75 protein-coding genes and 2 pseudogenes (1 of these 77 running past the window's edge) are annotated in these 85,374 nt (G+C 59.9%); 35 read left to right on the top strand and 42 right to left on the bottom strand.

Features of this window, described 5'->3' with window-relative positions:
- Both ACR0J4_RS14195 and ACR0J4_RS14200 read right to left on the bottom strand, forming a co-directional pair.
- Positions 1-438, bottom strand: the 5' portion of a protein-coding gene (locus ACR0J4_RS14195) for an aspartate/glutamate racemase family protein (protein WP_170643268.1). It extends 273 nt beyond the left edge of the window; 438 of the gene's 711 nt are visible here — the first part of the coding sequence; it begins with the start codon at positions 436-438; its stop codon lies off the left edge, out of view.
- A gap of 74 nt (positions 439-512) precedes the next feature.
- Positions 513-1,439 carry a LysR family transcriptional regulator gene (locus ACR0J4_RS14200; protein ID WP_170643267.1) on the bottom strand — a complete coding sequence of 309 codons (927 nt, stop codon included), beginning with the start codon at positions 1,437-1,439 and terminating at the stop codon, positions 513-515.
- A gap of 91 nt (positions 1,440-1,530) precedes the next feature.
- On the opposite strand from ACR0J4_RS14200, the gene ACR0J4_RS14205 reads away from it, so the two are divergent.
- The 14 genes from ACR0J4_RS14205 to ACR0J4_RS14270 all read left to right on the top strand — a co-directional run bounded on the left by ACR0J4_RS14205 (position 1,531) and on the right by ACR0J4_RS14270 (position 19,587).
- Entirely contained in the window at positions 1,531-2,664 is a 1,134-nt protein-coding gene (locus ACR0J4_RS14205; protein WP_170643266.1) for an enolase C-terminal domain-like protein, read from the top strand.
- On the top strand, positions 2,661-3,911 hold the full coding sequence (locus ACR0J4_RS14210; protein ID WP_170643265.1) for an NAD(P)/FAD-dependent oxidoreductase: 1,251 nt from the start codon (positions 2,661-2,663) through the stop codon (positions 3,909-3,911). The genes ACR0J4_RS14205 and ACR0J4_RS14210 overlap by 4 nt, the downstream gene beginning before the upstream one ends.
- 50 nt (positions 3,912-3,961) lie before the next feature.
- Positions 3,962-4,942 carry a TRAP transporter substrate-binding protein gene (locus tag ACR0J4_RS14215; RefSeq protein ID WP_170378565.1) on the top strand — a complete coding sequence of 327 codons (981 nt, stop codon included), beginning with the start codon at positions 3,962-3,964 and terminating at the stop codon, positions 4,940-4,942.
- A gap of 70 nt (positions 4,943-5,012) precedes the next feature.
- Positions 5,013-5,546, top strand: a complete 534-nt coding sequence (locus tag ACR0J4_RS14220; protein ID WP_170549262.1) for a TRAP transporter small permease — start codon at positions 5,013-5,015, stop codon at positions 5,544-5,546.
- A gap of 4 nt (positions 5,547-5,550) precedes the next feature.
- Positions 5,551-6,864, top strand: coding sequence for a TRAP transporter large permease (locus ACR0J4_RS14225; protein WP_170461618.1), 1,314 nt, complete (start codon positions 5,551-5,553; stop codon positions 6,862-6,864).
- A 6-nt stretch (positions 6,865-6,870) separates the two neighbouring features.
- Entirely contained in the window at positions 6,871-7,803 is a 933-nt protein-coding gene (locus tag ACR0J4_RS14230; RefSeq protein ID WP_170643264.1) for a hypothetical protein, read from the top strand.
- A gap of 148 nt (positions 7,804-7,951) precedes the next feature.
- A complete protein-coding gene (locus ACR0J4_RS14235; RefSeq protein ID WP_170643263.1) occupies positions 7,952-8,536 on the top strand; it encodes an ANTAR domain-containing protein in 585 nt (194 codons plus the stop codon).
- Entirely contained in the window at positions 8,533-9,702 is a 1,170-nt protein-coding gene (locus ACR0J4_RS14240; protein ID WP_170643262.1) for an ABC transporter substrate-binding protein, read from the top strand. Before ACR0J4_RS14235 ends, ACR0J4_RS14240 begins: the two co-directional genes overlap by 4 nt.
- Before the next feature lie 270 nt (positions 9,703-9,972).
- Positions 9,973-11,337: a CmpA/NrtA family ABC transporter substrate-binding protein gene (locus ACR0J4_RS14245; protein WP_170643261.1), complete on the top strand. Its 1,365-nt coding sequence runs from the start codon at positions 9,973-9,975 to the stop codon at positions 11,335-11,337.
- Between the two features lie 74 nt (positions 11,338-11,411).
- Positions 11,412-12,494 (top strand): ABC transporter permease, encoded by a 1,083-nt coding sequence (locus ACR0J4_RS14250; protein ID WP_170549248.1) that lies wholly within the window; start codon positions 11,412-11,414, stop codon positions 12,492-12,494.
- Positions 12,495-12,499: 5 nt separating this feature from the next.
- Positions 12,500-14,179, top strand: coding sequence for an ABC transporter ATP-binding protein (locus tag ACR0J4_RS14255; RefSeq protein WP_170643260.1), 1,680 nt, complete (start codon positions 12,500-12,502; stop codon positions 14,177-14,179).
- A gap of 4 nt (positions 14,180-14,183) precedes the next feature.
- Positions 14,184-16,619: a nitrite reductase large subunit NirB gene (nirB, locus tag ACR0J4_RS14260; protein WP_170643259.1), complete on the top strand. Its 2,436-nt coding sequence runs from the start codon at positions 14,184-14,186 to the stop codon at positions 16,617-16,619.
- Positions 16,616-16,948 (top strand): nitrite reductase small subunit NirD, encoded by a 333-nt coding sequence (nirD, locus tag ACR0J4_RS14265; protein ID WP_170643258.1) that lies wholly within the window; start codon positions 16,616-16,618, stop codon positions 16,946-16,948. Before nirB ends, nirD begins: the two co-directional genes overlap by 4 nt.
- The gene (locus ACR0J4_RS14270; RefSeq protein ID WP_170643257.1) at positions 16,948-19,587 is read left to right on the top strand and encodes a nitrate reductase; all 2,640 of its coding nucleotides are present in this window, start codon (positions 16,948-16,950) and stop codon (positions 19,585-19,587) included. The genes nirD and ACR0J4_RS14270 overlap by 1 nt, the downstream gene beginning before the upstream one ends.
- 138 nt (positions 19,588-19,725) lie before the next feature.
- On the opposite strand, the gene glnT is transcribed toward ACR0J4_RS14270, so the two are convergent.
- The 12 genes from glnT to ACR0J4_RS14330 all read right to left on the bottom strand — a co-directional run bounded on the left by glnT (position 19,726) and on the right by ACR0J4_RS14330 (position 32,376).
- Positions 19,726-21,054 carry a type III glutamate--ammonia ligase gene (gene glnT, locus ACR0J4_RS14275; RefSeq protein WP_170643256.1) on the bottom strand — a complete coding sequence of 443 codons (1,329 nt, stop codon included), beginning with the start codon at positions 21,052-21,054 and terminating at the stop codon, positions 19,726-19,728.
- A 66-nt stretch (positions 21,055-21,120) separates the two neighbouring features.
- Positions 21,121-22,449: an FMN-binding glutamate synthase family protein gene (locus ACR0J4_RS14280; RefSeq protein WP_170488465.1), complete on the bottom strand. Its 1,329-nt coding sequence runs from the start codon at positions 22,447-22,449 to the stop codon at positions 21,121-21,123.
- Between the two features lie 20 nt (positions 22,450-22,469).
- On the bottom strand, positions 22,470-23,153 hold the full coding sequence (locus tag ACR0J4_RS14285) for a GltB/FmdC/FwdC-like GXGXG domain-containing protein (RefSeq protein WP_170643255.1): 684 nt from the start codon (positions 23,151-23,153) through the stop codon (positions 22,470-22,472).
- Between the two features lies 1 nt (position 23,154).
- On the bottom strand, positions 23,155-24,078 hold the full coding sequence (locus ACR0J4_RS14290; protein ID WP_170643254.1) for a class II glutamine amidotransferase: 924 nt from the start codon (positions 24,076-24,078) through the stop codon (positions 23,155-23,157).
- 201 nt (positions 24,079-24,279) lie between these two features.
- Positions 24,280-24,906 carry a helix-turn-helix domain-containing protein gene (locus tag ACR0J4_RS14295; RefSeq protein WP_480668706.1) on the bottom strand — a complete coding sequence of 209 codons (627 nt, stop codon included), beginning with the start codon at positions 24,904-24,906 and terminating at the stop codon, positions 24,280-24,282.
- A gap of 257 nt (positions 24,907-25,163) precedes the next feature.
- Positions 25,164-26,168 (bottom strand): diphosphomevalonate decarboxylase, encoded by a 1,005-nt coding sequence (mvaD, locus tag ACR0J4_RS14300; protein ID WP_480668707.1) that lies wholly within the window; start codon positions 26,166-26,168, stop codon positions 25,164-25,166.
- Positions 26,161-27,063: a GHMP family kinase ATP-binding protein gene (locus tag ACR0J4_RS14305; protein WP_170643252.1), complete on the bottom strand. Its 903-nt coding sequence runs from the start codon at positions 27,061-27,063 to the stop codon at positions 26,161-26,163. Before ACR0J4_RS14305 ends, mvaD begins: the two co-directional genes overlap by 8 nt.
- Positions 27,060-28,190 carry a GHMP family kinase ATP-binding protein gene (locus ACR0J4_RS14310; RefSeq protein ID WP_170643251.1) on the bottom strand — a complete coding sequence of 377 codons (1,131 nt, stop codon included), beginning with the start codon at positions 28,188-28,190 and terminating at the stop codon, positions 27,060-27,062. Before ACR0J4_RS14310 ends, ACR0J4_RS14305 begins: the two co-directional genes overlap by 4 nt.
- Positions 28,174-29,340 carry a hydroxymethylglutaryl-CoA synthase gene (locus ACR0J4_RS14315; RefSeq protein ID WP_480668708.1) on the bottom strand — a complete coding sequence of 389 codons (1,167 nt, stop codon included), beginning with the start codon at positions 29,338-29,340 and terminating at the stop codon, positions 28,174-28,176. The genes ACR0J4_RS14310 and ACR0J4_RS14315 overlap by 17 nt, the downstream gene beginning before the upstream one ends.
- On the bottom strand, positions 29,334-30,404 hold the full coding sequence (gene fni / locus ACR0J4_RS14320; protein ID WP_170549217.1) for a type 2 isopentenyl-diphosphate Delta-isomerase: 1,071 nt from the start codon (positions 30,402-30,404) through the stop codon (positions 29,334-29,336). Before fni ends, ACR0J4_RS14315 begins: the two co-directional genes overlap by 7 nt.
- Positions 30,401-31,414, bottom strand: coding sequence for a hydroxymethylglutaryl-CoA reductase (locus ACR0J4_RS14325; RefSeq protein ID WP_480668709.1), 1,014 nt, complete (start codon positions 31,412-31,414; stop codon positions 30,401-30,403). Before ACR0J4_RS14325 ends, fni begins: the two co-directional genes overlap by 4 nt.
- 203 nt (positions 31,415-31,617) lie before the next feature.
- Positions 31,618-32,376, bottom strand: coding sequence for an NAD(P)-binding domain-containing protein (locus ACR0J4_RS14330; RefSeq protein ID WP_170549211.1), 759 nt, complete (start codon positions 32,374-32,376; stop codon positions 31,618-31,620).
- Between the two features lie 165 nt (positions 32,377-32,541).
- Between ACR0J4_RS14330 and ACR0J4_RS14335 the strand changes: the two genes are divergently transcribed.
- The 8 genes from ACR0J4_RS14335 (at position 32,542) to ACR0J4_RS14370 (ending at position 43,481) form a co-directional block, all read left to right on the top strand.
- Positions 32,542-33,444, top strand: coding sequence for a LysR family transcriptional regulator (locus tag ACR0J4_RS14335; RefSeq protein WP_170549207.1), 903 nt, complete (start codon positions 32,542-32,544; stop codon positions 33,442-33,444).
- A 99-nt stretch (positions 33,445-33,543) separates the two neighbouring features.
- Positions 33,544-35,628, top strand: a complete 2,085-nt coding sequence (locus ACR0J4_RS14340) for a hydantoinase/oxoprolinase family protein (RefSeq protein WP_170747385.1) — start codon at positions 33,544-33,546, stop codon at positions 35,626-35,628.
- Complete coding sequence (locus tag ACR0J4_RS14345) at positions 35,628-37,337, top strand: hydantoinase B/oxoprolinase family protein (protein WP_170643249.1); 1,710 nt, start codon at positions 35,628-35,630, stop codon at positions 37,335-37,337. The genes ACR0J4_RS14340 and ACR0J4_RS14345 overlap by 1 nt, the downstream gene beginning before the upstream one ends.
- Positions 37,334-38,545: an NAD(P)/FAD-dependent oxidoreductase gene (locus ACR0J4_RS14350; RefSeq protein WP_170643248.1), complete on the top strand. Its 1,212-nt coding sequence runs from the start codon at positions 37,334-37,336 to the stop codon at positions 38,543-38,545. Before ACR0J4_RS14345 ends, ACR0J4_RS14350 begins: the two co-directional genes overlap by 4 nt.
- Complete coding sequence (locus ACR0J4_RS14355) at positions 38,545-39,318, top strand: HpcH/HpaI aldolase family protein (protein WP_170549196.1); 774 nt, start codon at positions 38,545-38,547, stop codon at positions 39,316-39,318. The genes ACR0J4_RS14350 and ACR0J4_RS14355 overlap by 1 nt, the downstream gene beginning before the upstream one ends.
- On the top strand, positions 39,315-40,529 hold the full coding sequence (locus ACR0J4_RS14360; RefSeq protein ID WP_170643247.1) for a pyridoxal phosphate-dependent aminotransferase: 1,215 nt from the start codon (positions 39,315-39,317) through the stop codon (positions 40,527-40,529). The genes ACR0J4_RS14355 and ACR0J4_RS14360 overlap by 4 nt, the downstream gene beginning before the upstream one ends.
- Positions 40,526-41,365, top strand: coding sequence for an NAD-dependent epimerase/dehydratase family protein (locus ACR0J4_RS14365; RefSeq protein ID WP_170643246.1), 840 nt, complete (start codon positions 40,526-40,528; stop codon positions 41,363-41,365). The genes ACR0J4_RS14360 and ACR0J4_RS14365 overlap by 4 nt, the downstream gene beginning before the upstream one ends.
- Before the next feature lie 73 nt (positions 41,366-41,438).
- Positions 41,439-43,481, top strand: coding sequence for an NADH:flavin oxidoreductase (locus ACR0J4_RS14370; protein ID WP_170643245.1), 2,043 nt, complete (start codon positions 41,439-41,441; stop codon positions 43,479-43,481).
- 16 nt (positions 43,482-43,497) lie between these two features.
- On the opposite strand, the pseudogene ACR0J4_RS14375 reads toward ACR0J4_RS14370, so the two are convergent.
- From ACR0J4_RS14375 to ACR0J4_RS14400, 6 genes and pseudogenes are all read right to left on the bottom strand, one after another.
- Positions 43,498-43,692 (bottom strand): annotated as a pseudogene (locus ACR0J4_RS14375) (trimethylamine methyltransferase family protein); the annotation flags it as partial.
- Positions 43,693-43,781: 89 nt separating this feature from the next.
- Positions 43,782-44,024: a trimethylamine methyltransferase family protein gene (locus ACR0J4_RS14380; RefSeq protein WP_170643244.1), complete on the bottom strand. Its 243-nt coding sequence runs from the start codon at positions 44,022-44,024 to the stop codon at positions 43,782-43,784.
- Positions 44,012-44,815 carry a glucose 1-dehydrogenase gene (locus ACR0J4_RS14385; protein WP_170639793.1) on the bottom strand — a complete coding sequence of 268 codons (804 nt, stop codon included), beginning with the start codon at positions 44,813-44,815 and terminating at the stop codon, positions 44,012-44,014. Before ACR0J4_RS14385 ends, ACR0J4_RS14380 begins: the two co-directional genes overlap by 13 nt.
- 3 nt (positions 44,816-44,818) lie before the next feature.
- Positions 44,819-45,607, bottom strand: a complete 789-nt coding sequence (locus ACR0J4_RS14390; RefSeq protein WP_170643243.1) for an SDR family oxidoreductase — start codon at positions 45,605-45,607, stop codon at positions 44,819-44,821.
- On the bottom strand, positions 45,607-46,668 hold the full coding sequence (locus tag ACR0J4_RS14395; RefSeq protein ID WP_170643242.1) for an LLM class flavin-dependent oxidoreductase: 1,062 nt from the start codon (positions 46,666-46,668) through the stop codon (positions 45,607-45,609). Before ACR0J4_RS14395 ends, ACR0J4_RS14390 begins: the two co-directional genes overlap by 1 nt.
- Before the next feature lie 104 nt (positions 46,669-46,772).
- The gene (locus ACR0J4_RS14400; protein ID WP_170643241.1) at positions 46,773-47,723 is read right to left on the bottom strand and encodes a LysR substrate-binding domain-containing protein; all 951 of its coding nucleotides are present in this window, start codon (positions 47,721-47,723) and stop codon (positions 46,773-46,775) included.
- A 91-nt stretch (positions 47,724-47,814) separates the two neighbouring features.
- On the opposite strand from ACR0J4_RS14400, the gene ACR0J4_RS14405 reads away from it, so the two are divergent.
- Complete coding sequence (locus tag ACR0J4_RS14405) at positions 47,815-48,345, top strand: flavin reductase family protein (RefSeq protein ID WP_170643240.1); 531 nt, start codon at positions 47,815-47,817, stop codon at positions 48,343-48,345.
- Between the two features lie 78 nt (positions 48,346-48,423).
- Here the strand turns inward: ACR0J4_RS14405 and ACR0J4_RS14410 are convergent, their stop codons facing one another.
- From ACR0J4_RS14410 to ACR0J4_RS14435, 6 genes are all read right to left on the bottom strand, one after another.
- Positions 48,424-49,431 carry an Ldh family oxidoreductase gene (locus tag ACR0J4_RS14410; protein WP_170643239.1) on the bottom strand — a complete coding sequence of 336 codons (1,008 nt, stop codon included), beginning with the start codon at positions 49,429-49,431 and terminating at the stop codon, positions 48,424-48,426.
- Positions 49,432-49,481: 50 nt separating this feature from the next.
- The gene (locus tag ACR0J4_RS14415) at positions 49,482-50,132 is read right to left on the bottom strand and encodes a DUF3726 domain-containing protein (protein ID WP_170643238.1); all 651 of its coding nucleotides are present in this window, start codon (positions 50,130-50,132) and stop codon (positions 49,482-49,484) included.
- Complete coding sequence (locus ACR0J4_RS14420) at positions 50,129-51,820, bottom strand: hypothetical protein (protein WP_170643237.1); 1,692 nt, start codon at positions 51,818-51,820, stop codon at positions 50,129-50,131. Before ACR0J4_RS14420 ends, ACR0J4_RS14415 begins: the two co-directional genes overlap by 4 nt.
- Before the next feature lie 94 nt (positions 51,821-51,914).
- Positions 51,915-53,462 carry a BCCT family transporter gene (locus ACR0J4_RS14425; protein WP_170643236.1) on the bottom strand — a complete coding sequence of 516 codons (1,548 nt, stop codon included), beginning with the start codon at positions 53,460-53,462 and terminating at the stop codon, positions 51,915-51,917.
- A 75-nt stretch (positions 53,463-53,537) separates the two neighbouring features.
- Positions 53,538-54,512, bottom strand: a complete 975-nt coding sequence (locus tag ACR0J4_RS14430) for a membrane dipeptidase (RefSeq protein WP_170675926.1) — start codon at positions 54,510-54,512, stop codon at positions 53,538-53,540.
- Positions 54,512-55,960, bottom strand: coding sequence for an aldehyde dehydrogenase family protein (locus tag ACR0J4_RS14435; protein ID WP_170549152.1), 1,449 nt, complete (start codon positions 55,958-55,960; stop codon positions 54,512-54,514). Before ACR0J4_RS14435 ends, ACR0J4_RS14430 begins: the two co-directional genes overlap by 1 nt.
- 107 nt (positions 55,961-56,067) lie before the next feature.
- On the opposite strand from ACR0J4_RS14435, the gene ACR0J4_RS14440 reads away from it, so the two are divergent.
- Positions 56,068-56,964, top strand: coding sequence for a LysR substrate-binding domain-containing protein (locus ACR0J4_RS14440; protein ID WP_170643234.1), 897 nt, complete (start codon positions 56,068-56,070; stop codon positions 56,962-56,964).
- Positions 56,961-57,968, top strand: a complete 1,008-nt coding sequence (locus ACR0J4_RS14445; protein ID WP_170549147.1) for a helix-turn-helix domain-containing protein — start codon at positions 56,961-56,963, stop codon at positions 57,966-57,968. Before ACR0J4_RS14440 ends, ACR0J4_RS14445 begins: the two co-directional genes overlap by 4 nt.
- A gap of 3 nt (positions 57,969-57,971) precedes the next feature.
- Here the strand turns inward: ACR0J4_RS14445 and ACR0J4_RS14450 are convergent, their stop codons facing one another.
- From ACR0J4_RS14450 to ACR0J4_RS14465, 4 genes are read right to left on the bottom strand one after another with little or no spacing between them, the layout of a single operon-like run.
- Positions 57,972-58,535 (bottom strand): aminomethyltransferase family protein, encoded by a 564-nt coding sequence (locus ACR0J4_RS14450; protein ID WP_170643233.1) that lies wholly within the window; start codon positions 58,533-58,535, stop codon positions 57,972-57,974.
- The gene (locus tag ACR0J4_RS14455) at positions 58,528-61,482 is read right to left on the bottom strand and encodes a sarcosine oxidase subunit alpha family protein (RefSeq protein ID WP_170643232.1); all 2,955 of its coding nucleotides are present in this window, start codon (positions 61,480-61,482) and stop codon (positions 58,528-58,530) included. The genes ACR0J4_RS14450 and ACR0J4_RS14455 overlap by 8 nt, the downstream gene beginning before the upstream one ends.
- Complete coding sequence (locus ACR0J4_RS14460; protein WP_170643231.1) at positions 61,479-61,769, bottom strand: sarcosine oxidase subunit delta; 291 nt, start codon at positions 61,767-61,769, stop codon at positions 61,479-61,481. Before ACR0J4_RS14460 ends, ACR0J4_RS14455 begins: the two co-directional genes overlap by 4 nt.
- A 13-nt stretch (positions 61,770-61,782) precedes the next feature.
- Entirely contained in the window at positions 61,783-63,033 is a 1,251-nt protein-coding gene (locus ACR0J4_RS14465) for a sarcosine oxidase subunit beta family protein (RefSeq protein WP_170467244.1), read from the bottom strand.
- A 256-nt stretch (positions 63,034-63,289) separates the two neighbouring features.
- On the opposite strand from ACR0J4_RS14465, the gene glmS reads away from it, so the two are divergent.
- The 5 genes from glmS to ACR0J4_RS14490 are packed head-to-tail and all read left to right on the top strand — an operon-like array spanning position 63,290 to position 68,530.
- Complete coding sequence (gene glmS, locus ACR0J4_RS14470) at positions 63,290-63,781, top strand: methylaspartate mutase subunit S (RefSeq protein WP_170643230.1); 492 nt, start codon at positions 63,290-63,292, stop codon at positions 63,779-63,781.
- A gap of 17 nt (positions 63,782-63,798) precedes the next feature.
- Positions 63,799-65,265, top strand: coding sequence for a methylaspartate mutase subunit E (locus ACR0J4_RS14475; protein WP_170643229.1), 1,467 nt, complete (start codon positions 63,799-63,801; stop codon positions 65,263-65,265).
- 15 nt (positions 65,266-65,280) lie between these two features.
- The gene (locus tag ACR0J4_RS14480) at positions 65,281-66,528 is read left to right on the top strand and encodes a methylaspartate ammonia-lyase (RefSeq protein WP_170643228.1); all 1,248 of its coding nucleotides are present in this window, start codon (positions 65,281-65,283) and stop codon (positions 66,526-66,528) included.
- Positions 66,525-67,682 carry a CaiB/BaiF CoA transferase family protein gene (locus ACR0J4_RS14485; RefSeq protein WP_170643227.1) on the top strand — a complete coding sequence of 386 codons (1,158 nt, stop codon included), beginning with the start codon at positions 66,525-66,527 and terminating at the stop codon, positions 67,680-67,682. The genes ACR0J4_RS14480 and ACR0J4_RS14485 overlap by 4 nt, the downstream gene beginning before the upstream one ends.
- A complete protein-coding gene (locus ACR0J4_RS14490; protein WP_170643226.1) occupies positions 67,679-68,530 on the top strand; it encodes an HpcH/HpaI aldolase/citrate lyase family protein in 852 nt (283 codons plus the stop codon). The genes ACR0J4_RS14485 and ACR0J4_RS14490 overlap by 4 nt, the downstream gene beginning before the upstream one ends.
- Here ACR0J4_RS14490 and ACR0J4_RS14495 read toward each other — a convergent pair.
- The 6 genes from ACR0J4_RS14495 to ACR0J4_RS14520 all read right to left on the bottom strand — a co-directional run bounded on the left by ACR0J4_RS14495 (position 68,505) and on the right by ACR0J4_RS14520 (position 77,346).
- The gene (locus tag ACR0J4_RS14495) at positions 68,505-69,449 is read right to left on the bottom strand and encodes a LysR family transcriptional regulator (protein ID WP_170643225.1); all 945 of its coding nucleotides are present in this window, start codon (positions 69,447-69,449) and stop codon (positions 68,505-68,507) included. The two genes, ACR0J4_RS14490 and ACR0J4_RS14495, sit on opposite strands and share 26 nt — an antisense overlap.
- Before the next feature lie 15 nt (positions 69,450-69,464).
- Positions 69,465-71,060, bottom strand: a complete 1,596-nt coding sequence (locus ACR0J4_RS14500; protein WP_170643224.1) for a FumA C-terminus/TtdB family hydratase beta subunit — start codon at positions 71,058-71,060, stop codon at positions 69,465-69,467.
- A 268-nt stretch (positions 71,061-71,328) separates the two neighbouring features.
- Entirely contained in the window at positions 71,329-73,536 is a 2,208-nt protein-coding gene (locus ACR0J4_RS14505) for a hybrid sensor histidine kinase/response regulator (RefSeq protein ID WP_170549111.1), read from the bottom strand.
- 3 nt (positions 73,537-73,539) lie between these two features.
- Positions 73,540-74,709 carry an FIST N-terminal domain-containing protein gene (locus ACR0J4_RS14510; protein ID WP_170643223.1) on the bottom strand — a complete coding sequence of 390 codons (1,170 nt, stop codon included), beginning with the start codon at positions 74,707-74,709 and terminating at the stop codon, positions 73,540-73,542.
- A 52-nt stretch (positions 74,710-74,761) separates the two neighbouring features.
- A complete protein-coding gene (locus ACR0J4_RS14515; RefSeq protein ID WP_170378656.1) occupies positions 74,762-75,439 on the bottom strand; it encodes a response regulator in 678 nt (225 codons plus the stop codon).
- Positions 75,440-75,579: 140 nt separating this feature from the next.
- Positions 75,580-77,346: a PQQ-dependent methanol/ethanol family dehydrogenase gene (locus ACR0J4_RS14520; RefSeq protein WP_170643222.1), complete on the bottom strand. Its 1,767-nt coding sequence runs from the start codon at positions 77,344-77,346 to the stop codon at positions 75,580-75,582.
- 176 nt (positions 77,347-77,522) lie between these two features.
- Between ACR0J4_RS14520 and ACR0J4_RS14525 the strand changes: the two genes are divergently transcribed.
- The gene (locus ACR0J4_RS14525; protein ID WP_170643221.1) at positions 77,523-78,077 is read left to right on the top strand and encodes a hypothetical protein; all 555 of its coding nucleotides are present in this window, start codon (positions 77,523-77,525) and stop codon (positions 78,075-78,077) included.
- 85 nt (positions 78,078-78,162) lie between these two features.
- On the opposite strand, the gene ACR0J4_RS14530 is transcribed toward ACR0J4_RS14525, so the two are convergent.
- The 6 genes from ACR0J4_RS14530 to ACR0J4_RS14555 form a co-directional block, all read right to left on the bottom strand.
- Positions 78,163-78,702, bottom strand: a complete 540-nt coding sequence (locus ACR0J4_RS14530; RefSeq protein WP_170643220.1) for an SEL1-like repeat protein — start codon at positions 78,700-78,702, stop codon at positions 78,163-78,165.
- A gap of 75 nt (positions 78,703-78,777) precedes the next feature.
- Entirely contained in the window at positions 78,778-79,569 is a 792-nt protein-coding gene (locus ACR0J4_RS14535; protein WP_170549096.1) for an ABC transporter permease, read from the bottom strand.
- The gene (locus ACR0J4_RS14540) at positions 79,566-80,285 is read right to left on the bottom strand and encodes an ABC transporter ATP-binding protein (RefSeq protein ID WP_170643219.1); all 720 of its coding nucleotides are present in this window, start codon (positions 80,283-80,285) and stop codon (positions 79,566-79,568) included. The genes ACR0J4_RS14535 and ACR0J4_RS14540 overlap by 4 nt, the downstream gene beginning before the upstream one ends.
- Positions 80,282-80,731 (bottom strand): cupredoxin domain-containing protein, encoded by a 450-nt coding sequence (locus ACR0J4_RS14545; RefSeq protein ID WP_170643218.1) that lies wholly within the window; start codon positions 80,729-80,731, stop codon positions 80,282-80,284. The genes ACR0J4_RS14540 and ACR0J4_RS14545 overlap by 4 nt, the downstream gene beginning before the upstream one ends.
- Positions 80,732-80,753: 22 nt before the next feature.
- Positions 80,754-81,716: a YVTN family beta-propeller repeat protein gene (locus tag ACR0J4_RS14550; protein ID WP_170747387.1), complete on the bottom strand. Its 963-nt coding sequence runs from the start codon at positions 81,714-81,716 to the stop codon at positions 80,754-80,756.
- A 5-nt stretch (positions 81,717-81,721) separates the two neighbouring features.
- Positions 81,722-82,888 carry an ABC transporter substrate-binding protein gene (locus tag ACR0J4_RS14555; RefSeq protein ID WP_170643216.1) on the bottom strand — a complete coding sequence of 389 codons (1,167 nt, stop codon included), beginning with the start codon at positions 82,886-82,888 and terminating at the stop codon, positions 81,722-81,724.
- Positions 82,889-83,045: 157 nt separating this feature from the next.
- Here ACR0J4_RS14555 and pedF point away from each other — a divergent pair, with 157 nt between their 5' ends.
- The 4 genes and pseudogenes from pedF to ACR0J4_RS14575 form a co-directional block, all read left to right on the top strand.
- On the top strand, positions 83,046-83,726 hold the full coding sequence (gene pedF, locus ACR0J4_RS14560) for a cytochrome c-550 PedF (RefSeq protein WP_170549083.1): 681 nt from the start codon (positions 83,046-83,048) through the stop codon (positions 83,724-83,726).
- Between the two features lie 18 nt (positions 83,727-83,744).
- Positions 83,745-84,641, top strand: a complete 897-nt coding sequence (locus ACR0J4_RS14565) for a transporter substrate-binding domain-containing protein (RefSeq protein ID WP_170643215.1) — start codon at positions 83,745-83,747, stop codon at positions 84,639-84,641.
- 69 nt (positions 84,642-84,710) lie between these two features.
- Entirely contained in the window at positions 84,711-85,250 is a 540-nt protein-coding gene (locus ACR0J4_RS14570; RefSeq protein WP_170643214.1) for an SRPBCC family protein, read from the top strand.
- Positions 85,251-85,277: 27 nt separating this feature from the next.
- A pseudogene (locus ACR0J4_RS14575) lies at positions 85,278-85,374 on the top strand ((2Fe-2S)-binding protein); the annotation flags it as partial.

Consider the following 85,374-nt stretch of genomic DNA (forward strand, 5'->3'; position numbering starts at 1 on the left):
TCCTTCGGGCACCAGTGCTTTCCGCAAATGGTCTTCGGTCAGCGTCGAGGCCGAGATGGTCAGGACCCCAGCACGCTTTCCAGCTGGCAAAATGCGATTGACCATCGCCACCTGCATCAACGACGAGGTCACGACCGGAACCGGAACGGCCTCGGACAATTCTTGCTGGAACAGGGACAGAAAACCACAATTCGTGGTAATGCCGTCCGCGCCATCGCGAACAAGGTCACGAGCCGCATCGACAAACGCGCTCAACATACCCTCGGCCCCACGCCGCACAACAAGGTCAGGCGAGGCATCGCGCACGATCCGATACAGCACCGGAAACGGCCAGGTCGTCGCGTTACCCATGTCGCCCGGAATGCGCGGAAACCGCGCATCGAGCATCAAGATACCCACCGACGCCCCGTAGATGGATTTCCCCCCCTGTGCGATCATCTGCCCCTCCTCCTGCGTTCTGAGCGTCGAGTCCGCCCGACAGTTTCACATCATTGTGCGACTTGCCAACAGCGTTATCCGCTCGTCTGCCGTTCGTCTTGTACAGCGCCCTCGGCAAAGGTCTCAATCGAGGTCATCAACTGCGCCAGAAACGCCTGCCCGATGGCGGAGAGCGGGCGGCCTTTGGCGGTGATGACCGCAAGATCCAGCATCACAGGCGGCTGAAACTGCCGGGTTTGATAGCCGTCCTCGCCATCGAACGACACGGTAAACGGGTCGATTAGGGCTACACCCATGCCCTCCTTGACGAAGCTGAGCAGGTTTTCCGACAAATGCGTGTGGATCTTGGTTCGCCAGTCGCACCCGGCCTTCTGGAATACCTCGCGCGTCCGGCGGTGGGTTTGATGCTCCGGCCCCATTACGATGAACGGCTCTTGTTCAAGCAGTTCAGGGGTCAAGACCTCATGCGCGGCCAGAGGGCTGTTTTCGGGAAATGTCGCCAGCGTTTCAAACCGGAAAACCTTGGCGTTCAGGGTGTCGTGCAGAATGGGCATCTCGACAATGCCGATCTCGAACAGGCCCGACGTCACCCATTCCTGAATTTTCGACGAATATTGCGATTGAAAGCTGACCGACAGATTGGGACGGGATTGCGAGAATCGCGCAATCTCGCGGGGCATGAAGCCGAAGGACAGCATGTGTGGGGCGGCGACCTGCAATTGGCCGGGGTGTTTGTTCTGCAAATCCGTAACCGCCTGCGCCACGTGATCGAGCCCGCGCACCACGGTATCGACCTCACGATAGAGAAGCTCGGCCTCGGGCGTGGGCAGCAAGCGCCCTTTGGTGCGTTCGAACAAAGGCAAGCGCGCCTCGCGCTCGAGCTGAGACAGAAGGTTGCTGATGCCCGGCTGCGAAATGCCAAGTACCGAGGCGGCGCCGGTGACCGTCCCTGTCTCCATGATCGCGTGAAAAGCCTGTAACTGACGAAATCTGAGGGACATTAGATCATCATTTTTTCTGATGGTATAAGCAAGATATAGTATTTGAAATGATATTCCGGTCAAGGCAGGCTGCGTCCTGACCGGAGGTGGGATGTCTGATCTACAACAGAAAATTACGGGCTATGATCTATGGCATCTTGCGCTGCCGGTGACATCGCGTCGGGATCACGGCATCGGCTCGGTCGAGGGCGCGTGCGAGGTCGTCATCCTCAGATTGACCACTGAGGACGGCACGCAAGGGTTTGGTGAGGCCTCACCCTGGTCGGTTTTTACCGGCACGCCCGAGGCCACGTTTGCCGCGCTGGACCGCTATCTGCGCCCGCTGGTTTTAGGCGCGCGCCTGTCCGACCGGGCCGCGATCATGGCCCAGGCCGCCCACGCCGTCGCCCATTGCACCGAAGCCAAGGCCGCGCTGGAGGCCGCGCTGCTGGACCTGACTGGCCGCATCTCCTCACTTCCGGTTTGGGCCTTGCTTGGCGGCAAGTGCCGTGATGCGATCCCGCTGAGCTGCTCAATCGCAAACCCTGACTTCGCGCAGGATATCGACCTGTTGGCGCGATTGCGCGATGACGGCGTTCGGATCGTGAAACTCAAGACAGGGTTCAAGGATCATGCGTTCGACATCATGCGACTTGAATATCTGGCCCAGAACCACCCCGAAATGGCCGTCCGCGTCGACTATAATCAGGGGCTGAGCGTCGCGGACGCCCCGGCGCAGGTGCGCGATGTGGCCCAGTTTCAACCCGACTTCATCGAACAGCCCGTTCGGGCGCATCACTTTGGCATGATGGCCCAACTGAAGCAGATGATCGACGTCCCTCTGCTGGCCGATGAAAGTGTCTTTGGCCCCGAAGACATGGAGCGCGCCGCGCGCGAGGGGATTTGCGATGGTGTTTCGGTCAAGATCATGAAATCCGGTGGTCTGACGCGGGGCCAGACGGTCGCCCGCATCGCCGCCACCCATGGGCTGAGCGCCTATGGCGGCGACATGTTTGAAGCAGGCTTGGCCCATCTCGCCGGAACCCACATGATCGCGGCAACGCCCGAGATCACGCTAGGCTGCGAATTCTATCAGGCCAGCTATTTTCTGACGCAAGATATCCTGGAATCCCCTTTCGAGGTGCGGGACGGTCAAGTCATCGTGCCAGACGCCCCCGGACTGGGCGGGAGGCCGGATCTGGCAAAGCTCAACCACTATGCGGTTGCGAAATCGGGGGCAGCATGAGCGACAAGAAAACCATTGCCATCATAGGCGCCGGGATTGTCGGCGTCTCGGCCGCTGTCTGGCTGCAGCGGGATGGGCATGATGTAATCCTGATTGATAAAGCAGGACCTGCCGAGGGGACGTCTCATGGCAATGGTGGGGTTCTAGCGTCCTGCTCGATCGTGCCTGTGACGGTGCCGGGCCTGCTACGCAAAGCCCCCCGCATGCTGTTCAGCCCATCCGAGCCGCTGTTCATGAAATGGGGTTACTTCCCCAAGCTTGTGCCTTGGCTGACCCGCTACCTGAGCCACGCAAAAGCCGACGAGGTAGACCGGATCGCCGCCGCCCTGACCCCGATCATTGGCGACAGTTTGAACGACCACAAGGCCTTGGCTGAAGGGACCGGGGCGGAGAAATGGCTGGTCCCGTCGGACTATCTGTTCCTCTATCGCGACCGGGCTCATTTCGAAGGGGACGCCTTTGGGTGGGGCATCCGGCGCAAGCATGGGTTTCACTGGGATGAGCTCGAAGGGCAGGCCTTGCATGACTATGACCCAGTCTTCAGTCGCGACATCTCATTTGCGACACGGCTGGCGGATCACGGCCACATCACTGATCCGGGCCGCTATGTGAAAGACCTTGCAGCCCATGTCGAGGCCAATGGCGGGCGCATTCTGCGCACCGAGGTCGAGGATGTCACCCGAGATGCGGGCAAGGTAACCGGCGTGCGCGCGGGGGGCGAGACCATCGCCTGCGACACGGCCATCGTCAGCGCGGGCGTCTGGTCCGGGCCTTTGGCCAAACGGCTGGGCATCTCGGTCCCGCTCGAAAGCGAGCGCGGCTACCATCTGGAACTGGTCGAACCATCGGCCATGCCCCGCAGCCCGGTCATGGTGGCCTCCGGTAAATTTGTTGCAACACCGATGGATGGGCGAATACGGTTGGCGGGTATTGTCGAATTTGGCGGGCTAGATGCTCCGCCCTCACGTGCGCCGTTTGAATTGCTGCGCAAGAACGCCCGCGCAGCCTTGCCCGGCGTGACATGGAAGGAGGAAATAGAATGGATGGGGCACCGACCGGCCCCGGCGGACTCGATCCCGATCATCGGTGAGGTTCCCGGTATTTCCGGAGCCTATATGGGCTTTGGCCACCACCATATCGGCCTGACCGGCGGCCCAAAAACCGGCCGTTTGCTGGCTCAGATGATTGCAGGACGCACGCCAAACACAGATACCAGCGTTTACGCGCCAGCACGGTTCGCAACATGAATAATTCGGCTCAAGAAGCCAGTCCAACGCATAACAATAGGGAGACTATCATGAAGAAACTCACCAGCCTTCTCGCGGCAACCGCATTGACCGCCGCTGCGGCCGCCCCCGCCATGGCCGAGAAATGGGACATGCCGATGGCCTATTCGGCCTCGAATTTCCATTCGGCCACGGGTGCTGAATTCGCCAAATGTGTAACCACCGGAACCGGCGGCGAGATCGAGATCGTGACCCACCCCTCGGGCTCTCTGTTCAAAGGCGCCGATATCAAACGCGCGATCCAGACCGGGCAGGCCCCGATTGGCGAGCGCCTGTTGTCCGGACACCAGAACGAAAACGCACTGTTCGGCTTCGACTCGATCCCCTTCCTTGCCACGTCCTTCGATGACAGCGCCAAGCTGTGGGAAGCGGCCAAGCCTTCGATCGAGAGCCTGCTGGCCGAGCAAAACCTGACGCTGCTTTACGCCGTGCCTTGGCCGCCGCAGGGGCTGTACTTCAAGAATGAGGTGAACTCGGTCGCCGATATGAAGGGCATCAAGTTCCGCTCGTACAACAACGCCACCTCACGTCTGGCTGAACTGACGGGCATGCTGCCGGTGACGATTGAAGCCGCAGAGATCAGCCAGGCCTTTGCAACGGGTGTGGCGGACTCGATGGTGTCCTCCGGGTCGACTGGCTATGACCGCAAGGTCTGGGAAAGCCTGAACTACTTCTACGAAGTCGACGCCTGGCTGCCGCGCAACTACGTGATGGTCAACTCGGACGTCTGGTCGGGTGTGTCTGACGCCAACAAGAACGTCATCAAAGCCTGTGCGGAACTGGCCGAATATGCCGGCAACTGGCGTGCCAAGGAATATACCGGCTTCACACTGCAGGGTCTGCGCGATGGTGGCATGACCGTTGGTCCGGCCTCTGACCAGATGGTGGGTGAGCTGAAAGAAATCGGCGTCACCATGACCAACGAATGGCTTGAGGCCGCAGGCGACGAGGGCAAAGCCATCGTCGATGCGTTCAACGCCGCGCAACAATAACGCCAAAACGGGCGGCAGGTCCTTCTGCCGCTCGCACCATCTCAAAAAAGACAAACCAAGCGGGGACAGTATGGCGGTTATGCGTGGGCTTCGGTCCGTTCTGGATTTCATTTATCAGGCCGCAGGCGTTCTGGCCGCGCTTAGCCTGATCGCCATTTTGCTGCTGATCGTAGTGCAGATGCTGGCACGCTGGACCGGAGAGGTCTTTCCCGGCGCGCCCGACTATGCCGGATACGCCATGGCTGCCGCGTCCTTTCTGGCCTTTGCCAATGCGCTGAACCGAGGCAGTCATATCCGTGTGTCCATTCTGTTGAATGCTGTGCCGGACGGGTTCAGGCGTGTTCTCGAAATCTGGTGTTTCGCAATCGGTACAGCGGTGATGTGGTATTTCTGCTGGTACGCCTACCGCTTTGTCTATTGGAGCTGGAAGTTCAGCGATGTCAGTCAGGGGCAGGACAGAACCGCCCTGTGGATTCCTCAATCCGCCATGCTGATCGGTGCCGTGATCCTCGCTATCGCGCTGACCGACCATCTGCTCCACGTGCTGTTCAAGGGGGATCACCGCATCACCCCCGATCTGGCCGACCAAAGCCAGGGGGAATGAGCGTATGGAAAACCTTTCGATCATCATCCTGTTCATCTTCGTCCTCTTCACCCTGTTGGGCACCGGCGTTTGGGTCGGCCTTGCCCTAATGGGCGTCGCCTGGGTCGGGATGGAGCTGTTCACGACTCGTCCCGTCGGCGACGTCATGATCACCACGATCTGGTCCGCGTCCTCTTCCTGGACCCTGACCGCGCTGCCCATGTTCATCTGGATGGGGGAAATCCTTTATCGAACGCGACTATCCGAGGATATGTTCAAAGGGCTATCGCCATGGATGGCCCCTCTGCCCGGCGGGTTGGTGCATACCAATATCGTCGGCTGCACGGTCTTCGCTGCAGTGTCCGGCTCATCCGCTGCCACACTGACCACCGTGGGCAAGATGTCGATCCCGGAACTGCGCAAGCGCAATTACCCAGAGCGAATGATCATCGGGACCCTGACCGGCGCGGCGACACTGGGCCTGATGATCCCACCCTCGCTTACGCTGATCGTCTATGGCGTCACCATCAATGAATCGATCACCAAGCTTTTCTTTGCCGGCATCCTGCCCGGCCTCGTTCTGGCCGCGATGTTCATGGGCTATGTCGCGATCTATTCGAAACTAGGTAAGGACTGGCAGCCCAACGTCGAAGCCAAGCTGAGCTTCCGCGAAAAAATCCACAACTCTCGCTTCCTGCTACCGGTGATCCTGCTGATCACGGTGGTGATCGGCTCGATGTATCTGGGCTATGCCACTGCAACCGAAGCCGCCGCCTTTGGCGTGATTGGAGGGCTATTGCTGGCCGCCGGTCAAGGCTCGCTCAACTGGAAGACCTTCACCGAAAGCTTGATGGGCGCAACGCGCACCAGCGCGATGATTGCCCTGATCCTTGCAGGCGCGGCCTTCCTATCGCTGTCGATGGGCTTCACCGGCCTGCCTCGCGGCCTCGCCGACCTGATCGCCGGGTGGGAGCTAACGCGGTTCGAGCTGCTCATGGTACTGCTGGTCTTCTACATCATTCTGGGGTGTTTTCTGGATGGCATCTCCTCAGTCGTGCTGACCATGGCCGTGGTCGAGCCGATGATCCGCGATGCAGGGATTGACCTGATCTGGTTCGGTATCTTTATCGTCGTTGTCGTCGAGATGGCCCAGATCACGCCGCCCATCGGCTTCAACCTGTTTGTGATGCAGGGCATGACCAACCACGAGATGAGCTATATCGCCCGCGCCGCCATTCCGATGTTCCTCATCATGGTGCTGATGGTATTTGTTCTGATCTGGTTCCCTGAGCTGGCCACTTGGCTGCCCGAGAACCTGCGCCAGAGCCCCGGCGGGTAGCGCCACTTGAACCCGCTACATTTGGCGGCCCGCAATGGCCCCATTGTACTGGTCGCGGGGCTGGTTGCCGGTCTGCTCTTGCCCAGCCTCGCCGAACCGATGCGCCCGCTGTTGCCACCGCTCGTCATGGTGCTTCTGTTCGTGACCGTCCTGAGGATGGAGCCAAAAACACTCATTGGCTCGCTGTCAGACCTGCGCAGCGTGATCCGCACGATTGCAGCACTGCAACTTGCGGTGCCGCTGACGCTTCTGGCCATTGGATACACGGCTGGCTGGATGAGTTCGCCGATCTTCCTGTCACTGCTCATCGTCGCCGCAGCGCCCTCGATTTCCGGCAGCCCGAACATGTGCCTGATGATGGGTCACCCGGCGGAACACGCAGTGCGGCTGGTGGTGGTGGGAACCGCGCTTTTGCCCCTGACGGCGCTGCCCGTCTTCTGGCTCATGCCAGAGCTAGAGGATATTCGCGCCGTCACCGGTGCCTCGGCCCGCTTGTTCCTGACCATCGCCGTTGCGGCCTCCGCCGCGATCGTCTTGCGCCTGACTGTCCTCAGAAACCCGTCCGCGTCCACGCTCAGCAATCTTGAAGGTCTGGGCGCGATCACATTGGCTGTCTTTGTCATTGGCCTGATGCCATCGCTCAGCGCGACGGCACTGGAGGCGCCCGGCATCGCGCTGTTCTGGGTCGCTTTTGCCTGCGTGATCAACTTTGGCGCTCAGGCCGTGATGTTCAGCCTGTTGCGCAGGCGCGGCCCACCAGCACAAGCGACGGCTATTTCTTTGATCGCAGGCAATCGCAATATTGCCCTGTTCTTTGTCGCTTTGCCGCCTGAGGTCATCGCCCCGATTATGGTCTTTATCGGAGCCTACCAGATTCCGATGTACCTGACCCCGACCCTGATGCGGCGACTGTATCGAACGAACGCGACTGACCCCTAGGCAATCCCAATAGCTGCGCCCTGTGATTGCCTGAAGAATACGCACTCCGACGTTGTTCGCCCAAAAATTGATCTACACTTGTGGTCCCTTTGCAAGCGCAGCAATCGATCTGTTGCTAACCCCATGCAGCGCGCCCAACTGACTCCGTATGAGCCAGAACCTGACAGTCGTTGTCGTAGAACAGAACCAAGACCGGGCCTTTGCCATCGTGGATGCGCTGAAGGAGTCCGGCGATGTCGATGTGTTCGTGATCGGAAACGCCTCGGGATTGGCGCGCAAGATTGCCACCCACAGCCCCGATATCGTCCTGATTGATATCGACAACCCGTCGCGCGACATGCTCGAGGAATTGACGGTCGCGTCCGGCCCACTGGAGCGTCCCGTCGCCATGTTTGTGTCTGGAGCAGCCGGTGGGTTGGCAAAAGCTGCGGTTGAGGCAGGTGTCTCAGCCTATGTGGTCGATGGCCTGCAGGCCGAGCGTATCAAGCCGGTGATCGACACGGCCATCGCCCGGTTTCAGGTGCTGCGCCAGATGCGGACGGAACTGGCTGAAACCCGCCGCGCATTGGAAGAACGCAAGGTGATCGACCGCGCCAAGGGATTGTTGATGAAAGCCAAAGGCGTGCCCGAGGATGAGGCCTATGCCCTGTTGCGCAAAACCGCGATGAACCAGAACCGCAGGGTGGCCGAGGTCGCCGAGGCTTTGGTTACGGCCTCAGAGTTGTTGTCATGAGGACCGTCACCCTTCCCGTAGCCTACATGCCGCTGGTCGATGCCGCCCCATTAATCGTCGCGCGCGAAATGGGGTTCGACCATGCCGAGGGCATTTCGCTGGATCTGCGCCCTGCCCCATCCTGGTCGTCCCTGCGCGACATGCTGGCCTTTGGACATGTCGATGCGGCGCATCTGCTGTCTCCGGTGCCGGTTGCCATGGCCTTGGGTCTGGGCGGCATCGCGACGCCGCTATCGGCCGTGTCGGTGCTGTCGATGAATGGCACCGTGATTGGTGTTGGAACACAATTGGCCGGACGGTTGGCACATCAGGGATATGGTTTTGATTTCGCCGATGCCGCCAAAGCCGGCGGAGCATTGGCAAAAGCCGCCGGAGACGTTCTGGTCTTTGGCGTCCCCTTCCCTTTCTCGATGCATGTCGAACTGTTGCGCTACTGGGTGGCGGGAACCCCGCTGGCATCGAAAAAGGTGGAAATCCGCACTGTACCACCGCCATTGATGGCGCAGGCCCTCGCCGGTGGAGAGATCGACGCCTTTTGCGTGGGTGAGCCCTGGGGATCATTCGCGGTCGACGACAATGTCGGCACTCTGCTTCTGCCGGGTCAGGCGATCTGGACGTGTGCACCGGAAAAGGTTCTCGCCGTGCGCAACGACTGGGCTGAGACCGAGCCGCATCTGCTCGGCAGCCTGATGCGGGCCGTGTGGCGCGCCGGGCGTTGGCTATCAAGTGAAGACAGCCGCACAACCGCGTCCGAGATGCTGTCCCGCAAATCCTATCTCAACGTCTCGCCCGAACTGATCGACCGCGCCCTGATGGGAGAGTTCACGATCTCTGCCCGCGGCGAACAGCGCCATGTTGACGGGTTCGTCGAGTTCTTTGACGGGGCCGCCACCTTCCCTTGGCGCAGTCAGGCGAAATGGATGGCGCACCAATTGGCGTTGCGAAATGGGTTGGATGTCACAACTGCCGAGCGTAAGGCCGCCAAGGTCTTTCGTAGCGATCTTTATCGTCGTGAACTGCAGGGTCTGGGCGTGGAATCACCGGGCGCCTCGGAAAAGCTGGAGGGCGCACTACCCGCCTCGACCGCTGTGGCCTCAACCCATGGCAGCCTGATTCTGCCCCCTAATGTCTTTTTCGACCGGCGCATTTTCGAGCCGACCGGTTAAGATTGCCTATTTTTTTTGCAGCGCAGCATTCGACAGTGCTGCATTGCAGAAAAAGTACCTCTGAAATGCCAAAAAGGGATGACGACCCAAACCCGACAAGGCTTAATCGGGTCAACGGCAGGCAACGACGCCCACCGTAAGAATTCGCCCGCCGAAATGGGCATCCACTAAGAGCAGAGCCGCTCGACCACCCGCCAATCCTCCCGGCGGTGTGTGTCGGCGGCTTTTTTGTTTGCCCAAAGCGATTGGGCTGAACCGAAAGGGAACGAGATGAAAAAGCTACTTCTGGGCCTTGTTGCGTCTACTGCGCTTGTCTCTCCGGCATTGGCCGAGCTGGAACTGGAAAAAGACGAGCTGACCTTTGGCTTTATCAAGCTGACCGACATGGCCCCGTTAGCCGTCGCCTACGAACAGGGCTATTTCCTGGAAGAAGGCCTGTTCGTGACGTTAGAAGCGCAAGCCAACTGGAAAGTACTGCTGGACGGCGTGATCGGCGGGCAGCTGGACGGCGCGCATATGCTGGCAGGCCAGCCTTTGGCGGCGACCATCGGATACGGGACCGAAGCCCATATCATCACGCCCTTCTCAATGGATCTGAACGGCAACGGCATCACCGTCTCAAACGAGATTTGGGAAGAAATGAAGCCCAATATCCCAAAGATGGATGACGGCCGCCCGCAGCACCCGATCAGCGCCGAGGCATTGGCTCCGGTCGTTGAGAAGTACAAATCCGAAGGCAAGCCGTTCAACATGGGCATGGTTTTCCCGGTTTCGACCCATAACTACGAGCTGCGCTACTGGCTGGCCGCTGGCGGTCTGCATCCGGGGTATTACAGCCCCGAAAACGTGACAGGTCAAATCGGTGCGGATGTCTTCCTGTCCGTGACCCCTCCGCCGCAGATGCCCGCCACGTTGGAGGCCGGTACGATCTATGGCTATTGCGTGGGCGAGCCTTGGAACCAGCAGGCCGTGTTCAAAGGCATCGGCGTTCCGGTCATCACCGACTATGAGCTTTGGAAGAACAACCCTGAAAAGGTCTTCGGCATCACAGCCGAGTTCGCGGAAGAGTACCCAAACACCACTCTGGCCGTGACCAAAGCGCTGATCCGTGCGGCGCAGTGGCTGGATGAGAACGACAACGCCAACCGCCCCGAGGCGGTCGAGATCCTAAGCCGTCCGGAATATGTTGGCGCGGACTATGACGTCATTGCCAACTCGATGACCGGCACGTTCGAATATGAAAAAGGCGACAAACGCGAGGTTCCCGATTTCAACGTGTTCTTCCGCTACAATGCGACCTACCCGTTCTACTCGGACGCCGTCTGGTACCTGACTCAAATGCGCCGCTGGGGTCAGATCGCCGAGGCCAAGCCCGACAGCTGGTATGACGAAGTCGCCAAGTCGGTCTACAAGCCCGAGATCTACCTTGAGGCCGCGCGCTTGCTGGTCGACGAAGGGCTGGCGAACGAGGCTGATTTCCCGTGGGACAGCGACGGCTACAAAGCACCGACTCCGGCCGAAGATATCATCGACGGTATCGCCTATGACGGCCGCACCCCCAACGCCTATCTCGAAAGCCTCTCCATCGGTCTGAAGGGCGAGCAGAAGATCGTCGGTTCCGACGTACAAGGCTAATTCCCCAAAACGCCGCGCCCGGCCCTCGTCGGGCGCGGACCCCAAAGTGCCCCGCCATCGCAAGGACACATCAGATGACAACGGTCGATCCCGAATTCAACGCAGACGCCGCCCGCGAGGAACGTCGCGCCCGCCTTTTCACCCGCATCAACGCAGCCGACAAATGGTTTCAGGTGTTGGGCCTCAGCTGGGCTACGCCCGTCCTGAAGGCCGCTGCCGGAGACAACCCACGCGCCCAGATGACCGAGATTTGGCGGTTGCTGATCGTTCCTCTTTTGTCGATCTGTGCCTTTCTGCTGCTCTGGGCCACGCTGGCCCCCAAGGTGCAAACCTCGCTTGGTGCGGTCCCCGGACCTGCGCAGGTTTGGAGCGAGATGGTCAGCCTGAACGAAGACGCAAAGGCCAAGGCCGCCAAGCGCGCGAAATTCGAAGCGATGGTCGAAAAGCGCAATCAGAAATTCATTGATGCCGGTCAGCCCGAGAAAGTGAAAGAAGTCGCCTTTACCGGGGCGCCTTCGTATTACCAGCAAATCTGGACGTCGATCAAAACGGTATTTTTCGGCTTTCTGATCGCCACAGTGGTCGCCGTGCCGCTTGGCATTGCCGCTGGTCTTTCTCCGACCGCCAATGCCGCGCTGAACCCGCTGATCCAGATCTTTAAACCGGTGTCGCCACTGGCCTGGTTGCCGATCGTCACAATGATCGTCTCGGCCGTCTACGTCACCAATGACGGCTGGTTCGCGAAGTCGTTCCTGATCTCGGCCATCACCGTGACACTCTGTTCGCTGTGGCCCACATTGATCAATACGTCGCTGGGTGTAGCCTCGATCGACAAGGACCTGGTGAATGTCTCCAAGGTGTTGAAAATGAACACCTATACCAAGATCACCAAACTGGTGCTGCCCTCTGCCCTGCCCCTGATCTTCACAGGCCTGCGCCTGTCGTTGGGCGTCGGCTGGATGGTCCTGATCGCGGCGGAAATGCTGGCGCAGAACCCCGGTCTGGGCAAGTTCGTCTGGGATGAGTTCCAGAACGGCTCGTCCAGCTCGCTCGCCAAGATCATGGTTGCGGTCTTCACCATCGGCATCATCGGCTTCCTGCTGGACCGGGTGATGTACGCGCTGCAATCCCTGTTTACCTTCACGAATAACCGGTGATCGAGATGAGCATTCTGAGCTTCAAGAACGCCTCGAAATCCTTCGGTGAAGGCACCGCACGCACCGATGTGCTGAAAGGTATCGACCTTGACGTGCAAGAGGGTGAGTTTCTGGTGATCCTCGGCTTCTCGGGCACTGGCAAGACGACCCTGATCAACCTGATGGCCGGTCTGGATACGCCAACCAAGGGCGAGGTCGCGTTCAAAGGTACTCCGATCAAGGGGCCGGGCCCTGAGCGTGGCGTGATCTTCCAGAACTACTCTCTGATGCCATGGCTGACGGTCAGCGGCAATGTGGGGCTGGCGGTGGATACTGTCTTTCCCGGCCTCAGCAAGGCCGAGAAAGCCGAGAAAGTCGCGCATTATGTGAAGATGGTTGGACTCAGCCATGCCGCATCGCGCCGCCCAGCGGAGTTGTCCGGCGGGATGCGCCAGCGGGTCAACGTGGCGCGCGCTTTGTCGATGGACCCAGAGGTTCTGCTGCTGGATGAGCCTTTGTCCGCTTTGGATGCGCTGACCCGCGCCAATCTGGCGGATGAGATCGAACACATCTGGGAGGCCGACAAAAAGACCTGCGTGCTGATCACCAACGATGTCGACGAGGCTATCATTCTGGCCGACCGGATTATCGCTCTGAACCCCGATGGGACTTTGGGGCAGGAGTTCCGCGTGTCGATTCCCCGCCCACGTGATCGGGGTGCGATGAACAACGATGAGACCTTCAAACGCCTCCGGGCCGACGTCACCAAGTACCTGATGGATGTGGGGATCGAGGCCAAGGTCGAAGGCTCTCGTATCCTGCCGGATGTTACACCGATCCACGGGGTTCCAACGGCGGTGGCCGAGGCGCAGAAGGGGATGATCGAGAACCGCTTCCTCGACTTCTCGCAGCTGCACAAAGTGTATCCGACGCCAAAAGGCCCCCTGACCGTGGTCGAAGATTTCGACCTGAAGATTGACAAGGGTGAGTTTATCTCGCTGATCGGCCATTCCGGCTGCGGCAAGTCCACGGTTCTGACCATGGCGGCAGGTCTGAACGACATCTCGAAAGGCGCGATCAAACTGGATGGCCGTCACGTCGAAGGGGCCGACCCGGAACGTGCGGTGGTGTTCCAATCGCCAAACTTGTTCCCCTGGCTGTCTGCCAAGGAGAACGTCGCGATTGGCGTCGACAAGGTCTATCCCAAGGCCAGCATGGCCGAGCGTCAGGATGTGGTCGAATACTATCTGGAACGCGTCGGGCTGGCCGATGCGATGGACAAATCTGCCTCGGATCTCTCGAACGGGATGAAACAGCGCGTCGGCATCGCCCGCGCCTTCGCCCTGTCCCCCAAGCTGCTACTGCTGGACGAACCCTTCGGGATGCTCGACAGCCTCACACGCTGGGAATTGCAGGAAGTCCTGATGGAGGTCTGGTCTCGCACCAAGGTCACCGCAATCTGTGTGACTCATGACGTGGATGAGGCGATCCTACTGGCCGATCGCGTGGTGATGATGACCAACGGCCCGCAAGCGACCATCGGCAAGATCACCAAGGTCGACCTGCCGCGTCCGCGCACACGCAAGGCACTGTTGGAGCACCCGGACTACTACGCCTACCGGCAAGAGGTCCTCGATTTCCTCGAAGAATATGAACACGGCGCCAAGCCAAAAACACCCGCCCCCAAGGCGATTGCAGCGGAGTGAAATCATGAAGCAAAGACTTGTTGTCATTGGCGCAGGGATGGCCTCGGGCCGGGTGCTGGAACATCTTACCGACGCCGCGCCGGATGCGTTCGACATCACCCTGTTCAATGCCGAACCGCGCGGGAACTACAACCGCATCATGCTCAGCCCGGTCCTGTCGGGCGAGAAAACCTATGAAGAGATCGTCACCCATGACGACACCTGGTATGCGGAGCGCGGCATCTCCTGCCGCTTTGGCGAGCAGGTTGCCAAGATCGACCGTGAGATGAAGGTGGTCGAGGGGGTCAACGGACATGTGCCCTACGACAAGCTGGTGATCGCGACAGGATCGAACCCGTTCATCATCCCTCTGCCCGGCCATGATCTGGACGGTGTGATCGCCTATCGCGATCTGGAAGACACCCAGCGGATGATGGGCATGGGTTCGGGCAACAAGGTTGTCGTGATCGGCGGCGGCCTGCTGGGGCTTGAGGCCGCCGCGGGTATGGCCGCGCATGGGGTCGACGTGACCGTGGTTCACATCATGGGCCATCTGATGGAGCGTCAGCTGGACGAAGCCGCAGGCTATCTGCTGAAGAAGTCGCTGGAAGACAAAGGCATCAAGATTTGCCTGCAGGCGAACTCGAAAGAAATCCTCGGGCAAGATGGCAAAGTCCGCGCGCTGCTTCTGGACGACGGGACCGAATTACCATGTGACCTGCTGGTCATGGCCGTGGGGATCCGCCCCAACACGGCTCTGGCGCAAGAAGCCGGTCTGGCCACCGGGCGCGGTATCCATGTGGACGACCAGATGTTGACCTCGGACCAGGATGTTTACGCCGTGGGCGAATGCGTCGAACATGACGGGGCGGTCTTTGGCCTCGTCGCGCCGCTCTACGATCAGGCGAAAGTGGCCGCGCAGGCGCTATTGGGCGACGAGGCTGCGTTTGTTCAGAAAACCCTCTCGACCAAGTTGAAGGTCACCGGCTGCGATTTGTTCAGCGCGGGCGACTTCGCAGACGCGCCAGGGCGTGAGGATATTGTGTTCCGCGACCCCTCGCGCGGGGTCTACAAGCGGCTGGTCATCGAAGAGGACCGCCTGGTTGGCGCGGTTATGTATGGCGACACTGCCGATGGCAGCTGGTTCTTCGGGCTGATCAAGGACGGCACCAGTATCGAAGACATGCGTGAGACGCTGATCTTTGGGCCCGCCTATCAGGGGGGCGATACCGCGGACCCTCTTTCAGCCGTTGCAGCATTGCCGCCTGAGGCGGAAATTTGCGGCTGCAACGGCGTATGCAAAGGTGACATTGTCGAGGCGATCAACGCAGGTGCCAGCGATCTGGGGGCCGTGCGTGCAAGCACCAAGGCCAGCGCCTCCTGCGGGACATGCACGGGGCTGGTCGAACAGGTGTTGCAAGTCACTCTGGGTGATAAGTTCCAAATGCCAACGGCGCAACCGATCTGCGGCTGCACCGACCTGACCCACGAGGACGTGCGCCGACTGATCAAAGGGCAAGAGCTGAAAAGCCAAGCCGCAGTTTGGCAGGAGCTAGGCTGGACAACACCCAATGGCTGCCATGTCTGCCGTCCGGCCATCAATTATTACCTGCTGGCCGACTGGCCTCTGGAATATCAGGACGACCCGCAAAGCCGCTTCGTTAACGAACGCAAGCACGCCAACATCCAAAAGGACGGCACTTTCAGCGTTGTCCCGCGCATGTGGGGAGGCATCACCACCCCCGAAGAATTGCGTGCCATCGCGGATGCGGCGGACAAATACGACGTGCCCACGGTGAAAGTCACCGGCGGTCAGCGCATCGACTTGTTGGGCGTGAAAGGTGAAGATTTACCCGCCATCTGGTCTGATCTGAACCAGGCCGGTCTGGTCTCTGGCCACGCCTATTCCAAGGGCCTGCGCACGGTCAAAACCTGTGTCGGCACTGATCATTGCCGGTTCGGTACGCAAGACAGCACGGGTCTCGGCATCAAGCTTGAGAAAATCCTGTGGGGGTCGTGGACCCCGCACAAGTTGAAATTGGCGGTTTCGGGGTGCCCGCGCAACTGTGCCGAGGCGACCTGCAAGGATATCGGTGTGGTCTGCGTGGACTCAGGTTACCAGATCAGCATAGGCGGGGCCGCCGGTATGGACGTCAAAGAGACTGAGTTACTCTGTCAGGCCCCAACCGAAGACGAAGCGATCGAGGTCGTGATGGCCGTCACGCAGGTCTATCGCGAAGGCGGCAAGTATCTGGACCGCTTGTATAAATGGCTGGGCAAGGTGGGCATGGACTGGGTCAAGGCTCAGGTCGTGGAGGACCGCGAAAACCGTGCCGCTCTGGTCGAACGGTTCGAACTGTCCCAAAGCATCTACCGCAAGGACCCCTGGGCGGAACACGTCAAAGAAAAAGCGCAAACCTACGCGCCGATTGCAGATTTCACACTGGAGGCCGCGGAATGAGCTGGATCGACATCGGACATATCGAAGACATCCCACTGCGCGGCGCGCGTTTGGTGAAAACGCATATCGGCTGTATCGCGGTCTTCCGCACCGCCGAGGCCGAGGTCTTCGCCGCCACCAACACCTGCCCCCACAAAGGCGGGCCGCTGTCCGAGGGGATCGTGCATGGGCAATCGGTTACCTGCCCTCTGCACAACTGGGTCTTCGACCTGAACACGGGCCAGGCGCAGGGCGCTGACGAGGGGCAGATCGCCACCTATCCGGTGCGTCTCGAAGGCGGGCGTGTCTTGTTGGATGCCAGCACAGTCTCTCATCGGAGCGCCGCCTGATGGACGGCACCGGCCTGCCCGAGGTCCGCTCGACCTGCGCTTATTGCGGGGTTGGCTGTGGCGTCCTGCTACGCCCCGACGGGGCCGGAGGGCTGGCCGTACGCGGCGACCCGGACCACCCGGCAAACCATGGCCGGCTCTGTTCCAAGGGCTTGGCTTTGGGTGAGACCGTCGGCTTGGATCACCGCCTGCGAAACCCGCGCGTGTTTGGTGAGGATGTCAGCTGGGATGACGCCCTTGAACTGGTTGCGGATCGGTTCTCATCGGCGATCAAGGCGCACGGGCCGGACAGTGTTGCCTTCTACGTCTCGGGGCAATTGCTGACCGAGGACTACTATGTCGCCAACAAGCTGATGAAGGGGTTCATCGGGTCGGCGAATATCGACACCAATTCGCGGCTCTGCATGGCATCCACCGTGGCCGGGCACAAACGCGCTTTTGGCACAGATACCGTGCCCGGAACCTATGAGGATCTGGATCAGGCCGATCTGGTTGTTCTGGTCGGGTCAAACCTCGCGTGGTGTCACCCAGTTCTTTATCAGCGGCTCATGGCGGCACGTCAGGCACGGGGGACTCGGATCGTTGTGATCGACCCGCGCAAAACGGCGAGTTGCGATCAGGCGGATCTGCACCTGCCTCTGGCACCGGGCAGCGATGTGGCCCTATTCAACCATCTAGTTGGTAGAATTTATGAAACCGGACAGGTTGACGCGGGTTTTCTGAGCCACACGACAGGGTTCACGGACACACTGGCCACCGCGCAAAATGACAACCCGGCGGCGACTGGTTTGGACCGGAAAGACCTCGACACCTTCTGTGACATGTGGATCGGGACGGAACGCGTAGTTACGGTCTTCAGCCAGGGTGTTAATCAATCCTCCAGCGGGACGGACAAGGTCAACGCGATCCTGAATTGCCATCTGGCCGCGGGCCGGATCGGTCGACCCGGCATGGGGCCGTTTTCTGTCACCGGGCAGCCGAACGCCATGGGCGGGAGAGAAGTCGGTGGGCTAGCCAACATGCTCGCCTGTCATCTGGACATCGAAAACACAAGCCACCGCGCGGCGGTTCAGAAGTTCTGGGCTGCTCCAAACATGCCCAAGAAACCGGGGCTGAAAGCCGTCGACCTGTTTCGAGAGATCGAGAAGGGGCAGATCAAGGCCCTCTGGGTGATCCATACCAACCCCGCCGTCACCATGCCCGAGGCCGACCGGGTGCAGGCCGCCATCAAAGCCTGTCCCTTCACTGTTGTCAGCGACCTGACCGAACATACAGACACCGCCCGCGTCGCAGATGTGGTGTTGCCAGCAGCAGGATGGGCCGAGAAAAGCGGCACCGTCACCAATTCGGACCGCACGATCAGCCGCCAGCGCGCCGTACTGACCCCTCCGGGCCATGCTCGGGCCGATTGGGATATCCTCGCCGAAGTGGGCCGCCGTATGGGGTGGCAAGAGGCATTCGACTATACCTCGCCAGCGCAGATTTTCCGCGAATACGCTGCCCTGTCATTGGTGGCCAAACCCTTTGGGCGCGATTTCGACATCTCTGGATATGCGGACCTGTCGGACGACGACTATGCCGAGCTGCAACCAACCCGCTGGCCGGTGACGCCTGACGGCACTGGAGGGAGGTTCTTTGGCGACGGGCGGTTCTTCCACCCTGACGGCAATGCCCGCCTGATCCCGGTCAGCCACAGACCGCCCGAGGCGAAGGCCTCGGACCGCTACCCGTTCCTTCTGAACACCGGGCGTACACGGGACCAATGGCACACCATGACCCGCACTGGCCTGTCACCGCGCCTGTCGTCGCACCTAGCTGAACCTTTTATTGAGGTTCACCCCGAAGATGTGGCTCGTCTCGGGCTAGACCCCGAAAGCTTGGTAGAGGTTAAAAGCGCGGTGGGGGCATGTATCTTCCGACTAAAGACATCCGATGCCGTCGCGCCCGGACAGGTCTTCGCGCCGATCCACTGGACAGGCGAAACAGCCCCCTCGGCCCGTGTCGATGCATTGATACCCGGCGTTACTGACCCGGTATCAGGCCAACCGGAAAGCAAAGCCGCCGCAGTGTCATTGCACCCCATGAAGGCCGGTTGGTATGGTTTTGCAATCTCCGCGACACCTCCATCACCAGCGGCAGAGTATCGGGCAACGGCAAAAACCGAAAACGGCTACAGAACAGAGCTGGCGGGATATGAGATGCCTTCGGACTGGGAGAAAACGGCCCGAGACTGGTTCCAACTACCTGACGCCCTGTCCACATCGGTCGAAGACCCCAAGCGAGGGTCTTTCAGGATCGCCCTGTCAGACGGTCCACACGTCCTTGCTGTTCTCTTCGTCTCTCGGGAACCTGTGACCTTGATGAGGGAGTATCTTGCAACCCTGCCTGATGCCGAGCCTCATCAGCTCCTGTCCGGACGATCCGCAAACGGCGTCGAGGATGGCGGGCCGATCGTCTGCTCCTGTTTCGGGGTCGGACTCAATACGATCGTCCGGGCCATAGGCACCCAGAACATCGGTGATGTCGATGAAATCGGCAGGCTCTTGCAGGCGGGTACTAACTGTGGATCATGCCGCCCGGAACTGTCAGGATTGCTTGCCAAGCATTCGGTTCCGGTTTTGCAGGACGTCGAACCTTAGGCGCAGGACCTATTCTGGGTCCTGCAAGGCCGCCATTTTCTCCACACCGATAAGCATATCTTGCACGTGGTGCTGCGCGCTAAAGGCGTGGCCAAAAAGACCGAGGCCGCTGCTTTTGCTGCGGCCTCTTTTTTGCTCTCAGATATCCAGCGTATGTTGTTTTTCCCAATTCGAGAAGTGTGACACAAACGAGTTCCACTCCTGATGCTTCATCTTCAGGAAAGCGCTGGAGAACTCCTGCCCCATCATCTCTTTCAGTTCAGCATCCTTGTCGAATTCGCGCAAGCCATCGAGCATGTTCAGCGGCAGTTTGGGCGCGTCGGTGACCGTGTGGCCTTCGGCATACATGTCGATGTCATAGCGCGGTCCCGGATCAGCCTTTTTTCGGATGCCCGACAGACCGGCGGCGATGATCACAGCCTGCAGCAGATACGGGTTCGCCGCCCCATCGGGCAGGCGCAGTTCGAATCGGCCCGGGCCGGGGACGCGCACCATATGAGTGCGGTTGTTGCCTGTCCAAGTCACGGTGTTGGGCGCCCATGTTGCCCCCGACATGGTGCGCGGCGCGTTGATACGCTTGTAGCTGTTCACCGTCGGGTTGGTGATCGCCGCCAGCGCGCTGGCATGTTTCATGATGCCGCCGAGGAAGTACTTGCCCTGCTCGCCCAGACCAACCTCTCCGGTCGGGCCGTCGCCTTCGCCCGCAAACACGTTGGTCTTCGCATCCGCGCCCGGCGCGTCCCAGACCGAGATATGGGCGTGGCAGCCATTGCCCGTCAGCCCTTCGACCGGCTTGGGCATGAAGGTGGCGCGCAGCCCGTGCTTTTCGGCGACGGATTTGGTCATGAACTTGAAGAAGGAATGCTTGTCGGCGGTTTTCAGAACGTCATCGAATTCCCAGTTCATCTCGAACTGGCCGTTGGCGTCCTCGTGGTCGTTCTGGTACGGGCCCCAGCCCATTTCCAGCATGTAGTCGCAGATCTCGCGCACCACATCATAGCGGCGCATCACGGCCTGCTGATCGTAACAAGGCTTTTCGGCGGTATCGAACGGGTCGCTGATCTGTTCGCCATCGGGGGTCAGCAGGAAGAACTCGGCCTCGATCCCGGTTTTGACATGCAGGCCCATCTCGGCGGCTTCGTCGATCAGGCGGCGCAACACGTTACGGGGCGCTTGGGCCACATCCTGCCCCTCCATCACGCAATTGCCTGCAACCCAGGCCACCTCGGGCTTCCAGGGCAGCTGGATCACCGAGGACGGGTCCGGCACGGCCAGCATGTCGGGATGCGCGGGGGTCATGTCCAGATAGGTGGCAAACCCGGCGAAACCCGCGCCGTCTTCCTGCATCTCTGCAATGGCTTGTGCGGGCACTAGCTTGGCCCGCTGTCCACCGAACAGGTCAGTGAACGAGATCATGAAGTATTTGACGCCTTTTTCCTTGGCGAAAGCTGCCAGATCTATCGTCATGGTCGGCTTTCCTTTCCCTGTTGTTTTCAGAAAACGCGGCCCCGTTTGGGACCGCGTGTTTTATGTTCAGAACCCGGCCTTGCCCGGATACCAGTCGGTCCCCGCCAGAGGCACCCGCGCCATCGCGGCGGCCTCCATCGTCAGGGCGCACAGATCCTCGGGTTCGAGGTTGTGCAAGTGATTGTGACCGCAGGCCCGCGCGATGGTCTGCGCCTCAAGCGTCATGACCTTCAGGTAGTTGCGCAGCCGTCGCCCGGCATCGACCGGATCAAGACGCGCGGCAAGCTCGGGGTCTTGGGTCGTGATACCTGCGGGGTCTTTGCCTTCGTGCCAGTCGTCATAGGCCCCGGTTGTGGTGCCCAGCTTCTGATACTCGGCTTCCCATTTCGGGTCGTTGTCACCCAGGGCAACCAGGGCCGCCGTGCCAATCGCCACCGCATCCGCACCAAGCGCCATCGCCTTGGCCACATCCGCCCCGGTGCGGATACCGCCCGAGATCACAAGCTGCACCTCGCGATGCACCCCCAGATCCTGCAGCGCCTGCACGGCAGGTCGGATACAGGCCAGCGTCGGCAGGCCCACATGTTCGATGAACACATCCTGCGTGGCCGCCGTGCCACCCTGCATCCCGTCCATCACCACCACATCGGCCCCAGCCTTCACCGCCAGCGCAGTGTCATAATAAGGCCGCGTCGCGCCGACCTTGACGTAGATCGGTACTTGCCAGTTGGTGATCTCCCGCAGTTCGAGGATCTTGATCTCAAGATCATCCGGTCCGGTCCAGTCCGGGTGACGGCAGGCAGACCGCTGGTCGATCCCCTTGGGCAAGGTCCGCATCTCGGCCACGCGGTCGCTGATCTTCTGGCCCAGCAGCATACCGCCGCCTCCGGGTTTGGCCCCCTGCCCCACCACGATCTCGATCGCGTCGGCCTTGCGCAGATCGTTGGGGTTCATGCCATAACGCGAGGGCAGATACTGATAGACCAGCTTGCTCGAGTGCCCGCGTTCCTCGGGCGTCATACCGCCATCGCCAGTCGTGGTCGAAGTGCCTGCCGCCGAAGCGCCGCGGCCAAGGGCCTCTTTCGCCGGTCCCGACAGCGCGCCAAAGCTCATGCCAGCGATGGTGATCGGGATATCCAACTGGATCGGGTTCTTGGCAAAGCGCGTGCCCAACGTTACCGAGGTGTCGCAACGCTCGCGATAGCCCTCCAGCGGATAGCGCGAAACGGAGGCCCCCAGAAACAGCAGGTCATCGAAATGCGGCACCTTGCGTTTGGCGCCTCCACCCCGGATATCATAGATACCGGTGGCCGCCGCGCGGCGGATCTCAGCGTTGATCGGGTTAGAAAAGGTCGCTGACTGGATCGGCACGGTGCGCGGGGTCTGATCGTCCATATCTTTCATACCCTTCATCCTTAGTAAGCGGCCGAGTTGTCGACGTCGAAGTTATACAGCTGACGGGCCGAGCCATAGCGTTTGAACTCTTCCGGCCTGGCATCGCTGCCTGCGCGGTCCAGCAGGTCCTTCAGGATATCAAGATGTTCGGGGCGCATCTCTTTCTCGACACAGTCCGCGCCAAGGCTCTTGACTGAGCCCCGCACAAAAAGCCGCGCCTCGTAGAGGGAATCCCCCAGCGCGTCGCCAGCATCACCGCAAACCACCAGATTGCCCGCCTGCGCCATGAAGGCCGACATATGGCCGATATTGCCATGCACCACGATGTCGATCCCCTTCATCGAGATCCCGCAGCGCGAGCTGGCATTGCCCTTGATCACCAGCAATCCACCGTGGCCCGTGGCCCCAGCGTATTGGCTGGCATCGCCATCGACAATGACCTGACCCGACATCATATTCTCGGCCACGCCCGGCCCAACCGAGCCTTCGACCCGCACAGTGGCCTGCTGGTTCATGCCCGCGCAGTAGTACCCGGTTGAGCCCTTCACCGTCACCTCGATCGGTGCGTCCAACCCGACCGCGATGGCGTGGCTGCCCTTGGGATTCACCACCTCCCAGCTGGTCTGGTTGGTCTCTTTGCTTTGCTCCTGCAAGGACGCGTTCAGCCCGCGCAGGCCGTCGGCCTCAAGATCGTAGGTCTGCATTTTACGCGGCCTTTTTGTTGGGAAAGTCTGTGTGGGACCAGAAGTAGACCGTCGCCGGCTCCGGCTCCCACACGCGGGCATCTTCAATGCCGGGCAGGTTCACCAAGGCTCGGTATTCACTGCCGAAGGCCACATATTGATCGGTTTCCGCCATGACCGCCGGTTTGCAGGCAATCGGGTCACGGACCACGCCGAACCCGTCCTTGGTGCCAACGACAAATGTGAAGAACCCATCCAGATCCTCAAGGCTGCTTTCCAGCGCCTCGCCGAGAGACGCGCCGTTCATCATTTTCCACGTCAGGTAAGCGGCGCCGACCTCGGTGTCATTCTCGGTCTGGATATGCACGCCTTCTCGGCGCAGCTTGCGCCGCAGCGAGTTGTGGTTGGACAGCGATCCGTTATGCACCAGACACTGGTCATCCCCGGTGTTGAACGGGTGCGCACCCATCGTGGTCACCGCCGATTCCGTGGCCATACGCGTGTGGCCGATGCCATGCGTGCCGGTCATGCCGTTGAGGTTGAAGCGCGCGGCAACATCTTTGGGCAGTCCGACCTCTTTGTAGATCTCAAGGCTCTCCCCTCGGCTCATGATCCGGACCGAGGGGCGGATCTCGGCCAGCGCGGCGCGTGCAACCTCGAATTGATCGCCGGGGATATCCAACACCGCATGGGTATCGTTGATCGTCTGGGTCACGGAGGTATTCAGGCTCTGGCCCAGCTCATCCGCCAGTCCGGCAAAGTCCTGTTCGGGGTTTGCAGACTGAACGGTAACCTTCGTGATGCCCTGAGATGGATCGCCATAGATCGCGATACCGGCGCTGTCGGGGCCACGGTCGGTCATGGTGATCAGCATATCCGTCAACATCTCACCCAGCTTGGGCGACAGTGACTGGTCTTTAAGGAATAGTCCGACAATTCCGCACATGGCAGACAGCTCTCCTTGCGTGTTTCGTTACGCATGTACGCTAGCAACAAAACATCGGATCCTCAATAACTAGGGGAAATGTTTTTTCCTAACAGGCAAATTTTGCCTAATCTCTGAGCGCGCAGTAATACGCCGTCCCCTGAAGGTCCGGATAACGCGCCATTCGGCTAGCTGATCATCAACATTTTTTTAAAAGGCGGATCAGCTTGTCTGAGGGTAACTGATCACCGACAGGTACCGCGCTGGCAGGCTGACCAATCTTTCAGGTCCATGTGGCGCATCCGCGTCGAAGAACAGAGTATCACCGGGTTTCAACGGAAAAACCCGATCACCATGGCGATAATCCACCTCACCCTCCAGCATATAGATCGTTTCAATCCCGCCATGCTGGAAGGTTGGGAAAACATCCGATTCCGCTGTCAGGGTGATCAGATAAGGCTCGACAATCACGCCCGAACCATTGGCGCCTAAATGGCCGAGAAGGTTGTATTGGTGATGGGCCCGCGTGCCTTCGCGCTCTAGCTCGACGCCTTCACCAGCCTTGGTGTGGACAGCGTCGCGACGCTCTTCAAAACGGCGAAAAAAGCTGGTCAGCGGAACCGACAACGCATCGGCCAGCAGTTGCAGCGTGGTCAGCGAAGGCGACGTGTTGCCGTTTTCGATCTTGGACAGCATCCCGATCGACAGGCCGGTAACCTGCGCCAGCTCGGCGACCGTTGTGTTCTGTTGCTTGCGAAAGGCCCGAACCTCGCGACCGATAGCCACTTCCAGAACCTTTTCCCGGTCACCAGACCGGATCGAATGAGGATCCTGCGTGAGTTTCGTCATTGAGGCTCTGTCGTTTGGGTTGGCCGTCATATCCACTGCCCTTGCTACAAGTGTTTGAGCCTGTTCGGCAAGGCGCTGAGCCTGCAAGTTGGATAGCGAAGCCTTTGGCGAAAGTCTATTGCCCGCCAAAGGGCAGGAAGACTTGAGGGCATTGCCAACCTCCAACGCCTGGTGAGCGTGCATTGGATCGCGCGCGGTCACCTTCCAAAGCGTGACACGTTCGGCAGCGGCGACCACTCAATCTTGTGTCGTGGCTTCTATGCGTTTGACCATTCGAACGGAGATATCACGCGGGCGTCAGGAAACGCTTGCAGGACATCTGCCTCGGCTTCTTTCAGGAAAACCAGCTTGATATTCGCCCCCGCATCCATCGTGGCATAGGTTGCAAGACCATCTTTGCGGGCCTGCCACAAACGATGCAGGATCACCCAGCTTTGATCTGAAAGGTAGGTCAGCGAAGGGCGCGCAGCTTGCATGGTCGCGTGCATGGCCAACGCATTTGCCTCGGTCGTTTGGCCTAGGGTTTCAAAGTCTCTCTCATTGATCGCTTGCTCGATGGTCTTGCAGTCCCGATCGGCCATCTCGGGCCAGCTGGAAAACAGAGGGCTTGTATCGACTGTGTGGTTCATTCCATCGCGGGACGAGTGCAGTTTCGGGCCTGTGTCCACCTCGACAATGGCAATGCGGAACTCCGGCCATACCGGCTCAAGCGGCACGCCGTGGCTGTCACCGCCGTCAGCGCGCATGCCCTTGTCCCAACGCACAAAGCCGTGCCAGAGCGAACGGGTTGCGCTGCCGCTGCCCAATCGGGCGATCAGGCTCATGTCCTGTGCTTGCAGGTCCAACCCGAAACTGCCACATAGCGCGCGGGTCAACGCAGCAAAGCCCGAGGCGGAGGATGCCAAACCGGCCGCCGTCGGAATTGTGTTTCTGGTCGAAATCATCAGTGGCACATCGCGGCCACCGCGAAACAAATCCGCAAACGCAAGCGCCTTGCGCGCGAACTCTGAGGTCGGCGGCAAAGGCTGACCGTCCAGCAAGACCTGATCCGACCCGCTCTGGGATGGCTCGACTGTTGTATGAGACCCCCATTCCTCCAACGAGATCGACAAGGAACTGTTGAGCGGCAGGTTTAACGCTCTGTCCCGTTTGCCCCAATATTTCGACAACGCGATATTGCTTGGGGCATAGGCGCTGAAGCTTTGAATCTCGTCCGCGTCTCGCATCGCTTGGTCAATGAGGGTCTGAACGGCGTCAGTCATGTATGATCAGTCCTTCGCTGGCCAGTGTCACAGGAGTGAACACGTCAGGCGGCGTTCCCAGGGCCAGAACGCAATCGCCCAAGCCAGAGCCCGATATCTTGGCCGCCATGACACCTTCGACCTGTCGGGCCGATGTGATGATCCGGTTCAAGGTTTCGTCGCTCACGCCCAAATCCTCCATCCGGGTTTGATAGTTTGTCAGGGCGTCCGCGAAGGCCACCCAATCGCGGTCCTTTGCTGCATTGATGGCATGATCGGCCAAGTCACCCATATCGGCATAAAGCGTTTTGAACTCGGCCTCTCTTCCGATCATCCGTTCCGCAACCTTTTGCAACACAACCGAGGTGGGGGTCTTGTAGCCGCAGTATCGCAGGCTGATCGTTGGAGGGTGAGGCAGTGCCACCATCTCTGGATTTGGCGGAGCGCGGTAAGCCAGCATACCGCCCTGCAAGCTGGCGGCCAAATCGGCGCCACTGCCACGACCCTGAATATCCTGAATGATCTGATAGGCCTTGGCGTGAATACCGTTCAGCGGCTGACCCGTCGCAGTCAGAACGGCCCCCAGAGCGGCAATGGTCACGGCCGCAGATGACCCCAGCCCAAGCGTCGGGTCAATCTCCGACGAGATGGAGATATCCATCCCGACGTCTATCGCATCCCTGTGCATGGCGATTGCGGCAAGGACAAACTTGTACGGCCCCACTGCCTGTAGCCGATCCAAGTCTACAGTTTGCGTTTCGGCAATCTCGGAGGAAAGACACACCAATTGATCGGTGCGTGGTCGCAGCGTTACCATCAGTCTTTGTTCAATGGCGGCCACGATGGCTCTAGAGCCATAAACGACTGCATGTTCTCCGGTAATCATGACCGATCCCGGTGCGCTGGCCCATATCATGAATTGGCCCTGTCTGAGTTGTTTTCGGGTGCTTTTCCCATTGCTGCACCTGTCGAGGCCAGACACAACGCAGACCATTGCATCTGAGGATAACCTGACATGAAATCGGCCATTTTGTCGTGGTCCTCCAAATGTACCAGAACCACCCCGCCAAAATCACCGCGCACAGACCCCGCGCCGCAGATTTTGGCCGCGCCGCCAATGACTTCGATCAGTCTGATAAAAGTTTGGCACAGGTCCGGCACGACACCGATAGTCTCCAGCAATCGCTGGTTTTCGGAAATCGCATCGTCCGGGTCATGCCCCGAGGCGATCGCAGTCAAAAACGCGGTCGTACAGTCGCCGAAACGTTGCCAAAGGGCGTCGTTCCGCGCGTGTTCGGCCTTGACCGCACTGACGCATTCGCCTGTGGTGCTTTCGGGCCGGCCGTGCAGGACCCAATACCAACCGTTCCCCGTCAACAAGCCATGATCCGGCGATAATTCCGGAGCTGAGATACCCGTTTCGCCTGCACGCACAAGGCCGCCTCGGACAACTGCGGCGGCATCAATAGGCCCCGCGCGCCCATGTTTGAGACGCTCGCAAAACCGGACCCGTTCATATCTTTCTTCAAGCGTTTTGGGCCGCTCCAACAGGTTTTCAAACAACACCGTTGTTGCCGCAACGATGGCGGCAGAGGATCCCATACCCGCGCCAATCGGGAGCTCTGACCGACTGGCCAGCTGTCCCGGGGCCAGTTTGCTGTTCATCGCACCAATGCCGGGAATCGCAGATCCGGGCGTCGCGAGTTTGTCATGCAACAGTGAGGCAAGCGTATAGACCGCCAGATCATCGGGACGCGTGAGGATCTTGTGGACATCCAACTCGCCGCGCGTGAATTGATCAAAGCGCTGATCCAGTGACGATTTGAACTGAGACAACAATTTCAGAGGGTAGTATTCGCCCGAAGACAGGTTCTCGAACGCGGTCTTCAGGCCTTCGCCCAAGCCCAGCGGCTGAAAAGACACTTCGGTATAGCGGGCCACGGACATTGCCAGCGCGGGCATTTCGTACAGAACCGAATGCTCTCCGGACAGGATCAATTTGCCGGGCGCGTGGGCCCAGACTTTATCATGCGGTCCGGTCAACGTAGATGCGCTTGTTGTCGTCAATGCTCGCCAATCTGTAGCGCCCTTTTGCCTCATCGGGCATGGGGGTGTCCGTCCCGTCCTCGCCATTCCTCGCGTGCCAGAGGGCAACATATTCATCATACGAGACGGCGGTCCGGTCCTCCAGAATTTTCCGGTGGCAGGGGGCAAACAGATGGTCGCGGTAGCCTTCGACCACCTTGGCGTCAAAAAACTCGCCCGTTGCGCCGGACCCATAGGAAAACAGCCCTAGGGATTTGCCCGCCAGATCGCTATCGCTGTTCTCCAACGTGGACAGGATCGCGAGGTACATCGATGCGGTATAGCTGTTCCCGACCTGACGATTGTAGATCATCCCCGGCAAAGCGGCCTGCATATCGGCCTCGGCTTTTGCCTCTTTCGCCAGACGCAGATGCGCCTTCTCGCCCATACGCGAGAATGGCAGGTGATAGCAGAACTGCGTAAACCCATCGTAGGGCAAGCCGCCATTTGCCTGATAATCGCGCCAGGACTCCACCAGCGCCCCGAGATAGCGCAACGCCGAGTATTTACCGTCAACCAAGGGTGTGCGCCGGTGGTTGGGGCGCCAGAAATCCATGATGTCTTCGGTAAACAGGCCCGAGACAGTGCCGATCTCCAACAGTGTCGGTTCAGCCGCGACCAGCATCGCAACGGCCGAGGCCCCTTGCGTCGCCTCGCCCGAGCTGTCCAGATCATAGCGCGCGATATCCGAGGCGATCACAAGCACTTTACGATCCGGCTTACGTGCCACATGGGCGCAGGCCATTTGCAATGCAGCGGTGGCAGAATAACAGGCTTGCTTCAGCTCAACATTGCGCAGGTTCGAAGGCAGCCCGAGAAGCCGCTGCACATAGATGCCTGCAGATTTGGATTGGTCGATCCCTGTTTCCGTCGCAAACAAGATGGTGTCGATCCCGTCTGCTCCGTGTTGATCAATGATCGGCTTCGCGGCTTCGGCGGCCAAGGTCACAACGTCTTCGTCATGCCCGGGCATGGCAATCTTTTCCTGCCCGATCCCACGTGAGAACTTGGCCGGGTCGATGCCGTGGTGCTGGGCCAGAGTGTCCAGCGAAATATAGCGATGAGGCGTAAAAAAGCTCATCGCGCTGATACCAGTAGAGATTACCAAAACTTTGACCTTGATCGGATCAGTGAGACATTTGCCTTCAGCTGAGATACATCCGCGCAGCCCAAAAGAAACATCGCCGTCTGAAATTCGCGACGTAACTTTTCAATTTGGCGGATGACCTGCGCGCTCGATTCCTGCGCTGCGGCCAAAAACGGCGCGGCCATTCCGCACAGATCTGCGCCCAGAATGATAGATTTGGCCATGTCCACACCGTCTCTTAAACCGCCGCTGGCGATGAGTGTTGTTGGATCGGTCTTTTTGACCAAGACGTCCCGGGTTTCAAGCAGACTTTCGACCGTCGTCAGGCCCCAATCCTGAAAAACCAGACCCAGATCGTCCTGTTCGTCCGCGCGGCGATGATATTCGATCCGGCTCCAGGACGTGCCGCCGCGACCGGCCACATCGAAATGGCGAATACCGGCGGCATAGGCCAGCTCGACATCGGGGCCGGACAGCCCGGCACCGACCTCTTTGATCAGCACGGGCACCGGCATGTTCGAAACGAGATCAGAGATCTTGCCAGACAGGTTGGAAAAGTCGCGGTCCCCTTCGACCTGCACGGCCTCTTGCAGCGGGTTGAGGTGCAGGTATAGCCCGTCTGCCTCAAGCGCCTGAACGGCCTGCAAGCAGTGGTCTGCATCTAGCCCCGCGTTCAGCTGCACTGCGCCGATATTGCCGATCAACGGTATGCTCGGCGCGGCATCGCGCAGCTGAAAACTGCCCCTTGAGGCAGGATCGGCGAACAATACACGTTGCGAGCCCACGGACATCGCCACCCCGGTCGCCTCGGCCGCCTCAGCAAGGTTGCGATTGATCATGGCGATCTCGTCCCCGGTTCCGCCCGTCATCGACGAAATCAGCAGCGGAAAGCTGAGCGGCTTGCCTAGAAACCGGGTGCTGGTGTCGACCGCATCCAGATCCAGCTCAGGCAGGGCGCGATGCGTCAGAGAAATCGCGTCAAACCCGCTGCGCCGACGTTCGACATCGGGGTCCTCCAGAACGGCGCGCAGATGATCCAGCTTGCGCCCGGCCACGCTGCGGTCGGCAGGTTTGGGCTTGTTCATCGTTCCAGTTCCATATGGGTGCGCACCAACTCTCCGGGATTGGTTTGTGCAGCCATCAAGGACAGCTCACCGCACAACACCGCCCCGGCACAGATGCCAGCCAGGCGACGGGCGTTTTCACCCGCCTCGCGTTCCTCTTTGCAGCCCATCAGGCGCAGGTTTTCTTCGACTTGTTCATTGCCTTTGCCTGCCCCGACCGAACCGACGATCAGGTTCGGCAAGGTGCATGAGAAATACAGATCTTCGCCGCGCGCCTCGCAATGAACGATACCTTGGCTGCCCTCGATGATATTCGCGGCGTCCTGACCGGTGGCCAGATAGAAGGCCAACAGAATGTTTGCGAAATGGGCATTGGCGCTGCGCAGAGACCCCGCGAGATTTCCGCCAATCAGGTTCTTTTCGAGATTGAGCGCAACCATCTGCTCGGGCGTAGTACGCAGCATGCGCCGCAGCAGTCGACCCGGAATTTCCACTTCAGCAATGACGTATTTGCCCCGCCCCAAAAGCCCGTTCACAGCGGATGCCTTCTTGTCGGTACACAGGTTGCCCGAGATCGACGCGTAGGCCAATTGCGGCTGGTCATCCAAGACCCAGTTCAACACCGCCTCAGCCGCCTTGGTCACCATATTGTGACCCGAGGCATCCCCGGTGGAACACTCGATCCGAATAAACAGCAGGTTCCCGGCGATCTGGCGATTCAGCTTGATCAGGCGGGCAAAGCGGCTGGTCGAGGAGATGATCTCAGCCACCTTGTCCGTCTGCGCCTCGATCCGTTGCCAGGCTTGATGCGCCGAGGCCGCATCCTGCGCCCGCACAGCGATGGAGCGAGTCATCCGCTCATCAACCAGGGTGACCTGAATGCCGCCTGCATGCCGCGAAACACCCGCACCGCGCGCGGTGGAGGGCCATAAGGGCGTCTCGAACGTTGCCAGAGGGACGCTGACCTCACCGGACACCAGATCCCCCCTGAACAGAATCGGCCCAACCCATTGGGTTGGAAGCGGGGTCACGAACGTAGATTTGGCGCGCACCTGATTACCCTTTTCAGCTTCGGTCGACAAAAGCGTCTGATCCGATGAGGGGTATCACCAGACCAAAGGGCCAATGTCAAACCGCGAAAGTTTAACATAGCGGTCGTCGCGGCGATCCCAACGGATAAACGCATCCCGCATCAGCGACATGATGTCGTCGCGCGCGCGTACAGTACGGGTAATCAGCCCTCGGATAGGCGGGCCGACAAGACCTCGATCCCTTGGACCAGATCGTCATAGGTGTTGCGATCGGCCATGTACTCTCGCAATTGCTGGTTCAGCCCGCCCGGCGTGTTTAGGGATTCGACAAGATCGGCCATCGCGTTCTCGGTCTCCATCGGCGCGGCCATGATCGACCCTCCGATCAACAGACGCAGGAATTTCTCGGCCTCATGGGCGCTACCAGTCTTATGGCCCAGCCAGTCAATCCCAACGGCCAGCGATTTCGCTACAACCGAAAGCAGGGCTTGAGCGGCCAGAAACTCGTTGAAATCACTCTCCGACTTCATGGTGATAACGGTGTTCGAACCACCATAGAGCGCCTCAATCGTTGGCGACGCGGGAAATACCAGAACCGGAGACCCGCCCGAGGCAATAGACGGGAACGGGATCATCAACGTCTCGAACGTGGCCGGTGCAACGAGGGCCTGAACCTGTTCCGGCGAGATGCCAACCATGAACGAGATCACTCGTTGGCCTTCGCGAAACTGCAGCGCGGATAGCATAGCCTCGGCCTGTTCGGCGGTCGATCCGACAAAGACCACGTCACTGGCATCCAATACACCCTGATTGTTAGCCACGGTCACAGTGTCGAAGCGAGCCGACAGCTCGGATGAGTTGGCCCGGCTTCTTTCGCTGACAACAATGTCATGCCCATCGCTGACCAAACCTTCGGCGCAGGCCCGCGCAATGGTTCCAAACCCAAGATAGCCAAGCCTCATGTTTGCCTCCTGTTTTCCGGCAAGTGGTCGAGTCGCCCCGTTGATCGCTCTATTCGCCACCGCACGCAAACCAATTCTCCACCGACCAGACATCATACGGACGGAACGGACGGGCTCTTGCCCTGAACGATTGACGATCAGTTTCTCTGATGCTCAAAAGTTGGAATGATAAAGAACCAAGTCACGCTCAAACAGCTCGAAGCCTTTACCTTCGTGGTCGACATGGGAACCTTCCGCGCCGCGGCAAACGCGCTTGCGACGACGCAGCCCAATATCTCGTCACGCATCGCCATGCTGGAAGAGGCGTTGGGCACAAAGCTGCTGTATCGCGATGCAGGCTCTGTGCGTCTGACAGCGAAAGGAGAGGCGCTATTGGAGAAAACCAGAACGGTTCTCCGCGCGACCGAAGCCCTGTTGGAGGAAGCCGACCGACAGGATCTGATTCAGGAGCGGTTGCGTCTTGGCGTCACCGAACTGGTCGCCTGCACATGGCTGCAGGACTTTCTGCGGAGCCTCAAGCAACACTATCCCAATCTGAGCGTTGAGCTTGTGGTAGACCTGTCCAGAACGATTGATGAAAAGCTGCTGGAGGGGCAGCTAGATCTTGCGGTGCAGAACGGGCCATTCAAAACGGAACTGGACGGGACAAGGGAACTGACCGGTGAAGACTATGTGTGGGTGGCCAACACGACACTCGCCTCAGGCTTACCCGACGGGCGCAGCGTCGACCGGTTTTTCGCATTCTCCGTTCTGACCCATGCTCGCCACACAATTGCAGGGCACAGCCTGCACGCCATGGCGCAGGAACGCGGGCTAGACGCGCAGAAAATCGTGCATTCGAACGCTTTGTCAGCCTGCGTTCCGATGGTCTCAGAGGGTCTCGGGATCGCGTTGCTGCCGCGCCCTCTGGTCCAACGTGAAATCGACTCGGGTGCCCTATTGGAACTTCAATCCGACTGGACGGCTGAGCCACTGCGGTTTTTCGCCCGCTACGATCCAACGCGGGCCGCACGTTTCGTGGAACACGCGGCGGAAATCGCCGCGCAACTCAGGCCGCAAGCAGGATAAAGAAAACTGATCAGGAGTAGAAATTTAAGCAATTTGATTTTTCGTCCCGAGCTGGGTTTTAGTCGCGTTTGACAGGTACTCTTTCAAGCGGGCACGGGCATGACCTCACACTCTATCCGACTGGGCGTTGATATCGGCGGCACCTTTACCGATGTGGTTTTGGAAAAGGGTGGACAGACGTTTTCAACCAAAGTGCTGACAACCTATGCCGCGCCGGAAGACGCGATCATCGACGGGATGCAGCAGGTCTGTGCCAAGGCCGGGATCACTCCGGGCCAGATTGACCAGATCATCCACGGCACCACGCTGGCGACAAACGCGCTGATCGAACGCCGGGGGGCGAAGACAGCACTGATCACAACGGAAGGGTTCCGCGATGTGATCGAAATGCGGACCGAAAGCCGGTTCGAGCAATATGACCTGAACCTCAAACTGCCTGACCCGCTGCTTCCGCGACACATGCGCTTTACCGTTCCCGGCCGCGTCGATGCCCGCGGCGAAGTTCTGGTTGATCTGACCCGCGCCGATGTCGAAGCCGTGGTGGACAAGATTGCACAAGCCGGGTTTGAGTCGGTGGCGGTGGGTCTGATCCATTCCTACCTCAACCCATCACATGAGAATCTGGTACGCGAAGTTCTGGCCGAGAAACTGCCGGACGTTTCAGTCTCGATCTCGTCCGAAGTTTCGCCTCAGATGCGCGAGTATGAGCGGTTCAACACGGTAGTCGCCAACGCCTATATCAAGCCGCTGATGGCCTCATACCTGGGTCGGCTTGAGGATCAGTTGCGCGCTCAAGGCGTGAAATGCCGGATCTTCCTGATGCATTCGGGTGGCGGCATCATCTCAATCCAGAATGCGGCGGAGTTCCCGGTGCGGCTGGTCGAAAGCGGCCCCGCTGGAGGTGCGGTTTTTGCGGCGCATATCGCGGCGCGCTACGGTTTGGACAAAGTGCTGAGCTTTGACATGGGCGGCACCACGGCCAAGATCTGCCTGATCAAGAACCAGACGCCCAAAACCAGCCGCGTGTTTGAGGTCGCGCGGACCTATCGGTTCAAGAAGGGCTCGGGCATGCCGATTTCGATCCCGGTGATCGACATGGTAGAGATCGGCGCGGGCGGCGGCAGCCTGGCTCATGTGGACGGGATGCGCCAGATCCGCGTGGGCCCGGAAAGCGCCGGGTCGGAGCCTGGCCCTGCCTGCTACGGACGCGGCGGCACGCGCCCCGGTGTGACAGACGCTGATCTGGTTCTAGGCAAGTTGGACCCGAACAATTTCGCCGGTGGCTCGATCGTTTTGCACCCGGACAACTCCAAATCTGCGCTGACCGACCACGTTGGCAACATGCTAGACATGGACCCGGTCGAGGCCGCCTTTGGCGTGGCCGAGGTGGTGGACGAAAACATGGCCAACGCAGCACGCGTTCACGCCGTTGAGAATGGTGAAGACCTGAGCGAATACACCATGATCGCCTTTGGGGGCGCGGCCCCTCTGCACGCCGGGCGTCTGTGTGAAAAGCTCGGAGTCGAACGCCTGCTGGTTCCGCCGGGGGCCGGGGTCGGCTCGGCCATCGGGTTCCTGCGCGCGCCTTTCAGTTTTGAGGCCAACCGCTCGGTCTATATGATACTCAGCGATTTCGACGCGGGACGGATCAGGCAGCTTTTGTCCGATCTGAAGGACGAAACAACGGGCTTTGTTCGAACCTGCGATGCGACCAGCCCGATCCGGACCGATTTCAAAGCCTATATGCGCTATTCCGGTCAGGGTTGGGAAATCCCGATCGAACTGACCGAAGAACAGGCGATGAACCCCGACGCCGCCACATATCAGGCCCGGTTCGAGGAAGGCTATACCAAGCTTTTTGGCCGCCCGGTCGCGGGCATGGATATCGAGATCACAGTCTGGTCCGTCAACGCAAGCACCCCGCCCGAAGAGGTCACGCCGATTGCCGTCACAGACGCAACAGGCTCGACTATGTCCGAAGGAACGCGACAGGTCTTTGATGCGGCATCCGGCCGTTACCTGGACTCAGATACCGTCGACCGGGCGGGTATGCAGACCGGGCAGCGCGCGCAGGGACCTGCAATCGTGACCGAAGATGAAACAACCATCGTTGTCCCAGCCAGCCGGGACGCCATCCGCCAGCCCGATGGCTGCATCGAAGTTGTGACCAAAGGAGCCGCGTGATGAGCAACGAGCATTCCAAAGTCACCTATCAGGTCATGTGGAACCGTCTTATCTCGGTTGTTGAGGAACAGGCGCAGGCGTTGGTTCGAACGGCATTCTCGACCTCGGTCCGTGAGGCCGGGGACCTGTCGGCGGGGGTCTACGACACGCACGGGAACATGCTGGCGCAGGCCGTGACCGGTACGCCAGGTCACGTGAACGCGATGGCCGATGCGGTCGCACATTTCATTCGCCGAATTGGCCGGCAGAACATGCATGAAAGCGACGTCTACATCACCAATGACCCGTGGGAGGGCACAGGCCACCTACATGACATCACTATGGTCACCCCATCCTTTCGCAAGGGCGCATTGGTCGGGTTCTTTGCCTGTACCGCGCATATCGTGGATATCGGCGGGCGCGGCTTCGGGGCGGATGCTCAAAGCGTCTATGAGGAAGGGCTGTACATCCCGATCATGAAGTTTGCCGACCGTGGCGATGTGGATGAAACGCTGGTGCGTCTCATTCGCGGCAATGTGCGCGAGCCGGATCAGCTTATCGGAGACATCTACGCTTTGACCACCTGTAACGAAATCGGCCACCGCCGTCTGATCGACATGATGGAGGAGTTCGACCTCGAAACCCTCGATGGGATTGCCGCGTTCATCCTCGACAACTCCCGCCGAGCGACGCTGGAGCGTATCGCCGCCCTGCCTCAGAAAACCGCTGAGGGTGAAATGACGATGGACGGTTTTGATACTCCGATCACGTTAAAGGTCAGGATTAGCGTCGAAGGCGACAGGATCGTGACCGCTTTCACCGGAACCTCGGGGGTGGACAAGAAAGGGATCAATTGCCCGCTGGTCTATACCAAAGCCTATGCCTGCTACGCGCTCAAGGTCGCGATTGCGCCCGAGATCCCCAATAACGCAGCATCATTGGCCCCGTTTGAGGTCACCGCACCTGAGAACACCATCGTGAATGCGCTGCACCCGGCTCCGGTCGCACTGCGCCATATCGTGGGCCATTTCGTGCCCGATGCGGTCTATGACGCGTTCGACAAGATCGTTCCCGGCCTTGTCCCTGCCGAAGGCGCGGGATGTTTGTGCAACTTTCAGGTTAGCCTGCGCCCCCGCACCGATGCTCCGGCCCCTAAAGGCGCCCGCCGGTCCGAGGTGCTGACCTTCAACTCGGGCGGGTCCGGCGCGCGGCCGGAACATGATGGGATGAACGCCACCGCCTTCCCCTCGGGCGTCATGACCATGCCGATCGAAGCCACTGAACACGCGGGCCCCGTCATCATCTGGCGCAAGGAACTCCGCCCCGACAGCGGTGGTGCTGGGAAAACGCGCGGTGGGCTGGGCCAGTATATGGAGGTCGGCGCGCAAGAGGGGTACGAGTTCGACATTCAGGCCATGTTCGACCGCAGCCAACACCCCGCGCGCGGTCGTCGTGGCGGGAGAAATGGGGCACCAACGACCATTGCCCGAGACGACGGATCTGACATGCGTGTCAAAGGTAAACAGTTTGTACCACACGGGCGCAAAGTCGTGATGGCGTTCCCCGGCGGTGCTGGCTACGGTGACCCGTCGGAACGGTCAAAACAGATGGTGAAGCGTGATCTGGCGCTCGGCTATATTTCAGACGAAACAGCATCACGCGACTATGGCTTGACGGCATCCGAGATCTCCGAGATCCACCGTGCCGTTGCAAAAGGAGAATACGAATGAGCAACCAAAGCCCGGCCCGGCAAAGTTATGACGTGGTGATCATAGGCGGCGCGATCATGGGCGCCTCGACCGCTTGGTTCCTGTCGGACAATGCCGATTTCAATGGCTCGGTTCTGGTGATCGAACGCGACATGACCTTCGCCTCATGTTCAACTGGGCATACGAACTCCTGTATCCGGCAGCAATTCTCGGCCGAGCTGAACGTGCGGATCAGTCAATTTGCCGCCGATTTCGTCAAGAACCTGCGCGGCTATATGGGTGGAGACGACCGGGTGCCCGAGCTTTCGATCCATTCCTTTGGCTACATGTATCTGGCGGACAACGAAGGCTTTGCCAACGTGCTGCGCGAGAACCAGAAGGTGCAGTTGGCGGCAGGTGCGGCAACGCAGCTGATGAACGCTGATGAGATCAAGGCCGCCTACCCGTTCTACAATGTTGATGACATCGTCGTGGGCTCGATCAATCTGGTTGACGAAGGCTATTTCGACGGCGCAGCCCTCGATCACTGGTGGCGGCGACAAAGCCGCGAGCGTGGCGTCGAATGGGTCCAGAACGAAGTCGTCGAGATCACCCGAAACGCCGCAGGCACCAAGGTCGAAAGCGTCATGCTCGCCTCGGGCGAAGTCATTGCGTGCGGACAGGTGGTCAATGCGTCCGGCCCTCGGGCCGCCAGAACCGCGCAAATGGCGGGGATTGACGTGCCGGTCGAACCCCGCAAACGCTATTCCTGGATTTTCAAGGCCGAACAGCCACTAGACCGCGACCTGCCGTTGACCATTGACCCTTCGGGCGTTCATGTGCGCGAAGTCGGAGGCGGCACGTATCAATGCGGCGGACATTCCGACATCGACCCGGCGGTGGATTTCGATGATTTCAACATGGATCACGCCTTCTGGGAAAACCACGTCTGGCCCGTCCTCGCCACGCGTATCCCGCAATTCGAAGCGATCAAGCTGCAAAGCGAATGGGCCGGGCACTATGCGATGAACACCTTCGATCACAACGCAATCATGGGTCCGCATACCGAGCTGTCGAACTTCATCTTCCTGAACGGGTTCTCGGGCCACGGGCTGCAGCAATCTCCTGCGATGGGGCGTGGCACGGCCGAGTGGCTGACCTATGGAGAATACCGCGCGCTTGATCTGACGCCCTTCAACTACGAACGTATCCCGGCAGGACAACCAATCATCGAAAAGGCAGTGATCTGATGAAGCTAACACCCAACCGTTTCACCCATGCGATCGCAAATGGCGACAAACAAGTTGGTGTGTGGGTCAGCCTGTGCAGTAACAATGCAGCCGAAGTCATAGCCACCTCAGGTTATGACTGGGCGCTGATCGACATGGAGCATAGCGCGAACGACTATCACAGCGTGTTGTCTCAGCTGCAAGCCTTCGAGGCGTATCAGACCACAGCACTTGTCCGCGTCGAATGGAATGATGCGGTTGTGGTCAAACGTCTGCTTGACCTCGGCGCACCTGGGCTTCTGTTTCCGATGATCCAATCGGTGGAAGAAGCCGAACGCGCGGTCGCGGCCACGCGCTACCCCCCGCGCGGGGTTCGTGGGATGGCAGGCGCAAGCCGCGCAACGGGTTTTGGGCGGATCAAGGACTATGTGACGCGCTGCGAAGACGAGCTGACAGTTCTGCTACAAGTGGAATCCCGCGCCGCCTTGGATCAAGCCGAGGCCATCGGCACTGTCGATGGTGTCAGCGGCATCTTCTTCGGCCCGGCGGATATTGCCGCCGATCTGGGTCATGTTGGCAATACTATGCATCCCGAGGTCTGGTCTGAGATCAGAAAAGCCGCGCAGAAACTGATCGCGCGCGGGGTGCCCGTCGGCACCCTTGTCACAGACCCGGCCTTTGCCGCCGAACTGTTGAACGAAGGGTTCACCTTCGTTGCGAACGCCATTGATACGGGCCTTCTGGCGCGCGCAGCTGATACGGCTCTGGCTCAAACGAAAGATCACCTGAAATGAGTTTTGCTGCCTCGCGCCTTGCATCCGTGAAACCCTCGGCCTCGGCTTGGGTCAGCCAGGCCGCGAAAGAGGCTCGCGCGCGGGGTGAGGATGTCATTGATCTGGGCCTCGGAGAGCCCGACTTCGACACACCCGACCACATCAAGGAAGCCGCACATCAGGCGGCTCTGGCGGGTGAGACGAAGTACCCGCCCACCAACGGCACCCTGACCATGCGGAAGGCCGTTGCCGACAAGCTGCAGCGTGAAAACGATCTGACCTACGCACCCGATGAAGTCATCGTGTCGAACGGGGCCAAGCAAGTGCTGTTCAACGCTTTCATGGCCACGCTCGAGCCGGGCGACGAAGTTCTGCTCTGCGCGCCCTATTTTGGGCAGTACAAGGACATCGTGCTCATCCTTGGCGGTACGCCAATCGCCATCGAATGCCCCGCTGAGGACGGATTTCGCCTGACCCCTGACAGGCTGGCCGCCGCGATCACACCCAAGGCACGCTGGCTGTTGCTGAACCAACCGTCGAACCCCTCGGGCGCGGTCTATTCGGACGCTGAGATTGCGGCCCTCGGCGCGGTTCTGGAACAACAGGACCGCATCCTGATCCTGTCTGATGAGATCTACGAACACATCCTGTTCGACAATCGCGTCTTCCGGTCTTTCGCAGCCCTGTGCCCGACGCTGAAAGATCGGACGCTGACGGTGAACGGGGTCTCCAAGGCCTATGCGATGACCGGGTGGCGCATCGGCTATGGCGCAGGCCCGAAAGAGCTGATCGCAGCAATGACCAAGGTACAAAGCCAGATTTCTTCGGGCGCTTGTTCGATCGCGCAGGCCGCAGCGGCGGCTGCTTTAAACGGTCCGCAGGATGAAGTGCGCCGTTTCTGTGCCGCGTTCGAGGCTCGTCGCGACCTTGTGGTCGAACGCATCCGCGACATTCCCGGCCTGACACTCGACCCGCCAGGCGGAGCGTTCTACGGTCTGATCGGCTGTGAGGGGCTGATCAGGGCTATGACTCCCGACGGCGCAACTCTGACCTCGGACGCAGATGTAACCGCCTATCTTCTCAGCGCGGCCGGTGTGGCAGCTGTTCCCGGCAGCGCCTATGAACTGTCGCCCTTCTTCCGCATTTCGACCGCCGCGTCCGAAAACGTTCTGAACACGGCCCTGAACCGCATCTCTGATGCAGTCGCCAATCTGAAAGGAGTTCGCCCATGAAGAAACTAGTCCTCACCGGCGCGGCGGGGCGGCTTGGATCATACTTGCGCGGGCCGCTGTCGAAACTGTGCGACGAGCTGGTCTCCTCGGACATCGCCGACAGCGTGCCCAACCTCGCGCCGAACGAAAGCTATGTGAAGGCCGATCTTGCCGATCTTGAAGCTATGACAGAGCTTCTGGAAGGCGCGGATATGGTGGTTCATTTCGGCGCCATCGCGGATGAGGCCCCGATGGATGTACTTTGGGGCCCGAACTTCTACGGCGCATATACCGTGTGGGAGGCCGCCCATCGCAATAATCTGAGGCGCGTAGTCTACGCCTCGTCAATCCATGCGGTCGGCATGCACAAAAAGACCGATTTCATCGGAATCGACGCGCCACACAGACCAGACACGTTCTATGGGCTTGCCAAGTGCTTCGCCGAAGACCTCGCCTCGCTTTACTGGGACAAGCGCGGGCTCGAGGCCGTCTGCCTGCGCATCCTGTCCTGCGCGCAGGTCACGAACAGTCGCGCGGTGGGAACGTGGCTCAGCTATGATGATCTGGTGCATATGGTCGAACAGGCGATCAAAACCCCGGTCACCGGATTCAGCATCGTCTATGGCGTGTCAGACAATGACCGCGCGCCCGTTGACAACTCCAAGGCGCGGCATCTGGGTTTCCGGCCCAAGGACAATGCCGAGCAATTCGCCGATGAGATCTTTGCCAAGGACGGCCCGCTTGACCCCTTTGATCCCGCGAACATCCATCACGGCGGCCCTTTTGCAGCCGTTGACCTGGGCAGCAGCGGTATGGCGGCTCTGAACCTGAATGCAGACGATACGGCGAAGGAGTAGCCCTCAGCCCCGTCTTCGCAGCCACGCGGGCCTTTATCTCTTCATTCGTCAGCTTTTCCGTGAGAGCATCGCAATGAGCAACGATCCACTTCTGCAGCCATACCAGTTAAAGCACCTCACCCTGCGCAACCGGATTATGACCACAAGTCATGAACCCGCCTATCCCGAAGACGGTATGCCTAAGGATCGCTACCGCGCCTATCATGCGGAACGCGCCAAGGCAGGTGTTGCGCTGGCGATGACGGCTGGGTCGGCCTGTGTGTCCAAAGACAGCCCTCCGGCGTTCAATAACGTTTTGGCTTATCGTGACGAGGTGGTGCCTTGGATCAAAAACCTCACGGATGAGCTGCATGATCACGGCTGCGCGGTGATGATCCAGCTGACCCATCTGGGCCGCCGCACCGGGTGGAGCAAAGGGGATTGGCTGCCCTCGGTCGCGCCGACGCATCATCACGAAACCGCGCATCGCTACAATCCCAAACTCATGGAGGATTGGGACATAGCGCGGGTCATTCAGGACTATGCCGATGCGGCCGAACGCATGAAGGCAGGCGGCATGGACGGGCTGGAAATCGAGTGCTACGGCCACCTGCCCGACCAGTTCTGGTCCCCGCTGACGAACGAACTTGAGGGGCCGTATGGCCCACAAACGCTGGAAAGCCGCACCCGTTTCGCACGTGAGGTTCTGGCCCGCATGCGCGACAAGGTTGGTGAAGACTTCCTTCTGGGTGTCCGGTTCTCGATGGATGAAACCAAACCAGGCGGCGTAAGCGAGGAAGAGGGGTTCCGCATCGCGCGTCTTCTCAGGGATGAGGGGCTGGTCGATTTCCTCAACGTGACGCGCGGGCGGATCGATAGCGATGCCGCGCTGTCAAAAGTGATCCCGCTGCAGGGGTCGCCCTCGGCGCCGCATCTGGATTTCGCGGGACGGATGCGAGCCGAGATCGGCCTGCCTACGTTCCACGCCGCCCGCATTCCGGATGTCGCCACCGCCCGCCACGCCGTGGCCGAAGGACGTCTGGACATGGTGGGCATGACTCGCGCCCATATGGCCGACCCGCATTTGGTGCAGAAGATCATCGAGGGGCGTGAGGATGATATCCGGCCCTGCGTCGGTGCCACCTACTGCCTTGATCGTATTTACGAAGGTGGCGAGGCACTGTGCATCCACAACGCCGCAACCGGGCGCGAGCTGACGATGCCGCATCTGATCCCCGTGGCCGAGACCCCGCGCAAGGTTGTGGTCATCGGCACCGGCCCCGGCGGGCTGGAGGCCGCGCGGGTTGCTTCCGCCCGCGGTCATGACGTGACGGTGCTCGAGGCTGCCCCGGACCCCGGCGGGCAGATACGCCTGACCGCGCAATCCCAAAGGCGGCGCGAGATGATCGGGATCATCGACTGGCGCATGGCCCAATGTGCCGCACGGGATGTGAGTTTTCATTTCAACACTTGGGTCGAGGCTGAAGACGTCACCGCACTGAACCCGGATCTGGTCATCGTGGCCACCGGCGGGCTGCCTCAGATGCGGCTCTATGAGCAGATGGAGGATCTGCCCCATGTCATCACCTCATGGGACATCCTGTCGGGTGACGTGAAAGCCTCTGGCTATGTGTTGATCTTTGACGAGGCCGGCGATCACGCCGGGCTTCAGGCCGCCGAGATTGCTGCTGACACTGCGAAGGTCGAAATCATGACCCCCGACCGTAGCTTTGCCCCCGATGTGATGGGGCTGAACCTCACGCCGTATCTGACCAACCTGCAAGACAAGGACGTGACCGTAACCGTAGCGCGCCGCCTCAAGGGCGTGCGGCGGGACGGAAACCGCCTGATCGCCGAGATCGGATCAGACTACAGCGCGAAATTGCAGGACCGGCCCTATGATCAGATCATTCTGAACTATGGCACATTGCCGAATGCCAACCTGTATTTCGACCTCAAGCCCCTGTCGTCAAATCTGGGACAGGTCGATCATGACGCGTTGATCAACGGTCTAACGCAAAACCTTGTTGCGAACCCCGAGGGCCGTTTCCAGCTGTTCCGTATCGGAGACGCCGTCGCCGCGCGCAACACGCATGCGGCGATCTACGATGCCCTGCGCTTGTTGAAAGACCTCTAACGCAGGGCATCATTGTCAGATGGCGGTGCGGAACGGGGATATCCATTGGCTCGCAGGTGTCCCCGCCTGACATGTGAGGGCTTGGGCAGGCCTGATTCAGGCGCGCAAAATTGATCACATCCGCCTCGGTGGTTAACGGGCGGAGGCCCTCCAGATCACGGGTGAACGGAGCGCCCTTCATGGTGCAGAACACGCTGGAGTCGCCGCCCATCGTGAACCCGGTCTATAGCCCGCGCCCTTGAACCACGAAACGTGCAGGTGCTTTGGCGACAAGCTCCATCACCAGGACGCGGTCGATCCTCATCCGGTCGCCACCAACCTTTGTACTGGTCTTGCCCAATCGCTCAGCGCTTTGGCATCGCGGAAATCGATGCCGACCTCTTCCAGGATCGCCGTTGAGGCATCGTGGATGCGCTCCAATGCTGCCTCGTTTAGAACCTCAAGCGGCTGCAGCTTGCGCATCACCGGTGCCAGGCAGGTCTGAACCGATTTCTGAGCCTGTAGACGGGCAGCACGCCCGGCGCGGCTTTTTACACGCGACATGACACACCACCATCCACAGTGATTTCGGTACCGGTGATGTATGACGCCTCATCGCTGGCCAGGAACACAGCCGCATTGGCCACATCCCAGGGCGTGCCCACACGGCCCAGCGGAATCCGCGCCGCTCGCTGACGATCTAGCGCGTCCCAGTCAATGGCGTCTGGGTCGTCCGAGTTCTGAACGGTGATATCCCGCGCCATGGGCGTGTCTATGAACCCCGGCAGGATCGCGTTGGCGCGAATGCCATGCGGGGCCATCTCGGCCGCAAGGTTGCGCGTATAGGAAATGATCGAGCCCTTGGTGGCGTTATAGCCGATATAGGGCGTGCCCAGATAGCGCAGCCCTGCAATCGAAGAGATATTGGTCACCACCCCGGCCCCGCGATCCACGAAGTGCGGCAGAACATGTTTGGTCGGCAGGAAAACAGCCTTCATGTTCACATGAACCAGCGCATCCCAATCCTCGACCATGCTGTCCATGGCCCCGCCGGTCTTCAGGATGCCGACGTTGTTTTGCAGAATGTCGATCTGCCCCAACGCGCTCAGGCAGTCGGTGACGGCCTGCTTGACCTGATCCTCTTGCGTGACATCCGCAGACAGGGCGATGGCTTTACCGCCGTCGGCGCGGATGATCTCGCAGGTGTCCTCGGCGGCGGGCAGATGAAGGTCCAAAGCGCAGATCGTAGCCCCTTCCTGCGCCAGCCGAATGGCCGTGGCCTTGCCATTGCCCATACCCCCATTCATCGCGCCCGCACCGGTGACCAGCGCGACCTTTCCAGACAGACGTGCCATGGGTTATTCCTCGTTCGATTGTAAAAATGCGTTCATGCCGCCATCAACCGCCAGAAGCTGACCATTGATGTAAGAGGCGCCCTCGGACATCAGAAAGGCCACTGGCGCTGCGATTTCCGCAGGGTCCGCCCAACGCGCGGCCGGGGTGCGGTTTTCGATGCGGCGGACAAAGCCCGTGTCACTGAGGATTTTCTTGTTCATCTCGGTCAGCACATAGCCCGGCGCAATGGCATTGGCGCAGATCCCATCGGCACCGAAATCCGCGGCCAGAGACCGCGTCAGCCCCGCGATGGCCGCCTTGGAGGACGCATAGTTCCCAACCCCCGGCCTCGGGTGGGTCGCGGCGATTGACGAAACCGACACGATCCGCCCCCGGTGCGGGCCGGGATTGGCCAGCATCGCCTTGCCCGCTGCCTGAGACAGCACAAATGGGGCCATAACGTGCAGCTCATAGATGCTGCGATAATCCTCGACTGTCTGGTCAAGGACAAGCCCGTGATTGGTGATCCCCGCATTGTTGATAAGCCCCCAGATGCTGCCGGCTTGGGTTGCAACCTCTTGCACCCATTGCCGACAGGCGTCGAAATCCGTCAGGTCGAAGGCGGTGGCCTGCGCATCGGCGCCCTGCCCTCTGAGCGCTTCCGCCGTGCCCTCAACGGCCTCGGCGTTCAGATCCTGCAGCCAGACCTGCGCACCCTGATCCGCACAGGCCTTGGCCATAGCCGCCCCCAACCCGCGCGCCGCACCAGTGATCAGGATCGGCTTTCCGGCCAGCGAGAACAGCCCCGCCATCAGGAGGCAAGCGCTTTCTTGTCTTCCTCATGCGCCGCTTTTACTGCGGGCATTACCTGATCGCAAAACTGCTCGAGCGAGCGCAATGTGTTGGCAAACGGGATTGAGGCGATCTGCATGAAGACGCTCAGATGTGTGATCCCAAACTCGCGCGTCTCGGCGACGATCCGGCGGGTGACCTCTTCGACGTCACCGATGATGGCCCGCTGCATCACCTCGTCGAGGGTGGGTTCGTTGTCGAAAGGCACGATGTTCAGATCCGCGCCCTGCATCAACGGCTCGGGGCGGCGCATGTTGTTCGCCATGCGGGCATGGATCAGAGCCTGCTCGGCCGCGGCGCGGGCGTCGTCTTTGTCCTCGGCGACGTAGACATAGCGCTGCACGGCAAAGGGGAAGTCGTTGCCGCTCAGCCCGTTTTCCGTGCGGGTTTCGGTGTAAAGCCGCCGCGCCGTCGACACGATCGAGTTCGGCCCGATGGCCGGAGTGGTCAGCGGCTCGGCCCCATAGTCGATCATCTTCTGACGCATTTCGGGCGCGTTGCCCACCGCCAAGGTGCGGATGCGATTCTGTACCGGTGCGATCGACAGCGCGGCATCGTTGATCTGGATATGTTCACCCTGATAGTCGATCACGCCGGTATAAACGCCCTGTTCGATACAATCCCAAATCTCAAGGCCGCGCATCAGGCGGTCATTGATCTCGAACCCGAATTTCTTGAACTCGCGCGGCTGATAGCCGGTGCCCAGACCCAGCACGAGGCGACCCTCGGTCAGCTGGTCGGTCAGGCAGATATCTTCGACCAGACGCAGAGGTTCATAGAAGGGCATCACAACAACGGCGGGGCCCACGTTGATGCGTTTGGTTTGGGCGGCCATATTCGCAGCCGTCATCAGCGGAGACGGTGAGATGCAGTAGTTCGACAGGTGATGCTCGGCAAACCAGGCCACATCGAACCCCGCCTCGTCGACCATCTGCGTCATGTTGCGCATCTGGTTGAACACGTCGGCATGGGTGGACCCGTCAACGGGTTTTGTCATCAGGTTGAAAAGCGAAAATTCCATGGCCGCAGGCTCCGAGTCTATTCGGGTGAATGTGTTTCCCCCAGATTTCCTCAATCCTGCCAAACTTCCAAATGGCGATTCCTAGGCCATTGCCAAAGAAATTCTTATGCAACTGACGCCTCCTGTCGCAACCAGTGTAGAAACGCCTGAACGCGAGGCTGGTTCAAGCGGCTGTGGGGGCAAAGAAAATGATAAGCAAACGGGCCTTCCACCGCCTCGAACGGCAACGCGATCAGAGTGCCGTTGTCCAGAAAATGCTGCGCGATGACATCCCGGGCGACCCCGATCCCGCCGCCAAAAGCGATGGCGTTGAGCGTGGCGCTGGCATCGCCGAAATAGGCACCATTTTCGAACAAATCCGGGTTGCCGCCATTGCGCTCAATCACCGCACGCCATTCACTGTGGTTGGTGTCTTTGAAAAACGGGAGCCCGGCCAGGTCATCCACCCGTTTCACATCGACCAGCTGATCCTGTAGCGCGGCTGAGGCCACAAGGATATGGCGTTCACCGAACAGGCGCTCCTCATAGACATTCGGCGTGCCGCCCGGCCCCCAGCGAATGGCGGCATCTGCATCCTCCTGCCCAAAGCCGGTACAGGCCACGGTGGACAGGGTGATCAGGTCGATCTGCGGATGCGCCTCAAGAAATCGGGTCGCACGGGTCGCGAACCAGGTCGAGCCGAAGGAAGGCAACAGGCTGACCGTCAGCATGGTGCGACCCGCATCTGGCGCGAGATCCTGAACGCTTTCGCTCAGGCTGTCCAACATTGACCCGACGGCCTCGGCAAACTGCTCCCCCTGCTCGGTCAGACTGATCTGGTTGTTTGACCTGCGAAACAATCGGATGCCAAGGCGATCCTCCAGCAGTTTTACCTGCTGGCTGACGGCGGGTTGCGTCAGGTTCAATTCCGACGCCGCCAGGGTGAAACTTTGCAACCGCGCGGCAGCCTCGAACGCGATCAGCGTCTGCAGGGGCGGCAATCCCCGCCGCATCCGGTTGCTGTCAAAACCGACGGGTTCCATTCGGGACAAGGCACCCGGACCCAGTTGGTTCAATCGTGTTCTCAAAGCGTGTCGCATGGTGATCCTGCATAAGGAAGGCTTGGCCTGACGGCAAGAAATTCATTCTTGTGATAAAACCTGCCTAATGCAAGCTCTGAGCACCCCAATCCCGGAGCGTAAGATGCTGACCTCGACTGAATTCATCTCGGCCATGCGCAAAGCCCCGACGCCGGTGTCGATTGTCACCACGTCGGGCGAGCATGGACCTCATGGCGCGACCGTCAGCGCAGTCTGCTCGCTGACGGCGACTCCGCCTGCTGTGTTGATCTGTCTGAACAAAAACAGCCGTATTCTGGGCATGATCGAAGAGCATGGCGTCTATTGCGTCAACTTCGCCGCACAAAACCACATCGACATGGCGCTGGCTTTTGCTGATGACCCCGCGCATTCGGAGCTTCGGGAATTTTCCGAAGATGTCTGGGACATGGATGAACACACCCACCTGCCTGTCCTGAAGGACGCCTCGGCCATTTTCACCTGCCTGCACATCCAGACGGTTCCGTTCGGCTCTCACCGCATTCTCATCGGCAAGGTCGAGCGTGTGGAGGCCAGCGACAACCACCCTCTGGCCTATTGGGATGGCGGGTTTCAGTGGCTGCAAGAGCCGCGGTCCTGAGGTTTCCAACACGCATGCAAAAAGGGCGCATGCCCAGATCAGACCATGCGCCCCTTCAATCTTGTGATGCCGTGCGCGTCAGAGAAGCGCGCGCACTTTTTCCAGCAGTGCGGCGTTTACGGCAACGCCTTCGGTTGCCGCCCGCTCGCGGCAGGTGCGGCGGCCATCGCCCGGCAGGCGTGCGCCATCCTGATCACGGAACGAGGCAATCAGCTCACCCAGCTTCTCTTGGAACGCTCCGTCCGAGGTCGCCTGCGGGTCAATTGCGATGAAGAACTGCCCAGTTTTCGGCGGACCACCCGCCGTGCCCGAGAACGGGCTGGCGACCGAACCCAGCGTTGCGCCGGTCATCGCAGCGGCCATCAACTCGACCGTCAGGGCGATACCAACGCCCTTGTAGCCGCCCGATGGGACCATGGAGCCCTTGAGGCCAGCCTCGGGGTTCGTGGTGGGCTGGCCGTCCGCGTCCAAAACCCAGCCTTCGGGCACGGGCTTACCTTCTCGGGCATGTTTCATGACTTCGCTTTTAGCGATGGTGCTGGCGGACTGGTCGATCAGAAGAGCCGCGTTTCCATCTGCGTCCGGAGCCGCGATCGAGAAAGGGTTGGTGCCGACAACCGGCTTTGCCCCACCCGACGGCGCGATCGAGGCCGGAGCATTGGTGAACCCGATCCCCATCAGGCCTGCCTGCGCCAAACGCTGGGTATGCACACCCAGAACGCCGCAGTTATACGAGTTGTTGATGGCCAGAACCGCGACACCCTGCTCGCGCGCCAGCGGGATCAGCTTTTCGAACCCCAGATCAATCGCGCTGTGAGCAAACCCTGTGGCCGCATCTACGGTAACAACCGCCGGGCGCGGCTGAGCAACCACGGGTTTGGAAACCCCATCAACCTTGCCGCATTCCACATGCTGCGCATAGATCGGGATATAGGCCAGCCCGTGCGATGCGACGCCATCCGCTTCGGTCATTGCGGTCGCAACGGCCAGAGGGCGGGCGTTTTCCTCGGATGTTCCGGCTTTGACAAGGGCGCGGAAGGCCAGATCTTCGATCTCGGCCAGTGTCAGGGTTTCGGTGGCGGTCATTCTTCTTTTCCGTTCGTAAGTATGTGCCCCTTGTCGCAAGGGGCGAAGTTTCAGTCGTTGTCGCTGAGGCCCGCGCCAGCACCGCGCAGGCGGCTTTCTTCGGTCGCGGGTGCGAATGTGCGGTGGGCAAAAGCGCTGAGCCTGTTCCAGTCTGCGTCGGACACCTCGGCGCGCAGGACCGGCTCGCGGCGGCCTGTCATCTCGGCCGGCGCGCTGAAGACCATCTTGTCTGCATGACAGGCCTCAAGCGCCTCGGGCGTGGCCTGCACACAGATCTGCCGCCCATCCGTTGCCAGACGCGCACCCTGCCATTCGGCCGCAACCGGTACACCCAACCGCAGCGCAGCCCCGCCCATGAAGGGCACGGCCAGCAAGGGCAGGCTGACATTCTCCATAATAATCGAGCCGCGATCCATCAGACGAACAGCACAATCGCTGAGTGAGGCGCCGGCGATCAGCGGGCTCATCCGGCGCGTGGGCGCATGCCAGATCTCGGCGCTCAGAGAGACGGGAGAGACGTCGATCGACGGGATACGATCGTTCATCTCCAACAGATCGGCCAGCAATTCGGCGCCCGAAAACCCGAAGGCCGATAACCAGCGCGTTCCCTTGGCGGCCTCTTCGGCCAGACCCCAAGACAGGCCCGCGCCGCGTGCGGCGCGTTTGCTCATAGCCTCGATTTCGTTCAGAGAGTGGCTCATGCAGCGGCCCCTTCAAGTTCCGGGAAGACCCAAAAATCGGCGTTCTCAGATGTCAGTTCATGCGGCAGGGGCGCGTTGCCATACATGCAGATCCGCACCCAACGGTCCGAGCGGGGATCGAACTTGGTCGCCCCAAAGAAGGACAGCTTGCAGCGCAGCATGTCGATAGGCAGCACCCGGTCCGAGATCGTGTTGTCGCGGATCTCGGCATAAGGCGCGCGCCCTACAATCTGAACACGGCGCAGCACGTGGCGGTGTTCGGGGTGGCGCAACAGGAAATCGGCGACCTGAGCATCGTCCGACCAATGGGCCAGCGCGTGAAACAGCTGCGCTGCATCCCGACCAGGGGCCAAGGGTTGCTCGTATTCCTCAATCGGTTCCTCAAAACGTTCGCCCAGACGCGGTTCCAACTTTTCTTCCGAGACATACCAGGCGCGCGCCTTGCTGGCGGGGGTGGCCCAATCGGTCTCAATGGCCCAGCCGTAAATATCCTTGAGAAGCGCCCGCAGATCACCGATCTTCATTGCCCCGGCGATGCGGAACGTAGCGGTGTTGTCAGCTGCCATACCTTCGGCAAAGGCGTCGACCAGTTCCCCATAGGGCTCCAGCATCAGCGAGGCGATCCATTCCTGACCTTCAAGGGTCAGTGACTGCTCGGCCCAGGAATAAAGCGCATCCCAGGGGTGATCCGCGCCAAGATCCGCGTCCGACAGATACGCCTGAACCTTGGCGATATCGGCCCGCAGGGCGGCGAGTTTCTCGATCTGGATCGGGTGTTCAGACTGCCAGGTCTCGACGATCTGCATATTTCGCAGCAGCACATCACGGAACACCGTAATTTCCGCATCGCCGGCCTTCTCTACCCCACGCACGACCTGAATTGCGCCTTCGCGCGCTGCCATCCAATTGTTGAACAGCACTGGATGGTTCAGCAAAAACGGCGCCATCCCCAGACCGGTCGAGTTTCCAATCCCCATCGAGCGGGCAATCCCAGCATCCAGCTTCTCGGCCTGCGCTCCGTTGGCCGCGGCGCGGGTATCAGCCATGTATTGCACAAGATCAGTCACGAACCAGCGGGTAAGGTAGACCGACAGCATCTCAACCTGGAACGGAGCACGGAATTCCGGACGGTCGGCAATCATTTCGCGATCCGCAGCGCCCAACTTGCCGGACCCGTAAACCGCAGTGGTCCGCATCAGGTAGCCCACCGCGTCAATCTTCTCGGTCGAGGGCTGACGGCCTTCGGCCAGTTCGCTCACAACATGTTCCCACAAACGCACCGAGCGGTTGGCGCGGGACACTGACAGTTCCGACCCGGTCACACGCCCGGCTTCCTGAACGGGGATATTGTGCGAAAGACGCTCGATATCGACGTCGGTGGGCACGCCGTCAAACAGGGTGAACGTGGCATCCCAGGCCTCGGCGATCACCCGATCCGAACGTTTCTCAGGCGGCAGATCATGGGCATAGGCGATCAGGGAATAGGACCGCTCGGGCCCATGCGCGGTATAGACGGCATGGCCAACGCCGGAGCTGTCAATCTCGAACGCAGTTTTTTCAAACCGCCAGTTTTCCCGAGCCAGTCGTCGCGTCAGGATACGCATGAACGAAAGGCGCGACTGATGCATGGAGCCAAGACGGGCAAGGCGCATCACCATGTTCGGATCACGACGGGAAACGTCTGTCATTCGGTTGTGCCTCCTCAAGTGCTAATATCTGGTCTTCTCCTGAAATCTTCAGGCATTTTGGCGGGCCGGATCGTCCGGCCCAGCCATGGATCGCTTAGCTCTCTTTGCCCTTCGCCAGCGTAATGCGCAGTGCATCCCACAGAGACGGTAGCAAGATCAGAGACACCGGAACAGCGGTCACCACGATAAAGCTCTGCAGTTTGGACACACCGCCCGATCCAACCGAGATCAGGATGATGGCCATAAGGCCCATCGCGATGCCCCAGAACACGCGCAGTGCTGCGGGTGGGTTGTTTTCGTTGCTCATAGTCGCAGAGACGACATAGCTCATCGAGTCGCCGGTGGTAGCAACAAAGATGGTCGTCAGGATCAGGAACAGGATCGAGATCACGAAGCCCATCGGCAGGTTGTTGGTGATCGCCAGCAGGGCGGCGGGCAAGTTGAAGCCTTCGAACGCGGTGGCAATGGTGCCAGGGTTCTCAAGCTCCATGGCGATGCCGGTGCCACCGATGATGGTGAACCAGAAGTTGGTCACGATCGGCGCGATGATCGACAGCATGATGATGATTGAGCGGATCGAACGACCGCGCGACACTCGCGCAATGAACATTGCCATCAGCGGGCCGTAACCCATGAACCAGCCCCAGAAGAACACGGTCCACCAGCCCAGCCAGCCGGGTTCGCCGAACAGACCGGCCTCACCCCGATAGAGCGCCATCTGGAAGAAGTTGCCCACGTAAGTGCCAAAGCCCGAGAAGAACGAGCCAAAGATGAACCCGGTCGGCCCTGCGATCAGAACGAACAGCAGCAGGAAAGCCGCTAGGATCACGTTCACCTTGGACATAACCTGAATACCACGCGACAGACCCGTCATGGCCGAGATCGTGTAGATCGCAGCAAGCCCGGCAATAACGGTCGCCTGCAGGGCAAACGTATCCGAAAAGCCGAACAGATCGGCCAGACCATAGCTCACCTGCAGACCCAGGAAGCCAATGGGGCCAACCGTGCCCGCAACCACAGCGATGATCGAGGACGCATCCGCAATGAGGCCAATCGGCCCGTTGATCGCCTTGTCGCCGAACACCGGGTACAGCAGCGTGCGCGGCGCCAGCGGCATGCCCTTTTCATAGTGGTAATGCATGAGCATGACCGTGGTCAGCGACCCCAAAATGGCCCATGCGAGGAACCCCCAATGCATGAAGCTCTGGGCGATGGCCGGGTTCACGGCCTCGGCCGTTGCCCCTTCGCCACCGTAAAGCGGCGCGGGGTACAGAAAATGGGCAATCGGCTCACCTGCCGCCCAGAACACGCCGCCACCGGCCAGCAGTGTACACATGACCATCGAGCCCCACTGGAAGGTGGTGAACTCGGGCGCGGCCAGGCCGCCCATGATGGCACGCCCGCCGGGCAGTATGCACAGCAGCAGGCCGATCAGGAAGGTGGCCAGCAGCAGCACCTGCCAGTAGAGGCCAAAATAAGTGGCCGCGACATTGAAACCCCAATCCACAGCGCCAGAAAGCGCGTCCAGATCGACCAGAGCCGCGATGCAGAACAGCGCGATAAAACCGCCAGAGATCAGGAACAGCGGTTTGTTCAGCCGGCTTTCCTGTACTGGGGCAGTGTTCAAAGATGCCTCAGACATCTCTCCTCCGTTAATAGTAGTCAGGCCGTTCCTATCTTGAATGCGGCCATAGCTTCGTCGTTTAGCTGACCTGTATCAGGCGAGCGGTTTGAAGTTCTCGTCAAAGAAACGGTACCAGTTGCGACCCATGATCCCGGCCACTTCGTCTTCGTTCATGCCGGTGGCGCGTAGGCCTGCCCGGATGTTGCCGAAGTCACGGTTGTCGTTGAACCAGCCCGGCATGGGCGGGAAACCGGGGGCCGAGGCTGAGCCTTCGCCATAGTCGATTTCCTTCGTCCAACGACCCACGCGCATCCATTCCACGATATTGTCGGGCTGGTCCTGACACAGGTCGGTGCCGATCCCCAGATGCTGCGCACCGTATTTCTCCGCCGTGCGCGCGATCATCTCGCAGAAGCTTTCCAACGTGCAGTCGGATTTGTCCTTAAGATGGTGCGGGTACACCGAGAAACCCAGCATGCCGCCGTTTTCCGTCACCGCCCGGATCACCGCGTCACGCTTGTTGCGCAGGGCGGGCGACCAGTCATAGGGGTTCGCATGGGTGATGGCGATGGGACGTTCCGAGATTTCAGCCGCTTCGATGGTCGAGCGATCGGCCGAGTGGCTCATGTCGATCACAAGGCCCACGCGGTTCATCTCTTTGATGACCTGCTTGCCCATGCGGGTGATGCCGGAATCCTCGGCCTCATAGCAGCCGGTCGCCAGCAGCGACTGGTTGTTATAGGTCAGCTGCATGAACCGCGCACCCAGCGTGTGCAGGATCTCGATCAGGCCGATATCATCTTCCATCGGGCTTGGGTTCTGGAACCCGAAGAACACCGCTGTCCGGCCGGTTTCCCGCGCCGTGTCGATGTCGCTGGCCCACTGCCCTTTCATGATCAGGTCCGGGTATTGCTCGAACCAGCGATTCCACTGTTCGAAATTCAACACCGTTTCACGAAAGTTCTCATGATAGGCGATGGTGACGTGGATCGCATCCACGCCTCCCTCCCGCAACTGGCGGAAGACCTTCTCCGACCAGTTCACATATTGTAGGCAGTCGATCAGCATCAGACGGGGCCTGCGCTGATATAGGCAGTTTTGACCGTGGTGTAGAACTCGGCCGCCGCCTTGCCCTGCTCACGCGGACCGTAAGAGCTGTCGCCACGACCACCGAAGGGCACGTGATAGTCGGTGCCTGCGGTGGGCAGGTTCACGGTGACAACACCGGTGCGCGCATTGCGGCGGAAATGCGTGGCGCGGGCCAGCGACTTGGTGACGATGCCCGAGGTCAGGCCAAAGTTGGTGTCGTTCACGACGCTCAGCGCTTCGTCATAGCTGCCAACCTTGATGACGCTGGTGAGCGGTGCAAACATTTCCTCGCGGTTTATCGCCATGTCGTTGGTGGTGTTCAGGAACACGCCGGGCGACATGTAGTACCCGTCATGCGGCATCTCGAGACGCGCACCGCCACAGGCCAGTTCCGCGCCCTCGGACTTGCCCAGATCGACATAGGCCAGGTTTTCGCTCAACTGCTGCTGGCTGACGACGGGGCCCATCTGAACGCCATTTTCCAGCGCGTGGCCCACTTTCATCGCCTGCGCACCCGCAATGAGCTTTTCGACAAAGACGTCATGAATGGCAGAGTGGACCACGAGCCGCGATGACGCCGTGCATTTCTGACCGGTGCCACCGAACGCACCGCCGAGAGCCAGCGTCACCGCCAGATCCAGATCGGCATCGTCCATAACGGCCAGAGCGTTCTTTGATCCCATTTCCATCTGGACTTTGGTCAGGTTCTGGATGGCGGCAGCGGCGATACCCTTACCCACCGGAACCGAGCCGGTGAAGGAAATCGCGTTGACCTTGGGGCTTTCCACCAGTCGTTGACCGATGGACCGGCCTGAACCCATGACCAGGCTGAACAGACCCTTGGGGATGTCCTGACGGTTGATGATCTCGGTCAGCGCAACTGCCGAGGCCGGGGTGATGTTGGCAGGCTTCCAGACAACCGCGTTTCCATAGCACAGCGCCGGAGCGATCTTCCACGACGCGGTCGCAGTGGGGAAGTTCCAAGGGCTGATGATGGCAACAACGCCAACGGCCTCACGGCGAACATCGACCTCGATATCGGGGCGCACGGAATCCGCGTTCTCACCGATCTGACGCAGGCATTCGGCGGCGTAGTAGGTGAAGAACTGACCGGCGCGGAACACTTCGCCTTTGCCTTCGGCCAGCGGCTTACCTTCTTCGCGGCTCAACAGCGTGCCCAGTTCCTCGGCGCGGGCCATCAGCTCATTGCCGATCGCGTTCAGAACAGCCTGCTTGCGCTCCAGCCCATAGGCGGCCCACTCACGCTGAGCGGCACGCGCCTGATCCAATGTTGCCTCAAGCTGATCCGCGCTGGCCTGTGCAAACATGCCAACCAGATCGCTCAGGTCCGATGGGTTGCGGTTTTCGATCTCACCTTCACCGGTGACCCACTCACCAGCGATCAGGTTCTTTTGAATGTCAGCCATAGCCGTTTGCCCCATAGAGAATTTGCTGAGCGGGTATGGACTCTTTTGCGACAATCAATCAAACTAAAATTATTGAAGTTTACTTCAGCAAGATTGAAGCTTCCAACATGACACTCAAGATCGAAATGCTTCGCGGCTTTGTCGCGGTAGCCCGCACCGGCAACCTGACGGACGCGGCCGTTGTCCTGAAACGCACCCCTTCGGCGGTGTCGATGATGCTCAAGCAGTTTGAGACGCATCTGGGCGAACCGCTGTTTGAGACGGACCGCAAGAACAAGCTGACCGCATTGGGTGAGTTCGTGTTCGAGCAATCGCAACTGGAATTACAGCATTTCGACAATACGGTTCGGGCCATCGAAAACTTTGCCGATGCCAGTTTGGGACATGTCAGAATTGCGACGGTTCCATCGGTGGCAGGCACGATCATACCACGCGTTTTTTCCAGAAATACCAAGGCTTACGAGAAAGTGAGGGTGGAACTGCGCGACATGGATTCCAAGTCCGTCCTGCACGAGCTGTCGCGGGGGCGCATTGATATCGGCATCGCGACACTGCGCGGGAACGGGTCGGGCCTGCACAGTCAGCTTTTGCTGACCGACTGGTTCGGCGTGCTGCTGACACCGGACCACCCGCTGGCCAGTGACACTGGCGCAATCGAATGGGACGCGCTTGAGAATGAGCAGTTGATCGCCAACAGCCTGTCCGAAAGCATCCCCGGGCCCGAGGCGGAAAAACTGCACGCAGGCTCTCGGTTTTCGGCACATAACATCACCTCTATTCTGGGCATGGTGCGGGCTGGAATCGGAGTCACGCTATTGCCCGAGATGGCGGCAATTTCGGCCGGGCAATCCGATCTGGTCTTTCGCCCTCTGGCGGATAAGACCGCCAAGCGGCAAATTCACCTCATACGCAAGGCTGATTCTGCGCTGTCGCCCGCTGCCCGGAGACTGGAAAATGACATCCTCGAAACTGTCGAGGACCTAGTGAAAGAGCAACGCTCATGAAAGATCAGGTCGAGAAAATTTCGCTGGGCATCCTGATCTTTCCAGGGTTCCCGATGGCATGCCTGACATCCTGTATCGAACCGCTGCGCGCGGCGAATGAGATCTCGGGGCAGGAGGCGTTCAGCTGGCATGTCATTGCTGAGCAAGACCAACCGATCCAATCCTCGGCCGGGGTCACCTTTTTCCCCGACAGCACGTTGGCAAACGCCCAATCCCTGACGCATCTGCTGTTCGCCTCAAGCCCGAACAGCGTTTTCGACAACCCCTCCAAGGCGAATGCAGCGCTTCAGCGTCTGATGCGGAACAAGACCCGTATCGGCGCAATCAGCGGCGGCGTCTTCCCTCTAGCCCGGACCCGGCTGACCCGCGACAACCCTTTGTCGGTGCATTGGTGCTACGAGGCCGCTTTTCAGGCTGAGTTTCCCGAAATCCCGATCCATGGGACAGTGATCTGCGAAGAAGGGGCCTTTAGCACAATCTCGGGCGCCTCTGCCGTGTTCGATCACATGCTGACCCTAATCGAAAAACGGCTTGGCGGTGATGTCATGGCCGAGGTCGCCTGTTGGTTCCAGCACCCGTTCATTCGCAGCGGGACCGTTACGCAAAAGGTGCCCGCAATCTCAACCGCGCAAAGTCAGGATCTTTTGCCCAAGCAAGTCGCAAAGGCTATTCAGCACTTTGCCGAACATATCGAAAACCCCATCCAGATCAGCGAAGTCGCCGATGCCGTGGGCCTTTCGGCGCGGTCACTGGAGCGGAGCTTCAAAAAGGCGACCGGGCACAGCCCTTTGACCTATTATCGGCGGATGCGGATGAACCAGGCGCGGCAATTGGTGCTGTACACAAACGACCCGATTGCCGAGGTCGCCTATATGGTCGGCTACGCCACGCCCAGCGCATTCATGCGTCACTATCGTGAGACGTTTGGGGTCACGCCGATCAGCGACCGGCGTGCCAAGAACTCGATGCGGGTGGGCAGCGACGATGTGCTGCCCTCGGGCTAAGGTTTAGGCGATGGATTTCGCTGCGGCCCACAGGCCGTGATGCAGCGACGCCGCCGAAGAGCGTGGGCCAAGAACGGCCATATGATCCTCCGCCAGACGCCAAAGGAAGACGCCCAGGTGCTCCGCCGTGGTTCGGATCGCCGCGCCCGACCCCATCGTGCGGACCGGCGCGTTGCTGAGCCGTTCGAACAAATCGCACAGGGCCGCGCCCTGAACGTCGAACCGGCACCAGCCATCCGTTTGCTCAGAAACCGATGCGGTGTCTCCGACGATTTGCTTCAACTCAGCGGCCAGCAACTCGTGACTGTCATGCGAGGCCATGACCATCCATTGCTCGGGCCCCATCCAAAGCGCGGCATAGGGCGTAGCCTGGGCGGACTGACCAACCTCGGGCAAGCTCAGGCCAATCTTGTCGGCCAGCACTTTTTGCACGGCACCAGCCTGATCGTTGCGGGCCGCGACAGACGCCAGCGCCTGATCCACGACCTCTGTGATCGTGATCGAACCGACCGTATCGACACGCGGCGTGTCGCCGCCCAGCGGGGTGATGGGTTTCAGTTTATGCACGAAGCTTCTCCCCTTCCGGGTCCACGAAATGAGCGCTGACGATTTCTACCAGGACCTCTTGGCCTTCCAGCGGGTTCACCAGACGCAGTTTTTCACCCATCCGGTCAGAGCCACCTTTGACAAAAGCCAACCCGATCGAACTTTGCAGTATCGGCGAATAGGCGGCGGAGGTGACGTAGCCCTGATCATGGGCCGCATCGACCGGGCCTGTGGCATTCATCAGATGGCCGCCCGCCGTAACGGTCTCATTCGCGTCCACTGGTTTCAGCCCCACCAGAGCCAACGCGTCCGGGGTGTTCAGCCCCTCCCGACGGCTTAGAACATTGCCGATGCAGTCCTTTTTAGCGCTGACCATGCGCGCCATGCCAAGGTTCAGTGCTGTGGTCGTGCCGTTCAGCTCGTTGCCGGTTGAATGACCCTTTTCGATCCGCATGACGCCCAAAGCCTCAGTGCCGTAGGGCACCACGTCGAACTCTTCGCCCGCCTCCATCAGCGCGCGCATCAGCCCGTCGCCATAGCGTGTGGGCACCGCGATTTCATAGGCCAGCTCGCCCGAGAACGAGATCCGGAACAGTCGCGCGCACAGCCCACCGCAGACGGTAATCTCGCCACAACCCATGAAGGGGAACGCCTCATTCGAGATGTCAAACTCGGGGTCCACGATCTTTTGCAGCAGTTTACGGCTGTTGGGACCGGCTACTGCATATTGCGCCCAGGCCTCGGTGGTCGAGATCAGCTGCACGTCCATATCCGGGCACAGGCATTGGCGCACGAACTCCATATTGCGATAGACCAGAACAGCGTTGGCGGTGGTGGTGGTCACGACGAAATGGTCCTCAGCAAACCGCGCGGCGGTACCGTCGTCATAGGCAATGCCATCCTCGCGCAGCATCAGGCCATAGCGGACCTTGCCCACGGGCAGTTTGGCAAAGGCGTTCGAATAAACCATGTTCAGGAAAGCCGCAGCATCCGCGCCCTGCACGTCGATCTTGCCCAGCGTCGTCACATCGCACACACCGACCGAGTTTCTTGTCTGCAGTACCTCGCGATCCACCGATTGCCGCCAATGGGTTTCGCCCTTGCGCGGGAACCATTGGGCCCGCAGCCAGTTGCCGACCTCGACAAACACGGCGCCCTGCTCCTCGGCCCATTTGTGGCTGGGCGTCAGGCGGGTCGGGTGGAAATCCTTACCCACAGCACGGCCACCGAATGCACCCATCGCCACCGGAGTATAAGGCGGGCGGAAGATGGTTGTGCCAGTGTCCTGAATGGACTTGCCGGTCAGCTCGGCCATCACCGCCAAGGCACCCACGTTCGAGGTCTTGCCCTGATCGGTCGCCATGCCCAACGTGGTATAGCGCTTAAGATGCTCAACCGAGGTGAAGTTCTCTTGGTGTGCCAGCTTGACGTCTTTGACGGTCACATCGTTCTGGTAGTCCAGCCATGCGCGTTTTGCGCCTTTGACGTGCCAGAACGGGCTGATCGAGACCGGCGCATCGGCTGCAGCGGGCAGATCGGCAGCGGAAGCCGTGATTCCCAGATCAGCCAAAGCGGCCACAGCCGCAGCCGTACCGCCCTGCAGCGCCGCGTCGGTGGTCATCTCACCCTTGGCCGCGCCAGCCACGATCTGACCAACGGGTAGGCCGTCGCCCGGAACAAAGGCGTGGATATCCGCGTTCCAGACCGGACGACCGCGCTGATGGCAGGTCAGGCCCAGGTTGGGGTTCCAGCCGCCGGACATCGCCAGCGCCTCACAATAGAGATCCGTCGTGTGGCCCTTCGCGGTCCGCACTTGCACCGAGGTCAGACCCAAACGGCCCGAGGTGTTGATGATCTCGGCCCCTTTCAGAACCTCGGTGCCCTCGACATCCGCAGCATCCGGGCGCTTGTCCACAATGGCCGGGACCTTAATACCCTGCGCCATCAGATCGCGTGCTGTCTGGTGCGCGTCGTCATTGTTGGCAAAAACCACAACCGATTGCGCCGGCGTTGCGGCCCAGCGGTTGGCGTAGGACCGAACCGCTCCGGCCAGCAGGATACCAGGCCGGTCGTTGTTTTCGAACGCGATGGGGCGTTCGATGGCCCCGGTCGCGATCAGCGCGCGCTTGGAGTAGATGCGCCACAGGGTCTGGCGGGGTTTGTCCGCCTCGGGCGCGATGAGGTGATCCGCGTTGCGTTCGACCGCACCATAGATTCCATGGTCATAGGCCCCGAACACGGTTGTACGTGGCATGACCCGCACATTGTTCATCGACGCCAGCTCGGCCAGAGCCTGTGCGACCCAGTCCGCGCCGGAGATATCGGCCAAAGCGCCGGTCTCGGCAATCAGACGCCCGCCCATGCGGAAATCTTCATCCGCCAAAATGACCTGAGCGCCCGCACGTCCTGCGGTCAGCGCCGCCGCCAGACCGGTCGGACCCGCGCCGATGACTAGCAGATCGCAATGCAAGAAGCCCTTGTCATAGAGATCGGGATCATCCTCACCCGTCAGGCTACCCAGACCGGCGGCCTTGCGGATGATCGGCTCATACAGCTTTTCCCAGAACGCCTTCGGCCACATGAAGGTCTTGTAATAAAACCCCGCCGTAAGGAAGTTCGAGAACCGGTCATTGATCGCCATGAAATCGCGTTCCAGCGACGGCCAGCGGTTCTGGGAATTGGCGTTCAGGCCCTCATACAGCTCGGCCACCGTGGCGCGGGTGTTCGGCTCCTGCCGCCCACCCGAGCGTAGCTCGACCAAGGCGTTCGGCTCTTCGCTGCCTGCAGTCAGCGGGCCGCGCGGGCGGTGGTATTTGAACGACCGGCCCATCAGGCGCACGCCATTGGCCAGCAGGGCCGAAGCCAGCGTGTCGCCCTCATAGCCCCGATAGGACTTGCCATCAAAGGTGAAGCTGAGGCTGGCGTCGCGGTTGATCAGCCCGCCATTCAGTCGATTGCTCTGAGTCATTGTGAAGCCTTCCCTGCCGCTTTGGCCACGTCACGGGCCAGTTCGACCTTCAGGATTTCGTGGGTCAGCGTGTTGCGTGTGACCACCAGCCACGACCGGTCGCCTTGTTCGTGATACCAAAGCTCACGATGCTCGCCCGCCGGGTTGTCACGCAGGTAGAGGTAATCGTGAAACACCTGCACCGCGTCCTCGGCCTGCCAGTCAGGACGATTGATCAGCGAAGCATCGCCCAGATAGGTGAACTCCTGCGCGTCGCGCGGGCCAAGCAAGGGGTGATTGATAATCATCTGATACGCCCTCTCAGTGCAGGTTTGGTTGGGCGCCCTGCCCTTTTTCGTCGATCATGTGACCGGTCATGAACCGGTCCAGCCGGTAGGCTGTGGCGGTTTCATGCGGACGGTCGGTTTTCAGAAGATGCGCAAAGCAATAGCCAGAGGCCGGCGTTGCCTTGAACCCGCCGTAACACCATCCGCCATTGAAATAGAGCCCGTCGATATGCGTCTTGTCGATAAACGGAGAGCCATCCATCGACATATCCATGATCCCGCCCCAACTGCGTAGGAGACGCGCACGCCCAAGTGCCGGGATCAGCGCCATGCCGCTTTCGATAACATCCTCGACCACGGGCAGGTTTCCGCGTTGGGCGTAGGTGTTGTACATGTCGATGTCGCCACCGAAGACCAGACCACCTTTGTCGGACTGGCTGCAATAGAAGTGCCCCGCCCCATAGGTGATAACGCCGTCGATGAAAGGCTTCAGACCCTCGGAGACGAAAGCCTGCAACACGTGACTCTCGATCGGCAGGCGCATCCCTGCCTTCTCCATCACGCGGCTGGAACTGCCCGCGACAGAGACGCCAACCTTTTTGGCCCCAATAAAGCCGCGGGTGGTATCGACCCCCAGAACCTTGCCATTTTCAATGCGGAAACCCGTCACCTCGCAGTTCTGAATGATATCCACGCCGCGCATGTCCGCACCGCGCGCATATCCCCACGCCACTGCGTCGTGGCGCACCGTGCCGCCGCGACGGTGTAGCAGGCCACCTTTGATCGGGAACCGGGCGTCATCGAAATTCAGGAACGGATACATGGCGCGTACGCCTGCGGTATCCAGCAGCTCGGCGTCGGATCCGTTCAGGATCATCGCATTGCCCCGCCGCCGCGCCGCATCCCGTTGTGCATCTGTGTGGACCAGGTTCAAAATACCGCGCTGGCTGACCATGGCGTTATAGTTGAAGTCCTGTTCGAGGTTTTCCCAAAGCTTCAGCGAGAACTCGTAGAACGGCTCATTCCCGTCCAGCAGATAGTTCGAGCGGATGATCGTCGTGTTCCGCCCCACATTGCCGCCGCCGATCCAGCCTTTTTCCAGTACCGCGATACGCGCGGCACCGAATTCCTTGGCCAGATAGTAGGCCGTGGCCAGTCCGTGGCCGCCGCCGCCCACGATCACATAGTCATAAGCATCCGCAGGCTCTGGGTCGCGCCATTGCGGGCCCCAGCCCTTGTGGCCGGTCAGGGCCTCTTTGAAAAGTCGCAGCGCCGAGAATCGCATGTAGGCTCCTATTCGTTGCAGCTTACTTTATGCACCCGGGTTGCCCCCGTTTTCAGTGTCGATTTCGGACAGAAGCTATCTCAGATGCGACAGATGCCATCAGAGAGCTGCCGTTTTGGCGTTTCAAGCTATAGCAGCAGCCTGATGCGCATTAGGTAACTTTTCCTTATCTTTTTTTATCTGTTCATCATTAAACTTTACCGTTTTGAGAATCACGGCTACGACACCCCAAAGCGCGACACAGGAGGAGCGAGACATGTTCGACGCCAGCACCACGCATAAAGTCGTTTTGGGAGTGATCGGTGCAGATTGCCATGCCGTAGGCAACAAGATCCTCGACAGCCTGCTGACCCGGGCCGGGATCGAGGTCGTGAACGTTGGGGTCATGGTCAGCCAAGCTGAATTCGTCGCCGCAGCCGTTGCTCAAAAAGCTGATGCGATCCTTGTCTCATCCATCTACGGGCACGGTGAGATCGATTGCCAGGGCCTGCGCGACCGGTGCGAGGCTGCAGGGATCGGGAACATCTTGCTCTATGTCGGCGGGAACCTCGTGATTGGCAAACAGGATTTCGCGACCGTCGTCACCCGCTTCAAAGACATGGGCTATGACCGCGTCTTCCCAGCCTCAGCTAACATCGACGAGGTCTTGGCGTTGTTGAAAGATGACATCGACATGAACCGCCTTCCGAACATCGGCCACAACTCGGGCGCTTTCGCATCTGGGTTCGCCGATTGGGCCGCAATTTAGCAAAGGCAGATGGTGACATGACCGGCGCGCCAGAAATAACGAATTCCAAGCTGCCCAATTCCGTTTTCAACGCCGAGCGTGAGGGCGTTTTGCAATCTTGGCACACCGGTGCCGACGTGGATTTTGAGGCAGGCCTTGCCCGTCAACATGCGCTGCCTTCGGAGAAGCGTTTCTCGGCGGCCTTGGCGGATGCGGATGAAACCGGCAAGACACTGTTGCAACCCCGTGCGGGCGTTGCGCTGTTGCGCGAACACACCGCGCTGATGGAGGGGCTGGCCCCCTATTGCGATGTGCTGCCCACCACCATCGACGCCTATACCCGTCACAACCGATATGACGAGGCGCAGGATGGCATCGACCGCTCCCGCGCGGCGGGCACCTCGCTGCTGAACGGGTTCCCGGCGGTCAACCATGGTGTTGAAGGCTGCACGCGGTTGGTCGAGGCCGTCTCAAAACCCATTCAGGTCCGGCACGGCACACCGGATGCACGCCTGCTGGCTGAAGTGACACTCAGTTCAGGTTTTTCGTCCTACGAGGGCGGCGGGATTTCCTATAACATCCCATACGCAAAGAACATTCCGCTGGAACAGTCGATCCGCCATTGGCAATATTGCGACCGTCTGGTGGGCCGGTTCGAAGAACATGGCATCCGTATAAACCGAGAACCCTTCGGCCCCTTGACCGGGACACTGGTGCCGCCATTCGTGTCGCATGTGGTTGCGATCATCGAAGGCCTTCTGGCACTAGAACAAGGCGTGCGCTGTATCACGCTGGGCTACGGTCAGGCGGGCAATCTGGTGCAGGACGTCGCCGCGCTGCGCTCGCTTCGGCGGCTGGGGCATCACTATTTCCAGAACGCGGGCTATGACGATTACCAACTGACCACTGTGTTCCATCAGTGGATGGGCGGCTTCCCCGAGGATGAGGCCAAGGCAACGGCCGTGATCTGTCTGGGTGCGCTGGCCGCGAAACAGGCGCGGGCCACCAAGATCATCGTGAAGACCCCGCATGAGGCCAGCGGCATCCCCTCGCTTGAGGCGAACCAGGCCGGGCTCAAGGCGACCCGTCAGATGGTCAACATGATCGCGGATCAGAACCGCAATGACGGCAACGAAATCCTGACCGAGGTCGAGGTGATCGAAGCCGAAGTTCACGCCGTCATGCGCGCCGTTCTGAAACTGGGCAAAGGCGACATCGCGCGCGGAGCCGTTCTGGCCTTTGAGAGCGGCGTCATGGATATCCCCTTCGCCCCCGCCATCGGGAACGCGGGCAAGCTGACACCGGTACGCGACAACCACGGCGCGCTGCGGATCTTTGAGACCGGAAATGTGCCGCTGCCCAAGGATGTCATGGCCTTTCACCGGGACCGCATCGCGGAACGCGCCCGGTCCGAGGGGCGCGAGGTGTCCTTTGACATGGTGGTCGACGACGTCCGCGCCATCTCGGCCAGCAAACTCATTGGGCGGCCTTCGGTTGCCGCCTAACACACAGAGAGTGTCATGAAGATCAAGAACGTTGTTTTCGCGCCGGGGCTGGCCTCGTACTATTTCGACGATCAGGCAGCGATCAAACAGGGGGCCAAACAGGACGGGTTCGTCTATTGCGGGCGGGCCCAGACCGACGGCTTCGCCCGCGTCCGGCAATACGGTGAGAGTGTCTCGATCCTGCTGGAGCTGGAAAACGGCCTGATTGCCGAGGGCGATTGTGCGGCCGTTCAATATTCTGGAGCCGCCGGGCGCGATCCGTTGTTTCTGGCCTCCTCCGTCATTCCGTTCCTGCAGGAACATCTGACGCCGCAGTTGATCGGGCATGATGTGCGAAACTTCCGTGAAAGCGCGGAATTCTTCGACAATCTTGTCGTTGACGGCCAGCCTCTGCAAACCGCCGTGCGCTATGGCCTGTCGCAGGCGCTGTTGTCGGCGGCCTCGATTGCCAAAGGCAAAATGAAATTCGAGGTCATCTGCGACGAATGGGGGCTTGAGGCCATCGCGGCCCCTCTGCGCCTGTTCGGGCAGAGCGGCGACAACCGCTATGAAGCCGTGGACAAGATGGTGCTGAAACAGGTCGACGCCCTGCCCCACGGCCTGATCAACAACATCCCCCAGAAATTGGGCCAGACGGGCGGGAAACTAGCCGAATACGTCACATGGCTGTCGCGTCGCATTCAAGCTCTGCGCACGGATGAGAGCTATCATCCGGTACTGCATATCGACGTCTACGGTACGGTGGGCATGATCTTTGACAATGACGCGGTGAAGATCGCCAACTATCTGGCAACGCTGGAACAACGCGCCGCCCCGTTTGATCTGTATATCGAAGGGCCTGCGGACGCCGGGTCAAAAGACGGGCAGATCACCTTGCTACGCGACATCCGGGCCTCGCTTCGGGCGCTTGGCAGCAACGTGAAAATCGTGGCCGACGAATGGTGCAACACCTATCAGGACGTGGTCGATTTCGTCGATGCCGATTGCTGTGACATGGTCCAGATCAAGACCCCCGATCTGGGATCGTTGCACAATACGGTCGACGCGGTGCTCTACTGCAAAGCCAATGGTGTCGCGGCGTATCAGGGCGGCACCTGTAACGAGACCGATATCTCGGCCCGCGCCTGTCTGCACGCCGCCATGGCCACAAGACCCGACCGCGTGCTGGTCAAGCCCGGGATGGGCTTTGATGAAGGCATGACTATCGTCGCCAACGAAATGCACCGCACCCTTGCGCTTTTGAACACACGAGCTGCAGCATGAGCGATACCCAACTCAAACCCTACGAAGGCCTGCTGGTCGTATCCCTGGAACAGGCCGTCGCTGCCCCCCTCGCGTCGTGCCACTTTGCCCAGGGTGGCGCGCGCGTCATCAAGATCGAGCGCGATACTGGCGATTTCGCCCGCAAATACGATGGCGCGGTGAAAGGCTCGGCGTCCTATTTCGTCTGGGCCAATCACGGCAAGGAAAGCCTGTGTCTGGACATCAAGAACCCCGAGGATGCCGCCCTGCTGCACCGTATTCTGGACGAGGCTGATGTGTTCATCCAGAATCTCGCCCCCGGCGCCATCGCCCGCGCCGGGTTTGGCGAGGATGTCTTGCGTAAACGCAACCCGCGCCTGATCACCTGCGATATCAACGGATATGGCGAGGATGGACGGTACAGCGACATGAAGGCCTATGACTTTCTGGTGCAATGCGAAAGCGGGCTGGTCTCGGTCAACGGAGCGCCCGGACATCCCGGCCGCATAGGCGTTTCGATCTGCGATATTGGCGCCAGCATGAACGCGATCATCGGTATCCAAAAGGCTCTGATCGCGCGCAGCATCAGCGGCAAAGGCAGCGCGGTGAAGCTGTCCCTGTTCGACACGGCCGCCGATTGGATGACCGTGCCTTTGATGCATACGGTTTATGCGGGCAAAGCGCCTCAACCGGTTGGCCTGCATCACCCCTCCATCGCGCCCTATGGCGGGTTTACCACCAAGGATGATGAGGTTCTGGCGATCTCGATCCAGAACGAACGCGAGTGGAAACGCCTCTGCGCCGATGTCATCGGACAGCCCGCTCTGGCGACCGATCCCCGGTTCTGCGACGCCGCCCAACGGGTCGCCAACCGCGCGGAACTGGATGCCATCGTGGCCGGGTTCTTTGCCGGTCACAGCCGCACTGAGCTGGAAGGCAAGCTGTTCGCGGCAGCCATCGCTTATGGGGCCGTGAACTCGGTCAGCACCTTTGCCGAACACCCGCAGCTGCGCCGCACGCCGGTAACACTGGAAAACGGGGATGAAGCGCATCTGGTCGCGTCCCCCGTGCGCCACAGCTTTGATCCGAAAACACCGCGCTTTGGTCGTGTGCCCGCACTTGGGGAACATACCGATACCATTCGGTCCGAATTCGCCGAGACCGCAGCCGCATGATCCGGTCCTACCTGTTCACTCCGGCGCACCGGTCCGAGCTGATTGCCCGCGCGCATGAACGGGGCGCGGATGCGATCCTGCTGGACCTTGAGGACAGCGTACCGCGCGACCAAAAGCAAGCCGCGCGAGACGGGTTGGCAGAGGCAGTCTCTGTGCTGACCGCCCGCGCGGTACCCGTTGTGATACGGGTCAATGCCGATCTGGGCGAATGCGTCCGCGATCTTGAGGCAGCCATCCTGCCCGGCGTCGACGCGATCATGCTGCCCAAGGTCATCGGGGCCGACCATCTGCATCTGGTGGCGGACTATCTGTCGATGCTGGAGCGACAGGCTAAACTTCCCGAGGGTCAGATCAAACTGATTGCCTTGATCGAAACAGCCCAAGGGCTGATGAACGCCGCGCGTATCGCGAAAGCGACTCGTAGGCTGAGCGCGCTTGCATTCGGGACTGAGGACTTCTCGACCGATTGCGGTCATGCGCCCTCGGTCGAGGCGCTGAAGGGCCCGGCGCAATCTTTGATCCATGCGGCCAAAGCGGGTGGCCTGCAGGCCATCGGCCTACCGGGCAGCATTGCCGAGATCCACGATATGGATAGTTTCCACAGCTGCGTCGACCTAGGGCGCGCGATTGGCTTCGACGCTGCCCTATGCATCCATCCGCGACAGGTCCAAATCGTTAACGAGGTCTTCCCACCCAACGTATCAGAGATGGAACAGGCGACCCGCGTGGTCGAGGCCTTTGATCGGGCCACTCAGCAGGGGCTGGGTGCCGTCATGCTGGAGGGCAAAATGATTGACCCGCCCATCGTTGCGCGGGCGCATTCTATGTTGCAATCCCGGCGTCTTTGAAGAAATCCTCCATGAAGGCCGGGCCTTTCTGATCGACGAAATCCCGAAAAGACCGCGCCGCCGGACGCAGGGGTTTGTTGCGCATATGCAGAACGAACCAGTCGCGATATTCGGGCATCCCTTCGACGTTCAGGATTTTAAGCTTTCCGGCCATCGCCTCCAGCGCGATCGTGTGGGCCGAGATAAAGGCCAGCCCCATATTCGCCATGACCGCCTGTTTGATATTGGCATTGCTGTCCATTTCCTGCGCCTTGGGCAGCGACAGGCCCGAGTCCGAGAAAAAGAACTCATGCACCATGCGCGTGCCCGACCCCCGTTCGCGGACGATGAACTGATGGTGCGGCAGGTCCGAGCGTCGGATGCGGCTGGAGCGCACCAGCGGATGATCCGGATGGCCGATCAGGACATAAGGGTGTTTGGCGAATTGATGCGCCGTTGTCTCTATCCGGCGCGGCGGGCGTCCCATGAGCGCAAGGTCGATCTGGTCGGTATCCAGCATCTCGATCACACAGCGCCGGTTGGCGATTTTGAACTGAAGATCGCATTCCGGGTGTTCTTGCTGAAACTGCGCCAGCAGATGCGGGCCGAAATTGCGCGCCGTGGTCACCATGGCCACCCGAACACGGTGGTCCAGCTTGCCCTGCATGATCTGCACAACATCGACCGCCTCGGCCAGCGTTTCGGTCATGCGTTCGGCATAGGGCACCAAAGCCGTTGCAACCTCGGTCGGGATCACCGAGCGTCCCGATTTCTCAAACAGAGGCGCGCCGAATTCCTCACTCAGCCGGCTCATCTGCATCGACACCGCAGGCGGGGTCAGTGACAGGCGCTCAGCCGCTCGCACAAAGCTGCGCGTCTCGATCGCCACCAGAAATATCTGCAACTGGCGCAGGGTAATTTTGTCCGAGGTTGGCGGCATTGCGGCTCCTGTGCGCTAGAAGTCGGGTTTGCGGGTAAAGAAGTCTCCTCCTTTGTTGTCAATAATCACAAATGCCGGGAAATCCACGACTTTTATGCGAAAGACGGCCTCCATCCCGAAGTTGGGAAAATCCAGCGTTTCGATGTTTTTGATGACGTCCTTGCCCAGAACTGCCGCCGCCCCGCCAACCGAGCCCAGGAAGAACCCACCATGCTCCTTGCAGCTTTGTACGACCGAGGGCGCGCGATTGCCTTTGGCGATCATCACACGGGACGCGCCCAGCGCTTGCAGTTCCGGCACATAAGGGTCCATCCGCGCGGCTGTGGTTGGCCCGAACGAGCCTGAGGCATACCCTTCGGGCGTCTTGGCCGGGCCCGCATAGTAGACCGGGTGATCGCGGATGTAGTCTGGCAGTTCCTGACCCTCTCGGATCATCCGGGCCAGTTCGGCATGCACCAGATCGCGCGCGACAATCATGGTGCCGGACAGCAAAACCGGGCTGGAGACGGACAGCTTGGACAATTCGGCACAGATATCATCCATCGGCTGATCCAGGTTAATCCGGGTTGCGGATTGCGCCGCGACATCCTGCGCGGGCAGGAACCGGGCCGGATCATGTTCCAACTGCTCGACCCAGATCCCATCCCGGTCGATCCGCCCCTTGATCTGGCGATCCGCCGAACAGCTGACACCCATGCCAACCGGCAGGCTTCCTCCGTGACGCGGCAGGCGAATGACGCGCACGTCATGACAGAAGTATTTCCCGCCAAACTGAGCGCCCAGCGACATGTTGCGGGTCAGCTCTAGTATCTGCGCCTCAAGCTCCAGATCGCGAAAGGCGCGCCCATCAGGGCTGCCGGTCGTGGGTAGATCATCCAATTCCTTGGCTGAGGCTTTCTTCACCGCTTTCAGACAGTGTTCAGCCGACAGCCCCCCGATAACAATCGCCAGATGATATGGCGGGCAAGCCGTTGTACCCAAGGTCCGTATCTTCTCATCAAAGAATGCCAGTATCCGCTCAGGTTCCAGAAATCGCCTTGTTTCCTGAAACAAAAACGTCTTGTTGGCCGAGCCACCCCCTTTGGCCATGAACAGAAACTCTAGCGCCTCCCCGCTGAGCGCCTCGATATCGATTTGCGCAGGCAGGTTGGTGCCAGTGTTCTGCTCTTTGAACATTGTCAGCGGAGCCATTTGCGAAAATCGCAGGTTACGCGTTTCCCATGTGTCCTTGACCCCCTGCTCAACCGCCGCATGTAGATCACCCTGGACCAGAACGTTCTGGCCTTTTTTGCCGTGAATGATCGCCGTTCCGGTGTCCTGACAGCTCGGGAATTCTCGCTCGGCAGAGATCACGGCGTTCTTCAGCAACTCCAGCGCCACGTAGTGATCGTTGGCCGAGGCATCCGTGTCATCGAGAATCTCGCGCAACTGGGCAAGATGACTGGGGCGCAACAGATGCGAGACATCCGCAAAGGCGGTTGAGGTCAAATTGCTGACAGCCTCGGACGACACGCGCAGGAAGGTTTCATCATCGAACCGGGCGGTTTCCAGCCCTTCATTGCCGAGATGGCGATAGCAGGTCGTGCCGATTGTTTTCGTTGTCTGGGTCATGGCGCGCACTGTAGTGAGATACTCATAAATAATCAATTGTCCTTAACTTAAGCGCTACTTTATTCAGGTAAAGTTACCAAAAGAGAAACGCGCCAGGATACTCGATTTCAGCAAACGCCAATTCACGCCAAACAAGGCATCACTCCCCATAGTCGAACCGGCTCAGCATTCGGCAACCCAACTGCCCTTCGTTCAGCGCGGGTCGATCTTGAGCAACATCAATGCCAAGATCTAGCTTTCACGGTCCGCGAGCAGACCCGTGCAAAGATCAACGCGAAATCAAGCTGACCAACTGGTGTCTAAGCTCTTTCGCGTCGATGGGTTTGTGTACTAACTCCAACCCGTTCGCCTTGCATTCTTCCGCCGTTTCAGGCGACCGGTTGGCCGAGATGATGCAGGCGGGCACATCGCTGAATTCCGTTTTGATCCGACGCACCGCTTCAGTCCCGATTTTTCCGTTATCCAACTGGTAGTCCGCGACGATCGCATCGGGTGTGATACCGATCTCACGCAGCAGGTCCACGGCCTGTTCCTCACCGCCACACTCCAGCACGTGAACGCCCCAGGACTCGAGCGTCAGAGTCAGTGCATTTCTGAGATTTGCGTCATTTTCAATCAGCAAAACGATAATGTCGGCCAGTTGACCCGTTTTCCTGTCAGCAGCAGCGGGACGGCCTTCGCTGAACTGCCCCTGGTCCTGTACCACAGGGACTTCGACGGAGAACACCGTGCCTTTTCCCAACTCGGAGCGCAGATGAATCGGGTGGTTGAGCAACCCGCAGGCGCGCTCGACGATGGCGAGACCAAGGCCCATGCCTTCGGCCGCACTCGCGTCCGATTGCACCCGCTTGAATTCCTGAAAAACCATGTCGCGCTGATCGGCGGCGATGCCAATTCCGGTATCCAGAACCTCGATCGACACGCGGGTTTTGCGCCGCTTCACCCCGACCAGAACCTTGCCGGCGTCGGTATAACGGATTGCGTTGGAAAGCAGGTTCTGAAGGATGCGCCGCAAGTAGCTGGCATCACTGGACACAAGCGCGCTGGTCGGCACCACCCGTAATTCCAATCCTTTGGCCTGTGCAACCGGGCGGAAAGCGTCCTCCATCTGCTTGAACATATCACCAACCGACACGGTCGAGAGGTGGACCGTCGCGCTACCGGAATCCAGCTTCGAAATATCCAGTAGTGCTTCAAGGATATGTTCCACGCTGTTGAGCGCACTTTCCGCCTTTGTTGCCACATCATGCGTTTCCGACTGATCCAACCCGTTTTTCAGCGAAGCCACATAAAGCTTGGCGGCTGACAAAGGTTGCAACAGATCATGACTTGCAGCGGCAACAAAGCGGGACTTTGACGCATTGGCCCGTTCCGCCTCGCCCAGCGCGTCGGCCAGTTCAACGGTGCGCGCTTCAACCCGCTTTTCCAGCAATTCCTTAGCGTCCTGAAGCGCCTGCGCCGATTTTCGTTCTGCCGTCACATCGGTAAATGAAATCACATAGCCCTTGTCGGGCATTTCCTGCGCAAAGACAGACAGGATTTTCGACCGCCCCCGATGCAGCAGAAACCGCAAGGGACGCCGGGAGGTGTGCCGCTTAGTCCAGTCGGACAAATCACCCCAGCTCATCCCCGGTTGGAAACTCATATTCGAACCGAGCCGGTCATAGAGCGTTTCAAACTGCGTGCCCATCTGGAATTGCCCGACTGGGATCGCCAGCAGTTCGCTGGCCCGATTGTTCCAGCCGATCAAACGGTGCTTGTTGTCAAAAATGCAGACACCCTGGTCGATGTGTTCCAGCGTGGCGCGGATCAGGCGCGATTTGTCATCCAGAATGCGGTCGCGTTCCAGCCGCTCGACCCGCATGATATCGGTCACATCCGTCTGCAAGATAACCGTGCCCGCATCCTTCGTGCGATGTTCCGAGACCTGCATCCAGCGATTGCCGCTCAGGCCCACATTGAACACTACATGGTCATCCGCATGACGCGTCAGCCGAAGCTCGGCCCAGTCCACAGGCGCAACCCCCTCCGGCAGCAGCAGAGAGCTAGACCGGCTGACAAGCTCAACGTATTCGATAAAACGCAGGCCTGGCCTCAGCCGGCCCTGGATATCGGGCATATGCAACCCGAAGCGACTGTTACACAGAACCAGTTTTTCATCGCGCCCAAACAAGGCAAAACCATCCTGCACCGCCTCAATCGCATTCGCCAAATTGGCCCGAGCAGCTTCGGTTTCCTCATTGGCCTTGGCCAATTGCGCGTTGGATGCGTTCAGAAGGTCCAGCGCGCGTTCCAGATCATCCGTGCGGGTACGGATCTCTTGTTCCAACACGGCGGCGCGTTGGAATTGCGCATAGGCAGCACCCGAAGCATCGGTAGATTCCTCGACCCGGCGCATCAGCGCCTCGACGATCCTCAGCAGTTTTTCATTCTGGCGTTCGATCGGATCCAGCGGGTCGGTCAGATGCTCGATCATCCGCTAGTCGTCCTTGGGCGGGTAGATCGCCACCCCGGTCATCGTCTGATTGACGTGGATCGAGTTGAACTGCTCACCATAAGTCGAGAATCCGACCACATGATTGTCCGAAAGAATGCGCGAGATTTCGTGCGTTTTCTGTTTCTCCTGCGCCTCGAGCCGCCGCAGGATACAGTCGCAGGCCAGGATCGTATCGGGCTTTTGCTTCTCGTTCAGCGCTGCGATCTCTTCCCGCAGATGCACCGCCATGTCGCGCGGTTCTGCCAGAGTCAAAACCAGCCCCTCATCAATGGCCGAAAAGAACACCAGATCACCATTGCCCGCGACCCGCTGAATGGCCCGTACATGATGCTGACCTCCGATCTGAACGACGACCGGATGGGCCGCGAAGGTAAAGGGGGTCAGCTGTTCGGGGTCTTTGCCAAGGATGCGTGCATATTCCCGCGCTGCGGGTTCCGCGTTGATTTCCTGAACGATGCGTTTGACCGGGTCGGCTTTGGTCACGACCATGCGATGCGCGGCAGGAACAAGGTGATCGGTCTTGAACACCTTGATCGGGCAAGAGGTTCGCACTTGCACCAAAATGGCCGCGTTCTCCAACGCCTGTGATCCATGTAGAACATAGGTGTGGCCGAACTCGGTCCCGTCGCCGGCTGACCCACCGAACAAAGGCACCGGCCCCAACCCCATCGCCAACTCGGATGTCAGTTCGTCTTCTTTCGTGGACAGCCCGTCGATCATCAGGAATGTGAATTCGTTTTCCCAAGCGGGAAAGCTGCGCGTCATTGCCGTTCGGTTGTGGATCATTTCGGCAATGATGTCTTGCGCGCTAAAAACATCCAGATCCGGTACCAGAATGGTGCGCGTTTCAAAATGTGAGCGCGGCAAGGCAAGCGCGACGATTTGATCCTCGTTATAGCCACCTTCGGCAAGCTCTCCGGCGGTGGTGCATCCGACCACCATCGTGGGCGCAAATTCCTGTTCAGCCTCGGCGATCACCGCCTTAGGATCGGCATTGGGGCTGACAAACAGAATAACAAGCGCCATGGGGTCATCCCCCAGCGACTTGGACAGTTCCCTGACTGCGTTGTCGGCGCTGCATTCCGCAAATGCCGTCTTTACGATGCCTGGCTTGACGGACTGGGTGCTGGCCCATCCGAATGCTTGGTTCATCGCGACTCCTCCCTAAAGCCCGACGATTGCTGAGAGGTTAGAGTATCTGACCCTATTCTTGCAATACGCTGGCAAAGGATGCTTTCTTGGCAATCAGAACCGCCTGAGTGCGGCTTTGAACGCCAAGTTTCCGCATGATTGCAGTGACATGCGCCTTAACCGTGGTTTCGGCAATCGACAGGTCATAAGCGATCTGCTTGTTCAACTTGCCCTCGCAGATCAGTTGCAGGATGCGGCCCTGTTGATTGGTCAACGCGGCAAGCCGATTGACCGCATCGCTATGTTCATCCTCTTCCTCATCTTCGATCAGAACGCAGCCATCGGGGACAAAGATTCCCCCCGCATGCACCGTCTCGAACGCGGTGCGGAACACATCGCGCTGGCTGTGCTTGGGCACATATCCCGATGCTCCTGCCTTGATCACCTGGCTGATCACACGGTTGTCGGTCAGCGAGGACACAACAATCACCGGCGCATCCGCCGCGGATTTCAAGCGCACCAGACCATCCAGGCCATCCACATCCGGCAGGTTCAGGTCCAGCATCACCGCATCCGGTTTCAGCCCTTTGGCCACCAGTTCCATAGCGTTTTCCAAACGGTCTGCGGTGTGAATTTCGCCGATCTCGGCCACGCTGCGCAGGGTCATCGACAAGGCGTCGCAGAACAACGGATGATCGTCGACAATCAGAACATTCTCAAAGTCGGTCTGTCTGGCGGGTTCTGCAAGCATCAAGGTCGCCTTTGCATTGAAACTCTCTTTGCTCTGAGTCTAGCAACACCGTCAGCATACGCCTACTGGCGGAAGGTCGTAGACCAAAGAAAACGCGCGCCCGGATTCCGAGCGCGCGATCTTTGGGGTCAGAACCCGCCTCAGTTCGCCGAGGCCAGCTCTTTCGGTAGGCGGAATGTCCACAAGGTACCGCCCTGGTTCAGATAGTTGACCTTCTTGGCCACTTCACCGCCCCACAGCGGAACCGCGCCGCCCCAGCCGGAGATGATCGAGACATATTGCTCGCCATCCTTTTCCCAGGTCACAGGTTGACCGACGATGCCGGAACCGGTCTGGAACGACCACAGTTTCTCACCGGTTTCGTCATCCAGCGCGATAAACTCGCCTTCGGGGGTACCGAAGAACACCAGGCCACCAGCTGTGGTCATCACGCCCGACCACAGCGGAGCGTCGTTCTTATATTCCCACTTCCACTCGCCGGTATCGGGGTCGATGGCCTTGAGCGAGCCGATGTGATCTTCGTAGTTCGGCTTGATGGTAAAGCCAGCGCCAAGATAGGCGGCACCTTTCTTGTAGGTGATCGGCTCGTTCCAGATATCCATGCCCCATTCGTTCGATGGCACATAGAAATTGCCGGTGTTCTGCGAGAACGACATTGGCATCCAGTTCTTGCCGCCCAGGAAGGACGGCGAGGCAAAGATGACCTCACCCTTGTTGCCATCAGCCGCAGCGGCCGGATCACCGGGGCGATTGTTTTCGACAAAGATCGGACGTCCGGTCTCATCAATTCCGTCGGCCCATGTGATGTCCTTGACGAAAGGTGTCGCCGAGACGAACCCACCATCCTCACGGTTCAGAACGTAGAAGTACCCGTTCCGGTCGGCAGTGGCGTAGCGCTGGTTGCCCTCGCGGTCGGTATAAGCGACCACTTCGTTCACACCGTCATAGTCCCAGCCTTCACGCGGGGTGGTCTGAAAATGCCACTTGATCTCGCCGGTCTTGGGGTCGATCCCGATGCGGCTGGCGGCATAGAGGTTGTCGCCCTTGTTGCCTTCGGTGGGGGTGCCCGCATTGCGCAGCCAGCTGTTCCACGGGGCCGGATTGCCTGCGCCGAAGACCAGCGTATCGGTGTCAGCATCGTAAGAGCCGCCCAGCCAGGTCGCGCCGCCGCCGGTTTTCCACATGTCACCGGGCCAGGTTGCGTTCAGCTCTCCGGTCATGGTGCTTTCTTCGCCATTCAGCGTGCCCATGTGACCTTCGATCACGGGGCGTTCCCAAACCAGATCGCCGGTATTGACGTCCCGGGCCTGAACCGCGCCGACGATGCCGAACTCACCGCCAGAATTGCCGGTGATGACCAGGCCATCAACAATCAACGGCGCCGCCGTATAGGAATAGCCCGCTTTGTAGTCAGCAATCTTATCGCGCCAGACCACATCGCCCGTGTCCTTGTTCAGCGCTACGATCCGCGCGTCCAGCGTACCGAAAATAACCTTGTCGCCATAGATGGCGGCACCCCGGTTGACCACGTCACAGCAGGGCAGAATGCCTTCGGGAAGGCGGGCATCGTATTGCCAGACCTCTTTGCCGGTCTCCAGATCAATCGCATAGAGGCGTGAATACGACCCGGTGATATACATCATCCCGTCATAAATCAGCGGCTGGGTTTCCTGCCCGCGCTGCTTCTCTCCGCCAAGACTGAAGGCCCAGGCCGGAAGCAGGTTCTTGACGTTGTCCTTGTTCAGCATGTCCAGCGGGCTATAGCGCTGCAAATGCCGCCCCATACCATTGGTCACAACCTGAGTGGTGATCGTTTGGTCATTGGCCAGATCGTCTTCGGTAACTTCTGCATAGGCTGCGCCGGTTGCGACAATGCTCGCAGCGGCGGCCATGATAAACCGGTTCATCGGTATCCTCCCTAGACTTATGTCTTTCCTCCACGCCGAATCTCCGACGCGTCGGGATTGTTGGCGAGAGTATTATTCGCAGGCGGGCACCGGTGTTGGAATTGCACATTGGTCGTAGGGCGCAAACGGGCGATTTCAACTAGGTTGAGCCATCTTTTTTGATACGCGAGGCGATGATGCGGAGGCTTTTCACTTGGTTTATCCCTGCGGTTTTGATCTGCGCGCAGCCCGCGCTGGCCGATCCTCTGTCGGGGCAGAAGGCCATTTCTCTGGTCGACGGAGAAGGCAACAAGTTATTGATCGGACACGTGACTTTCGAGCCCAAGAGCGACGCCGTAGCCTATCAGATCGACCTGAGCGCGGGCCCCTTCGCAGACCATTTCCTGTCCATGCGCCCGTTTCGCTGTCTTGAGGGGCCGGACAAACACTGGTGCCATGTCACCTACCCTTATGATCTGCAGCGCGAAGTCTCCGACGACGATCTGACCGATCTGGAATACGACTTGTTGTTTATCCACAAGGGCGCCACCGAATACGGCATTGATATGTGGAACGGGGTCTACTACCGCCTGCAGCGTGATGGCGACCGCCTGATCGGACAGTTGCACGAAATGGATATGGGCATCCTATCGGCCCCACCCGAAGACGGAAATCTCAGGCCCGTATCCGAGGCAGACATCCACGAGGCCGATCCCGATAGCCACTGGCTGCCTAAGGTCGTGATAGACTGATCAGAGGTTGGTTGCGATTTGGGCAACCTTGCACCATCGGGCGCCCGTGCCTTTTCCAGTGTTCGGCTACTCCAGCGCACCCAGCTCAGAATAGTGGCGCGTATTTCCACTCATCTGCGTCCGGCGTGACCTCGTTTGGATCATAGCCAGACTCTTGCAGACGTTTGGCGATCTTCAGGCCGTCGCTTGCGGCTTCATCCACATAGAAGCGGCCTAGCTCTGGGTCTTGCGCCACCCCGTGGCCGCGCAGCAGGTTGAGGCCGTAGTTGAACTTGCCCACCGGATCGCCCAGATCAGCGGCGCGTTTGTCCCATGCGGCGGCGGCATCGGGATCGTAGTCTCCGCCCAGCCCGTTATTGTCCAACTGCCCCATCCATGTCATCGCGCCGGTATACCCGGCATTGGCGCAGCTTTCGAACAGCTTGCGCGCCATCTCGTGACGGCCGGATTTGGTGATGTAGTAGCCGGTCGCACAGGTCGTCATATCGGTGACGCCATTGTCAATATTGCTCATGACGCGGCCAAAGCCCGTGTCCTGCGGGTTGAGCGTGCCGTACTCATCCTCGACCGTCTGCGCCGAGGCGGCTGTGCCCAAAAACAGTAGTGCAAATGCGATACGGATCATGAAAGAACCCTCCGTTTGAAAGGCATTCTAGCGCATCGGGGGGCACATTTCACCTCTGCCATGGTCGTAGACGGCTCAGCGACCGGGGCGTTTTATGCCGCGGGCCGGGTCGTAGCCCCACAGCGCGAGGCCCAGAAAGGCCAGTCCGGCAAGGATAGTCCAGCCAAGGGCCGGGCCGTTGAACTGACCATAGAGCGCAAAGCGGATCAGCTCAACGGCGTGGGTAAAGGGGTTGAGCGCGCAGATATCACGCAACAGGGCCGAGCTTTCGGCCATCTTCCAAAGCGGGTAAAGCGCCGAGGACAGGAAGAACATTGGAAAGATGACAAAATTCATCACCCCGGCAAAATTCTCAAGCTGCTTGATGGCCGAGGACAAAGCCAAACCGAGAGCGCCGAGCATCAGCCCGGCAATGATCAGTGCGGGAAAGACGCACAGATATCCGTACCAAGGCATATCAATCCCGTAGATCGCGGCAACCGCCAGAAAGGTATAGACCTGCAGAATCGAGATCGTGGTGCTGGCCAGCAGGCGGCAGAACAACAGCCACCATCGCGGCAGAGGGCTGGTCAGCAGCAACCGCATCGATCCCATCTCACGGTCATAAACAAGGCTGAGGGAGCTTTGCATTCCATTGAACAGCATGATCATGCCGCACAGGCCCGGCACGATGTAGATCTCATAGGTGATATAGGTCTGATAGGGCGGCGTGATTGACAGGCCCAAGGCCGCACGGAACCCGGCGGCGAAGACAATCAGCCAGACCAACGGGCGAACCAAAGCGGCGATGAACCGGCTTCGTTGGCGGACAAAGCGCAGCGCCTCGCGGATCAGGATCGCGCGCAGGGCGATCAGCGCGCCGGTCATGTGGCGGCTCTGGTCATCGACAAAAACACCTGTTGCAGGGTTTGGTCGCCGGTGATGTCGCGGCAGGTGCCTTGTGTCAGCATCTTCCCCCGATGCAGGATGGCAAGCTGATCGTCGGGGGTGATCTCATCGGTCAGATGGGTGGCCCACAAAACGGTCAGCCCATCCTGTGCTGACAGATCATGCACATGTTGGGTGATGGCACTTCGCGCGGCGGCATCCAGCCCCACCGTCGGTTCGTCCAGCAACAGGACCGAGGGCGCGTGGATCAGGCAACGCGCAATCTCCAGCCGTCTGCGGTGGCCTCCATTCAGATCGCGGGTCCGTTCACTTGCGCGCTCGGCCATATCCAGACGTTCCAAAGCGGCGGCGATGCGGCTCTCGGCTGTGCGACCTGACAGGCCATGCAAAGCGGCGAAATAGCTGAGGTTGCGATGAACCGTCAGGTCCAGATCCAGCGTCGGCTGCTGGAAGACAACTCCGATCTGCGCCAAGGCCTGACGGGGTTGTTTCGAGATATCAAACCCCGCCACCTCAATCACCCCTTGCGCGGTGGTGAACAGGCGGGTCAGCAGGGAAAACAGCGTCGATTTCCCCGCGCCATTAGGCCCCAGCAACGCGCAAAACGCGCCCTGCGGGACGTGAAAGCTCACGTCATCCAGGGCGCGTTTGTCGCCATAGGCGTAGCTTACACTGCGGACCGAAAGCCCTGTCACTTAATGGTAATCTCCAGCCGCTGCGTTTCGCCGGTGCTGCCCGGCACTTTCAGATAGTAGCTGCCCGGCTTGATCGCGACAAAGCCTATTTCCATCTCGCCCGCCTCGTCAAACTCAACGGAATCGACGCCCAGAGGCCGGATTTCCAGCCCTCCGACCACGATCTCGTCCACCCAGATCGCGCGGAAGAACTCTGGCCCGACCAGAGCCAGTTCCTGACTGCCATCGCCTTGGATTTCGAACTCATAGTAGGTGCCGGATTTCAGCTCCCACGGGGCCTCGGCCAATGGCACACCGGCGGAGAGAGTGATCGGAGGCAGGTCTTCCTTGTTCTTGGCCGACAGGATACCGGCCAGACCAAAGCCGTCGTCATCATCATCGTCGGCCAAAGCCGCAGCGGGCAAAGCCATAGCCAGCATCGCGGCCGCGCATATCAATCGCTTCATCTCTTAAGTCTCCTCAATCGTGTCAGTCGGTCGGACGGAAGGCCGCGCCCCAGGGGAAACGCCCAACCTTGATCGTCTTGATCGGTTCGCGCTTGGCCACATCAATCACGGTCACATCGCCAGACACGCCATTGGTGGTAAACAGCAGCGACTTGTCGGCGTTGAAATCCATGTGCCAAACGCGGCGACCCACGAGGATGTAGTCTTCAACCTCATAGGTTTCGGCATTCACGGCCGCCACATGGTTCGAAGGCCCCAGCGCGACAAAGGCGGTCTCATCCCCGTTGGACAACTCAAACCCCACGGGCTGCACCCGGTCGGGGTGGACGCCTTCGACCTCGAACTCGATCTTGGCCTTTTCGGTCTGGGTTTCCACGTCGAAAACGGTGATGGTGCCGCCGATTTCCGAGCTGACCCACAGCTCGGTCCCGTCCTTCAGAAATTCGGCATGGCGCGGGCGGGAATCGACCAGAGTATTGGCGAACAGCTCTTGCGTCTCAGTGTCGATCCAATGGGCCATATTGGTGGTTTCGGACGTGGTGATGGCAATCTTGCCATCGGGCGACACGGCCATCCCTTCGGGTTCGATCCCCACGTCGATCTGCGCAATCACCGTGCGCGATTCCGTATCCACCACCGTGGTGATCGCGTCATCCTCGTTGGCGATGTAGAGATGCTTGTCATTTGGGTGCAGCACAAACTGCTCGGGGTCCTCGCCCGAGGGCAGGTCATGGAGAATCTCGCCCGTTTCGGGGTCCATTACCTGAACCGAGTCACTATCCGACGCGCAGATATAGAGAACCGAGTAGTCCTTGGAGAACGTAATCCCGCGCGGGCGTTCTCCGGTCTCAATGGTGCGGATCACCTCAAGCGTTTCGATGTCAATCACGCTGAGCGTGTCGTCCTTTTCATTGCTGATCCAGATCTCATCCGCAGTGGCCGGAGCGCAGAGCGCGGTCGCTGCCAGAAGTGCTGCTAGTCTCATCGCTGTTACTCCTTAAATGCCTGGCACTGGCTTTCGGCTTCATCAATGCCCAGCGTGTCCAGTTCGGTGCGTTGGTGCAGAAACCCCTCGAGGGGGGCCATCGCAACCACAGCGCGGTCCGTGACCAGCGGGATGGGCTGCCGCAACTGGCCGTTCCAGGCACGGAAATTCATCGCGCGGCCTTTGAAGCCCGCCAGTTCGAAATCATCCGACAGGATATAGTCGCGCAGAACCGCCGGATCATCTGATTGTGTACGCGTCACCGCCTCGCCCAAGGCCCGATAGGCCGCCCAGGCGGCGTAATCCTTGGGGCGCATCGCCCGCCCTGCCTGATCGGCAAAACGGTTCTGCATCTGCACGGCGCCCCATTGTTCAACCACGCGCGACCACGTGACGGGCTGCAACCCCTCTGACCCGGCAACGGGGCGCGGTTCCCATGTGTTGAAGGGGATATAGCGGCCGAAATCGTCCAGCTCATCAGCGACAAGCAGCACGTCATAGTCGCCGAAGTCCTGCGTAAACAGCGGCACCTCTTGCGCTGCGTTGCGCCGCAGGTCGGCATCGAACACCCATGTCTTTTCTGCTTGCAGCTCCAGCCGGAACTTTTGCAAAGACCGTTTCAGCGCCTCGGCAAAGGCCTGATCCCCCGGATGCTCGCCCGCGATCAGGACGATCTCGTCCCACCTGCGTTTGACCAGGAACTGCGCCAGCGCGTCAGTGCGCATCACATCAGATGGCAAGGTGTGCAACAGGTTGGCACGGCACTCGTCCTCGCGCAGCGACAGATCGGGGGCCGAGGCGTTGAACAACACCGCACCCGCCGCTTCGGGTAGATCAGCGACCTCAAGCTGCGCTTGCGCAGGCGCGTCCAGAATGACAAAGGGACCATTGGCCAAAGCCTGCCGCGCGGCTTGCGCCCAGTCCCCGCCCTCGGGCACCGTGGTCACCGTCAGATCGTATTTGTGCCCCAGAAACTTGGCTGTTGTCAGGTTGTCGGCCAGGCCCAGCTCGGCCCCCGCCATGCCTACGTCTTCTGGAATCGGGTCGAGGTTGGACAGCACCGGAGGACGCTCGACCTCTTGCTGCAGGTAGGTCACTGAAACCGCAACCTCGGCCTGCGCAGCACCGGATGCCATCGCCAAGGCTGCAAGAACAAAAGAAAATCTAAACATGTCTGCGCCTCCTCCCCGGCCCTAAAAGTAAAAGCCGGTCGAAAATGGGAAAGCCATTCGACCTTAGTCGCAGATTTTGCCCATCTGCAACCAAGGTCGAATGTCGCGATGAATTTGCCTGCGCTATGACCGGGGAAAGCTTCAATAGGAGGATGAGATGCGTCTTGGTTTTTACAGCGCGGCGCTTGCGGCAACGGTGACAGCGGGGATGGCGCTGGCACATGGTGATGTCGCGCCCCAGCCAGTAAATACGGATGCCCTTCCCGACGTGAGCGAGGAATGGCTGATCGAAAACCCCTATCGCGATCAGGGCGAAGAGGTCTGGCAGGCTGCAATCGAAATCGGCGATTCCGGCTACAACCAGAACTGCGCGCGCTGCCACGGACTGGGCGTCGTATCGGGCGGACTGGCCCCCGACCTGCGCTACCTCGAGGCCGAAGAATACGGCGATGAATGGTATATTGAACGCTTCCGCGAGGGCTATACCCAGAACGGTATCACCAAGATGCCCGCCTTTGGTGATCTGTTGGGCCAAAAAGCCGCCTGGGCCATCCGCACCTATATCGAAACCCGCCCAGACGACGGCGCGTTGGATGATCATTCGGACCGGTTGAAGGAAATCCGCGACGAGCTGGCTGCTATGGCCGAGGGAGCGGATGGAGACACAGCCGCCCTGCAATCCGAACTGACCGAGATCGCGGGTACAATCGAAACCGGCTCAGGCGCGCCTGTGGCCGACTCGGTGGCCCTGCGCGCTGCGGTGCTGATCTCGGGCGAGGCCCCGGATTTCGCACAAGCGGCGGAACAGCTGACTATCGGATTGTCTGCCGCGCAATAGAACGGCAGACTGGGGCACATGATCGGACGCCATTTCATTCTCTCCCTGTTGGTCGCCGCCCTGTCCGCCGGGTCGGCTCTGGCCAGGTGTGAAGACCATGTGCCCCAACCCAAACCCCAGAATGCCAGCCGTGATATCGTGGGCGCGGATCTCGATACCATTGTCGAGCGCGGCTATATCGAATTCGCTGCCTACGAAGACTTCGCGCCCTGGTCCTTTGAGGAGGATGGCAAGATACAGGGCGTGGACATCGAAATCGGCAAGCTGATCGCACAGGATCTGGGGGTCGAGCCTCGGTTCAATCTGGTAGCAGCGGGAGAAAACCTAGAGGCCGATCTGCGCAACTGGATCTGGAAAGGTCCTCTGATCAACGGGCGCGTGGCCAATGTCATGCTGCACATTCCTTATGACAGCGAATTCGCCTGCCGCGTCGAACAGGTGGTATTCACCGGCCAATATCATGACGAGGAAATCGCCATCGCCTTTCGCCGCGATGCCTATCCCGAAGACCCTCCGGTTCCCGCCTATTTCCGATTTGACACCGTCGCGGTTGAAAACGATTCGATTGCCGATTTCTACCTTTCGTCTTTTCCCGGTGGGCAACTGTCGCAGAATGTCAGCCGGTTCCCAACCGCAGATCAGGCGATGGAGGCTCTGGCAACAGGTGAAACGATGGCCGCAATGGGCCCCCGCGCCCAGCTAGAGGCCGGACTGACCCCCGATCTGGATATCCACACCCCTCCGCTGCCCGGCTTTGCTGTCAGCACCTGGACCAGCGGTGTAGCCGTGCATTTTGCCTATCGCGGCCTGAGCTATGCGGTCGATGACGCGATCTATGCCGCGCTTCAGGATGGCCGCATCGCCAAAATCTTCGAGGATTACGGGCTGACGCATACCCCTCCCGAACTTCGCTGACTACGCCCAAGGTCGCATATGCTTTGCGGCCCCGACGCCCTAGGTTGGAAAAAACTCTGGAGGAGTGACATGGAGTTACATGACAGCCGCACAATAGCCGCGCCACGGTCCGAGGTTTGGAATGCCCTGCTGTCGGCAGATGTTCTGCGCGAATGCGTCCCTGGCTGCCAGGAGATGAACGGCACCGCCGAGGACGGGTTCGACGCCACCGTGGTGCAGAAAGTCGGCCCCGTCAAAGCCACTTTCAAAGGGAAAGTGACCCTGTCCGACATGATTTCCGGGGAAAGCCTGAAATTGTCGGGCGAAGGCAAGGGCGGCGCTGCCGGTTTTGCCAAGGGCGCAGCAGATGTCACGCTGTCCGATGTCCCCGAAGGCACCTTGCTGACCTACAATGTTGACGCGCGCGTGGGCGGCAAGCTGGCCCAACTGGGCGGGCGTGTCGTGGACGGGTTCGCCAAAAAAATGGCGGATCAGTTCTTTCAGAATTTCCAAAGCGCGGTCGAGGTCGAGCCAGAGGCCCCCGCCAGCGAAGCGGCAGCTGAACCGGAACAACAAACGGAAGAGGCAACCGAAAAGAAGGGCTGGCTCAAGCGCGTATTGGGCGGTTGAGCTACGGATTTAAGGGAGGAAAATGTGATGAAAATATCGCTGACTGTGAATGGGATGTCTGTGAGCGGTGATGTTGAGGGTCGGACGTTATTGTCTGGTTTTTTGCGGGATCATTTGTCTTTGA

Source organism: Ruegeria sp. B10, from assembly GCF_056539825.1.

Coding starts and splice junctions, on each gene's coding strand:
- ACR0J4_RS14525 (WP_170643221.1), top strand. CDS start 77,523: ATGCGGAGGCTTTTCACTTGGTTTATCCCTGCGGTTTTGATCTGCGCG.
- ACR0J4_RS14435 (WP_170549152.1), bottom strand. CDS start 55,960: ATGGCTGACATTCAAAAGAACCTGATCGCTGGTGAGTGGGTCACCGGT.
- ACR0J4_RS14465 (WP_170467244.1), bottom strand. CDS start 63,033: ATGCGATTCTCGGCGCTGCGACTTTTCAAAGAGGCCCTGACCGGCCAC.
- ACR0J4_RS14210 (WP_170643265.1), top strand. CDS start 2,661: ATGAGCGACAAGAAAACCATTGCCATCATAGGCGCCGGGATTGTCGGC.
- ACR0J4_RS14240 (WP_170643262.1), top strand. CDS start 8,533: ATGAGGACCGTCACCCTTCCCGTAGCCTACATGCCGCTGGTCGATGCC.
- ACR0J4_RS14420 (WP_170643237.1), bottom strand. CDS start 51,820: ATGACAGACGTTTCCCGTCGTGATCCGAACATGGTGATGCGCCTTGCC.
- ACR0J4_RS14480 (WP_170643228.1), top strand. CDS start 65,281: ATGAAGATCAAGAACGTTGTTTTCGCGCCGGGGCTGGCCTCGTACTAT.
- ACR0J4_RS14570 (WP_170643214.1), top strand. CDS start 84,711: ATGGAGTTACATGACAGCCGCACAATAGCCGCGCCACGGTCCGAGGTT.
- ACR0J4_RS14425 (WP_170643236.1), bottom strand. CDS start 53,462: ATGTCTGAGGCATCTTTGAACACTGCCCCAGTACAGGAAAGCCGGCTG.
- ACR0J4_RS14305 (WP_170643252.1), bottom strand. CDS start 27,063: ATGATATGGGCCAGCGCACCGGGATCGGTCATGATTACCGGAGAACAT.
- ACR0J4_RS14255 (WP_170643260.1), top strand. CDS start 12,500: ATGAGCATTCTGAGCTTCAAGAACGCCTCGAAATCCTTCGGTGAAGGC.
- ACR0J4_RS14485 (WP_170643227.1), top strand. CDS start 66,525: ATGAGCGATACCCAACTCAAACCCTACGAAGGCCTGCTGGTCGTATCC.
- ACR0J4_RS14530 (WP_170643220.1), bottom strand. CDS start 78,702: ATGATCCGTATCGCATTTGCACTACTGTTTTTGGGCACAGCCGCCTCG.
- ACR0J4_RS14500 (WP_170643224.1), bottom strand. CDS start 71,060: ATGACCCAGACAACGAAAACAATCGGCACGACCTGCTATCGCCATCTC.
- ACR0J4_RS14370 (WP_170643245.1), top strand. CDS start 41,439: ATGAGCAACGATCCACTTCTGCAGCCATACCAGTTAAAGCACCTCACC.
- glmS (WP_170643230.1), top strand. CDS start 63,290: ATGTTCGACGCCAGCACCACGCATAAAGTCGTTTTGGGAGTGATCGGT.
- ACR0J4_RS14555 (WP_170643216.1), bottom strand. CDS start 82,888: ATGTTTAGATTTTCTTTTGTTCTTGCAGCCTTGGCGATGGCATCCGGT.
- ACR0J4_RS14505 (WP_170549111.1), bottom strand. CDS start 73,536: ATGATCGAGCATCTGACCGACCCGCTGGATCCGATCGAACGCCAGAAT.
- glnT (WP_170643256.1), bottom strand. CDS start 21,054: ATGACGATAGATCTGGCAGCTTTCGCCAAGGAAAAAGGCGTCAAATAC.
- ACR0J4_RS14205 (WP_170643266.1), top strand. CDS start 1,531: ATGTCTGATCTACAACAGAAAATTACGGGCTATGATCTATGGCATCTT.
- ACR0J4_RS14445 (WP_170549147.1), top strand. CDS start 56,961: ATGAAAGATCAGGTCGAGAAAATTTCGCTGGGCATCCTGATCTTTCCA.
- ACR0J4_RS14535 (WP_170549096.1), bottom strand. CDS start 79,569: ATGACCGGCGCGCTGATCGCCCTGCGCGCGATCCTGATCCGCGAGGCG.
- ACR0J4_RS14200 (WP_170643267.1), bottom strand. CDS start 1,439: ATGTCCCTCAGATTTCGTCAGTTACAGGCTTTTCACGCGATCATGGAG.
- ACR0J4_RS14270 (WP_170643257.1), top strand. CDS start 16,948: ATGGACGGCACCGGCCTGCCCGAGGTCCGCTCGACCTGCGCTTATTGC.
- ACR0J4_RS14340 (WP_170747385.1), top strand. CDS start 33,544: ATGACCTCACACTCTATCCGACTGGGCGTTGATATCGGCGGCACCTTT.
- ACR0J4_RS14440 (WP_170643234.1), top strand. CDS start 56,068: ATGACACTCAAGATCGAAATGCTTCGCGGCTTTGTCGCGGTAGCCCGC.
- fni (WP_170549217.1), bottom strand. CDS start 30,404: ATGAACAAGCCCAAACCTGCCGACCGCAGCGTGGCCGGGCGCAAGCTG.
- ACR0J4_RS14455 (WP_170643232.1), bottom strand. CDS start 61,482: ATGACTCAGAGCAATCGACTGAATGGCGGGCTGATCAACCGCGACGCC.
- ACR0J4_RS14385 (WP_170639793.1), bottom strand. CDS start 44,815: ATGGCACGTCTGTCTGGAAAGGTCGCGCTGGTCACCGGTGCGGGCGCG.
- ACR0J4_RS14515 (WP_170378656.1), bottom strand. CDS start 75,439: ATGCTTGCAGAACCCGCCAGACAGACCGACTTTGAGAATGTTCTGATT.
- ACR0J4_RS14510 (WP_170643223.1), bottom strand. CDS start 74,709: ATGAACCAAGCATTCGGATGGGCCAGCACCCAGTCCGTCAAGCCAGGC.
- ACR0J4_RS14245 (WP_170643261.1), top strand. CDS start 9,973: ATGAAAAAGCTACTTCTGGGCCTTGTTGCGTCTACTGCGCTTGTCTCT.
- ACR0J4_RS14520 (WP_170643222.1), bottom strand. CDS start 77,346: ATGAACCGGTTTATCATGGCCGCCGCTGCGAGCATTGTCGCAACCGGC.
- ACR0J4_RS14545 (WP_170643218.1), bottom strand. CDS start 80,731: ATGAAGCGATTGATATGCGCGGCCGCGATGCTGGCTATGGCTTTGCCC.
- ACR0J4_RS14225 (WP_170461618.1), top strand. CDS start 5,551: ATGGAAAACCTTTCGATCATCATCCTGTTCATCTTCGTCCTCTTCACC.
- ACR0J4_RS14550 (WP_170747387.1), bottom strand. CDS start 81,716: ATGAGACTAGCAGCACTTCTGGCAGCGACCGCGCTCTGCGCTCCGGCC.
- ACR0J4_RS14495 (WP_170643225.1), bottom strand. CDS start 69,449: ATGCCGCCAACCTCGGACAAAATTACCCTGCGCCAGTTGCAGATATTT.
- ACR0J4_RS14380 (WP_170643244.1), bottom strand. CDS start 44,024: ATGTCGCGTGTAAAAAGCCGCGCCGGGCGTGCTGCCCGTCTACAGGCT.
- ACR0J4_RS14280 (WP_170488465.1), bottom strand. CDS start 22,449: ATGGACGATCAGACCCCGCGCACCGTGCCGATCCAGTCAGCGACCTTT.
- ACR0J4_RS14250 (WP_170549248.1), top strand. CDS start 11,412: ATGACAACGGTCGATCCCGAATTCAACGCAGACGCCGCCCGCGAGGAA.
- ACR0J4_RS14350 (WP_170643248.1), top strand. CDS start 37,334: ATGAGCAACCAAAGCCCGGCCCGGCAAAGTTATGACGTGGTGATCATA.
- ACR0J4_RS14410 (WP_170643239.1), bottom strand. CDS start 49,431: ATGACCGCCACCGAAACCCTGACACTGGCCGAGATCGAAGATCTGGCC.
- ACR0J4_RS14430 (WP_170675926.1), bottom strand. CDS start 54,512: ATGCTGATCGACTGCCTACAATATGTGAACTGGTCGGAGAAGGTCTTC.
- ACR0J4_RS14405 (WP_170643240.1), top strand. CDS start 47,815: ATGCAAGCTCTGAGCACCCCAATCCCGGAGCGTAAGATGCTGACCTCG.
- ACR0J4_RS14490 (WP_170643226.1), top strand. CDS start 67,679: ATGATCCGGTCCTACCTGTTCACTCCGGCGCACCGGTCCGAGCTGATT.
- nirB (WP_170643259.1), top strand. CDS start 14,184: ATGAAGCAAAGACTTGTTGTCATTGGCGCAGGGATGGCCTCGGGCCGG.
- ACR0J4_RS14220 (WP_170549262.1), top strand. CDS start 5,013: ATGGCGGTTATGCGTGGGCTTCGGTCCGTTCTGGATTTCATTTATCAG.
- ACR0J4_RS14475 (WP_170643229.1), top strand. CDS start 63,799: ATGACCGGCGCGCCAGAAATAACGAATTCCAAGCTGCCCAATTCCGTT.
- ACR0J4_RS14460 (WP_170643231.1), bottom strand. CDS start 61,769: ATGATTATCAATCACCCCTTGCTTGGCCCGCGCGACGCGCAGGAGTTC.
- ACR0J4_RS14415 (WP_170643238.1), bottom strand. CDS start 50,132: ATGAGCCACTCTCTGAACGAAATCGAGGCTATGAGCAAACGCGCCGCA.
- ACR0J4_RS14335 (WP_170549207.1), top strand. CDS start 32,542: ATGATAAAGAACCAAGTCACGCTCAAACAGCTCGAAGCCTTTACCTTC.
- ACR0J4_RS14365 (WP_170643246.1), top strand. CDS start 40,526: ATGAAGAAACTAGTCCTCACCGGCGCGGCGGGGCGGCTTGGATCATAC.
- ACR0J4_RS14235 (WP_170643263.1), top strand. CDS start 7,952: ATGAGCCAGAACCTGACAGTCGTTGTCGTAGAACAGAACCAAGACCGG.
- ACR0J4_RS14390 (WP_170643243.1), bottom strand. CDS start 45,607: ATGGCGGGGCTGTTCTCGCTGGCCGGAAAGCCGATCCTGATCACTGGT.
- ACR0J4_RS14360 (WP_170643247.1), top strand. CDS start 39,315: ATGAGTTTTGCTGCCTCGCGCCTTGCATCCGTGAAACCCTCGGCCTCG.
- ACR0J4_RS14290 (WP_170643254.1), bottom strand. CDS start 24,078: ATGTGCGGAATTGTCGGACTATTCCTTAAAGACCAGTCACTGTCGCCC.
- ACR0J4_RS14395 (WP_170643242.1), bottom strand. CDS start 46,668: ATGGAATTTTCGCTTTTCAACCTGATGACAAAACCCGTTGACGGGTCC.
- ACR0J4_RS14215 (WP_170378565.1), top strand. CDS start 3,962: ATGAAGAAACTCACCAGCCTTCTCGCGGCAACCGCATTGACCGCCGCT.
- nirD (WP_170643258.1), top strand. CDS start 16,616: ATGAGCTGGATCGACATCGGACATATCGAAGACATCCCACTGCGCGGC.
- ACR0J4_RS14330 (WP_170549211.1), bottom strand. CDS start 32,376: ATGAGGCTTGGCTATCTTGGGTTTGGAACCATTGCGCGGGCCTGCGCC.
- ACR0J4_RS14295 (WP_480668706.1), bottom strand. CDS start 24,906: ATGACGAAACTCACGCAGGATCCTCATTCGATCCGGTCTGGTGACCGG.
- mvaD (WP_480668707.1), bottom strand. CDS start 26,168: ATGACTGACGCCGTTCAGACCCTCATTGACCAAGCGATGCGAGACGCG.
- pedF (WP_170549083.1), top strand. CDS start 83,046: ATGCGTCTTGGTTTTTACAGCGCGGCGCTTGCGGCAACGGTGACAGCG.
- ACR0J4_RS14355 (WP_170549196.1), top strand. CDS start 38,545: ATGAAGCTAACACCCAACCGTTTCACCCATGCGATCGCAAATGGCGAC.
- ACR0J4_RS14285 (WP_170643255.1), bottom strand. CDS start 23,153: ATGCAGACCTACGATCTTGAGGCCGACGGCCTGCGCGGGCTGAACGCG.
- ACR0J4_RS14345 (WP_170643249.1), top strand. CDS start 35,628: ATGAGCAACGAGCATTCCAAAGTCACCTATCAGGTCATGTGGAACCGT.
- ACR0J4_RS14565 (WP_170643215.1), top strand. CDS start 83,745: ATGATCGGACGCCATTTCATTCTCTCCCTGTTGGTCGCCGCCCTGTCC.